We start from the raw sequence: 92,938 nt of genomic DNA on the forward strand, positions 1-92,938 counted from the left end.
CATGCTCATCGACAAAATCGGCCAACCGAGCCGTATCGAGCTTATTTACCGCGATGGCTCGAGGGAAGAGGTGTCCAGGCCTCAGGAAGAGGATACCATGGTGTATGAAATCCGCGAGTTCATCGGAATCCTGCAACGCGGGGGACGCGAGTCTACCGTCAACACGCATCTCCGCTCGGTGCAAACGATGCAAGTCATGGACGAGGCCCGGAGGCAAATCGGGCTGGTTTACCCGGCCGACCTCAAGTCCTGAACAGATTCAGAAGAGACTCGGTAGCGTCGTACGCCGAGATCCGGTAAAGCCTTTGCGGTTAGAGCGTCAAATTTGGTTCTAAGCGAAGGTTGAGTTATGATGGGAGCGTTGCAGGTGGACGGCCCGGGAGTGACGGCCGCACCTAGCAGCCACGACGTCCCGGCTACTGCAGCCGTCACCTACTTTAAGCGGCTTTGACGAAGCCGCCAACGTACGAGTCTGTTCCGCAACAGGCGCCAACCGCCGAGCGGACTCGCAATGAAAGCCGAGGTGCTGCCGCATTGTATACATTCATCCATGAGGGCTACTATGCTCTTATTCCGGTTATTAACATCCTGCTGGCCATTACGGTTATTTTTCTGGAGCGGCGCAACGTCGGCGTGACGTGGGCCTGGCTGATGGTGCTTTTTTTCCTCCCGGGCGTCGGATTCCTGCTTTATCTCATATTGGGTCAAAACCTGAGCCGGCGAAAAATATACAAGCTCAAAAACGAAAGTGAACGGCAGATCATCAGTGCGCTTGTCGAGCAGCAGAAGGAGGATCTCCGTCAAGACCGTGTGCCCTACCGGGATGAAGTTGTCCACAACTACCAGGACATGATCTATATGAACCTGTCCAGCGCCTATGCCCTGTATACGCAGGATAACGAGGTGGCGATCTATACCGATGGGAGTGAGAAATTCGAGGCGCTGTTACAGGATATCGAACAAGCCGAGGATCACGTCCACATCCTGTATTTCATCATCCGCAACGATTCGCTGGGAGTCCGGCTGGTAGAGGCCTTGGCCCGCAAGGCAAGAGAGGGCCGAGCCGTACGTCTGATGTACGATGCCATCGGCTGCTCCGCCCTGCCCCGCGACTTCTTCCGCGACCTGCGGGAGGCCGGGGGCGAGGTTGCCGCCTTCTTTCCTTCGCGCATCCCGTATTTGAATCTGCGGGTCAATTACCGGAACCATCGGAAGCTTGTGATCATCGATGGCAAGGTCGGCTATATCGGCGGCTTTAACGTCGGCAATGAGTATCTGGGATTAAGCAAACGGTTCGGCTACTGGCGCGATACCCATCTGAGGCTGGTTGGCGGCTCCGTCCTGCATATGCAGGCGCTTTTCTTCCTGGATTGGACGCTGGCAAGCCGACAGGAGATTGCGTTGGCCCCCCGGTATTTCCCGCTGGTGCCGCATAGCGGACATGTCGGGATGCAGATTGTCTCAAGCGGACCGGATTCGGACTGGCAGCAGATCAAGAATGCCTACATCAAAATGATCGTGACCGCCAAGGAATATATCTACATCCAGACGCCCTATTTCATCCCTGATGAAAGTCTGATCACTGCACTGAAAATGGCGGCCCTATCCGGAGTGGACGTCAAGCTAATGATTCCGAGTAAGCCGGATCACCGGTTCGTCTATTGGGCGTCGTTCTCGTATATCGGGGAATTGCTGCCTTTTGGCGTACAGTGCTACTTGTATGAAAAGGGGTTCCTGCATGCCAAGACCATCGTAGCCGATGGCCGTGTCGCCTCCGTAGGTACAGCCAACGTGGATATCCGGAGCTTCAAGCTTAATTTCGAGGTCAACGCCTTCATCTACGATACCGAGACGGCAGAGACACTGACGCAGATCTTCGAAGCCGATATGAAGCACAGCCGTTGGTTGACACAGACCGGGTATAGCAACCGGCCCCTGCTGCATAAGTTCCGCGAGCCTTGCGCACGCCTGCTATCGCCGATTTTCTAGCAGGCAGAGGCGGGTCGTTCCGACTGTGGCGGGCTGCGTTCAGAACATAAAAAAACGGAGCGCTTCAGCTGCTCCGTTTTTTGGTCATCTTACGGCCGGATAAGCCGCCGGCGCGCCGTCAAGCCTTGGTACGGCTCGCAGAACAGACAGGACTTTCAGCAGCTAGAGCGCTGCCGCCCGTTTCCGGCTTGCCGTCCCTGGGCGAGACTACATGTCCCTTCCCTCGCCAAGGCTCCGAAAAGGATTCACCCCTGCCGAAAAGCCGGAGGGCATACTGCCCGTTGGCTCTCCCTGCTGCTCAAGCAGCGGCTTCACTATGTTTTTCCAGGGCCAGACGGGCTGCCGGAACATCGCTTCCTCCACCACCTCCAGCTCATCGCCGGTAAAGGCTGCTAATCCCCCCGCTTCCCGCAGCTTGGCTGCCATCATCGTCCACAGCATCGGCTCCCGGATGCCATAGCGGGTCGATAAGATCTCCAGAATCGCATACAGATTGACCTGAATGCCGAGTGTTTGCAGATAAGCAAGCAGCTTCTGCGGAGTCTCATTGTATAAGGAGTTCGGATAACCGGGCTTCATCCGGTAGCGAGGGTCCTCAAGTCCATGCCGCTCCATCCAGGGGAGATGCAAGCGCACGGAATCATGATCCCTCAGCAGCAGTCCCTCCACACGCCCATGCTTCAGAACGAGGATGGTATTCTGCCCGTGTATTTCGGGAAGGACCCCCAGACGGAACAAGCGCAAAGCCATGTGGAAAAAGTTCAAGCAGACTTCGCCGAAAAGCATCAACAGCGACGGTTCGGCCGCTAACGGCAGCCCGCGCGCTCTGCACCACCCATCCAGCGGATGATCCTCCGTGCCGGACGCCCTGGCCGCCAGGGCACACATCGGCAGCAGCCGGACGTCTTCCGCTTCCATCAGCTCCTCGGGATAGATCCGTACCAAAGCGGACAAATGCCGAGGCGGCTCGGCGAATAAGTCGCCGGACTCCGGCATATACGCCCACCAATTCGATTCGTCGCACAGATACAATCGGCTGCGCAGTACCGGGTCCAGCTCCTTCGCCTGCTCCAGCAGGCGCTGACCCTTGTCCCCGTTCATCATATGAACGGCGGGCAAATACCTGACGGCGCCAAGCGCCACGATGCCAAGCGGAAGCTTGACATGGCGCCCGCCCCCACCCAGCGGAGCCAGCGAGCGCGAGGAGGCCGTCGCCCTGTAATCGCCCGCTCGGGCCTCAAGCGGAATCCATAGGCCCGACTCCCGCTCGGCCGGCAGCATCCGGGGCAGAATTTCGCCCAGCTGCCAGGGATGGGCAGGCAGAGCCATATAGCGCTCCGGCGACAGTCCTTTCTCCTGCATCGCCCGCTGAACATACTCGCGTTCCTCATCGGACAAAAGCAGCTCCAGCGGCTCCGCGGGCCTCTCCCGCGAGCCTGTCGCGGCCTGCACGCCTCCGATCAGACGACGCCGATCGACCGCCACCCACACCAGGCGGATCGCCTGTCCGGCTTCTGCGCTGTAGGCCGCATATTCATCGCGTCCCCAGCCTCCCTTCGCCTTGGCCACCGGATGAAACGGCCGGTCCCGGTAAGCGGCCCTACGCTCCAGGTCCGCCAAGGTCCAGGATGGCCCTGTGGCATCGCCGCTTTCGCATGCCGCCGACCACCCTGCCTGCTCCAGCGTCAGCTCCAGCAGGCTTCTCAGCCTAGCCATGGCGGCTTCTGCAGGCTGGCTTGTCCCATCCGCCGCAGACTGTGCAAGCCGCATCTCCGCCACCAGCTCCAGCAGCTCAACCGCGCCGAGCGGACGAGCTTCGAGCAAGCCGGGCTGCGCCTCGGTCCGCTCGTAGACGCCTCCGCCCGGGACATACCGGTACGGCTGCACGATGGCCCGGCGGACCGGGAACAGGATAGCCCGCCCCCGTTCCCGGTCCAACCACCAACGGTACGCGAGCCGCTCTTCCCGGTCCGCGCTTCCCCCGTCCTGCCGATCTGAGCCTGGCCCGATCGCTATACGACAGTCGGGTACTGGGCCAGGCTCAGCCTCCAACTGGGCATCGGCCTCCCGATCGGCCGCCGCTTCCGAGCCGGCCGGCATACCGACGGCCCGAAGCTCGGCCTCGCACCGGTCCCCGGCAAGCAGCTCGCCTCTTCCCAAGTCATCCCAGATGCCTTCGGCCAGCAGCGCATTAATCAGATCGGCGAGAATGGCCTCTCTTGCTTCGGCTTCGACATTGGCTTCAGCTCCGACCTTGGCCTCCGCCTCCGGCTCCCCTGGCTCCCTCCCTGTCCGCGGCACGCCCGCAACAATACCCTGCATGATCGTTCTCCTCCTCTCGATTACCTTGGATTACCTGCATCCTCCATATCCATATACTTATGCTCCGGGTGAGCATGGCTCAAAAAATCATGGGCCGATATCGTCCAGCCGTAGGCGCCTGCGTAATGAAACAGCAGGACATCCCCGACGCGCAGCCTCTTGACGGCTACATCCCGCGCCAGCACATCCTTGGGTGTGCACAGCTCCCCTGCTACGACTACGGTCACATCCCGAACCTCGGGCCGCGGAAACGGATAATCCCATCGTTCGACCGGCACAATCTCGAACGGATGGCTGTGCTGCCAGGCTCCTGGCAGACGGAAGTGATGCGAGCCGCCCCGAAGGATTGCATAATGCTGACCGTGGTTGCATTTCAAATCCGTAACCTCGGTCGCATAGTATCCGCAGGCTGCGGCGAGATACCGGCCGGGCTCGAATAGCATCTCTATACCGGGCAGAGGCCGGGCAGCGATCTCCCTTCCCAAGCCGGAGACAAAGCCGGGCCAGTCAAATACCCGGTTCAAATCGGTATACGAGATGCCGAAGCCGCCCCCCGCGTTAAGGTAGCGAAGCGTAAGCCCGAAGCGTTCCTGCCACTGCTGCACTCGATCCCGGTATACAGCGATCAGGCGGGCATGCAGGCTCGCATCCAGATTGTTCGAGATGGAGTGCAGATGAAAGCCCTCCAGACTCAAATGAGGCAGCGACCGGGCAAGGGCGATCGCCTCCGGGATATCGACTTCGTCAATGCCGAACTGCGTCGGCTTCCCCGCCATCACCAGCGTCGCCTCCGGGAAGGAGGCCCGCAGGTTGACCCGCAGCAGGACCCGCGCGGTTACCCCGAGGGCGGCTGCTCTATGCGAGATCCGGCGCAGCTCCAGCAGGCTTTCCGCATGAAGCAGCATCACTCCCAGCTCCAGTGCTTCCTGGATCTCCGCATCCTTCTTGCCCGGACCTCCGAAAATAATCGGCTTGTCCGCACTGACCTCCCGGATCCTTCGCACCTCGCCGATGGATGCCGCCTCGAATCCATGCACGATCGGCGCCAGACACTCCAGTATCGGCCTAGCCGGATTCGCTTTCATCGCATAGAACAGCCTGCAATCCGCAGGCAGCTCCCGCACGCAGCGGGCCGCATGCTCGCGCAACTGACGCATATCGTAAATAAACGCGGATACGGGCTCCTGTCGCTCGCGCTTCCACTGAGCGATGAAGGAAAGGATGCCATGATCCGCTGCTGTCTGCAGCATGCCGTTCATCTCCTCTCGTCTTCGGGCTGCTGCGGGGCGAAGCTGTGCAAATGGGCACGGAGCGCGCGAAACGATACGCCCCGCTCATCCCCAAGCACGAAGGCTTTGACCCCCAGCTCCCGCCAATACGTATACTCTTCCGGCCTGCGCGGGATGGCGCAATAAGGAACGCCCTGCTTCCGGCAAGCGGCCTGAACCTGCCTCAAGCCCTCTTGGACGACCGGAGCGCCGGTCTGCCAAGGCACTCCGCACGATTGAGACAAGTCCGCCGCCCCCTCGAGCACCATGTCAATGCCCGGTACGGCAGCAATCTGCTCGGCCTGACTAACGCCCTCGCGGCTCTCGATCATAGGCACGACCATGATTTGCTCATTGGCACGCCGGATGTACGCCGCCAGATCGTGCTTGCCGAACATGCCCGCGCGGCCGCTGTTCAGACTGCGGGTTCCGTCGGGGCCGTATTTGCAGGCGCGGACGATGCCGGCAGCCTGCTCCTTCGTCTCCACATGCGGCACGACGATGCCGAGCGCTCCGGCATCCAGCGCCCGCAGGATGACTTTGGGATTCGGCTCGGGCACCCGGACCATCGCGGTGAGACCGGTGAGCTCCGCCGCACGGATCATATGCTCTAGTGTTTCGGGATTGATGCACACATGCTCCAGATCGATAATAATAAAGTCATAGCCGGAGCAGCCGACCATCTCGACCATAAGCGCCGAAGGAATGGAGGCAAAAAGTCCGAATACGGGAGCTCCTTCGCGCAGCTTTTGTTTGACCCGATTGTTCATCAGCATATCGCCTCACCTGAACCGATACAGCGGATTGGAGACCTGCTGCAGACGAACCGCCGAATCGCCGAGCACTCTTCGGGCCGTCAACTGTTCAACCCGGATCGTTTCGGCGAACAGATCGAATGCCCTGAACCGAGCCTCGTGCTCGGGATGCTCTTGCTGGTACTCATGGATGAGGCATGCGGTCATCTCCCAGAATCGATCTTCCGGCATCTCGTAACGCTCTTCGAGAAGAAAGCATAGCTCGGACAGGTTAATAAAGAAGAAGGCATCATGAACAAAGTCCCTTACGGCTTCCGTGCTATCCGTTTCGATGAAGGAATTCGGATTCACGGCCGCATGCTCCGGCGGGAGCCTGTGCAGCGCCGGACACAGCTCCGGCGCGGTGAGGGCGGCCCGGGAGAACCGGATTCCATCGTGAAAATCCTTGAAGGCCACTCTGGCCGGATGCCCCTCCCGGTGAATCAGCACCATATTTTGCGCATGGGCCTCCAAAGCGACGCCATGAGCATACAGCAGATGGATCAGAGGAGTGACGGACGCCTTCAGCAGAGCCTCCGTCCATGGCTCTGCGCCATACTTCTTGATCCACGGCTCGATCAGCGGCAGGCCATCATGCTGGATATGACATAGTCCATTAAACGGCACCGCCCGCTCGCCTGCTCGCAGATAATGATGCAGGCTCTCTCTCCATATCGCGCCAAGCGTACCGTAAGCGCGCTCCCTGAGCGGTTCGGGCAAAGCCTCATGATCGTACGCTATGCCCGCTACCTCCCGCAGCAGCACATAGCCGGCCCCGTCACCCGCCCGATCCTCTTCGGTCAGCCGAGCCAGCCAATCGGAGATAAGCGGCGCATTCAGCACGGTATGCTTGGCCAGAATACGGCTAGTTGACGTATTGACCAGCACCATAGGCAGCTTGACATACGACTTTAAGGGCGAAGAAGCATTGGACAAGGTGCGGATGGACTGTTGAGGCCAGTAATCATCCGCCCCCTCTCCCAGTACGACGAGCCTTCCCTCGGCCATCCGGGCGTGGAAGGTCCGCAGCGTAGACTCTCTCCATTGCCAGGGATGAACGGGGACCAGCAGGTAACGGCTTGCATCACGGCCAGCCGCTTCGAGCACGAACGCAAACTGTGCCAGCACGTCCGCTCCAAGCTCCGCCCGGATGAAGTCGGCATACCGGATCGAGGAGGAATAGCCAGCCTGGCAATCCTCCTCATGTACAGCCACCCACAAGGGTTTGACAACTGGGCTGAATTCGGGACCATAGGCGGCATTGTCCGCCAAGCTGAACCCTATTCGGGATTTGTAGCACGGATGATACGGGTGCCCTTCCAAAATAGCCGCTTCCAGCTCGTCATATTCCAGCTCCGCAGCCGGAACCGCCCGGGCTGCACTCGCATAGCGTGCCTGGGTATCCTTCAGCCACGTCTGGGTTACTTCCTCCTCGAACACAGCCATGCGTCCGGAAGCCGCGATCGGCCGGACCACCTCGTCCAACAGCTCGGACAGACGTGCCGGGCGGCCGCCGTCGCTCCCTTCCCATCTCTGGAGCGAAGCGATATCCAGCCGGATCCGGCCGAAGCTCAACTTTCTTTTCCCCCGGCAGGTGTACCGTACGGCTCCCCGCTCCGAAGTGGCCGCGTGGACCGTAAATAAGCGCCAGCCGGCCGCATGGTCTGCAGCATTCCAGGTCCTCACGTAATCCCCGGAATCCCCAGCCTCCTTGACACCCGTATCCTTCGCAGCATCCGCAGACCCTTCCGCATCGGCCTCCTCCGTATAAGAAACCAGACGCTCGTAGAGCAGCGATTCCATCAACTGCCGCATGATTCGCTGTTCCGTCTCCCTGTACGGCTTGGAAACGAATAGGTCATATTCCTGCACGGCTGCATGAGAGCCATTCCCGTTCAACAACAGGCCGGTATTCATCGCTTCACCTCGCTGTCACTAATCGGATTCGGTATATCCACATAATCAGGCGTTTCCCCACGCTGCTGGAATCTGCTGATGAAGTTGGCCTTGGCCGGCAGCGTCTGCCGCCCCAGCAGATCGGTCAGCAGCGCATGCAGCGGCTCGCCCCGCTGGGCCTCGCTGCGATGCTGCTCCAGTCTGTTTCTGACAATCTGCCAATACGCCGCTTCCTCCCGCCCGGCGCAGCGGCAGATGGTCGGCACCAGAGTGCCCAGATGATTCACCACATAATAATATTGCAGCCGCAACCAAGCTTCGGCAGCCGGATACAGCACAGGACTGTCCGCAGAAACAAGCTCCTTCGTCCAACCATGCCGATCCGCATGCTCAGCGCTGACGCTGATCCCCTCCAGATCTCTGACATAGAAGCGGCTTGGAAGCCCTCGCTCCAGACGCAGCAGCGAGTTTTGCAGATGCGCCTCCAAACTGATGCCCGAATGCGCGAATAATCGGAGCAGCGGCAGTGCGGTTAGATCGATATAGCGGCTCAGCCACATGTCCCAATCGGGCAAACTGCCTCCTGCGGACTGGCGGATAGCGGTGAACAACAGCGGCTCGGTCGAGCCCGGCGCCTCCTCCAGCAGCGAGGCCAACGCATAGCAAGGGTCGCCTCCCTGACCGGTCAGCGGTTTGCCTTGGCGGTAGATAACCGCGAAGCTTGCCATCAATTGCTCTCGCTCGGACCAAGGAACATCGTTCAGCCGGATCGTCCGATACCCGAGCTCAGGCAGGATGCGAAGTCCCTCCTTTGCCTCCAGCTCGTCCGCCTCCTCCGATAATCGCTTCACGATAACGGCCGCGTCCATCGTTCGCCTGACCTGCTCCGGCGTATTCTCGCGAATGAAATGGGTGATCCTCACATGCAGCGGAAGCTTGTAAAACATCCCCTCTTCCGGATCCCACACTGTTCTTACCGAAGAAGTCGGGTATACAACAGCTCCCATACGGCCCAAGTCGACCAGCTTGCCTTGCTCAAGCAATCGCTGCACATGCCGGTTTCCCTGCACATACGTCCACTGCCACGGATGAACCGGTATCGCTGTATATCCTTGCGCCAGAGGACCCAGCCTTCGTACAGCCTCCCGGACCGTTTCCGGCAGCGGCTCATACGGGTCTATCCACTGCTCCTCTACCAGCTCCTGCGAGACGGCCACATACTGCAGACGGAAGGAGGCTCCAAGCTCAGGCGCATACTGAGCCAGTTCCTCTTCCGTAAAGCCTTCCGAGCTTTTGGGCGTAGGATGAAACGTATGTCCATATCTCAAAGACTGCTCTGACCCGATGTAGCTCAAGGCAGCTTCCTGACGGCTCTCCCGGCAGCTTGCAAATTCGAGATACAGGCTCGTCCGGCGGATACTGCATGCGATCTGCTCCAGCATCTCCCGCTTGCGGGCCTGACGGTCCGCACGGGGGCCCAGGCAGCTAACCTCCGTCAGCAGCATATCGATCAGCCGGTCCGTCCCCAGCGGGATCGCGCCGTCTTCTGCCGACATATCCCGCACGTGAAATGCCTCCCGGTAAGCATGCTGCCCGGCCAGGGAGAAGTAGCTGAACCGCCCCAGAATAACCTTGCCCGTCCGCGGCAGGGCAGCCGCGAAGGCTTGATCGCGGCTCCCATCGCGGCGGTTCACCCTCGGATCGAACTGCCCGGTCTCCCGCAGATAGCCGTTCAACAGAAAGCGCAGGGCGGCCTGCTCAGCCAGCTTCCGGCATTGGAGGGCCGCGGCGTCTGACCGTTCTTGATGTTGCAGCATGACGATGAATCTCCCTTCTTGCGCTGCCACGGCAGCGGTTATCCGTACAGCGGCAGCCTTGTGCCTATCCCTTCCTTCAACGCTTCAGCATAGATGCGCCGGGCGCATGCAATATCTTCAATCGCCATGCCCATCGGATTCAGAATGATGATCTCATCGTCCTTCTCCCTCCCGGGCTTGGCGCCGATCACAAGCTCTCCGAGCTCGGCATAGAGCAGCTCGCGGGAGAACCGGCCTTCGAGCACAAGCTGGTTCAGTACCTTCTTCTCCCTGTTCGATTGCTCCCAGTCATCCACCACCACTTTATCCGCTTGCAGATAGGCTTCCTTATGCACATCCATGATGGATATGTTGCTGACAAACGCGCCCCTGCGCAGCCACTCGAACGGAATATACGGCTTGTCGGCGACCGTGCATGTAATCACAACCTCGCCTTCCCGGACGGCCCGCTCGGCGCTGCGCGCCACGACAATGACGGTATCCGCGAACCGTTCGCGGATCACATCGGACAGTCGCTCGGCGGCACCCGGCTGCTGATCGTACAGGTGCAGCTCCCGCACCTGCGGGTACTGCTCCAGCAAGGACAGGAGCTGAGCTCTGGCAATCAGCCCGCAGCCGATGCAAGCAACCGTATGAAAGGCTGGCTTGGCCAAATACCGTACGGCCACAGCGGTGACGGCAGCCGTACGCATGCTGCTGATCAGCCCCGCTTCCATCACGGCAATCGGGTAATGGCTGTCCGCATCGTTCAGCACGATAAGGCCGCTTGCCCGCTCAAGGCCTCTGGCTTGCTGATTGTCATGCTTGCTGCCGATCCATTTGATGCCCGATACCGGAGCCTCTCCTCCGATATGAGCCGGCATGGCTATGATGCGGTCGGCAATATGCCCATCCGCTCCTCCGGAACGCAGATAAGGCTTCAAGGGCTGAACAAAAGCTCCTTGCGCATGGAGCGCCAGCGCTTCCTCCAGCGCCTCGGTGTACAGCCTGGAAGAGCCCCCGCCCAGTCTGGCGATATCGTCCCGGCTCAAGTACAGCAGCTCGGGTGCGGCCTGATCCACAGACCGCTGCCCGGCTCCGATCGACACAAGCTGCAGCTCTGCCTGCTTTGTCATGCTTTCCCTCTCCTCTCGCATTAGCTTAAACTCGCCACCCACTGATCATCGTAAACCAGATCCAGATACCGGTCGCCGCGATCCGGCAGCAGGGTAACCACCCGAAGCGGCCGCTGCGATCTCTCCGCCAGCGAAGGAATCAGCCGGCGGATCGCCGCGACGATCGAGCCCGAGGAGCCGCCGGCGAAGATGCCCTCGGCTATCAGGAGGTCCCGGCAGCCCGTTGCCGAATCCTTGTCGTTCACATGAATGACCTGATCGATTTCGGCCCGGTTCAGCAGCTCCGGCACCCGGCTCGCGCCGATACCCGGAAGCTCGCGCTTGCCGGGCGTTCCCCCGAACAGAATGGAGCCTACAGCATCGACGGCTACGACCTGCAGCTCAGGAAATTTCTCCCGCATTCTTCGGCTCGTCCCCATGATGCTTCCCGATGTGCTGACCCCGGCGATCAAGATATCCGCATAGTCGAGCGACTCCGTAATTTCCCTGCCCGTTCCCTCATAGTGGGCTTTCCAGTTGTTTTCATTCGCATATTGGTTGATCCAGAAGCCGTGGGGATCTCTCTGCAGCAGCTCCTGAACCTTCCGGATCCGGGTCGTCAGGAATCCTCCCTGGTCATCCCGTTCCCGGACCATCTCGATATGCGCTCCCATCTGCCGCAAAATATTCAGATTCGTCGGGGCAATCTTGGGATCGACGACGCAGGTGACCGTCAACCCGTATATTCTCGCCATCATCGCCAAAGCGATGCCCAGATTGCCGGATGTGCTTTCGATCAAGTGCGTGCGCGAATCAATGGCTCCGCTGCGCAAGCCTTGCTCGATGATGAAGCGGGCCGGCCGATCCTTCATGCTTCCTCCGGGATTCATATATTCCAGCTTGGCTACGACCTGCACATGCTCCTGAGGAAACAGCCTGCTCAAATGGACGAGCGGAGTTTGTCCGACGCATTCGGCCACCGACCGCTTCACGGCTTGGAGCTGAGGTTCGGCTTGCAGCGTATCTAACATGAACATTCCTCCTTGCGCTTATTGCAGGAAGATGAGAATCATTCTCTGCAGGTAAAATGTACCATGGGCGCAAGGAGGGGTAAATTCTCCAATCGGATAATCATGGTTATTGAAATGGACCATTAGCGGGCGCTTATCTCCTCGAGACGCGCAGGAGCTATAAGCTCCTTCAGAGTGTAGATGAAATCAGCCCCTGAGCCTTCAATCTCCAGCGCCTTCTTGATATTTTGGATGTGCTTCTTCACGGTATTCTCCGATACGTAGAAGGCGCTAGCGATCTTCTTGATCGAATAGTGGTTGCAGAGCATGAAGGCAATCTCTCTCTGACGCTCGCTCAGCTTGACCAGCGCTCCGTCGCGTGCATTCCGGGCCTGCTCCATGGAAGCCGAAGCCGGCGCTAGCGGCAGAGGAGGCCATTCCGAGGCATGATTGCACTCCAGCGTTATCTTGACGCACTCGGCAAGCGACATCGCCGCCACTTCCCGAATAATCAGGCTGTGCAGCCGAACAAGCTTTTCCCGATCGATTTCGCACTGGGTATGCGAATCGACCGTAAGCTTAACCTTCGTTACCGGAAGTTTCATCTAATCAGCCTCCTAAATGACCATCTATTTTGTTTTATTTTTCCAGTCATTCCCCAAAAAAATCGACTCTTTCCCTGAGTCTGTCGGTTTAACTATCGGAACAGAAGACCAGATGCGGCTTCCGGCTGTCTCGCGGAAGGATGGGCAGGCCTTGGCAATCCGTAATGCTCTCTCAACGTAGAGCCTTCATATTCCTTGCGGAACAAGCCGCGCCGCTGAAGCTCCGGCACTACCTCGTTCACGAAGCTTTCAAAGCCCGCCGGAAAATAAGGCGGCATCACATTAAAGCCGTCCGCGCCGCATTCGACGACCCATTTCTCCATCTCATCCGCAACCTGCTCGGCCGTCCCCGTGATCGTGAAATGGCCCCTTGCGCTCGCCGTGCGCATGATCAGCTGCCGAATCGTCAACTGCTCCTTCCGGATCATCTCCACATACATGCTGTGCCTGGCCTTCGTCCCCTTCACCTGATCCGCCGCCGGCAGATCCTCCAGCGGGAATGGACCGTCAAGCGGATATCGGGACAGATCGAGCTCCATCGTGTTGGAGACCCGGATCAACCCGAACTGAGGCATGACCAGCTCGTTTAGCATCGCTTCCTTCTCTCTGGCCTCGGCAGCGGTAGCGCCGATAATCGGACTGAAGCCCGGCAGAACCTTCAGCTCCCCGGGGGATCTGCCGTATTTCCTCATCCTGCCCTTCAAGTCGGCATAGAACTTGGTCGCTTGCTGCAGGCTGTTTTGAGCCGTGAATACGACCTCGGCCGTCTCGGCGGCCAGTTCCATTCCCGCATCGGAGGAGCCGGCTTGCACGAGCACCGGATATCCTTGCGGAGATCGGCCGATATTCAGCGGGCCATGTACGGAGAAATGCTCGCCCCGATGCCGAAGCGGGCGGATCTTGTTGTCATAGTCGGCATAGATGCCCGCCTGCTTGTCAGCTACAATGGCATCGTCCTCCCAGCCGTCCCAAAGCCCCTTCAGCACCTCCAGATACTCGCGCGCGCGGCCGTAACGGCTGCCATGCTCCGGATGCTCCTCCAGGCCGAAGTTCGCAGCCGTGGCATCCCCTACGGAGGTTACGCTATTCCAGCCGGCTCTTCCCCGGCTGATATGATCGAGCGATGCGAACATCCGCGCCACATTGAACGGCTCGCTGTATGTAGTCGATACGGTGCCGATCAGCCCTATCCTTTCCGTCGCCATAGCCAATGCGGACAGCAAGGTAAGCGGCTCCGGCGTCCCCAGTATTTTGTATTTGACCGCCGGGGTCAGCACGAGGGCATCGGCGATAAACAGCGAGTCCATCTTCGCGCGCTCGGCCATCTGGGCGAGTCCTGCGTAATAGTGAATATCGGTCAGCCGCTCGGGCGTTGTATCGGGATGCCTCCAGGACGCTTCATGATGCCCGGTATTTAACATAAATAAATTCAGATGCATGTGCTTGTTCATAAAAAACCACAACCTTTCCACATGTAAATTAGTGTAATCATTAATTGATAATAATTATCATTATCAATGATAGCAGGAAAAATCCCCCAGTGTCTACTCCTCGCTTTGCTTAAGATAGGTTTAAGCTGGTGTTTTCGAATATCCCCCCTTTCCAGCAGATGAACGGACAGGTGCATACCGCTTGAACAAAAACCGCATCCGGTCGTTCTCTTCCGGATGCGGGGCAAAAGCGGGCAGGCCGCAAGCTGTTACTTCAGCATATATTTTTCTAGATCGTCAAGCATCAGGTTCGCTGCAATCAGCCCGCCCGAAGAGTTCCATATTCCGTCGTTTACCCGGTACACCTTGCCCTTCTTCACAACCTCGAGATTTTTCCAGAGCGGATCGTTCAGCCATTGCTCCTCGGTTTTGGTCGTCTCCCCCTTCTCGTCGGCGAGGGTGAAGTAGAACAGCATATCCGCCTCAAGATCCGGAATGCGCTCCTTGCCGATAATATCGGCGAACGTCGTCTTGTCCTGCGCCGCAGGGCGCTGCAGACCGATCAGCTTGATCAGGCCTCCGCCGAACGAGTCGGCGTAATGAACCCGGACCTTGTCGCCTACGTAGAAGCGCACCAGCGACACCTTGGTATTGATTTTGTCGCCCAGCTTCGCCCGGAAGGCTTGGATCCGCTTGTCGAAGGCATCCAATTGCTTGTCGCCTTCCTCTTTTTTGTTCAATGCGGCGGCATATACCTTATAATTAATCAACACATCGGAATTGGTCCTGGTCGAGAATACAGTCGGCGCGATGCTGGACAGCTGGTCATAGATTTTCTCCTGACGCAGCTTGTTGCCGATAATCAAATCAGGCTTGAGCGCAGCGATAGCCTCCAGATTAGGCTGATTCTCGTCTCCGACAATCTGTACCCCGTCCAGCTTGCTCTTCAAGTGCTCATACATCGGCTCCACGCCCCAGGCTTTCACCATGCCGATAGGCTTGACGTCTAGCGACAAGGCTGCCTCCACGGCATCATTGACGAGCACGACAACCCGCTTGGGCGTTTCCTTGATCGTGGTTTCCCCCATAGCGTGCTGCACGGTGTATGGTTTGCCCGCGTCCGCCTGTGTGACGGGCGCCGCAGGGGCTGGCGCGCTGCCGGAACCGCTTGGCGCCGATACGCTGCCCGAGCCGCATGCGGCAAGGGTTAACGCCAGTGAAAGCACCAGCCCTGCCGCCGGCCATTTGTGAATCGAAATACCCATTTTTCTGTCTCTCTCCCTTGTTATTTGATAATGAGAATTGTTATCATTACTAGTATAAAATAGCCCTTCGGGACCGTCCATGTACGGAAGTATCCTTTTTGTTGACCCATACTATCCGATTCGATGGAAATGATGAAGGAAAGGAACCGATCCTCATGCTTATCCGACCGCATGTCCAGCACGTCCCGACCGTCCGCCGCCTTCCGCTGCTGTCCTCCGTTCGCCTCCTGAAGCGCAGCGCAGCCTACCTGCGCCATGTGCGCAGAGTTCCGGCTCATCTGCTGTGCTTCGTGCTGGAAGGAGCGGGAAGCATTCGCGTGAACGGCCGTACGCTTGGCATCGAGCCGATGCGCCTGTACTCCCTTTACCCCGGCTCAACGCTCGAAACGACGCCCGCAACGAAGGCGTTTCAAGCCTATGTCATCGTGATCGAGAATATCACTGCCCGCAAGCAGGGAAGGAGTTGGATCGTCGAGAGCAGCCTACATCCTCTGCCGGACCTCCCCGAGGGCTGTATCCGCAGCCGGGAACCGAAGCAGCTTCTAGCGAAGATCATAGCTTTACATGAGACCTTCCGCCAGCCGGCCAGCCGGGAAAAGGGGTTGCCGGAGATGCAGCTCCAGGCTTTGCTCGATATCCTGATCCGGGAATCGACAGCTGCCTCCGATGACCAGGCCGAACCCGCCGCGGGAGACGGGATCGACGCCTCGATCCTCTACATGGAGCGTCATTATCATGACAAAATAAGCCGGGAACGGCTGGCCGACATTGCGGGGCTAACCCCCAATGCGTTCTGCCGCGGCTTCAAGCGAAGAACCGGATGCTCTCCGACCCAATATTTAAATCAACTGCGGATACAGAGAGCCAAGGAGGTGTTATCTCCTTCCCTATCCGTCAAGGAAGCGGCTGTCTCGGTAGGCTACAGCAGCGAATATTATTTCAGCCGTATATTTAAGGAAACAGTCGGGCTTTCCCCGTCTTTATTCATTAAACGGGAGAAGCTCCGGGTCGCCACAGCTTCCCGGACTCATTTTCACCATAACCTGGCCGACATCGGCGTCGAAGCCGTTGCCGCTATAGACGGGTACCGTTACCCCGAGATGGAGGACAACCCGTTCAGCATGCATCTGCTGGGGCAGCTGGAGCAGCTGAAGCTGGCGGGGCCCGATCTGATTATCGCAGACTATACCCATACTTATCTGCTTGACAGGCTGAAGCAAATCGCGCCGACCATCATCGTGCAGCATGAGCTGGACTGGCGGAGGATGCATAGGAACATAGCCGGGCTCGTAGGCCGCGAGCAAGAGGCGGTCCGCTCGATCGACGAGCTGGACCGCCATGCGCAGAACGCTCGCGAACGGCTCCGCTCGCTTGCAGGCGGGCAGAGCGTAACGATTCTGCAGCCGATTAAGCGACTGATTCGTATTCAGGGAACGGGCAATCATCCGCTGAACGAACTGATCTACCAGGAGCTAGGGCTACGGCCCGGCGGCTCCGTGCCTTCCCACAAGATGAGGGAGGAGTGGTTGCCGGAGCAGCTTCCCCCTCTCGCCTCGGATCATTTGTTCATGATTCGCCATACGAGCGACCCGGAGGTCGAGGACCTCTTGATGAAGCTGCAGGAAACCGCTGCTTCCCCAATTTCCCCGGCGGCCGCGCCTTCCCGTAGTTATATCATTCCGAACTGGCTCGTCATGAGCTGGACGCCGCAAGGGAGACTTCGGGTTATCCATCAGCTTTTTCATCACCTGACCGGGCAGCTCCTGCCCCTATAAGCAAGCCTCCTGCTGCTACCGCGATTCTATTCTGGGCAGACAGGCGAGGACTCCTCCTGCCCTTGCCAGACTCGGCGATGCATCTAGTCGACGATAGCCGGAACAATATGATCCTTGATCAAGATCCACCGGTCACGAGGCTTCATCACGAACTCGGATGCAATGGCGATGACCAGGTCCTTGTCCGGCATGCAGCAAATGACATGACCTCCATCGCCTAGCGCTAAGTAGGCAGAAAGCCCGTCCCCCTCGCGCAACCACCATAGATACCCGTAATGATGAGGGTTCATTGCTGTCGATTCGTCAATCCAAGTCTTCGAAATAATCGGTTCGCGATCCCACATGCCGTGGTTCAGATAGAGAAGCCCAAACCTTGCCATATCGCGGGGAGTAAGAGTAAGTCCCCACCCTCCCGTGGAATTACGGCCGGGGTCTTGCACCCATCCTCGTACCTCGCTTCCGAACAGTTCGTCGAACCCGAAGGCTTTCATCCCATAATCCGGGATCTCTCTCATGCCGATCGGTTTAAATAAACGTTCGTTGGCAAACTCGCGGGCACTTTTTCCTGTGCTGCGCGTGATGATGGCTGAAAGCAGATGCGCCCCTGCGGTGGAGTATTTAAAAGCTCCTAGGCTCCCCTGTCGGCCCAGTATATCCAGGCAATAGTTGACCCAGTCTGGTTGTGTACACATCTTCTCCAGCGCTTCGTGCCCATTCTCAAAGGGGAAGGGAGCCGTCATCGTCAGCAGATGGCGTATGGTAATATCCCGCTTCTGCGTATCGGCAGGATCGGGAACATATTCGGGAAAAAAATCCAACACCTTCTGGTCTGCATCTTGAATATAGTTGGCCTCTATAGCTATTCCGATGAGGGCGCTCACTATACTTTTCGTCACAGACGCCACATGATGCGCATCATCCGGACCATAGCCATGATCATAGTTTTCATAAGCAAGATATCCATGCCTCGCAATCACAATACCGTTGACATTGCTATACTCCGATTTTATGACGGACTCCAGCTCGGACAGCTTTTGGGCGTCCATTCTCAAGGCTGCAGGGTCTAAGGTTTGCCATTCTGTAGTGGGCCAGTAGTTTCTTAGCATGATAAAGACCTCTTTTGAAAGTTATTGGGGTTGGCGCAGCGAGCTAAAGAAACGGTCTGCTCTCGTCCTGCTTTTCCTTTTTCCGTACCGGCACATACACCTCAGTCACGATGTCCTCAGAAACGGCAGCCTGACTGGGATCGGTCGCATATACTTCATACGGCGATGCCGCCCATTCATAGCCTTCCTCCTCTGCCCATTCCCTCAGCTTGGCATATACCGATCTCAATTCTGAATAGGAGCCCTTTAAAACAGACTTCGCACAAAGACCTCCAGCCAGCTCTCTCGTCCCCGGTACCGCCTCCTGAATGGGGATCGCAAACTCGGTATCATTGCCGGCAGGGTTATGTTCAGGGCTGTGGTAAATAGTCATCGGCGTACCAAGCAAGGTCAGCTTTTCATGGGCAATCCTTTCATACAGCGTGCTAAAATAGTTCCCGTATCCCGGCACGTAGTCCTCGCTGCTCATCATCCGGCGCATAGAAAGAATAAGGAGCGGCTTGGTTTCAACCAGCTGGACCGGGATATGGTCAAGGTAGGACATGATCGCTATGCCCTGCTCTATTAGGGAAATATCATGACTCATTTGCCGGAGCGTATATTCAAATGCGTTCAGTCTCTCCTGTATCTCCCTTTTCTTGCGGCGAAGAACGGAGCAAAGCTTCTCCTCAGCCCGATCCTCCTCCCCTTCCAATAGGTCTTTGATTTCTTCCAAAGAGAAATGATACGATTTCAAGCGATTAATCAAAAGCATCCTTTTTAATTGCTTGATGGCATAATACCTATAGCCGTTGTCAGGATTAATTTCCTCCGGATGAATTAATCCAATTTCATCATAATATCGAAGCGTTTTGGTAGACACTTCGCATATCTTCGAGAATTCTCCAATCGACAGCAACACGTCGCCTCCTTTCTCCCCCTATATCTCTCCGCTCTTCTATTCTTACACCTTACCCTAAGGGCAAAGTCAACAGCAGATTCGGCATTTTTTAATTCGGCCAGCCGGGAAGGCGGCATATGCCCGGATTTCAGGTTAATATCATCGGGCTAACGGACAGTAAGCCGGTCCCCTCAGGAACCGGCTCTATCTCCACTTCTATCCGTTATTTCTGAAAAAGCCTGGCCATGACTACGGTCGCTTGGGCCCGCGATGCCTGCTCCTGCGGCTTAAAGCTATCGCCCTCCGCCGCATTCATCAGCTCCAGCGCAGCGGCCGCACGGACGTGCGTCCTCGCCCAGACGCTGACCGTTCCCTCGTCGTCGAACTTCACTTCCTGGGTCATGACCAGATCGGACAGGGTCTTGCCCTTGGCATGCAGATAAGCGTTCACCAGGATGACCGCCATCTGCTCTCGCGTGATGTTCGCTTCAGGCAGGAAGCGAGTCTCTGTTATACCGCTCACCAGTCCCGCCCGATAAGCCGCGTATACCTCTTGGTAATACCAGGACTCCGGCGATACGTCCTCGAAATGGGCGTCGGTCACGCCCGGCTGATCCAGCTTCAGCGCACGCGACAGCAAGGTGACGAATTGCGCCCGGGTGACCGCTTCATCGGCAGCGAACTGATGCTCGCTCAATCCTTGCACCACTTGCCGGGCAATCATCCGCTCGATATCCTGCTGTGCCCAGTGCCCCTCGATATCCGGGAACGTGCGGTTGTAATCCAGTACGACATAGCGGGAGAAATGCGGAAGCTCCAGCTTCATGGACTTATTGTCGCTGCCCCACTGTCCGCCCTCATATCTCCACTCCTGGCGGACCTCATCATATCTGTAGACGCCAACCTGATGCGGACGGCTGATCTTGTGCATATCGAGGCGAAATGAGGCCGTTACCGGCTTCTCGAAGGAGCGGATGATCGCTTTGTCGGTCTGCAGCGAGAAATCATAGCTCTTGGAGGCCGCCAGCGAGCCTTCGGGCAAGCCTGCGGGAGGCTTGGCATCCAAGGTTAGGGTGAGCGTCTGCCCGCTTTCCAGCTTACCCGCGAAGCCCGCAGGCAGTCTCAGCTCGACCGCGGAGGCTTGGACCACAAACGGCTTGTTCGCCTGCCCCGCCTTGCTCACCGCTTCCTCGCTCAGCTTCACCTGAATACGATCCACGGCGGCTTCCGTCGTTGTCGCGTCGATCAGCACCTCTGCGCTCTTGGAGGCGATCTCCTTCAGCAGGTCCTCGGTCTTCGGCTCCACGACGAGCAGCTGGCGCCCGTCGGAATCGCTCTTGACCTCCTTCGGCTTCGTCGGAGCTATAAAGCCTCCTCCTCCGCCACCGCCGCCTCCGCCACCCCCGCCGCCTGCCGGTGGAGCGGTTATGAGGTAACGGTAGCTGACTTCGTCACTATATACCTCATTTTTAAATACGATCGCATGCAGAATCGACGACCTGGACACCGTAATCGCCTGATCCCGGTACTGGCCCCCCACGGTGCCGCTCTCGGTCTCCAGCACATACAGAATGTCCGCTTGAGGCTCGGCCGTTGACAGCGTAACCTGCCTGCTGCCCGCATAGGTTCCGCTGCTCAGAGAGGCCGACGGCTTGGCAGGGCGCTTGATGTAACTGATAGGATTGGAGCTGACCCCCGCTCCCTCAGCCACATAATAATACCGATAAACATCGATAGGGCTTGTGGCAGGCAAGCTGGCGGCAAGCCGGACGTAGCCGCCTGACAACTCCCCCGAGGCTCTGTTGTCGACGAGCCTATCCTCACTGCGCTTGACCTTATCCTCGCGCCAGCCGCGTATAGTCAGATGAACCCCGCTGCTTGATGGCACAACTTCATTGTTCAGATTCCGCAGATACACGTCGAAGGTCACCGTGCGCGATAGGCTATAATCAACCTGCCCTTGGGGCGTAATCTGCAGTCTTGGCAGCTCGAAGGCTTGCTGGCCGTTGAACATGCCCGCTCCGAAGGTCAATTCGAAGTTTACCGGTTCTGTGATGTTCGTATAGCCGGAAGACGGGGCGGGAACCGGATGGAAGCTTTTAACCGAATTCTTCATAATTGTCTTGATGTCTTCCGCCGTCAAAGCGCCATTATAGGCCTTCAACAAAGCAGCTGTTCCCGTTGCCAGCGGGGTAGCCTGAGAGGTTCCCCTACCGTAGCCGTACAGGACCCCCTTGCCGACCGAAGCCGGCAAGGTGCTGTAGATATTGACGCCGGGCGCGACCAAGTCTACCTTGCCGATATTCGAGAAGTCCGCTATCGTCAGCCTGCCGTCGGCCAACTGCTCCAGCGCCCCGACGCTGACTACCTCGTCGAAGGCAGCCGGGTAGCCCGCCTCCTTGGCATAGCGGGTCGTATCCTTCGCCGGTTCATCGAGCTGTCCGGCTTCTGTCCCGATCCAGTGATTGCTTTCGTTGCCTGTGGCGGCGAACATCAGAATATTCGCTGCCGCCGCTTTTTGGATCGCTTCGTGCACCAATTTACTGCGTCCAGGGGAACCCAGGCTCGCATTGATGAAGTCCACCCTCTGCTCGATGGCATACTCGATCCCTTTCAGCAAGGAAGCGGTATCGCCGTTGCCTTTGTTATCCAGCACCTTGACCGGCACGATTTTGACGCCCGGCGCCGCCCCGGTGTATCCTCCCGTGCGCTTGGCGCTGGCCGCAATAATGCCCGCTACATGAGTGCCATGTCCTTCCTCATCCTGCACCGTAAGGGCCGAATCGATAAAATTCCGGCCGGATCCGGCTAGAACAGCGTCCATCAGATCGGGATGGGTCAAGTCAATACCCGTATCGAGCACGGCCACCTTGACCGCAGACCGCTGGACATGCGTGGTTTTGGAGGCCAGATACGTAATGCCCGTCACCGACAGCCCCCAGCTTTGCATGTAGGCGGGATCGGCCCCGTTATAGTAAACGGCCTGCCCCACTGTCTGACCGCCGGCATCAGCCGCCTGCCCGGTTTTCTTCACGATATAGACAGGCTCGGCATATTCGACGTTCGGATCGGCCGCCAGCTCCTTCAGCTTGTCCGCCACAGGGATCGTCTCGGAAAAGGTAAGCTGCGCGATGCGCGGAGCTACAGATTGAAGCTGATAGGTATCGCCGCCTGATAATGGTGGAACCTTATATTTGACGAGCGCCTTGCCGGGAATAATCTGGCCGTCATCCGCATCCATGCGAACTGCGGCCAGCCCCCCTTTGTCTTCGGATGAAGCCTGGACGACCGGGGCCGTACTTTGGCCGATCCATCCGACAGCCAGTACCCCCGTAAGTATGAATTTCCATAAACGCGAGCTGCCGAACCGCATGTTTCTCCCCCTACGACTTATTCTATGATTCTCTCAGATGTATGGGACTATCATAGTAAGGATTCAAAGAAGAAGCAATGCGGTGATTTTGCTATAATGGAATTATAATGAAAACTTTATAAAGGAAAGGGGCTTCCCTGTGCCACAACTGCTGATAAGAGGCGTACCTGTCGAGACGGTGCAGTACCTCAGCCGTTCGCTGATCGACGAGCTGGCTGCGATCTGCGAATGCGGGACGGATAATTTTACGATCGAATGCTTCTCTACTACGGGGATTTTTAACGGGGAGCCCGTTCCCTCCTTCCCCTTCGTCCATGTCTGGTGGTTCGATAGAGGACAGGATATCCGGGACCGCTTCGCCTTATCGATCGACCGCCATCTCCGGGAAGCCGGTATAGAGGAATCCGAGATCGCTTTCTCCGTCTTCGCGGAGAACAGCTACTACGCGGGCGGCAAGCCTTTCGGTTAAGCCGAACCGTAGCGCCGTTTTGCTCGGACCTGAGAATCGGGTATACTGGAAGAAGATCCATCCTATCCCATCCTAAAGAGGTGAAAGCGCGTGTCCCCATCCAAACATGAACTCGCTACATTCGCAGGAGGCTGCTTCTGGTGCATGGTGACGCCATTCGAGGAGATGCCCGGCATCGTCAGCGTCGTCTCCGGCTATACCGGCGGCCATACCGAGAATCCTACTTACCAGGAAGTATGCACCGACACGACGGGGCATACCGAAGCGGTACAGATCACATTCGACCCCGAGCTGTTTCCCTATGAAGAGCTGCTCGACCTATACTGGCGCCAGATCGATCCGACCGATGCGGGGGGCCAGTTCTGCGACCGAGGCTCGTCCTACCGTACCGCTATTTTCTACCATACCGAGGCCCAGCGTACGATTGCCGAGGCTTCCAAGCAGCAGCTTCAGGAAAGCGGACGGTTCGAGCAGCCCATCGTGACACCGATTTTGCCTGCTGAGGTATTCTATCCCGCCGAAGAGTATCATCAGGATTACCATAAGAAAAATCCTTTGCGCTACAAGATGTACCGCCGCGGCTCCGGACGCGACGACTTCTTGCGGCAGTATTGGAACACGGATAAGGACAAAGAGGCGCTGAAGGACAGGCTGACGCCGCTGCAATGGAAGGTTACGCAGGAGAGCGGCACCGAGCCGGCGTTTCACAACGAGTACTGGGACAACCACCAGGAGGGCTTGTACGTGGACATCGTATCCGGCGAGCCGCTGTTCAGCTCCAGGGATAAATTCGATTCCGGCTGCGGCTGGCCGAGCTTCTCTAAGCCGCTCTCTCAGGGCTTGATTGAAGAGAAGCAGGACTACAGCCACTTTATGATCCGCACCGAGGTTCGCAGCCGCAAAGCCGACTCCCACCTGGGTCATGTCTTCAATGACGGCCCCCGTGAGCTGGGCGGTCTGCGTTATTGCATCAACTCCGCCTCGCTGCGCTTCATTCCCAAGGAGGAGTTGGAGAAGGAAGGCTACGGCAGGTACGCTTCTTGGTTTGAGTAAAGCGCTAATTTCGGCATGACCCTAAACTCCAGGAGAGAAAGGACCTGTGGCCGCCTTGGCTTACACACTTGCGATCGTTTTCGCTGTAATACTGCTTGCCGTCCTGGCTGTCAGCTTTTACTTCTACCGCATCGCCATTGCCCGCACCGACAAAAGCTTTCTGGCCCGGAACCGGGATCTCCTTACGGAGGAGCCATCGCTGGTCACAGAGGCGCTCGATTGGCTGGATACGCAGCCCCTGGAGCAGGTAACGATCCGATCGGATGACGGCCTGCAGCTTCAAGCCTACTACCTCGCCGCACCGGCGGCATCCAGCCCGACGGCTATTCTGGTGCACGGCTATTCGGGGCATGCCCGGCAGAATGCCGCCTTCGCCAGATTTTACCACGAGCAGCTCGGCTTCCACGTGCTGATGCCGGATAACCGGGGCCACGGCGCAAGCGAAGGCCCTGTCATTGGCTTCGGGTGGCTGGACCGCAAAGATCAGCTGCGATGGATAGACTACGTGCTGCAGCGCAGCGGACCGCAAACCGAGGTGCTCCTGCACGGCATATCCATGGGCGGCGCAACCGTGCTGATGACCAGCGGGGAAGCACTCCCTCCGCAAGTCAAGGCGGTCATCTCCGATTGCGCCTATACGTCGGTCCGGGATCAGCTGGCTTATCAGCTGAAGCGGATGTATCATTTGCCGAGCTTTCCGTTCTTGTCCAGCACCAGTCTCTTGACTAAGCTCCTTGCCGGGTACTCGTTCAGAGAGGCGTCGGCGGTGAACCAGGTCCGTCACGCCAAGGTGCCGATCTTGTTTATCCACGGTACCGGAGATACCTTTGTGCCTTTCGCCATGGTGCACGCGTTATACGAGAATTGCGCCAGCGAGAAGGAGCTGTATATCGTGCCCGGGGCCGGACACGGGATGGCTTACCGGACGGATACGGACGGGTACCGGCAGGCGATGGAGCAATTTATCGGCAAGCATATGACCCCATCCCCCGAGCAGGCCCTTCAGTGAGATCGGGCTGACCTGCGCCGGAGGAACAAAAAAATCCATTTCTCCGGGGGAGAAATGGATCGCAGAGGGAATTCGAGCCGATGACCCGTGATAAAGACTTACCAGAAGCCGCCGAAGCCGCCAAATCCAAAGCCGGGGGCTCCGAACCCGAACCCGGCAAAGGGCAGCGTACCAATGGCGAGCAGATCGAAAAGAACGAGCGGGATAACGGCCGATGTCCGAACCGATTTCCCTTTGCTGCGGACTGAGACATACAGCTTGCCGTCGCTGACTTTGACCAGCTTGCCGCGGACGACGGAACCATCCTTGTTCACGGCATAAATGGATTTTCCGACCAGCTTGGCGACCTCTTGCTTGCGGATTGCCTTGTGCATTCACATCCACCTCCAATTGGGATCGTCAGGCCATATTCGCGGGCGAATTGGCGTTAACGGTATATTGTACGGGGGCTGCTTCCGCTCCGCCTGTACGGTCGTCCCCTTGGAGCTCAAGTTGTGCTTACGCCCCCTGCCGATTCCATCGGGGTGTTTTGGTTATTCGCAACCTCAGACACGGTTCTCTTCTATAGGACTGACAACGACAAAAAGGACCGCGCCTTATGCGCCGTCCTGCTGCTTGCCCGTCACGCCCGCTCTCTGCCATCCGGAGATGCCTACCGGCGCAGACGCCCAAGCTCAGAGGTTATAGCCTCAATTTCGCTGATACTGAATTGATTTTTACTAGCGACCATACTGTAGATATCACGAAGGTCCTCATAAAGCTCGTCATTCAGCGCGGTAGCCTTAAGCGCCGCTCCCGAAGCCATGCGCAGCTTTTTTTTAATTTCTTCAATCATGTAATCTGTATTTTCCAACGTATTTTTCGTCAAGTCCATGTTCGGCCCTCCCAAGCATTTTTGCACTGATTCTTATTGTACCATGTTTGGCGGATCGGCGCTCCGTAAAAGAAAAACGTTTCCGAGAAGAAAGGACGGATGCCCCATGATACATAAGCTGCATATCCAGACCAGCCATCGCAGTGAAATGATCGAGATTACGAGACATGTTCATGATTTACTCAAGCAGGAGCAGTTAGAGGATGGAATCGCTGTGGTTTACTCGCCTCATACGACGGCCGGCATCACCATCCAGGAAAATGCTGACCCTGATGTCAAGCATGACGTTCTGCTGCGATTGGATGAAGTATACCCGTGGGAGCATCCCGAGTACCGCCATGCGGAGGGCAACACGGCCTCCCATCTGAAAACGATGACCGTCGGCGCCTCGCAGACGATTCTCGTAGCCGGCTCTCGTCTCGTGCTTGGCCGCTGGCAGGGCATTTATTTATGTGAATTTGACGGACCGAGGGAACGAACTTGTTTAGTAAAGTTTATACGCGGATAAGCACAAAAGCGAACAAGCGTGTCAGCGTTTAAGCTTTAATGGGTTAAAGTAAGGGGCTGCAAAGAAGTCTCGGCTGTTGAGGTTTCGGATTCCTTATCCCTGCAGCCCCTCGCACAAATATTTGACATGTTGTTCAGCTAGCTTCTTCACATCCTTGAAGCTTTGACTGTAATGAATATTATAGGAAATAAAGCCGTGCATGGACATAAACAAGCTCCATGGCAAATGGTACATTTTACTTTCGTTATTGTCCTGCTGCGCCACGACTGACCGTACGACGGTAGCGAATAAGTCCAGACATTGCGCCTGCTCCGTTCGGGAATAGCGCTGCAGCTCCGGATCCTTGATCATAAACATAATCTCGTAATGATTCGGATTCTCCAGCCCGAACTTGATGAATTCCAGCATCAGCTTCTCCAGCTGAGCCATGTCACCCAGACGGGTACGGCGAAGCATCTCCCTCTGCCGGTTCAGCAAATCTCTGAAATCCTCGGTTACCAGCGCATAGAATAACTCGGCTTTTTCTTTAAAATGATAATATAGCGCTCCATGACTGTAGCCCATCGCTTTTGCGATGCTTCGCATCGTTAAAGCATGATAGCCATGCTCGACGAACAACTGGCGCGCTTCGGATAAGATCCGGTCGCGGCTCAGCTCCTGCTCGACTGCTTTTCTTGCCAAATGCCCCCAACTCCTCTTAGCTAGCCTGCATATTTTAATAGAGTGATCCTCGCGGATAAGAGAAAGCCGCCGGCTCCCTTAGACAGGAAGCTCGGCATGCTCTACATAGCGGCTCTCGCCCTTATCGATCGTTCCCTGACCTTGCGTGATATCGGTCATCCATTCCATGAAGGCTTCCGCTTCGGATTCCAAGGGCCAACAAAGTAGCGTCACCTTATCGGTAAATTGAGTCTCGCCCATCAGCGTGCCTCGGTTCCTCAGCTCGTTCTCCACCTTGCCCAGCCATGTGTAATCGAGACTGACTCTCACCTCGCGATGCAGCACCTTATAGACCTGCTCCGCAGCCGCTAGGCCCGCCACAGCTCCGTCCGTATAAGCCCGGATCAAGCCGCCCGCTCCCAGCATAATCCCGCCGAAATAGCGGGTAACGACGACTGCTACGTTTTTTAACCCCTGGTTTTTGATAACCTCCAGGATCGGCTTCCCCGCCGTCCCGCTCGGTTCCCCATCATCGGAAGCCTTCTGAATCTCATCCCGTTCTCCGATCATATATGCCGAGCAGTTATGGGTGGCGGACCAATGCTCCTTCTTGATGCTCTCGATGAAAGCTACAGCCTCTTCTTCGCTGGCAGCGGGTCTCGCGAAGCCGATGAACCGAGACTTTTTGATTACGATTTCCGCTGAGCCAGATCGCTTTACCGTTCGATAGTGCGGCAGCATACAGGGCCGCCCTCCTCTCTTACCGGTTATCGGATAAAATTCCATATCCTTACACGAGCTTGGAATATTGCAAAAAAAGCGATCATCCCGCAGGATAAACCGCTTCTTTGCCGGTGATGCCTTAACTCTGTTATTTGCCGAGTCTGGCTTCCAATTCGGCTTTCTCTTGCTCATAGCCGGGCTTGCCCAGCAGAGCGAACATGTTTTTCTTATACGCTTCTACGCCCGGCTGATCAAACGGATTGACGCCAAGCAGATAGCCGCTGAGCCCGCAAGCTTTTTCAAAGAAATAGACCATGTAGCCAAACGTGTACGGGCTCATATCAGGAAGCGTAACAATCAGATTCGGTACTCCGCCGTCAGCATGTGCAAGCATCGTACCCTCGAATGCCTTTTTGTTAACGAAATCCATTGTTTTGCCGCTCAGGAAGTTCAATCCGTCCAGGTCCTGGGCATCGTGTCCGATCGTAATGTGCTCGGATACCTCGCGTACTTGGATAACCGTTTCGAACAGGTTGCGGTTGCCTTCCTGAATGAACTGTCCCATCGAATGAAGATCCGTCGAGAAGTCGACAGCAGCCGGGAAAATGCCCTTGCTGTCCTTGCCTTCGCTCTCTCCGAAAAGCTGCTTCCACCATTCGGATACAAAATGCAGCGACGGCTCGTAATTCACCAGAATTTCCGTCGTCTTGCCTTTGCGGTACAGGGCATTACGTACGGCTGCATATTGATAAGCTTCATTCTCCGCCAGGTTCGGGCTTGCATAAGCCAGGCGCGCATCCGCCGCTCCCCGCATCATGGCTTCAATGTCGATGCCCGCTGTCGCGATCGGCAGCAAGCCTACGGCTGTCAGCACAGAATAGCGTCCGCCTACATCGTCGGGAATGACGAACGTTTCGTAGCCTTCCTCGTCAGACAGCTTCTTCAGCGCGCCCTTCGCCTTATCCGTTGTAGCGTAAATACGCTTGCGCGCTTCTTCCTTGCCGTACTTCTTCTCCAGCAGCTCGCGGAAAATACGGAACGCAATAGCCGGCTCCGTCGTCGTCCCGGACTTGGAGATCACATTCACGGAAATATCCTTGCCTTCGAGCTGCTGCAGCAGATGCGTCACATAGGTGGAGCTGATATTTTGCCCGACGAAGTAAATTTCCGGAGTTTTGCGCTTGTCCTTAGGCAGCAGATTGTAGAAGCTGTGGGACAGCATCTCGAGAGCTGCGCGCGCGCCCAGATAAGAGCCGCCGATCCCTACCACAACCAAAGCGTCCGAGCTCGCCTGAATGCGGCTCGCAGCGGCTTGAATCCGCGCGAACTCTTCCTTGTCGTAGTTCTCCGGGAGATCGATCCATCCCAGATAATCGCTGCCTGCGCCGGTTCCGTTATGGAGCTGCTCATGAGCGGCAGCTACGGCTGCGGACAAATAATCTACCTCGTGTTTGCCTACAAAATCAAGCGCCTTGCTGTAATCGAATTGAAGCTTGGCTGTCATGCGTCTTCATTCCTCCGATTCCGAACCTTAGGTTCTCTATGTAAGTTAAATCTTCGTAATTCCATATGCATAGCATACTTTATCTTGCTTCCGAAACGCAAGTGAACATTCACAGGTATCTGCCAAAATGCTAGAATATTGGCAGGAGGGATCGCCATGAAATCGATCGGATTTATCGGGCTCGGGACCATGGGCAAGCCTATGGCCGCGAACCTGCTTCACAAAGGATTTGAAGTCATTGTGTATAACCGCACCGCAGGGAAAGCGGACGAGCTCGTCCGGCTTGGCGCGAAGGCCGCTGCAAGCCCTTCGGATGCAGCCCGCGAAGCCGATGTCATCGTGATGATGCTCAGCAAGGATGAAGTCGTGCTCGAAGCGGCGTTCGGCGAACATGGGATCGTACACGGCCTTCGACCTGGACTAACGGTAATCGACTGCAGCACCGTTTCCCCCGAAACCAGCCGCAGGCTGTACCACGAGTTCGCTTCTCACCTGGTTGATTTTCTCGATGCGCCGGTGACCGGGAGCAAGCCTGCCGCCGAAAGCGGCACTCTCGTATTCATGGTCGGCGGCGAAGAAGAGACGCTGGAACAGCAGCGCGACGTCTTCCAGGCCATGGGCAGCAAAATCGTGTACATGGGTCCTTCAGGCGCCGGCTCTTATACGAAGCTGGCCCACAATACGATGGTGGGCATCCATGCGCTTGCCCTGATGGAAGGGCTGTCCATCGCCGCCAAAGCCGGACTCGCCGCCGATCAGTTCCTTGAGGTCGTGAAGGCCGGCTCCGCCTCCAGCAAGCAAGCCGAGCTCAAGGGTCCGAAGATTCTGAGCCGCGACTTCAGCAATCAATTTTCCGTCCAGTGGATGCTGAAGGACCTGCTCCTCGCGGGACGCGCCGCACAGCAATTCCAATTGCCCGCTCCGATGCTGCACAGCGCCACCGATATTTTCCTGATGGCGCAGGCCAAAGGGCTCGGCGAGCAGGATCTCAGCGCGGTGATTCAATGCTACGAGGATTGGATGAAGCTGCAGGTCGGCGAAGCCCCACCCCCCCGGCGGGAGGAGGAAGTCCAAGCGGCGGAACGCCGCCGCAACGCTCGTCTGCAGCTCGATATCCAGCTGCATATGTCGGTTTATCAGTGGGAGCAGGAGGGCTCCTTCTCAGGCCAACTTCTCGAGGGCAAGCTCGTCGATCTGTCCGAGAGCGGCATGCGCATCGTCAGCGGCTCTCCGCTTGCCAAGGATATGTTCATCGTGATCCACTTCCCGCGGGAATCCGGTCTGCCGCCGGTCACGGCGCGTATTATCCGGATCGATCAGGAAGGCGAACAGTTCCGTTACGGCTGCATGCTGTCCGGTCTGTCCCCACATGTGCGCCTGCAGATCGAAGAATATATCCGAATCAAGTCGGAGTAAACGCCCCCTGCCTGTTGATAGCGGAAACCCCGCCCGGCTCCTTCTGTTTGCACAGACAAAAGAGCGGGCGGGGTTTGTCGGGATTTGGTTCAAGCAGCTATTCCGCGGCTTATTCGTGGATATACGAGCAAATATAATCCGTCGCCGTGAGGACCTCCAGCTTGAACTTTTCGCCCTTCGGCACGGTAAACTCTCCCGTACCTCTGATCTCCAGCCACTCGCTTGATCCAGGCAGCAGCACCTTCAGCTCGCCTGCCTGAATCTCCATAACTTCCTTAACATCCGTACCGAATTCATACTCGCCCGGCAGCATGATGCCGAGCGTTTTTTTGGTACCGTCGGCGAATAGCACCGTACGGCTTGTTACTTTTCCGTCAAAATATATATTGGCCTTGGTCAGAACGCTTACTTGATCGAATTGGGACATGCGGACTCGCTTCTCCTTTTACTTCAACAATTGTTTGACGCGGGCCACTACATTGTCTACCGTAAAGCCGTATTCGCGGATCACAATAGGTCCTGGAGCCGAAGCGCCGAATTTGTCGATACCGAGCACGCTGCCCTGATCGCCGACATAGCGGTCCCAGCCAAATGGATGCCCCATCTCAACAGCGAGGCGAGCTTTTACCTCAGGCAGAATAACCAAATCCTTGTAGGCCTGATCCTGGCGGTCAAACAGCTCCCAGCTCGGCATGCTGATCACGCGGGAAGCAATGCCTTCCTGGGCCAGCTTCTTGTGTGCTTCTACCGCCAGCTGCACCTCAGTGCCTGTAGCGATGATCTGCGCCTGCGGCTTGCCGTCCGCCGCATCGGCGATCACATACGCGCCGCGCTCCACTTCGCCTTGCACGGAGCCTGGCAGCGCAGCTGCCGCTTGACGGGAGAAGATCAGAGCGACCGGACCTTTTTTGTTGGCTACCGCATAGCGCCATGCCCCGATGGTCTCCGTACCGTCAGCAGGACGGATCACCGTAACCCCTGGAATAACGCGAAGCGCCGCCAGCTGCTCGATCGGCTCATGCGTAGGGCCGTCTTCGCCGACGCCGATGCTGTCGTGCGTAAACACATAGATCGCAGGCACATCCATGATGGACGCCAGACGAATGGCTGGACGCAGGTAATCGGAGAATACGAAGAACGTGCCGCCGAACACCTTCAGCCCGCCATGCAGCAGCATACCGTTCACAGCCGCGCCCATCCCGAACTCGCGCACGCCGTAGTAAATATTGCGTCCGCTGTAGTCCTTGGCTGTGAGTACGCCCAGACTCTTCATATGCGTCATCGTGGACGATTCCAGGTCCGCCGATCCGCCTACCAGCGAAGGCACCTGTTGAGCGATGGCATTCAGCACGATGCCCGAAGCCGTACGCGTGCCCTTGTCAGCCGGTACCTCTGCGGGAATCAAGGAATCCCAGCCCTCCGGCAGATCGCCGCTCAGAGCGGTTTCGAACTGTTTCGCCAGCTCCGGATGAGCCTCGCCGTAAGCCTTGACCAGCTTGTTCCAGGACTCGTAACGGTCGATATTGCGGCGCTTGATATCGGCAAAATGCGCTTGAACCGGCTCAGGTACAAAGAAATGCTGATTCTCATCCCAGCCGTATACCCGCTTCGTTAATACGATCTCGTCGATGCCGAGCGGAGAGCCGTGCGGACCTACACTACCGCCCTTGCCCGCTTTGTTCGGACTGCCGAAGCCAATAACCGTCTTCACCTCGATCAGCGTCGGACGGAAATCCGCTTGCGCCTCGAGCACCGCTTGGTGGATCGCTTCAAGGTCATTGCCCTCTTCGACGCGAAGCACTTGCCAGCCGTATCCTTCGAAACGCTGCATGACGTTCTCGGAGAAGGACAGGTTCAGCTCGCCGTCCAGGGAAATATCATTGGAATCGTACAGCACGATCAGCTTGCCCAGCTTCAAATGTCCGGCCAGGGAAGCGGCCTCGGAGGAAAGCCCCTCCATCAGATCGCCATCTCCGCAAATCGCATAAGTATAGTGGTCGATGATCGGGAAGTTGTCGCGGTTGTAGACGGCTCCCAGATGAGCCTCGGCCATGGCCATCCCTACCGCCATACCGAGTCCTTGTCCGAGCGGGCCGGTCGTCGCATCTACGCCGGGCGTATGTCCGACTTCAGGGTGTCCAGGCGTCTTGCTGCCCCATTGGCGGAAGTTTTTGAGCTCGTCCATCGAAAGATCGTAGCCGGATAGATGGAGCAGGCTGTATAACAGCATCGAGCCATGGCCCGCGGATAGCACGAAGCGGTCGCGGTTGACCCAGTTCGGAGCATCCGGATTGTGCTTCATCAGCTTGGCGAACAGCTCATAGCCCATCGGAGCGGCCCCCATCGGCATGCCCGGATGGCCGGATTTCGCTTTCTCTACGGCATCGATGGATAGCGTACGGATCGTATCTACCGACAATTGGTCGATCGTTTTGTTAGACAACGTCATGAGTATCCTCCCAATTCATTCAATAGTGATGGTTGCTTCATTTTCCTACTGCGAAGTGATAAAGCAGGCATTCCAAAATATCCTTTATTGTACCATTCTCTCATACAGTTTGCCATATCCAATCCATGCGCATGCTTCCGCACAAAAATAATAAACAAACGCAAAGGATTTAGGACTTGCCTGTCGAATTAGAGAATTAGAACTAGGTTTGGGATATTTTCCAAGAAAACATGTGCCATTAGCACTAAAAATAAAGACGGGGAGTCGATCAATGAATCACATGCTGCTAGAGCTGGCCAATACTCGCCAGACCTATCGTAAGATGCTTAATTTGTACTGGCTGACCATCCCGCTGACGGTCCTCCTGGAATTCGCGATCCAACGTCTGCTAGTTCAGGCAAGTCTGGCCGATATTCTGCCGTCGCTGATCGGGCAAATGCTCCTTCTATCAGCGGCAACCGGGCTTGTCGATCTGCTTTACTGCCGCCGCAACCTACAGAGCGATTGGCTGCTCATCCTGATGGGGATTATCTATGCCTCCTCCATCATCCTGATGAATCCTACGATCGGCATCGTGCCCGCCACCTTCATTTTTCCCATTTTGACATCCATCATGACCTTCAATAAGAAACGCATTGCCGGCGCATTCGCTCTCGTGCTGCTCTGCTTCGCCCTTCTGTATCTCTTCAGTCCCTCGCTGCGCTTGACAATGCAGCCCATTCATATGATCGGAATCCTGTTCCTGTACACGGGCGCAGCGGCCATTGCCCTGTCCATGGCGGCCAGCGGCATTGAATTGCTGAACAATCTCAAGCACGCTACAGAAGCCAAGCAGGAGCTGCTGGTCAAAACCATCATTATGGATACGCTCTCCAAGATGGATGCGCTTACCGATCTGTACAATCACAAAACCTTCCATGAATATCTCGAGAAGCTAATCGAACAAAACGAGCTTAATGAGCTGTCTCTGCAGCTGGCCATTCTCGATATCGACAACTTCAAGCGTATCAATGATACCTACGGCCATTGGGTCGGCGATATCATCCTTGTGCGCGTAGCCGCCATTATTAAGGAAACCGTGACGCCGAATGATTTCGTGGCTCGTTACGGAGGCGAGGAGTTTGCCGTTATCTTCACGGAGAAAACGCTTGAGGAGGCTTACCGGCTATCCGAGCTCATCCGCCAGCGGCTGTTCATGACCGCCCATCCCGAGCTTGACTCCAAGTCGGCCACCATCAGCATCGGACTTCAGGAATATCGAAAAGGAAAAGGGAAAGAAGCGCTCTTTAAGGGCGCGGATGCCTCCCTCTATGCGGCCAAGCGTTCCGGCAAAAATAAAACGGTCATTCACTCCATTCCGGGGGAATCTGCTTTGTCATCCACCCGGAGCTTCCTGGCTCAGGAGGCCGCCGAGTAGGTAAACGCTTCAGGCCGGAGCGTCCCGAAGGGAAAGGAAATTCTCAAAAGGCCCCTTTCTTCCCGATGGAAAGAGAGGGGCCTTTGCTGTCCTCTGCGAGAGGTCGCCGGTTAACTAGTTAAATACAACCGTCTTGTTCTGATGGACGATCACGCGATCCTCCACATGCCAGTTGACCGCCTTGGCCAGCACGGTCCGCTCAATATGCCGCCCGATCCGCTTCAGGTCGTCTACATGATCGCGATGGCTGACGCGCTGAACGTCCTGCTCGATGATCGGTCCGCCGTCGAGCTCCTCCGTCACGTAATGCGCGGTGGCACCGATGATCTTCACCCCGCGATTATGCGCTTGAGCATAGGGCTTGCCGCCCACGAATGCGGGCAGGAAGGAGTGATGGATGTTGATGATCCGGTTAGGGAAATGCTCGATGAACTTCGGTGAGATGATCTGCATATACCGCGCCAAAATAATCGCATCCACGTTATCCCCCACCAGCTCCAGCTGGCGTCGCTCCGCCTCGGCTTTCGTGTCCGCCGTAACCGGAATGTGATGGTATGGAATGCCGAGCGCCTCAACAAGCTCCCGCATCTCGTTATGATTGCTGATCACCATCGCGATATCCGCATCCAGATCGCCCGACTGCCAGTGCCACAGCAGCTCAAGCAGGCAGTGGTCCTCCTTGGAGACGAAGATCGCCAGGCGCTTCTTGCGGCTGGCGCGCGTAATGCTCCACTCCATCGAGAACTGTTCGGCTATCTTCGCGAAGTCCGCCTTCAGCTGCTGACGGCGGGCGTCGAGATTCTCGAGATCGAACTCGATGCGAATGAAAAACAAGCCGCCTTCGGAAGGCTCCATCGTATACTGATCGGACTGAATGATATTCGCGCCGTAGTCAAACAAAAACCGCGAAACCGTGGCGACGATCCCCGGCTGGTCGGGACATGAGACAAGCATCCGCGCACGATTGATCAGGGAATTGCTTTTAGTTTTAGTGATTTTGTTGGGAACCATGTAGCTACACTTCTCCTTTATCCGACACCTCTATGGCCGTTCGCTTCTATACCTGCATCCCGTTGCTTGCTCCGTTTACGAACAGGCGGGACAACCCGCTGCAACAGGCAATTTAGACCGCGGCAAACACATGCTCGCCGGCGAACCAGGCGGTCAAACGATGGTTCACCTGCTCCTCGCTCAGATGAGGAAACAGATCCTCGGCGGCGATCAGGTCATACAGCCGTTCCATCGGCTCGCGCCCGTCAGCCTTCTTCGCCTTCGGATCGCTCTTGAGCAGCTCCCACGTCGTCAGTACAAACGCCCGGGGGTCCAGTTCCTGCTTCTTGAAGAAATGCGACAGCTTCTCTACGTCGGTGAGGAAGCCTTCCCCGAAGCGCTGCTGCGCCTTGTCCCCAAGCAGCGCGATCTCCACTTCATACATCGGCCGCTGCGACGTCGATTCCTTGCCGATCCAGGGCGTTTCCAGAATAAACGGAAGATGCTGCAGCTTCTCGTGGTGGACCAGGTTGTACATGGTCTTGAAGCCGAGCCAGCCCGCTCCGATAGGAGCATGGCGGTCCTTCGCTCCACCCCGCGGGTTCTTGCTGTCATTCAAGTGAACGACAGCCAGCCGGTTCAAGCCTACGGTACGGTCGAACTGCTCCAATACGCCGTCCAGATCGTTTACGATGTCATAACCGGCATCATGGATATGGCAGGTATCCAGACAAACCGTCAGCTTGTCGTTGCGCCCGACCTTCTCGATAATGGCGGCGAGCTCCTCGAAGCTGCGCCCGATTTCCGTGCCCTTGCCTGCCATCGTCTCCAGCGCGATATGAACATTCGTATCCTTTACGCCTTCAAGCACCTCATTGAGTCCCTCGGCAATGCGGTTGATGCCGAACTCGGCATCCTTATCCGTATAAGCGCCCGGATGGAGCACAATCTGCTTAACGCCGAGATAGTCCGTGCGCCGGATCTCATCCTGCAGGAAGCGAACCGCCAGCTCGTACGTATCCTCTTTATAGGAACCTAGATTGATAATGTACGGAGCATGCACGATAATCTCGCCGATCCCATGCTCCTCCATGACCGCCTTACCCTCATCGATGTATTGGTCGGCGATCGGCTTGCGCCGTGTATTCTGCGGTGCGCCGGTATAGATCATGAACGTACCTGAGCCGTAACTGACGGCTTCATTAGCTGCATTCAGCAGCCCTTTATCTGAAAACGATACATGTGAGCCAATTTTGACCATGTCGTCCTTCACTCCCTTAACAGGTATTTCGTGCGCAGCTTCCTATAGTTTACTAGGAAAGCTGCAAGAAATCTAGAAAAGGAATTTCCCTTTTCCTTTCATGCATTTTCCTAACAACCAAATTGAGGTATAATGAGGGCGAGGTGACCAATGTGATACCATACCTGAGCAGCAGCGCCCCGCCTCCGGGGTTTATGTGGTTTATTCTTTTTTGGGTTTTCGTACTGCTCTTCTCCATGTCGGTAGGCGGCTACTTTATGTTCCGCAAGTTCTTCAAGGTACTGCCCATGGCAGACGGCAAGTCCAAGCTGGACTGGCAAAACCATTATGTGGAGGCTTCCCGGCACCTGTGGACCGATGAAGCCAAGGCGTTCCTGGATGTGCTCGTCGAGCCGGTTCCCACGCCGTTCCGGGATATTGCCAAGCATTCCATCGCGGCCCGCATCGGCCAGCTCGCGCTTGAGGAGAAGGCCCCTGCCGTGACGCAGGATCTCTGCATTAAGGGATATATTCTGGCGACTCCGAAGCGGGACTACAAGAGCTTGATCGTCTACCTAGACAAGAAGCAAATCGATTATACGCAATACAAGCATCTTTTGAACTAACGGCAAAGTCCTGTTCTGCAGCTGGATGATCCAGCAGCATGCCGTTGCCGTACCCGGCCGCTAACGGATTACCGCTGGCAGCCGAGCCGGCTGGAGAGCAAAAGGCTTCCCTTCCGCTTTACGGGTTGGGAAGCCTTTCTTCGTGTACGGCCCTTTATTTCTTCTTCTTGGTCTCCGGCATTTGATCCGACCATTTAACCGATAACGTCACGTTGTAATTACCATGAGTTTTGAGTTCCGGCTCGCGCACTTGCGACCGGAAGCCGACAAGCGATACGCCGCCGACGGACAGCGTCACGGGGAATTCCTCCTTCTTCACGAAGGAGATTTTGCCGTCCACCACGATATACAGATCGATGCCTTCCTTCGCGGTGAAATCAACCGTCAGGTACCTGCTGCCCTGAGGCTGCACGGCGGCTTCAAGATCACCGTGGGTCGCCACATTTTTGGTCAACACGCCCAAGTCGTCAAAGTAATCCCGGACGTAAATGACGGATTTATCCGACCACTCCCGTGAACCCGGCTGCTCGACGGAAGGATTCAGGATCCCGCCCGAGGCATTGGGGATTGGAGACCCGTTTCCTCCGGATGCCGAGCCCCCGCCCGAGCCCGAGTTTGTTCCGGTCTTCGCTTCCAGCTCAACGGTCGAATATAAGGAAAGCCATTTCTCCGTTTTCAGGTAGTGGTAGATCCGGTCCAGGATCACGACGGCTTCCGCACGGGTAACCGGATCCCTGGGACGGAACCGTCCATTATCGGTCGGCGACATGATGCCGTTCGCTTTCAGTCCCGCCAGTCCCTTGGCCTGCACATTGGACAGCAGGTCGTCTCCCAGCTTGCAGTCGCTTGCTCCCTTGCCGATCATCAGCGTTTTGTAGACAATCTCATCGTCCGCACGCATCCAGCCGCTGGCATCGTAACGCCCGTCTGACTTGGCGAACCAGTAGGCCGATTCGTCCTCCAGCAGGCTGGAGGGCATATCCTTGAATTGCAGCAGGGCCGCGCATGCATCGTTCGCGCTCAGACGGTCGCCGCCGGCCAGCTTGCCCCCGAACATGGCATATAGAATCTGCGCCAGCTCCAATCTAGTGAGCGGCCGGTCCGGATTGAAGGCCAGCTGTCCTTGCTCATTCACTCCGAAGCCTCCGATGCGGAAAGATGCATCGTATAGATCGCTAATGGGCTTATATGCCCAATGATCGGTAGGCACATCGGCAAAGTACCCGATCTTGTTCAATTCCGTCGCCTTCAGGTTAGGCCGATATGTATCGAATAACCGGAATACCATGGCCGACCATTCGGCCTTGCTGATGGCTTGGTCCGGACGGAACAGTCCGTCGGGGTAACCGGTTATGATTTGTTTGCTGGTCATCAGTTCTATGGAGTTGATGGCCCATACATAGCTCGAGGTAACGTCGCTGTAGCGGCTTGCAGCCTGAACCGGCTGCGGCTGGACCGCAAGGGCGGAACATCCTACGGCGACCGTCAAAGCCAACGCGATGCGGCGGAGCCACTTTGGTGGCGTCTTGTCCATAATTCATTCTACCTCCCGTCTCTTCTTATTTTATCGGAAGGAACGGCTCCAAATGTTACCTGCTTTGGGTAAATGGATGTTATCTTTGCAAGATTTCGCGCAGTCTGGCCGGATAATCGGTTATGATGCCCGAAAAGCCCGCCTCCACCGCCCTTGTCAAATGCACGGGGTCATTGACCGTATACGGGTATACCTGAAGCCCCGCACTGACAGCCTGTGCCACGTCCTCCGCGTCCATACTCAGATAATGCGGGTGCAGCGAGTACACCTCCATGTCCGAAAGCTCGGCCAGCCGCGCATGATGCACAAAGCCGCCTACATAGAGCAAGCCTATGCGAAGCTCCGGGATATCCCGCTTCAGCCGGTGCAGCGTCTTGTGGCCGAAGGAGGAGACGACGACGGTCGCCAGGCGGTCATACTCCTTCAACAGCCTCTGCAACTCTCCGGACAAACGCGCGCTATAGCCGCACTTGATCTCCACATTGATCATGATGCCGGGAGGCGTCAGAGCCAATACGTCTGCCAGAAGCGGCAGCCGCTCTCCCGCGAATCGTTCGTCAAACCAGCTTCCCGCATCAAGCCGCCTGAGCTCCTCCATCGTCAACTGCTCGATAAATCCGCTTCCATCTGTCGTTCTGTCTACGGTGTGGTCATGACACACGATTAGCTCGCCATCCGCCGTCTCGTGGATGTCTAGCTCTATAGCATCCGCCCCTTGCTCCAGTGCCAAACGGAACGATGCCAGCGTATTTTCCGGCGCTTCTCCTGCGGCGCCCCGGTGCCCAATAATGAGCTGCTTCGCATTGGTTGCGTGCTCGCTTCCAGACTTGTCCGACATATCGTCAGCCTCCCTCTACCATGTATAGATGATCTACCTGACCGTTTAACGCCCGTTGTTGTTTCTATTCTATTATGGGCGGGACCCTTGGTGAATTCAAGATTTGGGAGCGTCCGGCTTCGTAAAGAATCTGTGAAGACCGTGAGCCGACCGAACCGGACGGACCGGACAAAAAAAAAACCGTCCGAGCTATGCGCTGGATTACGCATGGCTCAGACAGCTTGGAAGGGTTGCTGCGTTCAGCCCTTCACAGGCTCGTGCCTGATGGGCCTTGTTTCATTCTCCAGGCTAATAAAAGCAGCGATCCCGCATCACCCTATTGGCTAGGCGCGAATATCTACATGCTTCCCCAGATGGGCAGGCTGCGCCGCCGCAAAATCTTGGAGAAGGACAGCCGTTTGCGCCGCTTGCGAATCTTTAACTTTACTGAGGAGTGCCAGACCGACAGCTTGCTGCAGCCCATTCGGGCTGGATGCAGCGTTTAAGGCGGATTGAATATGCAATCAGGTCACCTTCTTATCATCTAAAAAATAGGGCAGTCCGGCCGAACTTCCCTTCTATTCCACTATAAAGCAAGGGACCTGGCGCGTAAAGAAACCCGTATGTCCAGGTCCAGATTCCCCAATCCGGGTCTATATAAAAAGAGAGCCTGGCCCGTTGGGCTCAAGCTCCCGTTAACTCATGCTGGCTATGCGGTTGAGAGGACTCGAACCTCCACGGGCGTACGCCCACTACCCCCTCAAGATAGCGTGTCTGCCATTCCACCACAACCGCGCGACAATGTAGCCATTATACTGCTTTTTGTTCAATTAGTAAAGCGGGAGGGCTTGTGCAAGCTCCCCCGCTGTCCTTGGCGATCATGCTGTATTTACTTTTGCCACACCCGCACTTCTTCACCGGCGCTATTGTATTCGATACGTTCCGGCGTAAGCTTCAAGATCACATAGTCGGGATCGTGAGGACCCTCGAACCATTCTTTGAAGGAGTCGTTCCATAACCGTTCTCTGAGGCTGTCCTCGCTGCATATTTCCGCCTTGGCTTCAATTTGCAGGATGTCCGAGGACTTCTTCCCGTCGTAGCCGACCAGCACATGGACATGGGGATTGCTTCTCAGCTCGTCTACTTTATCGGTTTTTGAATTTGTCGCCAAATAAATCGTCAAGCCTTCGTGAAATAATGCCATATACCGAACCTTCGGTTTCTGTCCGTCTACGGTACCGAAAGAACAAAAACGATTGGCCGCCAACACCTCGACAATTTTCTCTTCTAGCTGCTTGGTTTGCTGCATAACGAAACTCTCCCTTCATCGGTCAGGTTGTTCGTTATATTCCCCCAAAACCGCTGGTTCGAAACCAAAAAAAGCCCGCTCCCTGAATTAACGGGTACGGACTCTTATCGGATATGAAGCTTGATGCGGTTGAGAGGACTCGAACCTCCACGAGCGTACGCCCACTACCCCCTCAAGATAGCGTGTCTGCCATTCCACCACAACCGCGCATGTTTGGGGTCAATCCCCAGCACTTCTATGAAGACTAGTATAAAAGCGACAATTGTTATTATATCGGAATGCCTTATGGGTTGGCAACTATATTTTTTATGCAGCTTCGGCAAAGCCCCCTTAGGAACCCTGCTCTCTTTATGTTAAGATGTGATCAATCAGCCTAAACTTCATCCGGTAAGAGGTGCCGCTTATGCTCGTCTATGAAGCTTCTGAACGTCAGACGACCGAACAATCGCTTAGAGCCCCCCGTGGCGATGAAATCGTATGGATACATCTGGAGCAGCCTCAGCCCTCAGAGGTGGAACACGTACTGGGGGAGCTTCTTCATTGTCATCCGCTCGTTATTGAGGACTGTATCAAACTGAGCCAGCGTCCCAAAATGGACCGGTATACGGATCATATTTTCCTGACGTTTTTCGCTGTCACCGACCAACAGCTCCATACGGCGGAGATCGCCATCGTCATCGGGAAAAACTATATGGTTTCTATTTGTAAAGAGCAACTGGACATGCTGGACGATCTAAAAAACCATTTTCTTCAGGTCGAAGGCAGCATGTCTACCCCCGGAAGCATCCTGTATCGCTTGCTGGATCGCTGCGTAGATGATTATACCCAGATCATTAATCTCGTCGAGGACCGTTTGGACCGGTTGGAGCGCGCCATTTTTCACAATCCTTATTTGCAGGTATCCCGCGAAGTGTTCACCCTTAAACGCACCCTGCATCACCTGCGCCGGATCATCGTCGAGGAAAAGACAGTGTTGGGTACGATTAGCCATCAAAGCTTTCCTTATATGAGCATGGAAGCCGATGTCTACTTTATCGATATCTACGATCATATCTCACGGGTCGTGGATTCGATCGATATGTTCCGCGAGTCCTTGTTTGGCCTGCTAGAGCTGCAAATGGGCATGAAATCGGACCGCATGAACGAAATCATGAAAACCTTGACCATTATCAGCTGTATTTTCCTGCCCCTGACGTTCATCGTCGGGCTGTATGGCATGAACTTCGATCGGATGCCCGAGCTTCACTGGGACTGGGGGTATCTGTACGTGTGGCTTGTCCTTATCGCAACCTCTATCGGCATGTGGCTGATTTTCAAGTGGAAGCGGTGGCTGTAGCTTTACGGAGAGAGGGGTACTCGCGGCTTCGCGCCGCGAGACTTCGCACGCTGCGCCGTGCTTCGACGTCCCCTCTGCTCGGGTTCGGCTCCCTCTTTCTTACTCCGTACAAAGAAAAAGACTGCCTGGAGGCCGGAGAGAGAGGGGTACTCGCGGCTTCGCGCCGCGAGACTTCGCACGCTGCGCCGTGCTGCGACGCCCCCTCTGCTCGGGTTCGGCTCCCTCTTTCTTGCTCCGTAAAACAAAAAGACTGCCTGGAAGCTGGAGAGAGAGGGGTACTCGCGGCCTCGCGCCGCGAGACTTCGCACGCTGCGCCGTGCTTCGACGCCCCCTCTGCTCGGGTTCGACTCCCTCTTTCTTACTCCGTATAACAAAAAGACTGCCTGTGTAGGCAGTCTTTTTGTTATACGGAGAGAGAGGGATTCGAACCCTCGCACCACTTGCGCAGTCTAACCCCTTAGCAGAGGGTCCCCTTGAGCCACTTGGGTATCTCTCCAAAATAATGGCTCCCCGAACAGGACTCGAACCTGTGACAACTCGATTAACAGTCGAGTGCTCTACCAACTGAGCTATCAGGGAAGAACAATTTTTAATTTATCATGAATGCGAATCCAAGTCAAGCTCTACGAGCTTCAGTCTTCCTTTGCAATGTCCGCAAACAAATCGCCTGGGATCCGTCTTTCTTTTACGCAAATATTCGGCCGAGCATGCCAGGCAAACCAGCTTGTACCGATACGGCTCCTTGCGCTGCAACACAGCCGGAAGCGACTTGCAGTAGCGCGTGCCTCCTACGAGCGCCAGCAGCTTTTTAAAATCGTCATCGCGGTGCTGATATCCATGGCCGAGAATGTGCAGATGATAGTGACAGAGCTCATGCTTGATAATTTTCTCGACATCCTGCTTGCCGAATTGCTCAAATTGCAGCCAGCTGATCTCGATATCATGGCTCCCTGTGAAATACCGGCCCCCCGTTGATCTTAACCGCCGATTGAATCTGGCCTGATGCTTGAAAGGACGCCCAAACGACGACAGCGAGATTTGCTCGACCCATTGCTGCAGCTGCCAGTCATTCATTTTCCATGCTCCCACCCCTAAGCTCTCTTCTCTGTAGGTTTCTCACTTGAATTGTAACCGCAGGTTAGGCTACACTGTCAAGTAGGAATCTTGCCCGTACGCCACTATTTTTATTCGCTTTGACGACAGGAGTGACCATGTGATGTCCAAAATGAAATACGCGCTGCTTCAGCATCAGGATCAACTGGAGTTCGTCGCCATGCCAACCACCCATATGTACCAGCTCGCTGCACTTAACCAGCGTCTGCACAAAGAGCTCGACAAGCTAACCGTTCCCGGCGTCCCGGCCCTGCCTCATTTTATCGCCGAGTTCGAAGGACTGGAAATTGTTCGCCCCGGCTTTGAGCTGCAGCAAGGACTTGCCTATATCAATAAGCTGGAGCAAACGTTCGCAGCGCTGCAGGCCCAGGAAAAGCAATACCCGCTCGTTTCCCTGCTGACGGAAATCCGTGCGCTTCAAGCTCAGCTTGAGCAGTGGTACGAAGACGAGGAAGAGCTGGTCTAAATAAGAGTCCATTCCGTCGAAATCCGATGCCGCTCGCGATTCATTAGGTCCGGAACTTTTTAACAGGTTAAACGGACCTGCACCGCGCATCCCTCTAGCCCATATGCTATACAAATAGCAGCTAGAGGGAAAGGGCTGATGGTCTTGCCACAATGGCTATGCAACCAATTGATGCGCGCCTTTTACAACAAAAATCGGCGGCAAATCCGCCTGCTCAATGATTGCTGGTACTTCTACCGTACCCGTAAGTCCGATACCGAATCCTCCAGCTTCCACTCCCAGCCGTAACCGCCCAGGGTAGAGGGAGCGAGACCAAATAGAGCATAGCCCCGAAGGGATATGCTCTATTTGTTATTCCCCTTACGACTGAGGCTTCTTCATGGTCAGGCCGACCCGGCCCTTCTTCACATCCACATTTAAAACCCAGACCGTCACCACATCGCCGACCGACACGACATCCATCGGATGCTTGACATAGGAGCTGCTGAGCTGCGAAATATGAACAAGCCCGTCGTTCTTAATCCCGATATCGACGAAGGCGCCGAAGTCGATGACATTGCGAACCGTTCCCTTCAGCTCCATACCCGGGGTCAGGTCCTCCAGCTGCAGTACATCGGTGCGGAACAGCGGAGCCTCCAACTCCTCGCGGGGGTCACGCCCCGGACGCAGCAGCGAGTCCAGGATATCGCGGAGGGTCGGCACTCCGACATCAAGCTTCTCTGCAAGCTCCGCAGGCTCCACACGCTGCAGGATTGCCTTGAGTTCCTCGCTGCCGAGCTTGGCCAAGTCCAGCTTCTGATCGCGGAACAGCTTGTCCACCACGGGATAGGACTCGGGATGAATAGGCGTATTGTCGAGCGGGTTGCCGCCCCCCGGGATACGCAGAAATCCCACGCACTGCTCGAATGCCTTGGCGCCGAGGCGAGGCACCTTCTGCAGTTGCTTCCGATCGACGAACTTGCCGTTTTCGTCGCGGAATTTCACAATATTTTTGGCTAGCGTTCCGTTGATTCCCGATACATAGGACAGCAGGGAAGCCGAAGCTGTATTCACATCGACGCCAACGTGGTTGACCGCCGATTCGACCACAAACGTCAAGCTTTCCTCGAGCCGCTTCTGTGTGACGTCATGCTGGTATTGGCCAACACCGATCGCCTTGGGCTCGATCTTCACAAGCTCAGCTAGGGGATCCTGCAGACGTCTGGCGATCGAGATGGCGCTGCGTTCGGCAACATCGAGGTCCGGAAATTCAGCCTGGGCCAGCTTCGATGCCGAATACACGCTCGCGCCGGCTTCATTGACGATCAGATAAGCCAGCTTGCGGCTCTTCACTTCGCCGATCAGCTCCGCAACGAATTGCTCCGTCTCCCGGGAAGCCGTCCCGTTGCCGATCACGATCAGCTCAACGCCATAGCTGTCGATCAGACGCTTGAACACCGCTTTGGCTTCTGCCACCTTGTTATTAGGCGGTGTCGGGTAAGTCACGGCGATCTCGAGCATTTTACCCGTATCATCGATGACCGCCAGCTTGCAGCCTGTCCGGTAGGCCGGATCGACGCCCAGTACCACCTTCCCCTTAACCGGAGGCTGAAGGAGCAGGTTACGCAAATTCTCCGCGAATACCTGAATCGCCTTCTCCTCAGCCTTCTCCGTCATTTCTCCCCGTACCTCTCGCTCAATTGAAGGTGCCAACAGGCGCTTGTACGCATCCTCGATAACCGCCGTCAACGTATCGCGCGTCACGGACGGTCCCTTCATCAGCTGCTTGCCGATAAAATCATGGATGCGCTCGACCGGCACATCCAGCGCTACCTTCAGCACATCCTCCCGCTCCCCGCGGTTAATCGCCAAAATACGATGCGGCGGCAGCTTACGGACAGGCTCCTGGTAGCTGTAGTACATCTCATACACGGACTCTTGCTCAGCCTTGCGTGCCTCGGTGCGCAGAATCCCTTGCTCGAACGTGTGTCGGCGCACCCAGGCGCGGATTTTGGCATCATCGGCTACTTGCTCAGCCAAGATATCCATCGCTCCCTGGATCGCTTCCTCGGCGGTCTGGACGCCTTTGTCGGCGTCAACGTACTTGGAGGCCTCGGCCAGCGGATCGCCCTGTTTCGGCTGGGAAAGCAGCCACTCGGCGAGCGGCTCCAGTCCTTTCTCCTTCGCCACGCTGGCACGCGTCTTGCGCTTTTGCCGGTAGGGACGATACAAGTCCTCGACCTCTTGCAGTTTGCCTGCCCGCTCGATCGACGAACGCAATTCCTCCGTCAGCTTATCCTGCTCGTCGATCAGACGCATAACCTCCAGCTTACGGTTCTCCAGGTTGCGCAGGTAAGTCAGACGCTCCTCTATATCCCGCAGCTGGTTTTCGTCCAGCTCCCCTGTCATCTCCTTTCGATATCTCGCGATAAACGGAATCGTATTCCCCTCATCGAGCAGGCCAACGGTCGTTTTGACGCGCCCTCCGCCGATCTGCAGTTCTGCCGCAATCTGCTTGATGATCCGTTCCTGGATAATCGCTTTGCTTTCATCGGTCAGCTCCATGGAAGCCGTCCCCTCCGCCGCCGACTTGTTCACCTGCTCAAGTTGCTCCTTCGCCATCCGTATTCTCCTCCCGGGCACAAAAAAACGAGGGTACCGAACCCCCGCTCATTAGCCGCATCATCAAAATTCGATCAGTCCAACGCTAATCTGCAAAGCATCATCGACCTTGCGCATGGTTTCGTCATCCAAATGCGTAATCTTGTCCGTTAGACGCTGCTTATCAATAGTCCGGATCTGCTCTAGCAAAATAACGGAATCTCTGTCAAACCCGTGCGCTTCCGCATCAATCTCCACGTGCGTCGGCAGCTTGGCCTTCTGGATCTGCGCCGTAATCGCTGCCACAATAACCGTGGGGCTGAAGCGATTGCCAATATCGTTCTGGATGATCAGCACGGGCCGGATCCCCCCCTGCTCGGAACCGACGACCGGTGAGAGATCCGCGAAAAAAACATCGCCACGTTTGACAATCACGGGCTACACCCCGCTAACGAGACGGTCAAGCGTAAGATCCGCTTCTTCTTCCGCCTGGAAGGCTTCCGAGGCCATGTTGAGATTGATTTTTGCCATTTCCATGTACCCGCGCTGCATGGTTTCCCTCAGATGCCGCTTCTTCCGTTCACCGAGGTACAGCTTCATCGCCTGACGGATGAACTCACTGCGGTTCGAGTTTTCCTTCTCTACCAGATGATCGACTTCTTCCAGCAGATAGTCGGGCAAACTGATCATGATACGCTTCGTGTTATGAGCATTGGCCACCTATTCATGCACCCCCAAAAGACATACAAAAAGCTTATTTCCATTATGGCAATCTTCCAGTAAAAATATACAAGATCAATATATGCCCGGGGTATATCCATTATGCTATACCGCCCGTGATCTCCCGAGTATGCTCCTCCTACATATTCGAGGCAAAGCAAGAAAATCCTCTCAGGTCCGCACAAAAAGTAGGATGGAAATTCCACCCATACGTTTTTCCATGCGAAACCATGAAGAAACCCATCAAACGGGCCACTCACATACTTCCCGGCCTCTTGCTGCGCATCTATTTTTCCAGCAGACCGCTTATGCCTCTCGTTCCCACAAATGCCGAAGCAGCGGGTTCACCGATCGCACCACCTGTCCATCCTTCACATAAACGCGGGGAACACGGTGAGAGATCATACAGACCACCTCATAGTTAACGGTGCCGAGCCAGGATGCATGCTCCTCGGCCGTTATCCGTTCCTCGCCTTGCATACCAAGAATAACGACTTCTTCCTCCATCGAGATATCGGCCATACCCGACACATTCAGCATACATTGATCCATGCAAATCCTTCCAACGACCGGAACACGCTGTCCCCGTATCAGCGCCTGAGCCTTACCCGTCAGCAGCCGGGAATAGCCATCCGCGTAGCCGATCGGCAGCGTGGCAATCGTCTCCTCGCCGCTGGTCCGGTAAACCGCCCCGTAGCTAATTCCCTCGCCGCCAGGCACTTGCTTGACCATCACGACGCTTGACTTGATGCTCAGCACCGGCTGCAGCTCGATCAGCGTCTTGTTCACTTCCTCCGACGGGTACAAGCCGTACATCGCAATCCCCAGCCGAACCATATTGAAGGTCAGATCCGGAAGATCTATCGCAGCCGCGCTGTTCCCCGCATGTATCAGCGGAAAAGCAATGCCGCGGTCCTGGAAATGACGCACCACCTGCGAGAACCTTTCATACTGGCCGCGCGTATGGCTCTTATCCGTCTCATCGGCACAGGCATAGTGGGTAAACAACCCCTCGACCTCCATGCCCGCCGTGTGCCTTGCACGCTCAATAAAGCGGATCGCCTCTTGCGGATCCATAATGCCTAAGCGGTTCATACCCGAGTCGATCTTAATATGAATACGGAGTGCCCGCTCCTTTGCCTCGGGCGGGGCCAACCGCTCCCAAGCATCCAGCACGTCTTCCGTGTATACGTTAAGGGCAATATCCTGCTCCCATGCCGTCAGCAGCCCTTCCGGCGGCGTATAGCCGAGCACCAATATAGGAGCTTGAACGCCAGCTCTTCGCAGCTCCAGCCCTTCGTCCAGAAACGCCACGGCCATGTATTCAACGCCGCACCCCATCGCTTCCCGGCATACCTCAACCGCTCCATGTCCATAGGCATCCGCCTTCACGACCGCCATCATCCTTACCGTTTCCGGCAGCGCCTCCCGAAAAGCCTTCAGATTATGTCGCAGCGCATCCAGCGAAATCTCCACTCGCGTCGGCCGGTAAAATGAATCCACTTGCTCCACCTTCTTCTGCCTCATTTGATGCAATATCCCCATGTTAATCCGCTCACCTAGAGCTGTCAACCGACAGATTGGTGATAGATTTCAATTCATGGTGCCGAAGGGAGATCTATTTACCTCCGACATTCCTTCCAATATACTTATTCTGTGGGTTATTTTTTTACCACACTCGTTAGATTTCATTCATCCGTAAGAAAGGAGGGCAAGCCATGAGCGAGCAGCTGCTGCATTTAATTCTGGAGGAAGTACGGCAAACGAATCGGAGATTGGGGTCTGTTGAAAAGAGACTCGATAGTCTAGCAGAGTTTCGATACTTTAGAAGAGAGGCTCGATAATCTCGAAACAAGGGTCGATTCTCTCACCATGGAATTCAGAGCGTTCCGGGAAGAAACCCGTGCGGATCTGCAGGTTCTCAAAGCCGGACTCCGCAAAGAGATTTACGACTGCTTCCAACCAACCATCGAAAACCATGCAGCCCCGCAACCCTGAAGGAGCTGCGAGGCCTGAGGTGCCTATGCCTTACTTTATTTCCCCATCTCACCCTGCACGGCTTGCGCCACCTTGATCATCTCAGTCTCCGGAAGATCGCCTGTCGACAATCTGAATTCAACCCCATCATAAGTCCAGGTAAGCGTCTTCTTCTCATCTCCTGTTACGACTCCCAGGGTAAAGCCCAAATCCAATATTTCACCGGGCAAAATGGATACCGTCTTCTCCTTCGGCCTCGATTCGATCAGCGTGTAATTGTAAGTACCGGAATAGCGGATCATGACCGCCTTATCCTCACCCAGCTTAATCTCCGTCATGTCCTGCTTCTTGACGCCGCTTGGCATATAGTTGGGCTCAATAATGCCGAACGAAAGCTGGTTAGCTGCTCCGGCAGTTCCAGCTGCAGCAGACCCCGGTTGTGCGGATACCGCTTTGTCCGTGCTTCCAGCAGCCGATTTTTCTCCACCCGCAGCCCCTTGCTTGCCATCCGTGGACTTTCCGCTATTGCTGGCTGCCATCTTGTCGACGGCTTGCTGTCCGGCTGCTTGACCATTCGCCGCCGTATCCTTAACATCTTTCCCCGCAGCACCCGCTTTATCTGCCGTACCGTGATCATGTCCTACCGTCGGCAGCGTCTTCATGCTAGAGCCGGTCATATTGCGCTGCATATCGAATTGATCCTTCTCGAACTTCGTCCCAAACTCGAATTTATCGAACTTCACGATAACCATCACATTGTTACTGGCATCCGCTACTTCCACATGCTGCGGCGCATAATTTTTCTTGTCCAGCCATACCTTCTGCCGGGCCAGCGATCCGTTCTGGTAATTAGCAGCTACATCGAACACGTATGAATTCTCGTCAGTCGTGAATTGCCGTTCATTATCCATCAGAATGGACTGGACAAGGGATTGGTACAAGTACACTTGCCCTTGATTCTCAGGCCAGTCGCTTTGGAAACGGAAGCTTTTGTTCAAATGAGGCGTCAGCACGAATACCCCATCGTCATTGCGCAGCACAATCTGGGTGATGTCCTTCTTCGCATTGGTCAACGAAATCCGGTAGTATGAATCCGCCATAAAGCATACCTCAACCGCATACTCCTGAGGCTCTGTACCGGTATTCAGCGTCATCCGGCCTTCGGCATGGTAGCTGTTCAGCTTGCCCACCACTCCATCCAAATCCTTAACGACCGAGCCTGCATCTTTTTTTCCCACCAAGCCGCATCCCGAAAGCAACAAGCTCAGACACAGCATCAAGGCAACTGCCCATTTGAACCGCCGCATAGCCTTCATCCCTCCACGCCATTATCGATTTGCATCTGATAACATGTCTATGTGGGGGGTTGTTCGATTATGCAGACAAGGTTGGGGTAGCAGCTAAAAACTCCTATAACGTTGAGGTTATAGGAGTCAGTAAGCATTTTTATTAATAAATCCGTTCACGATCGTCTTCCAGATGATGCGAATATCGAATAAAAAAGTCCAATTTTCAATGTAGAAAATATCGTACTTGATCCGGTCCTCAATCGACGTATCGCCTCGTAGACCGTTCGACTGAGCCCAACCGGTAATACCCGGCCTAATATGATGCTTCACCATATACTTCGGAATCTCTTCCTTGAATTGCTCCACGAAGTATGGACGCTCCGGACGAGGACCTACCACACTCATATGACCAAATAATACATTGAAAAATTGCGGAAGCTCATCCAGACTCGTTTTCCGAAGGAATGAACCGAACTTCGTCTTGCGCGGGTCATTTTCCGTTGTCCATTTCGTATCGGAAGCCCCGGTGCTCTGGACCCGCATCGAGCGAAACTTGTACATCATAAAATGCCGTCTGTTTAACCCGACACGCTCCTGCTTGAAGATGACTGGCCCTGGAGAAGTAAGCTTAATCCCGAGAGCAATCAGAATCAACAACGGCGAGGTCACCAGAATCGCAGCAAGTGAAAACGCAATATCGAACAACCGCTTGAAGAATCGGTTCCTCATCTCGTCCAGGGGAATGTCCCGAACATTAATGAGCGGCATTCCGGCAAAATTATCGAAGTAAGGCCTGGAAGGTAAGAAGTCGAAGTAGTCCGGTATAATCAGCGTCTTGACGCCGGCTTTCTCACAGGTATTTATAATTCGGCCGTACTTGCTATGAGCGGTTAGAGGCAGCGCAATGATCACTTCATCCACGAGCTCCGTGTTCAACACTTGCTCCAGCTCATCGACGCGTCCAATAATGCTGCTGTAGGCCTCAAATCCATGTTCGTGCGTCTCCTGATAATCGTCCAGAAAGCCCACAACCTCATAGCCCAGCTCCGGATGCTGCATCAGATTGCGGTAAAAGTTTTTCCCAAGCGTTCCCGCTCCCAAGATGAGAATGAACTGTTTATTGTAGCCCTTTTTCCTGAGCCGCTTCAGAGAGAACTTCAAAACGTATCGGTAGAAGCTGACGATCAGGATATTATTCACAAGGAACAGGAGCAAGTAGGAACGCGAAACGTTAAGCTCTTTGAATAGGAAGAGCAAGCTTAGCAAAATGAGCAAGCTGATCGTATAAATCTGAATGATCGTAAAGAGCTCGTACGAGAATCTTTTCTTTCGCTTAGGCGTGTAGAAGCTAGATAAATAGCCGATCATCACGACAATAAGCGCGTATATCACGCTCCATAAAGCATACGCTTCTACGGTCAGCGATTCTTCGTAGGGGATCCAGCCGCTTCTGAACTTCAACCACCAAGAGAACAAGAACACCAGTTGGATGCAGGCAAAGTCAGTTACAGCATAGATCTGTGATAAAAACCCTTGGCTCCGACGTATCAATGTGTCCTCACCTCACGGATCCAAATCTGTTCATTAATAAAGACAGACCTAATTTCACTACAATTCCAGTATACACTAAACCGTTCACGAGTGCTGGATATTTTTTGGAAAAATGCTTTTTGTGAAACAAAACCATTGCCCGATGAAACTCATAAATGATCTTAAACGGCTTTCTCCGGCTGCTGGCGCCTTTGTAGTGAGTAATCTGGGTGTAAGGATAGTAATGAATCTGCCAGCCCGCTTCCTTGATTCTATAACACCAGTCGATGTCTTCGCCATACATAAAAAAATCCTCGTCCAGCATCCCAACCTGATCGATGGCCTCTTTCCGTACCATCATGAATGCCCCGACCAGGCAGTCCACCGGATAATCTTGGTCCGGGTCGAGGTAGCCAAGCTGGTATTGGTTGAACCTTGGATTATTCGGAAACAGCTTGGATAAGCCGAAGGCGTAATAGAAAGAGGCAGAGGGTGTCGGAAAGCCGCGGCGGCAAGCCTTGTCGAGAGAGCCATCGGGCAAAACGACTTTGCACCCTGCAGCGCCGATCTTTGGATTCGCATCCATGAACTGAAGCATCGTCTGGAGCGTATCCGGCTGAACGATGGTATCTGAATTGAGCAGCAGGATATATCGGCCGCGCGCCATGCCCATGCCTTGGTTGTTGGCTTTGGAGAAGCCTTTGTTGTCGGTGTTGGCGATTAGGGTTATTTCAGCGCCAAACTCGGCTTGAATAAACGGGACCGAATTATCCGACGATGCATTATCTACGATAATAACTTCATAGATTCCTTCCAAGACCGATTTCTTCACACTTCGTATACAGTTCAGCGTCAGTTCACGGGTATTGAAATTTATGATAATAATACTCAGGTCCATAATTAGTCCTTTGTCTTTAGCATTTTCAAGAAAAACCCTATGTTTCGAAGGAAGCCATGTTTCAGAAATCTATATTTATAGACTATTTTCATTTTACGATACAGAGACGCATTCTTCAAATGTATGAATTGTTGAAGCGTTTCTTGATCCTGGAGGGACAGTTGATTTTTATACTGGGTATAAAAAGCTTGGCCTTGATCGAACAAGAAAGAAATAGTTTTCTTCTTATAAGCTTCATAGCTCTGCTTCGACATAGAATATTGGGTAGCTCCTAATGTGTTCGAGCCGTGCTGCCTATACAGAATGGAAGCATCTTCAATAAAAAATATGCGTCCGAACGCCGCAGCTACCAACGCTATCCACCAGTCGTGCATGACGGCTTCTCTAGCCACGGGGATCGATAACTCAGCCAGTTTCCTATTCAAGATCATAGCACACCCAGTTGCCATATTTTGCACCAAAAGCCTGTTCAATGATGTTTGGTTCGGGTCCAGACTCTGGTAAGTAATAAAAGAAGGAGACATAAGTTTCAGACCAGCATCCACAACCTGTAAATCGCTATGAATCAGGATCGGGGTATGTTCTCCATGTTCAAGTTCTTGCAGCCTCATTTGATCTTTGCTATGTCGAACCTTCCCTGGAAGCCACACATCATCCTGGTCACAAAACATGTAATACTTTACGTCTGTATGCTGCAATGCATAATCCATCAGACTTGCAAAGCTGAGCATTGCCCCAAGGTTCTGCCGATCCTTCAAGAGGATGGCATGGCGGAAAGAAGGCATTTTTTCCTCGAGGATGGAAAGCGACTTATCCTTGGAGCCATCGTCTCGAACGATAAGCAAAAATTCTTGATCGCTTTGCTGGAGCAGGGAATCCAGAAAAGCATCCAGATAAGGCTCTCCATTGTACATGGATAGCAATAAGACAGTATCGATTGGGACATTGGCCATGAGATCAGTTCCTTTGAAGTTACTCTATAAAACAAAAAGCAAGCGGCGTTACCCACTCGCTTTTATCAAAGGTTCAATTGGTTGCCTTGTATTTACTCATAAATGCTTTTAGCCCGTCTCTCCAAGCTCTTAAATCTTGAAATCCATTCGCCCGTATAGCCAGATGCTCCATTACCGAATAAGCCGGTCTTGGTGCGGGACGAGGGAATTCATCCGTTGTACAAGGCTCTACTTGAATACTTACGTTAGCTTCGTCAAATATTGCCTTCGCAAATTCAAACCAAGAACAAGTACCCGAATTGGACGCATGGTAAATCCCGTATTTATCGGTTTGGATGAGTTCGAGCAAAAACAAGCTTAGATCTTCTGTGAAGGTTGGAGATCCAACCTGGTCGTGTACCACCTTTAATTGATCTCGATCCGAAGCCAGCTTTAACATGGTTTTGACAAAATTATTCCCATGAAGTCCATATACCCATGAGGTGCGCACAATAAAATACTGGTTAGATAAACTCTGGACGAGAACTTCTCCCGCACGCTTGGATTTTCCGTATACGCCAGTGGGATTGGTGTTATCATACTCCCGATAAGGTAAAGTCCCGTTACCATCGAACACATAATCCGTGCTGATGTAGCAAAACTTACTGCCTACCGTATTAGCAGCATTTACAAGGTTTCTGGTGCCCATAGCATTGACTGCGTAGGCGGTATCCTCATCTTGCTCAGCCTGATCTACTGCCGTATAAGCTGCACAATGCACGATAACCTCTGGTTGGAACCCCTTCACTTGCTCCAGACACTGCTCGGCGTCGGTAATATCTAACTGCTTACTGCCTAGCCCCAAAACTTCATGAGCTTGGCTGAATAGCGTTACAACATCTTGACCCAGTTGCCCCGTAGCACCTGTTACAAGTACCCTCATAGAGACTCACCTAGACGGTCCGAATATTGTTTTTCATAATACGCTTGGTAATCCCCCGACCGGATCCGCTGCCACCAGTCTTGGTTGTCCAGATACCATTGAATTGTCGCTTTGATTCCGGATTCAAAATGATATTCCGGCTTCCAACCGAGCTCTCTTGTTATCTTAGCAGCATCAATGCCGTATCTGCGGTCATGACCTAGTCGGTCCTTTACATATTGAATCAAGCTTTCTGGCTTGCCAAGCTCTTTCAATATTGTCTGAACAATGTGGATATTGGTTCTTTCATTGTTTCCGCCGATATTATAGACCTCGCCGCTGACTCCCTTATGCAAGACCAGGTCAATTGCGCTACAGTGATCCTCTACGTATAACCAATCGCGAACATTCAGACCGTCACCGTATACCGGTAAGGGCTTATCAGCCAGAGCATTAGCGATAATTAGAGGAATCAGCTTCTCCGGGAATTGGTAAGGTCCATAGTTATTAGAACAACGCGTGATGTTGACATCCATTCCGTACGTCTCATGATAGGCTCTTACAATGAGATCGCCACCAGCTTTACTAGCCGAGTAAGGACTATTAGGCGCAAGCGGGGTTTCTTCCGTAAAAAGTCCTGTTTCTCCCAAAGAACCGTAAACTTCGTCGGTTGAAACCTGGACGAATTTCTTTACGCCATATTTCTTGGCCGCATCCAGCAAAACCTGCGTACCGAATATATTGGTTTTCAGAAAGATTTGAGGGTCCGTAATACTCCGGTCCACATGGGACTCAGCAGCGAAATTAACGACGATATCAATACCCTTTTGGAATAAAGCCTCGATTTCAATGGAGTCTGTAATATCTGCTTTAACGAAACGATAGTTGGGATTGTTTTGAACACTTGTCAAGTTCTCCAAATTACCTGCGTAAGTGAGAGCATCTATATTGATGATTTGATATTCAGGGTATTTTTTAAGCAAATACATCACAAAGTTGCTTCCGATAAAACCGGCTCCGCCTGTAACCAATACTTTCATACCTTAGCCTCCGCTATTCAAATAGTTGTTCTGCGTCTTTCAGATTCGGATGTATACCATCTTTCGCAGACAGTATAGGTTGATTCGTCGGCCAATCAATGCCTAAGTCTGGGTCGTTCCAGACAATACCCCGATCATGCTCGGGTGAGTAAAACTCGTCTACCTTATACAACACTTCTGTGTTGGGAACAATAGTACAAAAACCGTGAGCGAATCCTTTAGGAACGAGAAGCTGCCTCTTATTGGAGGCGCTCAAGATAACTCCAACCCACTGTCCGAAGGTTGATGAGCTTTTTCGGATATCAACGGCTACATCGTAGACAGCTCCCGCTGTTACTCGAACGAGCTTAGTTTGAGCTTTTGGGGCTAATTGATAGTGAAGCCCGCGTACAACACCCGCTTCCACGGATAGGGAGTGATTGTCCTGAACAAAGCTCAAATGGTATCCGGCATCCTTAAGTTTACTTTCATTATAACTTTCTGAAAAAAAACCACGGTTATCCCCAAAAACTGGAGGTTCAATAATGATGACTCCATTTAATTTAGTTGAAATAATATTCATTCGCGCACCTGCCTATAGTTTTAGCTTTCCGAACTCTTCACCGAAAAGAATCTCCTTTGCCAATTCATTTGCTTTAGCTAAAGATTCATGAGTTCCCGCATCTGTCCACCAACCGTCTAGAATGTCATAGGTTAGTTGGCCTCTTTTGATATATTCGTTGTTTACATCCGTAATTTCCAGTTCCCCACGATGAGAAGGCTTAAGAGTCTTTACAATATCAAATACATGATGGTCAAACATATATATACCAGTCACAGCAAAATTACTTTTGGGGTTTTGTGGTTTCTCTTCAATAGAAATAATATTTTGCCCCTGTAATTCAGGAACGCCATAGCGCTTCGGATCATGAACTTCCTGTATAAGTATTTTAGCTCCGCCTTTTTGCCCTTTAAAGTTCTGAACAAATGGGGCAACACTGGAGGAAAATACATTATCTCCAAGGATGACAACCATTTGATCTTGGTTCACAAATTGTTCGGCCAAGCCTAGTGCTTGCGCTATTCCTCCTGCTTCATCCTGAACTTTATAGGTGAAAGTTACTCCAAAATCTATCCCGCTACCAAGCAGGTTTACGACATCGCCCATATGGTCTTTGCCAGTGACGATTAGGATGTCATGAATTTGAGCCTCTTTAAGCTTAGCTACACTATGGAATATCATAGGATATTTACCAACCGGGAGTAGGTGTTTATTAGTTACTTTTGTAAGAGGGAACAAACGGGAGCCGGTTCCTCCTGCTAGAATAATACCTTTCATGTCATACCTCCTTAATCAAATCACAATCCAAAGCATAGTTTTCCTGCATAACTTTTTTAATTTTTTCGTCAGGTAAGGCTTCATCCCATGTATGCGGCCAATTTATTTCACTTCCCCGCCTCCTTAAATCGTAATTATCAACTTGTTTAGCGGCTTCTATAAGAGCAATTGCTAAAGAATCAATATCAGGAGGGACAGCAATAATATTTTCGGATATATTTTTAAAATATTCTTGGTTCTTGATACCATAGGTGTTTGTAACAACTATAAGTCCAGCAGAGGCCATCTCAATTGGAAGTAAACTCGGGTGTGGCGAATCCATTAATGCAAATCCTAAATCATGTTGAGGAAGAATGTTTTTATAATTTGCTATATCAAATTTTCCAATGTGATTTATTTTAATCCCACTGGGTAGAATTTGTTCCGCTACATCTCCGCCAATTGCAATAACTTCCCATTCATCTCTAGATAATCCCTTCAACTCAAATGCCCTATCAATAGCAAGTGTACCTATTGGGTACAAATTTCTAGCGTTCTGAGGTTGTGGTCGTCCATAAAACAGTAATTTCTTCTTGTCCTTACGTTTTTCAATGTTTTTTATATTAAAATTTAAAACAGGATTATTAAAATAATTGCCTTTATTATTATCCGATAAATATCCATTTTCTACAAAGTAACGTTGTAATATGTCCGTAGAAAAGAAAGGAATGTAATTTAAACTATAACTATGCTCTGCTAAAACGCGATATCCTCCATGTTCATAGAATACAGGTTCATAGTCTTGGGCAAGATAGATAAATTTCTCATATTTCGTTTTCTTTACCGCCTCCTCCGCCAAGTGAGCAGTCCACCACGAAGTAGCAATGAAAATATCATTTTGCGTTATTGCTATTTCTTGACGATTTGAAAAGCACGATTGAAACTCTATTTTTGACATAAACTCCTTTAGCGTTTCATCGTGATTAATAATCTTTGATAAATCATCTGGATTAATTTCCATCTGGTCGGTCACTAGTACTCTGACGTTATGACCTAACTTGTATAATTTTTTCGCAAAATTGTACATGCCTATGTATCCACCAAAAAAATTCTTAGGGTCAACACTAGACAATAGGAGGTTTATACGTGCATTATTATTTTCATCTACAACAAAGTTTCTACCCGAAAATTTCCTTCTATACTCTAGAATTGATGGATCTATGATAGAAACTGGAACATTTTGTGGCATGTCATTTTTGTTTGAAGATTCAATAATTTGTCTATTTTTAATCAGCTTAAACAATGGTTTCCGGAGTGGTATGACTACAGAACGAACGATTTTATTAATAATATTTGATAGAATCAATGATATTTCTAGATTATTAAGAGTCTCACCTTGCTTTATAACCTTTCTATGGATTCTACAAAGCCCATACAAGCTTAATGGTCTATTTAATAGTGCTATATAAAATTTATCAATATCTCGAATTTTAGCTGTTTCAATCAAAGTTACAATGTGTTTTGCACTAAGATGTTTAAATTCATAACCCATCATAGATGACTTAATAATATTCGAAATTAAAAACTTTAGTTTGCGCTTAATTTTTCTGATTTTGGGTAAATCCTGCAACGTATTTCTTTGAGCTTCAGATAATTCTATTTCTTTCAATACAAGAGTAGCAGATTTTTTCCCAAAATCCGTATGGCCAATTACATTTAAGTCACTCTGCATATAGTTATATAATGGTCTGTCCACATAGCGAATACCGCCTTTTGCAGCGGCAAGAATTGCAATCCATTGGTCATGAAAAACATTGCCATACCTTGGTGGAAACGGTAGAATACTATTCAAAAGATCTCTTCTAAATACAGAAGCCGCACCAGTAACTGTATTGGCAATAGATAACAAGTCAATATCTTTGGACTCATAATAATTTTTTCGATTAGACCAATAAGTATTTGAAATGATTTCCCCCGATTCTTTGACGATTCGCATATCACAGTAAACCAACTGACAATTTTCCTTAAATTCATTTAGTGTCTCAGAAATTTTATCAGGAAACCATTCATCATCTTGATCAGATAAAGCAATAAAGTCAACATCAGCCGGAACCAATTCCAAACACCGTTCAAAGTTATGATAAAACCCCAAATTTTTGGAATTCTCATAATAATAAAACCTTGGATCTCTACCAATAATTTTCTTTATTAATCTCTTTTTTTCATCAGTAGAACAATCATCATTAACTATACATATCCAATTATCATAAGATTGATTAATAATACTGTCAATTTGTCTCTGAAACTGGAACTCTTCAGGATTATACGTAGCCATACAAATAGCCACAAGAGCCTTATCTTTTGTTATACTCTCAGGGTATTTAATGATAGATTCGTCATTATTATACACTTCAAGCTTTATTGTCCCTTGAGGGAACTTACACTCCTTTCCATCACTCAAAACAAACACGAGTTCTACAGTTCTTTCATGCATCTCTTTAGCTTGCTCGATAATAACAGGGATGCTAAATCCGGAAAAAAGGGAGAATAACTTAGTATCCTTTGTTGAATAATTCCTTGCTACATCCGGCCTAAATATTTCAATATCAATTGCTTCAAATCTTTGTTCACCAACTAATGCGTATATTTTTTTTATTCGCTTTTCTCCGAAAGCCCAACCTTCCAATAAATATCTATTACTATTTTTTATCTTTAACAAAGAAGGAAGCTGTTTTTCTATGTTAAATATGATCATATTTATATTCAGTCCTTTAAAAAAGTATTATAGTCTAAAGATGCGTCTTAACCATCTCAATGGAGCCGTAATGCGCCATGAAATTGATGAGGTTATTTCATTATAAATTCCCTGCTGTTGTTGAAGCTTAACAACCAAACTATCTCTCTCTGAAGATAATTTCTGCAATTCTAGTATATTATTTTTGCTTTCATTTATCACATTTATCAGTTCATTTTCGAGTCTATTTATTTCGTTTTCTTTTCCGCTAATTTTAATGCTATAGTCTAGATGGAGGTTTTTAATTTCAGATTCTTTATTCCTTACTAAAGAAATCGTATTCTCTAATTCTGTTTCAAGTTGAGTAACGTGCAAGGTTCTATTTTCAAGTTCTACTGCAAGTTGAGGGACATGTAAATTTACACGTTCGAGTTCTTCAACAAGTTGAGAAACATGTAAATTTACACGTTCAAGTTCTTCAACAAGTTGAAGAACTTGTTGCTCCCTATTTGTAAGCTCATTTCTTAAGAAAACAGAGTTTTTATTTAATTCTTCAACGATGGTTAGATTTTCTTCATATTTAACTCTTAATTTAGATATCTCGTCGAATTTCTTTTTATAGTCACCATATAAATAATTAGCATTTTCTGTAGACAATTGCTTCTCAATTTTCAACTCTATTTTAACTAAAATATTATTGAGATCAGACGGTATATCCTTTATATAAATCTGTGCATCTTCACTTGCTAACAAAAGAATCCCTTCAGGACGGCGGAATACGATAATATCCCTAAAATCCCCCTCCTCCACCCAGTGGTGGTCTCTTAAATCTAGAAATAATTCTCCTGTCCCATTATTTAATAACTGCATTTTATTTATATATACGAATGCAGGGATATTTATTGGATCAAATCTAACTTTTCGCTGAGAACCTACGGGAATAACAAACTCAAAACTTTGATAGTCTAAAGTTTGCCTTAATGGAACTTTAAGAGACTCTGACTCACTGTATCCATCTTTCCCCTCCCAAAAAAACTGCAAAAACTCGGAATGATTATAATCACATTCTTTTGCCTCTGTCTTATACCATCTTTCAAAGTCCTCTTCAGTCCCTTTCTTAGTTACAGTGATATATTGATAGACATGGCCATCTTCATTATTTTTCAAATAAACTTGAATAGGCTCAGGGAACGTTGCATAATTCTGATTAAATTCAGTTTGTTCAGGTGTCAAAAAAGTTGTCAACCATCTTATCGGATATAACTTCGCAGACCTGAACATCTCAATAATACTATTTTTTGTAAAAAAGTGCACATGGGTATCATCGAGCAAACCTAACGACTGATAATTAAATCTCCCTTGCATGAGTTCCATAATAATTGCATTATGGCCTATATTGGGAATAGATGTTATAATTGTCCCTTCCTTATTCAGTAAACTTGTTGCTTCCTTTAGAACATCGATTGGCTTTCTTAGATGCTCTAGAACGTCAGCAAAAACTATATGATCAAAAATTATATTCTCAAAAGAATTTTTCCATTTCATTTCATCTAAATCAGCTACAACCATAATTTCGCAAAATTCACTTGCAATTTCTGCAGAAGCCGCATCAATTTCTACACAATAAACCTTACAATTTAGTTCTTCTTTTAAATAACGAGTCATGTAACCCGTAGCAGGGCCGAACTCCAATACTGTAGAACCAGGCTCAATATTTTTTATAATTAAAGAAACAGAATTTTGTGATGTTAAATTGATTTCATTATTATATTTCAGCAATTGTGGTTACCTCTCGTTCTTCCAATGATGCTTTAAGTAAGTTATACCCTCACCTATATAATCACCGGAGGTAATTCTGAAAGAATCCTCTCTATATCTATAATCTAATTTGACAACTGCAGAGCTATCAAAAAAACCAACATCTAGTAAATATGTTCCTGGAAAAAGATTCACTTCATCGTAAGCCAACTTTATTTGATAATTCCCGGGACTAGATGGCAATTCAATGCTGTCTAACTTAGTATTTAAACCACATACATAGGTGTTTTGCTTGTCATATAGCGCCACCCCTGCCACTATACCTTCCATTTTGTTATGAATAGTATAATCAATAACAACTGAAAATCTTTCCGTAAATCCAAAAGTATTTTTTTCATTTCCACTCACATCTACATATGAAACATTATTTATAGTGAGTATATCTGTTTTTGGTTGATGTGATATCAAGTTAGGTGAATCCTCAGGGGAAGTTAATTTCATATAATCTTGATATTCTTCCGTCACCATATTAACGTTGCCTCTAAGATTGATTTGTCCATTCATCATCCAAATTGCCTCATCACAAAAATTTCGTATCATGAAGGAATCATGGCTACAAAATAAAATAGTTTTCCCCTGCTTTTTAAAGGATTTCATCTTATCTATACATTTCAGTTGAAACTGCATGTCTCCCACCGCCAAAGCTTCATCTATAATTAAAATATCGGGGTCAACATTTATTGCGCAAGCAAACGCTAAGCGGACGACCATTCCTGATGAATAAGTTTTTGTCGGCTGGTCTATAAATTCACCAATCTCTGCAAATTCTTCTATTTGTGGCATCCTTGCTTTAATTTCTTCTGCGGTTAATCCCATAATAGCACCATTCATAATAATGTTCTCACGACCAGTAAACTCAGGATTAAACCCGCTTCCTAATTCTAATAATGCCGCCACTCTGCCTTTTACCTGAACTCTACCACTTGTTATCGATAAAGTTCCAGCTATAGCTTGTAAAATAGTACTTTTCCCTGAACCATTTTTCCCAATTATCCCCACCGTCTGACCTGCTTTTACTGTAAAACTCACGTTTTTCAAGGCCCAGAACTCTTTATAAAACTGCCTTTTCCCTCTAAATATCCCTTGCTTTAGACGATCGATTGGTTTTTCATACATTAAAAAAGATTTACTTAAGTTTTCTACTACAATTGAGGCATTATTAGAGGACATCCGCAAATCCCACCTTTGTTTTTTGAAACCAAGCATATCCACATACAAAGATAATCACGCTAATCAACGTTCCGGTTAATAAATATTGCCAATTGGGAAGTTCTCCCCATATCATTATTTTTCGCATATTTTCAATTACATAGCTCAGTGGATTAAAATTCAACAAAAACCGAAAACTCTCGGGGATCGCTGTAGGTGGATAAAATATAGGACTTAATAACATGAGCGCTTGCATAAGGATTACCAATAATTGCCCCATATCTCTTATAAAAACACCTAAGGATGCCAAGAACCAGCTGAGTCCAGCAGTTACAATTATCAAAGGCATAAGTACTATTGGAGTGAAAATAATAGTCCAATTTAAAACTCCCAAAAAAAAGTACAAGCCAACTATTAATATGATGTAACTAATCAACGCATTAAAAAGTGAGGCCAGCACCGAAACTACAGGCAAAACTTCAAGTGGAAATACTACTTTCTTTACATAATTTACATTCTGGGTGATAAGTGTGGGAGATTTAGTAAGAACTTCTGAAAAAACATTAAATGTGGTCAATCCACAAAATAATACCATAGCAAACTCTACTTTATTATTAACCCCACTACTCCAACGTGACTGGAAAATTTCACTAAATACAAAAGTGTAAACAGACAACATCAATAGAGGATAAAGATATGACCAAATAACTCCAAGATAGGTACCTTTATAACGACTTGTAATTTCACGTTTAGCTAGTTGATTAATCAAAACCCTATTTGAAAATAAGCCAAAAAGAATCTTTAAGGGATTAACAATTTCAGACATCAAATTTATTCCTTTCGAGTATAAGATTAAATTATTCAATACAATGGCAATTCTTCTACTCATCTCTGAGGCTATTCACATAATTATTTATTCTCTCAAACTAAATCATTTGGCTCCCCCCACCAAATATGATAAAATTTCATCGTAATGCCCCGCCATTTTTACCATAAATAGATAAGGAGATTAACCATGAGCACCAAAAAGCCGCAATACGGCTATACCAGCGGGAACAAGAAACCGCCCGTTGCCGCAACCTCAACAAGTGAAAACTCCATCCTTATGTGGATCATTCTTGGCCTGATCAGCTTGTTTCTATTTTGGGCCCCGTTTCAGAAGGGCTTGTTTAACGGAAACTATTCGAGCTTTGAAGGGCCGATTTATTCCTCACTAGTATGGACGTGCGTAACCGTCATTTTGTTTTCGATATTTCTATTTTACCATTGGAAAATGAAAACTGCATCCGATCTTATGACAATCGCAATCTGGTTAATGCCGGTAGTCTACCTGCTGTCGACGATCGGGGCCGCCTCTTCAACGCTTGCCTTTAACATGTTCTACATCCAGATCATCTATGTCGCATTCTTCCTGCTGGCGTATTATATAGCAGGCGAAAAGATCGGGCTGTCGGTGCTCAAGGTTGTGTTCATCGCCTCATCTTATTTAATAGTCGCATTCGGGCTGCTGAATTGGCTTGGTCAGAGGGAAGGCATATTCAGCCTGGTCAAGTGGTTCGCCTCGAATATGGGTATACTCAACTATTACGAGCATGCCGTCATGGAGGATTCCAACGGACCGCGATTAACATCGGTATTCCAATATGCCAACACCTATGCAGGCTATCTAATTGCTATTCTACTGTGTGCCGTGCATTTTGTCATTACTTCCAAACGTTGGTATACGATTGCCTTGCATGCGCTGTTCATCGTGCCTATTATTATTTCATTTTTCGTTACTCTGTCGCGGGGCGCGTTGGTCGTTCTGCCGATTGTTGTCCTGCTGGTCCTTCCCTTCTTGAAAATGTACAAGCAAGTGACGTATCTGCTGCATCTGCTGATTGCCTTTATTTTATCCTTCACCATTCTAACACAAGTGTCGAATGCAGGGGTGCAATTGTTTAGGGGATACGATGCCAAACTTGCCCAAAGCGGCTGGACCAGCCTGTTGATCGCGACCGCGATCTACACGGCGCTAGCTGTTGCGATCCAGTTATGGGTGCAGCCTTGGCTGAAGAGAGCTCTGGACAAGCTGCAGCAGCGGCGTTTCTCTCAGATCGGTCTTCCGATCATTGCTATTGTCGTCGGTACTCTTGCCGTTGTGCTTCTGTTCACGGATACCGGTGTGACCAAGGCATTGCCTGACAATATCCGCACTCGGATCGAGAACATCAACTTCCAGCAGCACAGCGTTCTCGAACGCGGTACGTTTTACATGGACGCGTTAAAGCTGTTCTCCGACCATCCGGTGATGGGAGCCGGGGGCGGCGCCTGGGCAGCCATGTATGAGAAATACCAGAATAACCCTTATACAAGCCGCCAAGCGCATAGCTTCTACCTGCAATACATGGGAGAAACCGGCTTGATCGGAACACTCATTTTTGCACTTATCCTTATTGGCGTCTTGTATATCTATATTCGCAACTATGTCAGGCAGGACGAAGAGGGACGCGAGGAACGCTTTATGTTCTACATCGCCGCGATAGCCCTACTCGTTCACAGCGCACTGGATTTTAACCTGAGCTATGTCTATCTCGGAGTGGTCGTGTTCCTTTGCTTGGGAGCTATGATCTCCAATGACACTATCAAACTAAAGACAGCATGGCTCCAAAAGACCATTACTTACAAATGGATCTATCCTTCGGCACTTGCCCTGATAGCGGTCATTATGTTCTTCACCTCGGTACAGCTAGTCAATGCCCATCGCAATTACCGGGAAACGAACCATATGCTGTCCAACGGGGTTACCGACTTTAATCAAATTATTGCGCCGTTGAACCAAGCCCTGGAAACCCGGCCGACCCAACCGGAGTATGTGCAGCAGAAAGCTGCAATTCTGTTCCAGGTGTACGACCAGACTCAGGATGAGAAGTTCTACAACGAAGCGGTTGAGATTATCGATGCAGCCAGAGAGAAGAATCCTTATGATTTTGGCTTAACCTTCCAACGCATCCAAAGCTATTTGGTGAAGGAGAACACGCAGGCCGCTCTGGACCTGGCAACGGCGGAAATTTCTAATTTCCGTTGGAAAGTAGTGCTGTACCAAACGGCTATCGATCTGAATACGCGTCTGGGGCTCCAGGCATTCGACGAAAAGGATCAAGCGACTCAGGATAAATACTGGGCGCAAGCGCTCCAGATCTACTCGCAATTCGATGCACTGAAGCAGACGCTGGCCAATCTCCCTAAAGAGCAGGCACAGGGCAACGCGTTCTCTGTGACACCTCAGATGGGCCTCTCCCTAGGAGAAATCTATTTCCTGCAAGGGAAGTACGATCAAGCGGAAGCTATGCTGAGACTTGGATTATCCGATAACTTCAAAGAGGTGTTCCCGCGTCAGCTGGCGAGATGGTATCTGGCCGCTCTCCAGAAGCAGGGCAAGAATGATCAAGCCCTCTACGATAAGCTGATTGCTGCCGATGCGAACGAGAAGAATGAAATCCAGCAATTACTGAGTCTCAAGCCGTAGAAAAAAAAGACGATGCAGCGACACAAAAACGCCCCTGCTTCTCCATCAGGAGAAGGCAGGGGCTTTTACGTCTCATCAGAGCTAAAGACTGATTACAGCGTGCTGCCAAATAATAGCTTCTAAGCGTTACTTTCCACGCGATTACAGTCCGCCTGTACGTGAGACTACTTCTCTTCCCGTCTCGCTACACGCCCCACAAGCGCATACAGCTGCTGCCAGCCTGACGACATATCACGCAGATGCGGGGCGGCTTCAAGGTCAAGCTCGCCGCTCCAGTCAACAGCTGGCTTCTTCTTAACGCTGCTGCGCTTTCGCTTCTTATCTGCGGCAGAATCCGCTTCGCGAGCCGCCTGAAGCTCAGAGACGCCGCTGCCCAGGCCGTAAGCCCGCGCATCCGCTTGTGCGGATGTCGCGGATGTCGTGGATGTTGTGGATGTCGTGGATGAAATCCGGCCCCCTCCACTCAGCCCGCTCTGAGAAGCTCCTCCTGCCGCAGCGCTCTTCGGCGGCCTTCCACGGCGCTTGGGTTCTTCCGGGCTCTGAGTCTGAGACACTTCAACCGATCCTTGGGCGCCCGTACGCGTACGCCCAGCAACCGTCCTCTGTATCTCAGAGGAAGGCTTCGCACGGGCCGCCGGGGCCTTAGCCGCCTCTTCGCCGGAACCGCCTTCGATGACGGTGAGCTTCGCCCCTTCTCCACGGCTATGACGCCGCTCTTTGGCCTTCATTTTCTCCCGTTTGCGTTTAGACATCGGGCTTCCGCACCTCTCCTCCGCATGTGATGAAAACCGCGATCAGTCGCCCCGACGGCTGTCGCGCCAACGCTCAGACACCTGCCTAGCCGTCCTCCAGCTAAGCCTTTCCGATCCACTCCCTGCGCAGGACAAACATCTCGCGAAGCTCGTCGGTAGACATTTCGGTCACCCAGTTCTCTCCCGTACCGACAATCTGCTCGCTAAGGCCGAGCTTCCGCTCGATCATCTCATCGATACGCTCCTCGAGCGTGCCCAGGGCGACAAATTTATGCACCTGCACGTTACGGGTTTGTCCGATCCGGAATGCCCGATCCGTCGCTTGATTCTCGACAGCCGGATTCCACCAGCGGTCGAAGTGGAAGACGTGATTGGCTGTGGTGAGATTAAGCCCCGTACCTCCCGCCTTGAGGGAAAGAATGAAAATTCCTCCGCCGGAAGGCGTGCCCGCTTTCGCTTCTGACGGAGACGGTATGACGCCTGATTGGCGCATCGCAGACCCGCCTCTCCTCCCTGCGGAATCCGCTGGTGAACTTGCTTGTCTGGACGTCGTCCCGGGTTCCACGGCCAATTCCCCCTGAAAGCTCGCGATCATCTCGTCGCGCTGCTTCTTCGGTACGCCGCCATGCAGGAACAGTACTTTCTCCCCCCGCTCTCGCTCCAGCGCTGCCTTGAGCAGATGGCCCATCTCGACGAACTGGGTGAAGATCAGGCAGCTATCGCCTTCTTCCCGCAGCTCGTCCACCAGCTCCAGCAGCCGCTCCAGCTTGCTGGACCGATCCTCCCAAGCGGCATCCGCCGGCTCCTTCAGAAACAGTGCCGGATGATTGCAAATTTGCTTCAGCTTGGTTAACGTAGCCAGAATCAATCCCTTTTTCTCCATTCCGGCCAAGGCATCGATCCGCTCCAGCATGTCCTGCACCGTATTTTCGTACAAGGTCGCCTGCTCCAGAGTGAGAGGCACATACACCTTGCTTTCCGTCTTATCCGGGAGGTCGAGCTGAATGGCGGGGTCCTTCTTCACCCGGCGCAGCAGGAAGGGCTTGATCAGCCTCTGAACCTGCCCCACCAACTCCTCGTCGCCCCCCTTCTCGATCGGATTGACGTACTTGTGGGTAAAGCTGCCCAGAGTGCCCAAATAACCTGGATTAATGAAATCGAAGATCGACCACAGCTCGGTCAGCCGATTCTCGATCGGCGTTCCCGTGAGCGCAATACGGTGGCGTGCATCAAGCTTTCTTACTGCGGCGGACTGCTTGGTATGCACGTTTTTAATGTTTTGCGCCTCATCCAGCCCGATCACATCCCAGATCACGGTCGAGAGCTCCTCCTCGTCCATCTGGGCCAAGGTATAGGAGGTAAGCACAAGGTCATACCCCTGTACAGCCTGAGCAAATTCATCGCCCTTGACCCGCTGCGGACCATAATGCAAGTACACACGCAAGGAAGGGGCGAACCGCGTAAGCTCCTTCTGCCAGTTGCCCAGCACCGACGTCGGGCAGATAAGCAGTCCCGGAGGCCGGGAGTTCATACCGGTACTTGTCATGCTTGCGGGCCGAACCGCAGCTGACAAAGATTCCTGACCGGGCAGGCGCGGCTTGCTCTCCGGCGCTGTTTGCTGATCCGGGGAGCCTGCTGCTGCGCCGTCGCCCTCCCGAGCCGCAGCCGAAGCTGCCGGATCGGCCTCGTTACCCGAGCCCACGCTTCCGGCGGCTCCGGCTGTCTTAGCCCCCGCTATTTCCACCTTGCGAGGTCGACCCGGTCGTTTCTTAGGACGCGTTGTCTCCGCTTGGCCTTCCTGCACCTGCTGCTCTTGCCTGGCATGAAGCAAGTAGCCGATAAACTGAATGGTCTTCCCAAGCCCCATGTCATCCGCCAGGCAGGCTCCGAGTCCGAACTTGCGCAAGAAGAGCAGCCAAGACAACCCGTCCTGCTGGTAGCTGCGCAGACTAGCCTGCAGACCCTTGGGAGCTTTCAGCACAGGGATGCGGTCCGTATGCTGCAGCTGCCCGATCAGCCCCGCTATATGACTGTTCAGCTCCACCTCGATACGAAGCTGCTTCTCAGCCTCCTCCGGCCCAAGCTCCGATGACAAATCATCGGCAGCTGCTCCGCCTGCAAGCTCGGCTTCCAGCAGATGCAGCTCCATGATCTCGCGGAAAGACAGACTCCCTCCCTGGCCGATCCTCTTCATAGCCTTGCGTACCGCCACGATAAAGGCCGGGTCGAGCTGAATCCAGCGTCCCCGGACATGCATCAGCCGCTTGTTGGCAGCAGCCAGACGAGCAAATTCGACATCTGTGAAATCCGTATTGCCGACCGCCACCTTCCAGTCAAACTGCATGAGCTGATCAATGCCGAGTATACTTCCCGAACCGGACCCGGCCGACCCTTGCAGCTGCGCCTTCAGACGCGGCTGCGTTCTTCGGAGCTCTTCCCACCATGATGGGAGATAAACCTGAAAACCCGCCTGCAGCAGCTTCAAGCTGTCCTCGTCCAAGAACCTCCACGCTTCTTCGTCGGTCAACTGTCCTTTCAATTGGCCTGCTGAGGTGTCCGATCCGCCATTCAGCAGCTCCGGTACGACCAAGATCACCCGCTCCAAATCCGAAGCCAGTTTGCGTTCCAGAGCAGCTTCCCAATGCTTCGGTATCTTCTTGCGGCTGATAACCGCTTCATAAAGCCCCTGCGGCGTTTCGCCTTCCAGCTCCTGCTCGATCAATAGCGCGGGGTCCTGCTTATCCTGCACGATCAAGCTCAGCGACCATACCGCTTCCTCCGGCTCCGTCAACAGCAGCTCTCCCTCATCGCCGCTCCCGAGGAGCCCATCCAACTGCGGCTCGACAAGCTGCAGCGCTACGCGAAACGGAATGTCGTCCTTTTTCCAGCCGACAGTTACGAGCCAGCCTTCCACGTCCAGCGCGGCCGCCGCACTGGATTTTGATGCCGATACCGCATCGCCACCGCCTACCGAAGCTGCCTCAGTACGCTCGACGCCCCCCGCAGCAGCTCCAGCCTCAGCCGATTCAGAATGTCCTCCCGCTTCAACAGCTTCAGCTGTTCCAGCACGCTCCGAAGAAGCAGCAACCGCAACTGCAGCAGCAGCACCACCCGCCCGGCCCCTGCGCCGCTCCGTCCGGGTCCGCTCGTCTCTTGCCGCCTCCGCATCCGCGCGATACCTCCCAAGCATGGGCTCCTGCTCCAGCAGCTCGCTCCAGGCATCCGCAATGTCCGGCTCCTCGGTCAGCAGCTGCTCGACTGACTTGGAAAACCATCCCGTCAGCTCGACTCCCAGGGGCGCCAGCTCCTGATCCAGCCGCACCAACTCCTCTTGAGCCTCCTGAGGCAGCAGCAGCTGCCAGTCCAGTTCTCCTTGCTGCCAGGCAGCAGGATTAGGCCGGTACCAGCCCTTGTCCAGCGCCTGCCGCAACAGCCGGGCCGCCTGCCGGGCCTTCTGCAGCGTCCCGCTCCACTCGACCGGGAGATAGAGCGAGGTCCCCGGCTCGGCCAAATAATCCAGCGCATCGTAAGCAGACAGCCTCAGCGCCTCCGTACGCTCCGGAATTCCCTGCTCCAGCAGTACGCCGTACATCGAACGCTCATGCCACGGAAACAGTCTGGAACGCAAGCTGCTTGCCGCCAGTTGCGCCCCCCGGTCGTCCACATCGGACCATAACGCCCAGCCTCCGTCCGGGAGAGGCTTGCCCTGTATAAGAAAGGTCTGCGTGTCCAACATCTAGGCTTCCCCTTTCGTCAGCTGACCCAATTCCTGCTGCAGAGCGCGGAGCCTTGAATACTTCTCTCGGATATGATTCAGGTACAATTCCCACCGCTCCTTCTGCTTCAGCTTGCCGTACATCGTCCTGAGCTTCTTCATCAGTCTGACAGCCCTTTTATAGGAATCGCGGTTTTTTTCGGCGATCAGCTTCTCGATGCTGTGATGAAACCAGGGCAGCAGCAAGCTTTTCCGCTTCAGCTCAATCGGCTTGTAGTCACTGACACGAAGATCCAAGGGAGTGTAGCCAAACGCCATATGCAAATCTACCCACTCCTGAAACCGCTCCTGACGCATCAGCTGATCCAGATAATAAGGCAGGCTTGCAGGGAGAAGCTGAAGCATAACTCTCTCCCACGCTTCCCTGGCGGCATGCTTGTCCAGCAAATGGCTCCACAGCTCGTAATAGGTCTCGTCAGGCTGACCCCACTTCTCCCGAATCATCGGAGCCAGCTTCTCCAGCCATAGCTGCAGCCTGGCCCACTGGCCCGTATGCTGGAAGCCGAACAGAAACGGATACAACCGTATATGTCCGCGCGACTTCAACTGACTTGCTTTGGCCCAAGCCGCCTCGTCCTGGCCCTCTTCCACGTCGAACAGGATCCGGGCCGTCAGCAGTTGGTCAAACAAGGCCGGGCTCACTTCCTCCTGTCTCGCCGCCCGGCTCAGACGAGCCTTCTCCCGGTCCGTTCTGGCCTCCTCCATAAGCAGCCCGCTCCATATGGAGATATAGATAGGCATCCAGGAAACGAAGCCAGCAGAGAGAGGAAAGGCATGTCGCGCCAAATAATCTGCCGTTGCCTGAAGATGTTCGCTGTACAAGCTCCTTGCTTCCTCCCCATGAAGGGTACGAAGCAAGCGAAGGAGCTGATCATAGGTCTGATTGAAAAGATCGGAAAACAACTGCCGAATGGCATAATAATCGTACCCCAAGGAGTACCGGTACCCCGAGCCCGACAGCTCATCCAGCAGCTTGAAGGTGAACAGCAGTACATGCAGCTCGTACAAGCCCCTGAGCGTCGGATGCCACGCGGAGCTTATAGGGGCCAAACCACCGTAGACGGTATTATAAAAGGTATCGCCCCCGCGTAGAGTGGACAGCCGCTCCGGCGGAAAGCGATGTCTGAAGTAGCTGTGCCACTCTTCTACGCTGGAGGACGCTGCAGGAGCCTGTACCTTTGCCGCCTTAACCGAGGAAGCCGCAATTCCTGCTTTAGGGCTGTCCCAGACGGATTGAGCCCCAGAAGAGACGCTTTCTGACTGGCCCCAAGCACTTCCTCCCGGCTTTAAAATAAGCTGTGAATCGATATCCAGCTCTTCTTCCAGATAAGTGAAAGCAAGCGCCGCGAGATGCTCGCAGTTCCTCTTCAGGCACGTGCATTCACTGTCCCTGAAATCCCCCAGGCTCAAGCTGGGCCGCTCGTAGAAATTCCAGTTCGCTCCGGGCTTTGCAACATGGGCCTCGAGTAACCTTTCATCCGGATTAAGATCATAGTCGATGACCTGGCCCATCGTGTACAGGCGCCAGCCCTTCTGCATCGTAGGGAACGAAAAACAACTGTAAAAAAGCCGGGTCCATTCCTTGACACTGCGCTCCTGCATGCTCGTCTCACCCCTTGGATCACGTTACCTCTAGAATCTGCTCGCTTATTGCAACTCATTACACTATCATATCAGAATTAAAACTGCCGATAAATTCTTCTCTCCCGGACAACGCCAAAAAGCGGCATCCCGAGGGATGCCGCTCTCCAGCCTTGCCGGGGACTAGGCGCAGGGCGCGGATTAGAATCCGCCCATGCCGCCCATACCACCCATGCCGCCCATATCAGGCATAGCAGGCTTATCTTTTTCCGGTTTGTCAGCGATGACAGCTTCGGTCGTCAGGAACATGGAAGCAACGGAAGCAGCGTTTTGCAGGGCGGAACGCGTTACTTTCGCCGGGTCAACGATACCCGCCTCGATCATGTTCACCCACTCGCCCGTAGCAGCGTTGTAGCCGATGCCCGTAGCTTCTTTCTTCAGACGCTCCACGATAACGGAGCCTTCTTGACCGGCGTTGCTCGCGATCGTACGTACAGGCTCTTCCAGAGCGCGCAGAACGATGTTTACGCCCGTTTGCTCGTCGCCTGAAGCATTTACAGCAGTAACCGCTGCATACACGTTCACAAGCGCCGTACCGCCGCCTGCCACGATGCCTTCCTCAACCGCTGCGCGGGTTGCGTTCAGAGCATCTTCGATGCGAAGCTTGCGCTCTTTCAGCTCGGTTTCAGTAGCTGCGCCGACCTTCACGACAGCTACGCCGCCGGACAGCTTAGCCAGACGCTCTTGCAGTTTTTCTTTATCGAACTCGGAAGTCGTTTCTTCCAGTTGAGCGCGGATTTGCGATACGCGGGTGCCGATGTCTTTCTTGTCGCCGGCGCCGTCCACGATGATCGTGTTTTCTTTCGTTACGCGAACTTGACGGGCGGAGCCGAGTTGGTCCGGCTGCGTCGATTTCAGCTCAAGGCCGAGCTCTTCCGTGATGACTTGGCCGCCTGTGAGGGCAGCGATGTCGCCCAGCATAGCTTTGCGGCGATCGCCGAAGCCTGGAGCTTTAACAGCTACGCAAGTGAATGTGCCGCGCAGACGGTTGACAACCAGAGTTGCCAGCGCTTCGCCTTCCACATCTTCTGCGATGATCAGCAATTGCTTGCCGGATTGAACGACTTTCTCGAGAACCGGCAGGATCTCTTGAATGTTCGTAATTTTTTTGTCCGTGATCAGGATAAGCGGGTTATCCAGCACAGCTTCCATCTTGTCCGTATCGGTGATCATGTACGGGGAGATGTAGCCGCGGTCGAACTGCATGCCTTCTACCACTTCAAGCTCGGTAGCGAAGCCCTTGGATTCTTCGACAGTGATAACGCCGTCTTTGCCGACCTTCTCCATAGCTTCAGCAATCAGTTCGCCTACTTCATCGTCAGCTGCGGAGATCGCAGCAACTTGAGCGATGGATTGCTTGCCTTCGATCGGCTTGGCGATGCTGGCCAGTTCCGCTACAGCCGCTTTGACGGCTTTCTCGATACCTTTGCGGATAACCATAGGGTTAGCGCCTGCCGTTACGTTTTTCAGACCTTCGCGGATCATCGCTTGCGCCAGAACCGTAGCCGTCGTCGTACCGTCACCGGCAACGTCGTTCGTTTTGGTCGCTACTTCTTTAACCAGCTGAGCGCCCATGTTTTCGAATGCGTCTTCCAGCTCGATTTCCTTAGCGATCGTTACGCCGTCATTGGTGATCAGCGGGCTGCCGAATTTTTTCTCAAGAACTACGTTGCGGCCTTTAGGACCGAGTGTAACTTTAACGGCATTCGCCAAAGCGTCAACGCCGCGAAGCATCGAACGGCGAGCTTCTTCACTGAATTTAATGTCTTTAGCCATGAATGAACCCTCCCGATTGGATATTGTTTATGTTGAACAACGTTCGGATATTCCTAAGTATGGATGCTGCCCAAGCTTAAGTATGGGGCGGCGAAGTGACTTAAGCCAGAACGGCAAGTACGTCGCTTTCGCGCATGATCAGCAAATCGCGGCCTTCGAACTTCACTTCGGTACCGGCGTATTTGGAGAAAATAACGCGGTCGCCTTCCTTCAATTCGAGCGCTACGCGTTCGCCGTCCTTGAGTGTACCGCTGCCGACTGCTACGACTTTACCTTCTTGCGGCTTTTCCTTCGCCGTGTCAGGCAGTACGATACCGGATGCGGTCGTTTCCTCCTTAGCGATGGCTTCGATAACTACGCGATCACCCAACGGTTTGATCATGAGAAAATGCCTCCTTTAAAATGTGGTACTGAGTTTGGTTTAGCACTCATATGTCTCAAGTGCTAACAACACTATTTATGATAACCACTTCACAATAAATTTGCAAGTGGTTTTACAACTTTTTCATACCTTCCCCATTGTCTCCGCGGCACCTGCCGAATATACCTGTCCCGGGCCGGAATCTGAGTCCCTCCGAGGGGAAAGACAGCTTCGCCGTGAACTCCGGCATTGTTTCCGAAAAACTCCCGGTTTCTCGCGGAAATTCCCGTTGTCCAGATGCCGGACCAGCGAAAAAAGCCTGTCATTCGACAGGCTCCGCCATGCTCTCCTTCTCCCATGCTTCGTCCTGAAGCTGCTGTTTGCGGTAAATGCCCGCTGACAAGTAGACGCTGAACTCGTATAAAATAATCATCGGTACCGCCACGACGATCGCCGATATCGCATCCGGCGGCGTAATCATGGTGGAGATGACGACTAGTATCAAGTAGGCATATCGGCGTACTTTGCGCAGCAGCTTCGGATTGAGCAGCCGTATTTTCGTCAGAAACATCACGACGATCGGCAGCTCGAACACGAGCGCAATCGGCAAAATAATATTGAACATAAAGCTGAAGTATTGAGCTATCCCATAGGTCTCGCTCAGCTCCAGGCTTTTGGCGATGGAGGTCGTAAACAGGAAGGCCATCTGAAACACGATGAAATATCCGAAGGCCAGCCCCAGTATAAACATGATAAAGGCGAAAGGCACGTATAACAAAGAAGCCTTCTGCTCCACTTCGCGCAGTCCCGGCTTCAGAAACGACCACAGCTGGTAAAGAGTAAAGGGGAGCGTAATAAGAAGTCCCGTTACGAGTGCAAAGTTCATATACATCTTAAGCGGATCCCACGGGGAAAAAGCATTCCAGTTAATCTCGCTCGCGGGAGGAACCGACTTCAAAAAGGTGATCAGAGGATTGGCCGTGAATAATCCGATCGCCATCCCCACGATGAGGACGACAGCGATCCAAATAATCCGTTTGCGCAGCTCTGTCAAATGTTCAACTAAGGTCATGCCTTCGTCCTGCAACACGCTCACCTGCCCTTCCTAGTCAGGACCTAATCCGGCAATCTTCGGGGGTTGCTGCGAGATGCCTTCCCCGCTTCGCCGGTACCGCCGGCGCCGGGCGTCCCCAGGTCCGGTAGAGGCGCCACAAGGCCGCCTACCGGGTCAGGTCCCGGCACCGACGCGAGGCTCGGGGCCTCCCCCGCTGCTTGGTCTGCGGATTCGGCATTCACCGCTCCGTCAGGTACAAGCTGCGTTTCTTCAGGGCCCTTCCCGCCCGAGACATCCGGGTCCGGGACAGGGGGGGCCGCTTTCGATTCGGACGCCAGAGCGGCGGACTGCTCCCCGGCAGGAGCCGGAGCGGGACGGCTCTCGGGAGTTACATCCTTGCGCTCCGGCCTCGACGGTTCGTCGTTCAGCAGTTCACGGGCGCCCTGCTTGAACTCACGAATCGTTTTGCCCAAGGTACGGCCAATCTCCGGCAGCTTGGCCGGCCCGAACACGATGAGGGCGACAACCGCTATCAATATAAATTCGGACGTTCCGATGTTGCCTAGCATGCAGCCTCTCAACCCTTCCTGTAAAGTTAGGCTAGCAGCCCTGCAAGCCTCCGTATCCTAGCTCGGTAATATCCTGGCGGACGATGGTCTCGCCGGCGCATATGCGCGGCAGCAGCACATCGAACGAGGTGTACGGATCATGCATGACGCAGCCCGGCAAGCCCATGACAGGCACGCCCTCCAAATACCCGACAAGCAGCATCGAGCCCGGCAGCATCGGAGTTCCATAACTCACAATATCCGTGCCCGCCTGCTTGATCGCACCCGGCGTCCTGTCATCGGGATCGACCGACATCCCGCCCGTAAGCAGGATCAGGTCCGCACGGTCCTCCCGCAGGAATCGCCGGATTTCCGCAATAATCACCGCGCTGTCGTCGGGCGCAAGCCGCTGATCGATGATTTCCGAGCCCAGCGCTTCCACTTTGCTCCTGACGACCGGGCCGAATTTATCGGTAATGCGCCCCTTGAACACTTCGCTTCCCGTCGTAATCAGTCCGACCCGCAAGCGTCGGAACGGCTTAACTCCGATCAGAGGGATGGGCGAAGAAGCCGCAATCTCCTCGGCTTCCGCGATGCGCCGCTCCTCGATCACAAGCGGGATCACCCGGGTGCCCATTAAGGGCTGACCGGGCTTTACGACCGTATTCGAACGGATCGTCGACATGATAACTTGATCCAATCCGTTGATCCGGTCGATCCGTTCCTTATCGATCTTGACCAGTCCGTGGATGGTCGATTTGAGGGTGATTTTGCCTTCATGGGGAGAAGTGAGCTCCACGTTCGCCCAAGGTGCCCCTTGTGCGCCTCGCGCGACTTGGGCGAGCCTCTGGGCGGCTTCGTCTTCATGCAGATAGCCAGACTGAAGCCGAAGCGTATAGATATGCTCCTTGCCGATGCTGAGCAGAGCCGGGATATCCTCCTCTCGGATGACATGGCCTTTTCTGAACAGCCTTCCCTTGAACTCCCCGGGGAGAATCTGCGTAAGGTCATGAGCCAGCACGAGTCCGACCGCCTGCTCGACGGCCACTTCCTCCAGCATGCCCTCAGGCTTCATCCCCATGGCCCCCCTCGCGTCCGGACAAGATAGCCAGCGCATGAGGAAGCTGGTCCATGATGGCGGATAGGTTCTCCGACACGCCCTTGGGACTGCCGGGCAGATTGACGATCAGCGAGCGGCCCCGGATCCCGCAGATGGCCCGGGACAGCATCGCGCGGCGCGTCTTCTGCATGGAATACAGGCGCATGGCCTCAGCAAGACCCGGAACCTGTCTTTCGATAACCTCCAGCGTAGCCTCAGGGGTGACATCGCGTACGGCTAGACCTGTACCGCCTGTTGTCAGAATGAGATCGGCTTTGAAGTAATCGGTCATTTCGATCAAGGCTGCCATGATCTCGTCCTTCTCATCCGGCACGATCCGATACTCGATAATTTCGCCATGCATTTCTTCCTCGATCAATTCCCGAATAACCTGTGCACTAGTGTCTTCCCGTTCTCCGCGCGACCCTCGGTCGCTTGCGGTCAATATCGCCACTTTCCAGCGCATAAAGCCTACTCCTCCCCGATTGAATTCCTATCGTCCTAACCCTCTGGCGTCTGATGCTTATAATCGCCGCTCTTGCCGCCAGATTTGGCCAGCAGCAGCGTCGGTCCGATCTGCATCGACTTCTCAAGCGCTTTGCACATATCATAGACGGTCAGAGCGGCAGCGGATACGGCTGTCAGCGCCTCCATCTCGACACCGGTCTGCCCTTTGGTCCTGACGGTCGCTTCGATATACAGCTCATCGCTGTCGTTATCGCTAAAAACCACATCGACGCCGGTCAGGGATAAAGGATGGCACATCGGAATCCAGTCCGACGTCTTTTTGGCCGCCATCACAGCCGCCACCTGCGCCACGGCCAATACATCGCCCTTGCCGATCCGGCCAAGCCGGATCCGCTCCAGGGTCGACGGCTGCATCGTCACGGTCGTCCGCGCGGTCGCCGAGCGGGATGTTTCCTGCTTCCCCGTGATGTCGACCATATTCGCCCGCCCCTGCTCGTTGAAATGGGTCAGCCGGGGCCCTTCGGCCTGCTGCTGATCGTCCAATCCGTGTCCGGCATCTGTCATCAGATCTCGACGCCTCCTTCCAGAATGCGCCGCTTGTCGGTAACCAGCTCGTTAATCCGGAAGTCGAACAGCCCCATCGGCACCTCGTCAATAATCTGCTCCTCGAACGCAGCCGCGACGATATAAGGCTTAGGCAGGCCTGTCCGTACGTACTGCTGCATGAACCGGTCGTAGAAGCCCCCGCCATAGCCAAGCCGGCCCATCTTCAGATCGAAGGAAAGACCGGGCACGAGCGCCACATCGATCTGCCGGATGTCGAATAGCTGCGGCGCCTTGGCTACGGGCTCGCGGATGCCCCAGGCTCCGCGCTCCAGATCGGCATGAGACTTGATCTCGTACAGCTTGAGCTGCTTATGAGCATGGACGACCTTCGGTACGACAACGCGCCACGGACGCTTCCAGCAAGCCTCTAGTACGGCGGTCACGTCAACCTCAGTTTTGACAGGCATATAAGCGAACAAGGTGGGCTTGCGCCGGACCGAGGGGTCGGGACGCATGATTTCCTCCAGCCTTGCGATCAGCTTGCGGCTGATTTCCTCAGACTTGCGCCGGCGTTCGTCCTCGCCAATATCGGAACGTACCGCCTCGGCTTGCCGCCTCAGTTCAATTTTTTTCTCTTTAATATTCATGGGAACGGCCTCTTTTCACGAAGCGATAAATACTTTGCAGGCAAATAACAAGTTTCCTTTTGCAAATCCATACTCCATTTTCATCAGTTTACAATAAATAATCAATAAAAAAAAGCTTCGCCGGAATCCTCGGCCTTCCCGCTGTCGCGGCGGGAGCGGAAAGACGGCATAGGCGGACACGGCCAACCGGTTGATTAAGCCCCGCGCCAGGTGCGTGCAACAGCGGACGGAACGATGCCGTTTAGAAGTCTTCCGGCAGCGCCCAAGCCCCTGTCCCTCGAGCAAGCCCTTGCGACTATGTCCGGCGGATTATCATCAGCCCGGACTGACCGATCGCCTCCCAAATATTATAGGTAGCGACACGTTTAGGGAGAACCGCGAAACCCTTGGACAAAGCAGCGCGCCCTGCTCCAGCATCTATGCGATTATCGATCGAAATCGAAATATCCTTTCAGTTGTGCTACACTTAGACCATCTACTAGGTGCAGGCTCTCTCGGAACCCGCTGTCGAAGGTTCTGACGGGCTGCACGTCTAACCTTGACGCATCAGGGAGGCTTTTTTATTATGCTTTTGCAAGTTAGCGGCATCGCCAAGAGCTACGGCGTCACCAGCGTGCTCTCTCATATATCGCTGCAGATCGAAGCGCGGGAGCGGATCGGGCTGGTCGGAGTCAACGGGGCCGGCAAGTCTACCCTGCTGCAGATCATCGCAGGCGAGCTGTCTTACGACCAGGGAAATATATTCAAGGCTAAGGAAACGAAGATCGGTTATCTGAAGCAAAATTCGGGACTTTCCTCGGACCGTTCGATATGGAACGAGCTGCTCGGCGTGTTCGCGGGCGTACTAGAGACGGAGCTGGAGCTGCGGCGCTTAGAAGCGCGCATGGCCGATCCCGAGGTGCTGGCGGATGACAAAAAAACCGAGGATACCATGCGCCGCTACGCCGAGCTGTCCGATGCGTTCCGCGCCTCCGGCGGCTACGAGGTCGAGGCCAAGGTCCGCGGCGTGCTGAACGGCATGGGCTTCGGCCACATGGACCCGGCCACTCCCGTACAAGCGCTCAGCGGAGGCCAGAAAACAAGGCTGGCACTGGCCAAAATGCTGCTGGAAGCGCCCGACCTGCTGCTGCTGGATGAGCCTACCAACCATTTGGATATCCCGACATTGACCTGGCTGGAGCAGTATTTGCGCTCCTATCCGGGCGCGATCCTGGTTGTCTCGCATGACCGGTATTTTCTGGATGCTCTGGTCGACGCCATTTACGAGATCGAGCGGACCTCCTCCAAACGGTACACGGGCAATTACTCGCGCTATATCGAGCTGAAGCAGGCGAACTACGAGATCGAGCTCAAGCAATTCGAAAAGCAGCAGGAGGAAATCTCCAAGATGGAGGACTTCGTCCAGCGCAACATTACGCGCGCCTCCACGACCAAGCGGGCCCAAAGCCGGCGCAAGGCCTTGGAGAAAATGGACAGGCTGGACAAGCCGCTCGGCGATCTGAAGCGGGCCAGCTTCTCCTTCGAGGTCGAGGTGCCGAGCGGCCGCGAGGTTCTGGATGTGCGGGGCTTGTCCGTGTCCTACGATGGACGCAACCCGCTCGTGCAGGGCGTCTCGTTCCAGCTTCGCCGCGGCGATACGGCTGCTCTGATCGGCCCGAACGGCATAGGCAAAACAACGCTGCTGCGCACGCTGATCGGCCAGCATAACCAGGACCGGGGCACGTATAACTGGGGCGCGAATGTGAAGATCGCCTACTACGATCAGGAGCAGACCGGCCTGAATCCGAATCATACGGTGCTGGAGGAGGTATGGAATGCGTTCCCCCATCTCGAAGAGGGACGGGTGCGGACCGTGCTTGGCAGCTTTCTGTTCAGCGGCGAGGACGTTTTCAAGAAAATTGCCTCGCTCAGCGGCGGCGAGAAGGCCCGGGTTTCCCTCGCCAAGCTGATGCTGCTCAAAGCGAATGTCCTGATTTTGGACGAGCCTACCAACCATCTCGATTTGTATTCGAAGGAAGTGCTGGAATCGGCCTTGATCGATTATGAGGGCACCCTGCTTTTCATCTCCCATGACCGTTATTTCCTGAACAAAATGGCCGAGAGCATGCTGGAGCTTGCCCCGGACGGAGTCACTTCCTACCTCGGCAACTACGACGATTATGTCGAGAAGAAGCAAGAGCTTGCCGAGATCGAACAGGAGCGGCTCGCCCAGGAGGCAGCCAAGCGCACGACTTCCGGGAACGGACCGGCGAAGGGGACGGACTCGCATGCCGGTGCAGGTGGTCCGAGCGTGCCTGCTAATCCGTACGAATCGACGAAGCTTGCGAAGCGCGAGGAGCGGAGCCGTCAGCGTAAGCTGGAGCAGCTCGAGGCGCAGATTGCGCAACTGGAGACGGACATCTCGGAGCTTGAGGAGGAGCTTGCGCTTCCTGAGGTTTTCAATAATTATGTGATCGTCCAGGAAAAGAATGGGCTGATCGAAAGCAAACGAAGCGAGCTGGCTTCCTGCTATGAGCAGTGGGAGCAGCTGGCGGAATAGAGCTGCAAAAGGGGCTGTCCCAGCGTCATCGAAAGATGATGCTCAGGGACGGCCCCTTTTTATGCAAGAAAGCTAGCCCTGCAGGTCCTGGCAAATCCGGTACCAGTACCCTCTAAGAACATGCGGCGGCAGCGAAAATTCATGTCCGAGCGGTTGGGTCAGGCGGCAAGCACCCGCACTCACCAGCCGGCTTCGCACTCAGCCCCTGCGCGCCCGGCTGCCGTATCGTCTAGCGTCAGCTGCCTCTGCGCCGACAACCCAGCAGCCTAGAGGGAAACCGCGGTACGGATTCGCTGCGTCGCGCCTGCGCTCGTACCGCGGCCCCGTCCCCGCTTTAAGCGCCCCCCTCCTGCAGCCGCAGCAGCAGCAGCGGGACACAGCTGTACACGATCATCGCCGCAGCGGCCACGATGCCCGAGTCATTCAGCGCGAGCGCGGCGAACGAGCCGAGCACATTGGCATAGCAGCCGTGCATCAGGAACGGGTAGCGCCTCTCCCAAGCCCGAAGCCTGCCCTTCGGGCGCAGCACCAGAGCGGCCATCACGAACAGGCCGGTCAGCAGCACCTCGCTCCAGGCGGACACCTGGAGCAAATGCACGTTCATCGCCAGCTTGCGCGTGACCATGGCGCCGATGTGGTCCCAGCGCCCCTGCCGCAGGGACGCGAACGCCCGGCCGATGTGGGTGCTGTGTCCGGCACCCGCATCGGCCCGCAGGCTGCCGCCGCCCGGCTCGGCGGCGGAGGCTATCGCGGCTGCGGCAGAGCCGCTCCCCCCCGCCGGGGCGGGGGGAGCGGCGGCGTTCAGCAGCCACAGCCCTGCCAGCGCGGCGGCCACCGGCACCGCCAGCGCCAGGCTGAGGCGGCGCCAGCGCAGCGGCCCGCCAGCGGCGAGGCGCGCAGCCAGCACGCCGAAGGCGGCGGCCGCCGCCAGCGCGCCGCCGGCATTGGCGCCGACGGCAGGCGCCGCGAGCGCCCCGGCCGTCAGGCTGCCGACGGCCAAGGCGGGCCAGGCCGCGCGCCAGCCGGGCGGCGCAGGGGCGACCGGCGCGGGGCAGGCTGGCGCCAGCTTCGCCGGACCCACCGGACCCAGGCGCCGTTGATTCCGTCGGCGACGGCCGTGCATCAGCTCAAGCCAGGCGCTCAGCCCCAGCAGCGAAGCGCCCAGCAGCACGCCCATGCATTCGTTGCCGATGCCGTAATATCGCGCGCCGATCATCGCATCGTAACCGAGCACTGATCGCTTCATCATAGAGGAGCCGGACCATCCGTCCCCCATAATCAGCAGCGAGACACCGGTCCCGGTGAGCGCCATGATCCATACCAGGGCAGACCGGGGGCCGACGGATATCCGGCTCCCTCGCCAGCCTGCCGCTCCAATAGCCGCTATCAGCACGGATATCAGCATCCAACGCGCGGGACTGCCCCAAGCCCAGCCCATCCCCACCAGGATAGCCGGAGCCCAGAGGATCGACTGCAGCAGCAAGCTTAATCCCCTGAGCCAACCCCGGTTCCAGCCCAGCGCGATCCATATGGCCCCGGCTCCCAGCCCCAGAAGCATGATGGAAATCTCATAAACCGCAAGTCCATATAACAGCGGCGGCCTAAGCCTGTAAATGCCGCTCAGCCTGTCGATCTCCTCCAGCAGCCGCGGCAGCGGCTCCTTGGCTTCCTTCACCGTCTTGGACAAGACGACGCCCGGCTGCCGTGTATTGACTATAGGGAGAAGGCGGCGGATCGGCTGCCCGATCATCCAGCTGGATTCGGCAAGCCCGAACTCCGCCAGTAAAGTCGGGGCTACGTCCACGGCGGCGACGATTCCCTCCCGGTAGGTTGTGGCCGAGCTTAACAGGCCGGGTACCCCCACCGCAGTGCCAACTGCTGGAGCTGACCGATCCGGGTCCCAGCGCAGCACCGGCGTCAGCAGCTTTTTTTTCCGAACCGCATCCGGATTCGGCTCCGGACTAAGAAGCCAGATCACGAATCGTTCCTCGGGCTGCTGCCGGCTCCGTATGACGGAAGCGGATCGGACCTGGGCTACCAGACGGTCAGCCTGGTTCCATGCAGCGTTCAGTCTGGAGCGGAAAGCCTCCTCCCCCTGTTGGCTCCTGCTAGCATAGGCTCGGGAGATCCCGTCGTACTCCCATACATTCAGCGTACCCCTCGGCACATATCCATTCGCCTCCTCCGGGATACGAGACGCCTCAGCCGTCCGGCTCCAGCTGCTCTGCAGCTGCGGGTTCACTTCCCCGAGCCGCGCATATCTGCCGTCGGACACGTTCCCTTGTCCGTCCATCAGCATCAGCGCCGCTGCAAAAGACTTGGCGGGCTTCCCGACTGCGCCTGCGATCGGCGTCTCTTCCAGACGCCAGATCCCGGTCTGGATCCCTGCCCCTTTCAGCAGCTCCCCCAGCTTGCCAGGCGCGGCTTCATATCCTCCCCGTTTATTCCGTGCCCTCAGACGACCTATGCCTGGAATTGTCCAGGAGCTGCGGCCGTCAGCCTCCTCGCTGACTATTCGGCCTGAGACATGCGGTAAACTTAGGCTGGCGAAAGCAGCCGGAGGTTCGGGGCGAACAGCGGACCCCAGTAGCGGGATCGGCCAGAGAAATCCAGGAGGGGCTAACCGCTTTCCATTCCCGGCGTCCGCCTCCTTCGCATCAGCCGGAGAGCCGGCTCCCCACGTAGCGTAGACAGACGCTATCCCTTTGGACGCCAGCCTCACATTCATCGCCCCCGCATCACTATCCCTTGCGAGACTCCGCAAAGCGGGATATGCTGCCAGCCTTTCAGGCTCCAGTTCCAGAAAGGACAAGCCCGGCAGCGAGATCACCGTAACATGGACGATGCTGTCCGTCGAACGGGCCAATGCCTTCGAGCTGCCTACCATTCCCGTCTGACCTGCTCCGGCCGCAAGCTCCTGGCCGCCGGATACATCATCCGAGTGATCCTCGCCATCGAGAAGCTCTTGCGGTCCGCCCTTTGTTACCTCAGGCGAACTTTCTTCGCCTCCGACCGCTCGTTGGGGAGCTATTTCCGCTTTTTCCTCCCGCTGGGCGCTAACCGTTACAGAAGCGTAGGCTCCCTGCACCAGAATCGCTACAAGTCCCAGGCAAATCCATCGTTTTACCGTTAGGCGGTAAAGGGTATAAATAAGATATCCACTGTACATAACTATCCTCATTTCGGGCATCGGGGGACTGACTGCTGCAAGGAAGAAACGCCATATCTTTCATACTTTTCCCAGTTCAAAGGTTAATATCCAGCATGTGTATAACACAAGGGGGAGGATTCCTATATCCACAACCTTATCCCCAGAAAAAAATGTCACTTTCCCTAGAAAAATCGGCATTTTTCAAACCATCCACAGAGTTATGCACATTATCCACAGGTTTTTGTCCAAAAAGTTATTCAGTTATCGGTCTAATAAATGGTTTGTCCGTTTCCTTTATTTTAGGCGCTTTTTTTCAGTTGTCCACATTATACACAAGGGCTGTGGATAACTTTTGTCCACAGCCCTTGCTTGTTTATTGCTTGTATTTTAGGAAGTTCGAACCTCAGCCTCTGTCGATTTCCGAAGCTCCCCGGTCTCCGTTAACCCTTGCTGCTCAAAGTCCCGCGCCGCCTGATTGCAAGCGGCCATGAACGCATGCGCAGCCGCAAGAATGATGTCCCTTTGCGCCGAAACGCCGCGATACGACTGGCCATGAGCGAGTACCGTCACGATCGCTTCTCCGCTCGCCTCTTCTCCCGAGGACAATGAGTACAGCTCCAGGTCGGCAAATTCCGCCTCGAACGGCAATGCCTGCTTAATGCCCGAAACTACAGCTTCCACCGGACCGTCCCCCGTCCCGAAGCACACCTTCTCCTGGCCTGCGGCTTCGTCCCGAATCGTGCATGAGGCGACACGATGTCCCGCATCTCCCGTCACCACCTGAACGGAAGTCAGCGCGAACGGCTCGAGCACCCGGTTCACCGTTGCCCCTACCAGCTCCAGCAGCTGATGGTCATGCACAACCTTCTGCCGGTCAGCCATGTCCTTGAAGGAAGCGTAGAAGCTTTCCATTTGCTCCGCATCGAGCTCAACGCCCAGCTCGCTGACCCGGTGCTTGATCGCATGCCGTCCGGAATGCTTGCCGAGAATAATCATGCTGCGGGGGATGCCCAGCGCCTCGGGGTCCATGATTTCATACGTATTGCGATTTTTCAGCAAACCGTCCTGATGAATGCCCGCTTCATGCTGAAAGGCATTACGGCCGACGATCGGTTTATTGAACGCAATTGGGAAGCTCATCGCGCGGCTGACCATCTGGCTTGTCGCGAAAATATGCTCCGGTTGCACTCCCGTCTCGGCTTGCATCGCGCTTTTTCTCGTCTCCAGCGCCATGACCAGCTCCTCCAGAGAACAGTTCCCTGCGCGCTCCCCGACTCCGTTCACCGTAACCTCTACCTGGCTGACCCCAGCCTGGATCGCCGCCAGACTGTTCGCTACCGCCAGGCCCAGATCGTTGTGACAGTGAGCACTGAACTTGACCCGATCTGAGCCGCGGACGTTCTGCATCACGCGAGTAAACATGGCGCCGTATTCCTCCGGCAGCGCGTAGCCGACCGTATCCGGTATGTTGATAATCGTAGCCCCTTCCTCGATGACGGCCTCGATCACCTCAAACAGAAATTCATCACCGGTCCGCGTGGCATCCATCGGGGAAAACTCGAACTCGTCGACAAACTGTCTGCCGTAAGCTACCATTTCCCGGGCCAGCGCCACGACCTGCTCGCGAGATTTTTTCAGTTGGAAATCCAAATGAATGTTCGACGAGGAGAGGAACATATGCAGCCTGCGCCGGCCTGCGTCCTGCGTCGCCTTCACCGCCGCATCGATATCGGCCTTGACCGCGCGGGCGAAGCCGCAAATCTCTATGTTCTGCAGCTCGCGGGAAATCTGCTGAACGGCGGCAAAGTCGCCGGGACTGGAGATTGGAAAGCCCGGCTCGATCACATCCACGCCCAGCTTCGCGAGCTGTCGGGCAATAACGATCTTCTGGGCAGGCGTCAAGGTTGCGCCCGGCGCCTGCTCGCCGTCCCTCAGCGTCGTATCGAAAATCGTGATGGGTCTGTAGACTTTAGCTTGATTTTGTGCTTGTTCCATAATGAACAATCCTCCTCGAATTGGGTTTGCATTCTATTCTGATCGCATGTCGCATCCTATTTTCGCTAACAAAAAAAGCCCGCCTCTCTTGGAATAAGAGACGACAGGCTGATTCAGGCCAATGCCGCGGTACCACTCTTCTTGGATTCGCACTCTTAACAGTCGTGCACTACTGTCGTGAGGCCAATCCCGCTTGAACGTTGATGACGGAGACTGCTCCGTCGGAATCTGGGTCATAGGTCGTGATCGCCCGCCAGAATTACTCTGGCCTTTCGAACTTCGCGTGTATGCTCCGTCAATTCCGCCGCTCCCGGGCGAGCTTCAGACGATTCCCCTGCTGCGTCGCACCACCCCGCAGCTCTCTGTCCAGGCGAATATCGCTTACTGTTCCCGTTCTTAGCGTTTACTCTATGCAGTTGTCGAGCGAGGCGGCCGCAGAACATCAAAAAAGCCCGCCGTCTCTTGGATAAGAGACGACAGGCTGTTCCCATCGCGGTACCACTCTTGTTGACTCTGTTCTTATCCGCCGCAAGGGCTAGAACAAAGTCCGCTCAAGGCCTGATCACGGTAGCGAACCGTCCAAACCTGCTGTCCTCGTAACACGTGCAGCGCTGCGCGCAGGACCATCAGTCTGGCCGCTCCCGGGTGAGCTTCGCCGCTTTCCCTATACTGCGTCGCACCATGCCGCAGCTCTCTGAATAGGTTGCCGGTTACTGTTCCCGTTCGTTGCGTTTTGATTTGTTAGTTATTATATGTCGGGCAATTGGAAATGTCAACAGACTAGTTATCGGACTTGTTGTCGCAGAATGACTGGACGCAAGTTGGCTCGAGGCAAGCTGCCTGGAGACAATTGAGTTTCCTCTATTCCACTTTTATAAGTGAAAATTTCGATTCTCGCCACATCTTCCTCTTCTCCGCTTGCCACGATCTTGAACGAACGGTTCGCGTTGGCTTCCCCGGGCGTGAAGATAGACCGAATACCGCTTCGTGCCGCCGGATTCCAGTAAACCGCTTCGCCTGTTGCCTCGTCTATAACGGCCAGGCTAATGGTTGGCGAAACGTCCGTCGTTTCTTTGACATCGAGAGCTAAGGTTTCTCCGCTTGGGATGACAAAGGCTTTTCCGAGCTGAACTCCCTCAGAACCGTCCGTTATTCGGTCACTTACAGATCCCGGGAGCTTCACGCTGTTATTGAAAATATCCGTAATTTTCGCTTTCTTGTCATAGGCCGTTAGCTGCTTGTAGCCGGTAATATCGTCGTTTGGATTTTGAGATAGATGGAATGTAAATTCCTTGGGGGATAGGATTTCATCAATCACATAAACTCCCCGCCGGATAAGCTCGTCGATAAACGCTGTGTGATCATAATTAAATCTCTTGCTCGCGTATTTCAGTTCAAATTCAATTTGGTTCGTAACCATTTTTTTAATGACGTTATCGTCTTTATAGGCTGCTGCCTGCTCGGCGAAAGCGACAGTTACCGTCCGATCCTGCACGGAAAAGGTTTGCTTGATCATGCCGGCAACGGATGCGTCGTTTTTGTCCTTCCACCGGATGCCGACCTTGTAGGAAGGTTCTGCGCGGTTAAAGGAATCAAGCTTCAGCCCATATTCATCGATATACAGATCTGCAGCAAAAACGCCCATTCCGGTTTGTCCCAGTGCGGATTGTATATTTTCTTCCAGCGTATCTTTTACATTGTAGTAGGTCTTTATTCCTCCGCTGTACTCCGTTATCGGTTGGGGCGCTTTCGCAAATACCACGGAAGATGAGAAAAGGGATACGACCATGATCATGAAGGCGGTCACGATACCGGCGAGCGCCTGACCTCTGCCTTTATTCCGGCTCATAATCAGCTTAAATCTTCGGTACAGCTGCTTCTTCGGCTGACCCAGGCCGCTGTTGAAGGCTGGAGAAGCCTGGGAAGCAAAATGCAGTATCATTTCGCTATAACGCTTCTTGTCCGTGGGCTCCATCGTTTTGGACAACGCCTCATCCACGGAGTATTCGCAGGCCTCGCTTATATTGGCCAAAGCCAAATAAGATAGCGGATTGAACCAGTGCAGGCAGTTCACGAGCACCGCAAATAGCTTGAGCCAAGCGTCCTTCTGCTTGTGATGAATCAATTCATGCTTTAACGCAAGCTCGTAATCCTCCATGCTCATGCGCGTCATGGGAAATACAATGTGGGGCTTAAAGAATCCGATCAGCATAGGCGAGTGCACGTTATGGCTGGCCAGCACATTCAGACCTCCCGCCTTGTCGATAAGGATGCCTTGAAGCGCCTTGCGCTTGAATCGGAAGTAAGTGAAGAAGTAAAGGCACAGCATGGCGACAAAACCGCTGACCCAGATCCCAAGGATCCAAGCTTCGGCAGATAGAACGAGAGAAGGGCCAGTTTCGGCCGCCCGGCGCCCTTCGCCGGAAGGTACAGGCGGCCCCAGGGCTTTCGTCTCTTCGGCAGCGGCCGGATTGGCGGTAACTGAAGCTACACCGGGTTCCGGAATCAGGGAGTGAGGATAAAGGGTAGGCACCTGGACATGGAGCGGCACAAGGAACAGCAGCAAGGCCGACACACAGACGTAATAATACGAGCGTCCGCCGCAGGCTGAGGCAAGCTTCGTTTTAAGAAGTATGAGACCAAGGCTGGCGATACTGCCGGCCAGGGACGTCATTAGCAGCCATTTAATCACGAGAATCGGCCTCCCGATTAATGAATTCACGGAGCTCGTCGATATCCTTTTTAGTCAGATTCTCGTCCTGGAACAAGGCACTGATCAGACTTTTGGCAGAGCCGTTATGAATGGAACGTACAAAGCTCTGAGTTTGGATTTTTTGGTATTCATGCTCGCTTATGGCCGCCCAATATTCATGAGCGTGGGAGCGTCCGAGCTTGACGGAGTGCAGAGCTCCCTTGTCTATCAATCTTCCAGCCAAGGTGAGAAGCGTCGTAATTTTTTTGTCGGGCAATTGCTCAGCGATTTCCTTGGTCGTCATCTTTTTTCCGCTATTCCATACGACTTGCATAATCTCCATTTCCGCTTTGGTAATTTGCATAAGGACCATTCCCTTCCCTTCGTTTCTACAAGTCGTTTTTCATTATACGTATTGTAGAACCGAAAGGCAATAAAAAAAGCCCCGATGCCCGAACATGCCGGACACCGAAGCCTTGAGAACATGAGAATATGCACAGAAGTCGAACCATTTTGAAGAAAACCAGGCGTTCGCCTCAACCTTACTCCGCAATAAAGATGTAGCGCAGCACGATCAGCACCGCGAGCACCCACATCAGCCAGTGTACCTTGTACTTGCCCTTGCCGCCGAGACGGGCAGCCGTCGCCAGAACGACATAGCTCACGATACCGAACGAAATACCGTTGGCGATATTGTAAGTAAACGGCATGAACGCTACGATGAAAAACGCCGGGATGCCGTACACCAGATCCGAAAAGTCAATCTCCTTCACCGACTGCATCATTAGCACGCCGACTACGACCAGAGCCGCCGCCGTAGCTGCACCTGGAACGAGCGCCGCCAGAGGCGCGAGGAAGATCGCAAGCAGGAAGCAAACGCCGGTCGTAACCGCCGTCAAGCCCGTGCGTCCGCCCTCTGCAATACCGGCGGAGCTTTCGACGAATGCCGTTACCGTGCTTGTCCCAAGCATAGCGCCGCCGCTGACGCCGATCGCGTCAACCATCATCGCTTTACCGACGCGCTTGCGGCCTTCGGCTTCATTTTTCATCAGACCGGCACGGTTTGCCGTACCGACCAGCGTACCGAACGTATCGAATAATTCAACGAATGTGAACGTAAGCACGACGGAAATGATCCCCGCATTCAACACGCCGGCAAAGTCGAATTCCATAAAGGCCAGCTTGCTCAGATCCGGTATCCAGGTCGTCTGATTGCTGGTCAAATTCGCCAGATTGACGACCGGTGAGCCGTCCGGGTTATTCATGAAGATGCCGACCAGCGTCGTCAGCAAAATACCGAACAGAATCGCGCCGCGCACGCGCAGCACCATCAGAATCGAGATAAACGCCAGGCCGATTACGGTCAAGAGTACATTCACATTATGCATACTGCCGATATGGAACACCGTTTCGAACGAAAGCAGGTCCGTATACTTGCCCTTCGGCACATCATTGGCAAGTTCCACCGCAACCGTCAGCAGGCCGCTGTTCTTCAGACCGATGATGGTGATAAACAACCCGATCCCGACGGTAATCGCGTGTTTCAAGCTGTCCGGTACGGCGACGATCAGCATTTGCCGAATCTTGGTCACCGTCAGCAGGATAAAGATGATCCCCGAAATAAATACGGCGGTTAACGCCATTTGATACGTAAATGACCCGTTGGAAGCCAGGATCACCGTTGCAAAATAAGCATTCAAGCCCATCCCCGGCGCGAGCGCCACAGGAAAGTTGACAAACAGACCCATACAGATCGTCACGACGCCTGCCGCGATAGCTGTAGCCAGAAACACGGCCGTCCAGTCCATGCCGGTGGCACCCGAGCCGAATGCGCTGAGAATGTTCGGATTGACGGCCAAAATATACGCCATCGTCATGAACGTGGTCAGGCCGGCCATCACTTCGGTCCGCACCGTCGTGCCATGCTCCTTCAGCTTAAAAAAACGATCCATTTTTCCAAAATCCCCCTCGATAAGAGTGTTTTCAGAACAACGACGAAGAACCCGAGTACCTGACGGTCCGGGCTCACGAGAAACCACGCTCTGCGGACTTTCCGCGAAGCGTGTCTTCTTGTTCGTAGCCAGATCATTTACGGTGATCTCGTAGAGACTTCCAGGCCCATTCCCGGAATTATACGAAACGGTTATTCCTTGTTTTTGCTTCCTTCATTCTAAAAGCGGCGAAACCCATTGTCAATGCATTTTCCGAACATTAAACAAGTTTTTTATTTATTCGTTCGGATAACTAACGTTTTTTTCCAGTATAAAAAGAACCCCTCCTGGGTATAGCCATAGATGGGTTCTTTTGGTTAATTATTATGCCCTTAACTTCCATACTAACAGACTAATCAAAGTAGTTACCCATGAAATGAGACCAAATATCCTATATAAGATGAACTCAAAATTTGAATAACCGCCAAATCGGGTAATAGGGAGTAACTATTCCAAAAAGGGCGGGAAACAAAATGAGCATGCAAGAAGAATGGAACACAATTACAGCTGCAATGAAGGAGACGAATTCTACACGATTCTACGAACGGTGTCTTGCCATACGCCTGCATTTGGAAGGACGTACCTTTACAGAGATTGCCTCGATTTTGGGACGGACGTATCAGACGATTAGCACCTATTGGAAAGCTTACCAAGAAGACGGTCTTGCTGGTCTGGAGCTGGATCATGCACCTGGTGGCCCGAAAAAATTAACCGATGAGCAGGAAAGAAAATTGGCTGATACGATCAAGAACAAACGACCTGCCGATGTGGGTTTTGAAGCGAGGTTCACCTGGACTTTAAAAACGATTGCCATGTGGATTAAACGAGAGTTTGGTGAAACGTTCACTGAACGTGGCGTCTCAAAAATGCTCGAACGTTTAGGGTTCAGCTACACCAAAGCGACTTACACACTTACACGCGCTAGTGCCGAAGAACAGGAGCATTTTCGCGAAGAAACATTACCAGAACTCAAAGAACAGCTGAAATCAGGAGAAATTCAACATCTATTATTTGAAGATGAGTCCATGATACGCGCCTATCTGGCTCTGCAATATAACTGGTTCTTGAAAGGACAGCAGCGTAAGATCCCAACGTATGGACGACATGAAGGGGCTAAATTATTCGCGGCCATCCATTATGAAACAGGGTATGTTACCCATCGGGAAGAAGAGCAGCAGGACGCTGCAGCATTTCAACGGTTCCTGGTTGATATTTTAACCAAATATCCGGAAGGCAAGATTGTTGTTGTATTAGATAATTCACGGGTGTTTTTTGCAAGCGAAAAATGCTTAAACTTGCTGCCAAAAATGCCGAGACCGCTTGCCAGATGAATGGTCACTGCGGAATTCGCTCCATCGCTTGCTTGAGCCGG

At 53.6% G+C, this 92,938-nt stretch carries 75 protein-coding genes, 4 tRNA genes, 1 riboswitch and 1 other annotated feature (1 of these 81 cut by a window edge); of the genes, 16 read left to right on the forward strand and 63 right to left on the reverse strand.

The window, feature by feature from the left end; all coding sequences use genetic code 11:
- Both GSF01_RS16425 and cls read left to right on the forward strand, forming a co-directional pair.
- Positions 1 to 253, forward strand: the 3' end of a protein-coding gene (locus GSF01_RS16425; RefSeq protein ID WP_159885885.1) for a Gfo/Idh/MocA family protein. The gene continues 737 nt to the left of window position 1, outside the view; the window shows 253 of its 990 coding nt (coding positions 738-990); the start codon falls outside the window, past its left edge; it ends in the stop codon at positions 251 to 253.
- Between the two features lie 281 nt (positions 254 to 534).
- Positions 535 to 1,989, forward strand: a complete 1,455-nt coding sequence (gene cls, locus GSF01_RS16430; protein ID WP_235941554.1) for a cardiolipin synthase — start codon at positions 535 to 537, stop codon at positions 1,987 to 1,989.
- 207 nt (positions 1,990 to 2,196) lie between these two features.
- Here the strand turns inward: cls and GSF01_RS16435 are convergent, their stop codons facing one another.
- From GSF01_RS16435 to GSF01_RS16480, 10 genes are all read right to left on the reverse strand, one after another.
- Positions 2,197 to 4,311: an IucA/IucC family protein gene (locus GSF01_RS16435; RefSeq protein ID WP_159885887.1), complete on the reverse strand. Its 2,115-nt coding sequence runs from the start codon at positions 4,309 to 4,311 to the stop codon at positions 2,197 to 2,199.
- A 20-nt stretch (positions 4,312 to 4,331) separates the two neighbouring features.
- Positions 4,332 to 5,561, reverse strand: a complete 1,230-nt coding sequence (locus GSF01_RS16440; protein ID WP_328803690.1) for a type III PLP-dependent enzyme — start codon at positions 5,559 to 5,561, stop codon at positions 4,332 to 4,334.
- Between the two features lie 5 nt (positions 5,562 to 5,566).
- Positions 5,567 to 6,355, reverse strand: coding sequence for an HpcH/HpaI aldolase family protein (locus GSF01_RS16445; protein ID WP_159885891.1), 789 nt, complete (start codon positions 6,353 to 6,355; stop codon positions 5,567 to 5,569).
- Between the two features lie 6 nt (positions 6,356 to 6,361).
- On the reverse strand, positions 6,362 to 8,290 hold the full coding sequence (locus tag GSF01_RS16450) for an IucA/IucC family protein (protein ID WP_159885893.1): 1,929 nt from the start codon (positions 8,288 to 8,290) through the stop codon (positions 6,362 to 6,364).
- The gene (locus GSF01_RS16455; RefSeq protein WP_159885895.1) at positions 8,287 to 10,086 is read right to left on the reverse strand and encodes an IucA/IucC family protein; all 1,800 of its coding nucleotides are present in this window, start codon (positions 10,084 to 10,086) and stop codon (positions 8,287 to 8,289) included. The genes GSF01_RS16450 and GSF01_RS16455 overlap by 4 nt, the downstream gene beginning before the upstream one ends.
- A 38-nt stretch (positions 10,087 to 10,124) precedes the next feature.
- On the reverse strand, positions 10,125 to 11,201 hold the full coding sequence (gene sbnB, locus GSF01_RS16460) for a 2,3-diaminopropionate biosynthesis protein SbnB (protein ID WP_159885896.1): 1,077 nt from the start codon (positions 11,199 to 11,201) through the stop codon (positions 10,125 to 10,127).
- Between the two features lie 20 nt (positions 11,202 to 11,221).
- Complete coding sequence (gene sbnA / locus GSF01_RS16465) at positions 11,222 to 12,211, reverse strand: 2,3-diaminopropionate biosynthesis protein SbnA (RefSeq protein WP_159885897.1); 990 nt, start codon at positions 12,209 to 12,211, stop codon at positions 11,222 to 11,224.
- A 122-nt stretch (positions 12,212 to 12,333) separates the two neighbouring features.
- Positions 12,334 to 12,795 carry a helix-turn-helix transcriptional regulator gene (locus tag GSF01_RS16470; protein WP_159885898.1) on the reverse strand — a complete coding sequence of 154 codons (462 nt, stop codon included), beginning with the start codon at positions 12,793 to 12,795 and terminating at the stop codon, positions 12,334 to 12,336.
- Positions 12,796 to 12,887: 92 nt separating this feature from the next.
- Complete coding sequence (locus GSF01_RS16475) at positions 12,888 to 14,246, reverse strand: LLM class flavin-dependent oxidoreductase (RefSeq protein ID WP_159885899.1); 1,359 nt, start codon at positions 14,244 to 14,246, stop codon at positions 12,888 to 12,890.
- A gap of 248 nt (positions 14,247 to 14,494) precedes the next feature.
- Positions 14,495 to 15,490 (reverse strand): ABC transporter substrate-binding protein, encoded by a 996-nt coding sequence (locus tag GSF01_RS16480; RefSeq protein WP_159885900.1) that lies wholly within the window; start codon positions 15,488 to 15,490, stop codon positions 14,495 to 14,497.
- 155 nt (positions 15,491 to 15,645) lie between these two features.
- Between GSF01_RS16480 and GSF01_RS16485 the strand changes: the two genes are divergently transcribed.
- The gene (locus tag GSF01_RS16485) at positions 15,646 to 17,265 is read left to right on the forward strand and encodes a helix-turn-helix domain-containing protein (protein WP_159885901.1); all 1,620 of its coding nucleotides are present in this window, start codon (positions 15,646 to 15,648) and stop codon (positions 17,263 to 17,265) included.
- Between the two features lie 83 nt (positions 17,266 to 17,348).
- Here GSF01_RS16485 and GSF01_RS16490 read toward each other — a convergent pair whose 3' ends face one another.
- The 3 genes from GSF01_RS16490 to GSF01_RS16500 all read right to left on the reverse strand — a co-directional run bounded on the left by GSF01_RS16490 (position 17,349) and on the right by GSF01_RS16500 (position 22,624).
- The gene (locus GSF01_RS16490) at positions 17,349 to 18,371 is read right to left on the reverse strand and encodes a serine hydrolase domain-containing protein (protein WP_159885902.1); all 1,023 of its coding nucleotides are present in this window, start codon (positions 18,369 to 18,371) and stop codon (positions 17,349 to 17,351) included.
- 43 nt (positions 18,372 to 18,414) lie between these two features.
- Positions 18,415 to 19,269, reverse strand: coding sequence for a MerR family transcriptional regulator (locus GSF01_RS16495; protein ID WP_159885903.1), 855 nt, complete (start codon positions 19,267 to 19,269; stop codon positions 18,415 to 18,417).
- 205 nt (positions 19,270 to 19,474) lie between these two features.
- Entirely contained in the window at positions 19,475 to 22,624 is a 3,150-nt protein-coding gene (locus GSF01_RS16500; protein ID WP_159885904.1) for a S8 family serine peptidase, read from the reverse strand.
- Between the two features lie 139 nt (positions 22,625 to 22,763).
- Here GSF01_RS16500 and GSF01_RS16505 point away from each other — a divergent pair, with 139 nt between their 5' ends.
- The 3 genes from GSF01_RS16505 to GSF01_RS16515 all read left to right on the forward strand — a co-directional run bounded on the left by GSF01_RS16505 (position 22,764) and on the right by GSF01_RS16515 (position 25,155).
- Positions 22,764 to 23,093: a DUF1904 family protein gene (locus GSF01_RS16505; RefSeq protein WP_159885905.1), complete on the forward strand. Its 330-nt coding sequence runs from the start codon at positions 22,764 to 22,766 to the stop codon at positions 23,091 to 23,093.
- Positions 23,094 to 23,183: 90 nt separating this feature from the next.
- Entirely contained in the window at positions 23,184 to 24,146 is a 963-nt protein-coding gene (gene msrA / locus GSF01_RS16510; protein WP_159885906.1) for a peptide-methionine (S)-S-oxide reductase MsrA, read from the forward strand.
- A gap of 46 nt (positions 24,147 to 24,192) precedes the next feature.
- Complete coding sequence (locus GSF01_RS16515; RefSeq protein ID WP_159885907.1) at positions 24,193 to 25,155, forward strand: alpha/beta hydrolase; 963 nt, start codon at positions 24,193 to 24,195, stop codon at positions 25,153 to 25,155.
- A gap of 98 nt (positions 25,156 to 25,253) precedes the next feature.
- Here the strand turns inward: GSF01_RS16515 and GSF01_RS16520 are convergent, their stop codons facing one another.
- Together GSF01_RS16520 and GSF01_RS16525 are read right to left on the reverse strand one after the other, a co-directional pair.
- Positions 25,254 to 25,529 carry a 50S ribosomal protein L33 gene (locus tag GSF01_RS16520; RefSeq protein ID WP_159885908.1) on the reverse strand — a complete coding sequence of 92 codons (276 nt, stop codon included), beginning with the start codon at positions 25,527 to 25,529 and terminating at the stop codon, positions 25,254 to 25,256.
- A 278-nt stretch (positions 25,530 to 25,807) separates the two neighbouring features.
- The gene (locus GSF01_RS16525) at positions 25,808 to 26,029 is read right to left on the reverse strand and encodes a DUF1128 domain-containing protein (RefSeq protein ID WP_159885909.1); all 222 of its coding nucleotides are present in this window, start codon (positions 26,027 to 26,029) and stop codon (positions 25,808 to 25,810) included.
- Positions 26,030 to 26,135: 106 nt separating this feature from the next.
- On the opposite strand from GSF01_RS16525, the gene GSF01_RS16530 reads away from it, so the two are divergent.
- Positions 26,136 to 26,537: a secondary thiamine-phosphate synthase enzyme YjbQ gene (locus GSF01_RS16530; RefSeq protein WP_159885910.1), complete on the forward strand. Its 402-nt coding sequence runs from the start codon at positions 26,136 to 26,138 to the stop codon at positions 26,535 to 26,537.
- Positions 26,538 to 26,630: 93 nt separating this feature from the next.
- Here the strand turns inward: GSF01_RS16530 and GSF01_RS16535 are convergent, their stop codons facing one another.
- The 3 genes from GSF01_RS16535 to GSF01_RS16545 all read right to left on the reverse strand — a co-directional run bounded on the left by GSF01_RS16535 (position 26,631) and on the right by GSF01_RS16545 (position 29,424).
- Positions 26,631 to 27,218, reverse strand: a complete 588-nt coding sequence (locus tag GSF01_RS16535) for a TetR/AcrR family transcriptional regulator (RefSeq protein WP_159885911.1) — start codon at positions 27,216 to 27,218, stop codon at positions 26,631 to 26,633.
- Between the two features lie 78 nt (positions 27,219 to 27,296).
- Complete coding sequence (locus GSF01_RS16540; RefSeq protein ID WP_159885913.1) at positions 27,297 to 27,938, reverse strand: YigZ family protein; 642 nt, start codon at positions 27,936 to 27,938, stop codon at positions 27,297 to 27,299.
- Positions 27,939 to 28,068: 130 nt separating this feature from the next.
- On the reverse strand, positions 28,069 to 29,424 hold the full coding sequence (locus tag GSF01_RS16545; RefSeq protein ID WP_159885915.1) for a glucose-6-phosphate isomerase: 1,356 nt from the start codon (positions 29,422 to 29,424) through the stop codon (positions 28,069 to 28,071).
- A gap of 138 nt (positions 29,425 to 29,562) precedes the next feature.
- Between GSF01_RS16545 and GSF01_RS16550 the strand changes: the two genes are divergently transcribed.
- Positions 29,563 to 30,840 (forward strand): NAD(P)-binding domain-containing protein, encoded by a 1,278-nt coding sequence (locus GSF01_RS16550; RefSeq protein WP_328803691.1) that lies wholly within the window; start codon positions 29,563 to 29,565, stop codon positions 30,838 to 30,840.
- 109 nt (positions 30,841 to 30,949) lie between these two features.
- Here GSF01_RS16550 and ppnP read toward each other — a convergent pair whose 3' ends face one another.
- Positions 30,950 to 31,267, reverse strand: coding sequence for a pyrimidine/purine nucleoside phosphorylase (gene ppnP, locus GSF01_RS16555; protein WP_159885919.1), 318 nt, complete (start codon positions 31,265 to 31,267; stop codon positions 30,950 to 30,952).
- Between the two features lie 18 nt (positions 31,268 to 31,285).
- A complete protein-coding gene (gene tkt / locus GSF01_RS16560; RefSeq protein ID WP_159885921.1) occupies positions 31,286 to 33,289 on the reverse strand; it encodes a transketolase in 2,004 nt (667 codons plus the stop codon).
- A 271-nt stretch (positions 33,290 to 33,560) separates the two neighbouring features.
- Here tkt and GSF01_RS16565 point away from each other — a divergent pair, with 271 nt between their 5' ends.
- A complete protein-coding gene (locus GSF01_RS16565) occupies positions 33,561 to 34,706 on the forward strand; it encodes a GGDEF domain-containing protein (protein WP_159885923.1) in 1,146 nt (381 codons plus the stop codon).
- Between the two features lie 114 nt (positions 34,707 to 34,820).
- Here GSF01_RS16565 and purU read toward each other — a convergent pair whose 3' ends face one another.
- Both purU and GSF01_RS16575 read right to left on the reverse strand, forming a co-directional pair.
- Positions 34,821 to 35,717, reverse strand: coding sequence for a formyltetrahydrofolate deformylase (purU, locus tag GSF01_RS16570; protein ID WP_159885925.1), 897 nt, complete (start codon positions 35,715 to 35,717; stop codon positions 34,821 to 34,823).
- A 112-nt stretch (positions 35,718 to 35,829) separates the two neighbouring features.
- The gene (locus tag GSF01_RS16575) at positions 35,830 to 36,957 is read right to left on the reverse strand and encodes a deoxyribonuclease IV (protein ID WP_159885927.1); all 1,128 of its coding nucleotides are present in this window, start codon (positions 36,955 to 36,957) and stop codon (positions 35,830 to 35,832) included.
- A 194-nt stretch (positions 36,958 to 37,151) separates the two neighbouring features.
- Here GSF01_RS16575 and GSF01_RS16580 point away from each other — a divergent pair, with 194 nt between their 5' ends.
- Complete coding sequence (locus GSF01_RS16580) at positions 37,152 to 37,562, forward strand: DUF2621 family protein (RefSeq protein ID WP_159886021.1); 411 nt, start codon at positions 37,152 to 37,154, stop codon at positions 37,560 to 37,562.
- A 154-nt stretch (positions 37,563 to 37,716) separates the two neighbouring features.
- Here GSF01_RS16580 and GSF01_RS16585 read toward each other — a convergent pair whose 3' ends face one another.
- From GSF01_RS16585 to GSF01_RS16610, 6 genes are all read right to left on the reverse strand, one after another.
- Positions 37,717 to 39,096 (reverse strand): S-layer homology domain-containing protein, encoded by a 1,380-nt coding sequence (locus GSF01_RS16585; protein ID WP_159885929.1) that lies wholly within the window; start codon positions 39,094 to 39,096, stop codon positions 37,717 to 37,719.
- 79 nt (positions 39,097 to 39,175) lie between these two features.
- Positions 39,176 to 39,934, reverse strand: coding sequence for a glycerophosphodiester phosphodiesterase (locus tag GSF01_RS16590; protein WP_159885931.1), 759 nt, complete (start codon positions 39,932 to 39,934; stop codon positions 39,176 to 39,178).
- A gap of 323 nt (positions 39,935 to 40,257) precedes the next feature.
- Entirely contained in the window at positions 40,258 to 40,437 is a 180-nt protein-coding gene (locus tag GSF01_RS16595) for a YjfB family protein (RefSeq protein ID WP_159885933.1), read from the reverse strand.
- A gap of 188 nt (positions 40,438 to 40,625) precedes the next feature.
- Positions 40,626 to 40,708, reverse strand: a tRNA-Leu gene (locus GSF01_RS16600).
- A 94-nt stretch (positions 40,709 to 40,802) separates the two neighbouring features.
- Positions 40,803 to 41,222 carry a pyridoxamine 5'-phosphate oxidase family protein gene (locus GSF01_RS16605; protein ID WP_159885935.1) on the reverse strand — a complete coding sequence of 140 codons (420 nt, stop codon included), beginning with the start codon at positions 41,220 to 41,222 and terminating at the stop codon, positions 40,803 to 40,805.
- Between the two features lie 124 nt (positions 41,223 to 41,346).
- A tRNA-Leu gene (locus GSF01_RS16610) sits at positions 41,347 to 41,429 on the reverse strand.
- Between the two features lie 196 nt (positions 41,430 to 41,625).
- Here GSF01_RS16610 and corA point away from each other — a divergent pair.
- Positions 41,626 to 42,558 (forward strand): magnesium/cobalt transporter CorA, encoded by a 933-nt coding sequence (corA, locus tag GSF01_RS16615; RefSeq protein WP_159885937.1) that lies wholly within the window; start codon positions 41,626 to 41,628, stop codon positions 42,556 to 42,558.
- A gap of 408 nt (positions 42,559 to 42,966) precedes the next feature.
- Here the strand turns inward: corA and GSF01_RS16620 are convergent.
- The 3 genes from GSF01_RS16620 to GSF01_RS16630 form a co-directional block, all read right to left on the reverse strand.
- Positions 42,967 to 43,054: transfer RNA gene (locus tag GSF01_RS16620), tRNA-Ser, on the reverse strand.
- A gap of 7 nt (positions 43,055 to 43,061) precedes the next feature.
- Positions 43,062 to 43,137 (reverse strand) — tRNA-Asn (locus GSF01_RS16625).
- Between the two features lie 18 nt (positions 43,138 to 43,155).
- On the reverse strand, positions 43,156 to 43,632 hold the full coding sequence (locus tag GSF01_RS16630) for a SprT family protein (protein ID WP_159886023.1): 477 nt from the start codon (positions 43,630 to 43,632) through the stop codon (positions 43,156 to 43,158).
- A gap of 142 nt (positions 43,633 to 43,774) precedes the next feature.
- Here GSF01_RS16630 and GSF01_RS16635 point away from each other — a divergent pair, with 142 nt between their 5' ends.
- Positions 43,775 to 44,137, forward strand: coding sequence for a hydrolase/acyltransferase (locus GSF01_RS16635; RefSeq protein WP_159885939.1), 363 nt, complete (start codon positions 43,775 to 43,777; stop codon positions 44,135 to 44,137).
- 138 nt (positions 44,138 to 44,275) lie between these two features.
- Entirely contained in the window at positions 44,276 to 44,425 is a 150-nt protein-coding gene (gene cmpA / locus GSF01_RS16640) for a cortex morphogenetic protein CmpA (RefSeq protein ID WP_159885941.1), read from the forward strand.
- Positions 44,426 to 44,497: 72 nt separating this feature from the next.
- Here cmpA and GSF01_RS16645 read toward each other — a convergent pair whose 3' ends face one another.
- From GSF01_RS16645 to GSF01_RS16720, 16 genes are all read right to left on the reverse strand, one after another.
- On the reverse strand, positions 44,498 to 46,738 hold the full coding sequence (locus GSF01_RS16645; protein WP_159885943.1) for a Tex family protein: 2,241 nt from the start codon (positions 46,736 to 46,738) through the stop codon (positions 44,498 to 44,500).
- Positions 46,739 to 46,801: 63 nt separating this feature from the next.
- On the reverse strand, positions 46,802 to 47,152 hold the full coding sequence (locus GSF01_RS16650) for a type II toxin-antitoxin system PemK/MazF family toxin (protein ID WP_072331189.1): 351 nt from the start codon (positions 47,150 to 47,152) through the stop codon (positions 46,802 to 46,804).
- A 3-nt stretch (positions 47,153 to 47,155) separates the two neighbouring features.
- Positions 47,156 to 47,437, reverse strand: coding sequence for a CopG family ribbon-helix-helix protein (locus GSF01_RS16655; protein ID WP_159885945.1), 282 nt, complete (start codon positions 47,435 to 47,437; stop codon positions 47,156 to 47,158).
- A gap of 306 nt (positions 47,438 to 47,743) precedes the next feature.
- Entirely contained in the window at positions 47,744 to 48,940 is a 1,197-nt protein-coding gene (gene alr, locus GSF01_RS16660) for an alanine racemase (RefSeq protein ID WP_159886025.1), read from the reverse strand.
- A 530-nt stretch (positions 48,941 to 49,470) separates the two neighbouring features.
- Positions 49,471 to 50,721, reverse strand: coding sequence for an outer membrane lipoprotein-sorting protein (locus GSF01_RS16665; protein ID WP_159885947.1), 1,251 nt, complete (start codon positions 50,719 to 50,721; stop codon positions 49,471 to 49,473).
- A 126-nt stretch (positions 50,722 to 50,847) separates the two neighbouring features.
- Entirely contained in the window at positions 50,848 to 52,254 is a 1,407-nt protein-coding gene (locus tag GSF01_RS16670) for an undecaprenyl-phosphate glucose phosphotransferase (protein ID WP_159885949.1), read from the reverse strand.
- Between the two features lie 7 nt (positions 52,255 to 52,261).
- On the reverse strand, positions 52,262 to 53,131 hold the full coding sequence (locus tag GSF01_RS16675; RefSeq protein WP_159885951.1) for a glycosyltransferase family 2 protein: 870 nt from the start codon (positions 53,129 to 53,131) through the stop codon (positions 52,262 to 52,264).
- A gap of 2 nt (positions 53,132 to 53,133) precedes the next feature.
- Positions 53,134 to 54,084 (reverse strand): glycosyltransferase family 2 protein, encoded by a 951-nt coding sequence (locus GSF01_RS16680; protein ID WP_159885953.1) that lies wholly within the window; start codon positions 54,082 to 54,084, stop codon positions 53,134 to 53,136.
- Between the two features lie 73 nt (positions 54,085 to 54,157).
- Entirely contained in the window at positions 54,158 to 55,006 is an 849-nt protein-coding gene (gene rfbD / locus GSF01_RS16685) for a dTDP-4-dehydrorhamnose reductase (RefSeq protein WP_159885955.1), read from the reverse strand.
- Entirely contained in the window at positions 55,003 to 56,025 is a 1,023-nt protein-coding gene (gene rfbB, locus GSF01_RS16690; protein ID WP_159885957.1) for a dTDP-glucose 4,6-dehydratase, read from the reverse strand. Before rfbB ends, rfbD begins: the two co-directional genes overlap by 4 nt.
- Positions 56,026 to 56,038: 13 nt before the next feature.
- Positions 56,039 to 56,587 (reverse strand): dTDP-4-dehydrorhamnose 3,5-epimerase, encoded by a 549-nt coding sequence (gene rfbC / locus GSF01_RS16695; protein WP_159885959.1) that lies wholly within the window; start codon positions 56,585 to 56,587, stop codon positions 56,039 to 56,041.
- 12 nt (positions 56,588 to 56,599) lie between these two features.
- Positions 56,600 to 57,343: a sugar phosphate nucleotidyltransferase gene (locus tag GSF01_RS16700; protein WP_159885961.1), complete on the reverse strand. Its 744-nt coding sequence runs from the start codon at positions 57,341 to 57,343 to the stop codon at positions 56,600 to 56,602.
- Position 57,344: 1 nt separating this feature from the next.
- Positions 57,345 to 60,077 carry a rhamnosyltransferase WsaF family glycosyltransferase gene (locus GSF01_RS16705; protein WP_159885963.1) on the reverse strand — a complete coding sequence of 911 codons (2,733 nt, stop codon included), beginning with the start codon at positions 60,075 to 60,077 and terminating at the stop codon, positions 57,345 to 57,347.
- A gap of 27 nt (positions 60,078 to 60,104) precedes the next feature.
- Positions 60,105 to 61,835: a class I SAM-dependent methyltransferase gene (locus GSF01_RS16710; protein ID WP_159885965.1), complete on the reverse strand. Its 1,731-nt coding sequence runs from the start codon at positions 61,833 to 61,835 to the stop codon at positions 60,105 to 60,107.
- 6 nt (positions 61,836 to 61,841) lie between these two features.
- Positions 61,842 to 63,044, reverse strand: coding sequence for an ABC transporter ATP-binding protein (locus GSF01_RS16715; RefSeq protein ID WP_159885967.1), 1,203 nt, complete (start codon positions 63,042 to 63,044; stop codon positions 61,842 to 61,844).
- A complete protein-coding gene (locus GSF01_RS16720) occupies positions 63,034 to 63,849 on the reverse strand; it encodes an ABC transporter permease (protein WP_159885969.1) in 816 nt (271 codons plus the stop codon). Before GSF01_RS16720 ends, GSF01_RS16715 begins: the two co-directional genes overlap by 11 nt.
- Positions 63,850 to 64,038: 189 nt before the next feature.
- On the opposite strand from GSF01_RS16720, the gene GSF01_RS16725 reads away from it, so the two are divergent.
- Positions 64,039 to 66,531 (forward strand): O-antigen ligase family protein, encoded by a 2,493-nt coding sequence (locus GSF01_RS16725; RefSeq protein WP_159885971.1) that lies wholly within the window; start codon positions 64,039 to 64,041, stop codon positions 66,529 to 66,531.
- A gap of 164 nt (positions 66,532 to 66,695) precedes the next feature.
- Here GSF01_RS16725 and GSF01_RS16730 read toward each other — a convergent pair whose 3' ends face one another.
- The 11 genes from GSF01_RS16730 to GSF01_RS16780 all read right to left on the reverse strand — a co-directional run bounded on the left by GSF01_RS16730 (position 66,696) and on the right by GSF01_RS16780 (position 79,198).
- Complete coding sequence (locus GSF01_RS16730) at positions 66,696 to 67,283, reverse strand: hypothetical protein (protein ID WP_159885973.1); 588 nt, start codon at positions 67,281 to 67,283, stop codon at positions 66,696 to 66,698.
- Positions 67,284 to 67,383: 100 nt separating this feature from the next.
- Positions 67,384 to 71,019, reverse strand: a complete 3,636-nt coding sequence (locus GSF01_RS29700; RefSeq protein WP_159885975.1) for a DEAD/DEAH box helicase — start codon at positions 71,017 to 71,019, stop codon at positions 67,384 to 67,386.
- Complete coding sequence (locus GSF01_RS16740; RefSeq protein WP_159885977.1) at positions 71,020 to 72,660, reverse strand: hypothetical protein; 1,641 nt, start codon at positions 72,658 to 72,660, stop codon at positions 71,020 to 71,022.
- Between the two features lie 180 nt (positions 72,661 to 72,840).
- Positions 72,841 to 74,475, reverse strand: a complete 1,635-nt coding sequence (gene groL / locus GSF01_RS16745; RefSeq protein ID WP_159885979.1) for a chaperonin GroEL — start codon at positions 74,473 to 74,475, stop codon at positions 72,841 to 72,843.
- Positions 74,476 to 74,575: 100 nt separating this feature from the next.
- Complete coding sequence (gene groES, locus GSF01_RS16750; RefSeq protein ID WP_159885981.1) at positions 74,576 to 74,857, reverse strand: co-chaperone GroES; 282 nt, start codon at positions 74,855 to 74,857, stop codon at positions 74,576 to 74,578.
- 301 nt (positions 74,858 to 75,158) lie between these two features.
- On the reverse strand, positions 75,159 to 75,908 hold the full coding sequence (tatC, locus tag GSF01_RS16755; RefSeq protein WP_159886027.1) for a twin-arginine translocase subunit TatC: 750 nt from the start codon (positions 75,906 to 75,908) through the stop codon (positions 75,159 to 75,161).
- Positions 75,909 to 75,952: 44 nt separating this feature from the next.
- Positions 75,953 to 76,459: a twin-arginine translocase TatA/TatE family subunit gene (gene tatA / locus GSF01_RS30195; RefSeq protein WP_159885983.1), complete on the reverse strand. Its 507-nt coding sequence runs from the start codon at positions 76,457 to 76,459 to the stop codon at positions 75,953 to 75,955.
- A gap of 31 nt (positions 76,460 to 76,490) precedes the next feature.
- Entirely contained in the window at positions 76,491 to 77,513 is a 1,023-nt protein-coding gene (locus tag GSF01_RS16765) for a molybdopterin-binding protein (RefSeq protein ID WP_159885985.1), read from the reverse strand.
- Positions 77,503 to 78,003: a MogA/MoaB family molybdenum cofactor biosynthesis protein gene (locus tag GSF01_RS16770; RefSeq protein WP_159885987.1), complete on the reverse strand. Its 501-nt coding sequence runs from the start codon at positions 78,001 to 78,003 to the stop codon at positions 77,503 to 77,505. Before GSF01_RS16770 ends, GSF01_RS16765 begins: the two co-directional genes overlap by 11 nt.
- A 35-nt stretch (positions 78,004 to 78,038) precedes the next feature.
- Entirely contained in the window at positions 78,039 to 78,569 is a 531-nt protein-coding gene (gene moaC, locus GSF01_RS16775; protein WP_159885989.1) for a cyclic pyranopterin monophosphate synthase MoaC, read from the reverse strand.
- Positions 78,569 to 79,198 carry a 5-formyltetrahydrofolate cyclo-ligase gene (locus GSF01_RS16780; protein ID WP_159885991.1) on the reverse strand — a complete coding sequence of 210 codons (630 nt, stop codon included), beginning with the start codon at positions 79,196 to 79,198 and terminating at the stop codon, positions 78,569 to 78,571. Before GSF01_RS16780 ends, moaC begins: the two co-directional genes overlap by 1 nt.
- 565 nt (positions 79,199 to 79,763) lie before the next feature.
- Between GSF01_RS16780 and GSF01_RS16785 the strand changes: the two genes are divergently transcribed.
- The gene (locus GSF01_RS16785; protein ID WP_159885993.1) at positions 79,764 to 81,737 is read left to right on the forward strand and encodes an ABC transporter ATP-binding protein; all 1,974 of its coding nucleotides are present in this window, start codon (positions 79,764 to 79,766) and stop codon (positions 81,735 to 81,737) included.
- A 334-nt stretch (positions 81,738 to 82,071) separates the two neighbouring features.
- Here GSF01_RS16785 and GSF01_RS16790 read toward each other — a convergent pair whose 3' ends face one another.
- The 5 genes from GSF01_RS16790 to GSF01_RS16810 all read right to left on the reverse strand — a co-directional run bounded on the left by GSF01_RS16790 (position 82,072) and on the right by GSF01_RS16810 (position 91,527).
- Positions 82,072 to 84,906 carry a hypothetical protein gene (locus tag GSF01_RS16790; protein ID WP_159885995.1) on the reverse strand — a complete coding sequence of 945 codons (2,835 nt, stop codon included), beginning with the start codon at positions 84,904 to 84,906 and terminating at the stop codon, positions 82,072 to 82,074.
- Positions 84,907 to 85,275: 369 nt separating this feature from the next.
- Entirely contained in the window at positions 85,276 to 86,883 is a 1,608-nt protein-coding gene (locus GSF01_RS16795; protein WP_159885997.1) for a 2-isopropylmalate synthase, read from the reverse strand.
- 466 nt (positions 86,884 to 87,349) lie between these two features.
- Positions 87,350 to 87,619: a binding site (T-box leader), on the reverse strand.
- Positions 87,620 to 87,667: 48 nt separating this feature from the next.
- Positions 87,668 to 89,575 carry a M56 family metallopeptidase gene (locus GSF01_RS16800; protein WP_159885999.1) on the reverse strand — a complete coding sequence of 636 codons (1,908 nt, stop codon included), beginning with the start codon at positions 89,573 to 89,575 and terminating at the stop codon, positions 87,668 to 87,670.
- Positions 89,568 to 89,939: a BlaI/MecI/CopY family transcriptional regulator gene (locus tag GSF01_RS16805; protein ID WP_159886001.1), complete on the reverse strand. Its 372-nt coding sequence runs from the start codon at positions 89,937 to 89,939 to the stop codon at positions 89,568 to 89,570. Before GSF01_RS16805 ends, GSF01_RS16800 begins: the two co-directional genes overlap by 8 nt.
- 178 nt (positions 89,940 to 90,117) lie before the next feature.
- A complete protein-coding gene (locus GSF01_RS16810; protein WP_159886003.1) occupies positions 90,118 to 91,527 on the reverse strand; it encodes an NCS2 family permease in 1,410 nt (469 codons plus the stop codon).
- Between the two features lie 105 nt (positions 91,528 to 91,632).
- Positions 91,633 to 91,733: riboswitch (purine riboswitch) on the reverse strand.
- Positions 91,734 to 92,039: 306 nt separating this feature from the next.
- Here GSF01_RS16810 and GSF01_RS16815 point away from each other — a divergent pair.
- Positions 92,040 to 92,897, forward strand: a complete 858-nt coding sequence (locus tag GSF01_RS16815) for an IS630 family transposase (RefSeq protein WP_159886005.1) — start codon at positions 92,040 to 92,042, stop codon at positions 92,895 to 92,897.
- Positions 92,898 to 92,938: the final 41 nt, after the last annotated feature.

Source organism: Paenibacillus puerhi, assembly GCF_009846885.1.
Lineage (GTDB): Bacteria > Bacillota > Bacilli > Paenibacillales > NBRC-103111 > Paenibacillus_G > Paenibacillus_G puerhi.

What these genes read in the sequence shown, in the direction of transcription:
- GSF01_RS16730 (WP_159885973.1), bottom strand. Translation starts at nt 67,283, where the DNA reads ATGTCTAAACGCAAACGGGAGAAAATGAAGGCCAAAGAGCGGCGTCAT.
- GSF01_RS16475 (WP_159885899.1), bottom strand. Translation starts at nt 14,246, where the DNA reads ATGAACAAGCACATGCATCTGAATTTATTTATGTTAAATACCGGGCAT.
- GSF01_RS16770 (WP_159885987.1), bottom strand. Translation starts at nt 78,003, where the DNA reads ATGCGCTGGAAAGTGGCGATATTGACCGCAAGCGACCGAGGGTCGCGC.
- GSF01_RS16525 (WP_159885909.1), bottom strand. Translation starts at nt 26,029, where the DNA reads ATGGACTTGACGAAAAATACGTTGGAAAATACAGATTACATGATTGAA.
- GSF01_RS16565 (WP_159885923.1), top strand. Translation starts at nt 33,561, where the DNA reads ATGAATCACATGCTGCTAGAGCTGGCCAATACTCGCCAGACCTATCGT.
- GSF01_RS16435 (WP_159885887.1), bottom strand. Translation starts at nt 4,311, where the DNA reads ATGCAGGGTATTGTTGCGGGCGTGCCGCGGACAGGGAGGGAGCCAGGG.
- GSF01_RS16665 (WP_159885947.1), bottom strand. Translation starts at nt 50,721, where the DNA reads ATGCGGCGGTTCAAATGGGCAGTTGCCTTGATGCTGTGTCTGAGCTTG.
- GSF01_RS16785 (WP_159885993.1), top strand. Translation starts at nt 79,764, where the DNA reads ATGCTTTTGCAAGTTAGCGGCATCGCCAAGAGCTACGGCGTCACCAGC.
- rfbB (WP_159885957.1), bottom strand. Translation starts at nt 56,025, where the DNA reads ATGAAAGTATTGGTTACAGGCGGAGCCGGTTTTATCGGAAGCAACTTT.
- GSF01_RS16470 (WP_159885898.1), bottom strand. Translation starts at nt 12,795, where the DNA reads ATGAAACTTCCGGTAACGAAGGTTAAGCTTACGGTCGATTCGCATACC.
- GSF01_RS16725 (WP_159885971.1), top strand. Translation starts at nt 64,039, where the DNA reads ATGAGCACCAAAAAGCCGCAATACGGCTATACCAGCGGGAACAAGAAA.
- tatC (WP_159886027.1), bottom strand. Translation starts at nt 75,908, where the DNA reads ATGACCTTAGTTGAACATTTGACAGAGCTGCGCAAACGGATTATTTGG.
- GSF01_RS16530 (WP_159885910.1), top strand. Translation starts at nt 26,136, where the DNA reads ATGATACATAAGCTGCATATCCAGACCAGCCATCGCAGTGAAATGATC.
- GSF01_RS16450 (WP_159885893.1), bottom strand. Translation starts at nt 8,290, where the DNA reads ATGAATACCGGCCTGTTGTTGAACGGGAATGGCTCTCATGCAGCCGTG.
- GSF01_RS16740 (WP_159885977.1), bottom strand. Translation starts at nt 72,660, where the DNA reads ATGCAGGAGCGCAGTGTCAAGGAATGGACCCGGCTTTTTTACAGTTGT.
- cmpA (WP_159885941.1), top strand. Translation starts at nt 44,276, where the DNA reads ATGGTCTTGCCACAATGGCTATGCAACCAATTGATGCGCGCCTTTTAC.
- GSF01_RS16605 (WP_159885935.1), bottom strand. Translation starts at nt 41,222, where the DNA reads ATGCAGCAAACCAAGCAGCTAGAAGAGAAAATTGTCGAGGTGTTGGCG.
- GSF01_RS16815 (WP_159886005.1), top strand. Translation starts at nt 92,040, where the DNA reads ATGAGCATGCAAGAAGAATGGAACACAATTACAGCTGCAATGAAGGAG.
- GSF01_RS16795 (WP_159885997.1), bottom strand. Translation starts at nt 86,883, where the DNA reads ATGGAACAAGCACAAAATCAAGCTAAAGTCTACAGACCCATCACGATT.
- GSF01_RS16540 (WP_159885913.1), bottom strand. Translation starts at nt 27,938, where the DNA reads ATGCTGCCGCACTATCGAACGGTAAAGCGATCTGGCTCAGCGGAAATC.
- GSF01_RS16705 (WP_159885963.1), bottom strand. Translation starts at nt 60,077, where the DNA reads ATGATCATATTTAACATAGAAAAACAGCTTCCTTCTTTGTTAAAGATA.
- GSF01_RS16790 (WP_159885995.1), bottom strand. Translation starts at nt 84,906, where the DNA reads ATGTACAGTGGATATCTTATTTATACCCTTTACCGCCTAACGGTAAAA.
- sbnA (WP_159885897.1), bottom strand. Translation starts at nt 12,211, where the DNA reads ATGTTAGATACGCTGCAAGCCGAACCTCAGCTCCAAGCCGTGAAGCGG.
- tkt (WP_159885921.1), bottom strand. Translation starts at nt 33,289, where the DNA reads ATGACGTTGTCTAACAAAACGATCGACCAATTGTCGGTAGATACGATC.
- GSF01_RS16630 (WP_159886023.1), bottom strand. Translation starts at nt 43,632, where the DNA reads ATGAATGACTGGCAGCTGCAGCAATGGGTCGAGCAAATCTCGCTGTCG.
- GSF01_RS16700 (WP_159885961.1), bottom strand. Translation starts at nt 57,343, where the DNA reads ATGAAAGGTATTATTCTAGCAGGAGGAACCGGCTCCCGTTTGTTCCCT.
- GSF01_RS16455 (WP_159885895.1), bottom strand. Translation starts at nt 10,086, where the DNA reads ATGCTGCAACATCAAGAACGGTCAGACGCCGCGGCCCTCCAATGCCGG.
- GSF01_RS16445 (WP_159885891.1), bottom strand. Translation starts at nt 6,355, where the DNA reads ATGCTGATGAACAATCGGGTCAAACAAAAGCTGCGCGAAGGAGCTCCC.
- GSF01_RS16720 (WP_159885969.1), bottom strand. Translation starts at nt 63,849, where the DNA reads ATGTCTGAAATTGTTAATCCCTTAAAGATTCTTTTTGGCTTATTTTCA.
- GSF01_RS16590 (WP_159885931.1), bottom strand. Translation starts at nt 39,934, where the DNA reads ATGTCGGACAAGTCTGGAAGCGAGCACGCAACCAATGCGAAGCAGCTC.
- GSF01_RS16635 (WP_159885939.1), top strand. Translation starts at nt 43,775, where the DNA reads ATGTCCAAAATGAAATACGCGCTGCTTCAGCATCAGGATCAACTGGAG.
- GSF01_RS16545 (WP_159885915.1), bottom strand. Translation starts at nt 29,424, where the DNA reads ATGACAGCCAAGCTTCAATTCGATTACAGCAAGGCGCTTGATTTTGTA.
- GSF01_RS16490 (WP_159885902.1), bottom strand. Translation starts at nt 18,371, where the DNA reads ATGCTAAGAAACTACTGGCCCACTACAGAATGGCAAACCTTAGACCCT.
- GSF01_RS16715 (WP_159885967.1), bottom strand. Translation starts at nt 63,044, where the DNA reads ATGTCCTCTAATAATGCCTCAATTGTAGTAGAAAACTTAAGTAAATCT.
- GSF01_RS16765 (WP_159885985.1), bottom strand. Translation starts at nt 77,513, where the DNA reads ATGAAGCCTGAGGGCATGCTGGAGGAAGTGGCCGTCGAGCAGGCGGTC.
- GSF01_RS16580 (WP_159886021.1), top strand. Translation starts at nt 37,152, where the DNA reads ATGTGGTTTATTCTTTTTTGGGTTTTCGTACTGCTCTTCTCCATGTCG.
- purU (WP_159885925.1), bottom strand. Translation starts at nt 35,717, where the DNA reads ATGGTTCCCAACAAAATCACTAAAACTAAAAGCAATTCCCTGATCAAT.
- ppnP (WP_159885919.1), bottom strand. Translation starts at nt 31,267, where the DNA reads ATGTCCCAATTCGATCAAGTAAGCGTTCTGACCAAGGCCAATATATAT.
- GSF01_RS16520 (WP_159885908.1), bottom strand. Translation starts at nt 25,529, where the DNA reads ATGCACAAGGCAATCCGCAAGCAAGAGGTCGCCAAGCTGGTCGGAAAA.
- GSF01_RS16485 (WP_159885901.1), top strand. Translation starts at nt 15,646, where the DNA reads ATGCTTATCCGACCGCATGTCCAGCACGTCCCGACCGTCCGCCGCCTT.
- GSF01_RS16440 (WP_328803690.1), bottom strand. Translation starts at nt 5,561, where the DNA reads ATGCTGCAGACAGCAGCGGATCATGGCATCCTTTCCTTCATCGCTCAG.
- GSF01_RS16780 (WP_159885991.1), bottom strand. Translation starts at nt 79,198, where the DNA reads ATGAATATTAAAGAGAAAAAAATTGAACTGAGGCGGCAAGCCGAGGCG.
- sbnB (WP_159885896.1), bottom strand. Translation starts at nt 11,201, where the DNA reads ATGACAAAGCAGGCAGAGCTGCAGCTTGTGTCGATCGGAGCCGGGCAG.
- GSF01_RS16585 (WP_159885929.1), bottom strand. Translation starts at nt 39,096, where the DNA reads ATGGACAAGACGCCACCAAAGTGGCTCCGCCGCATCGCGTTGGCTTTG.
- corA (WP_159885937.1), top strand. Translation starts at nt 41,626, where the DNA reads ATGCTCGTCTATGAAGCTTCTGAACGTCAGACGACCGAACAATCGCTT.
- rfbD (WP_159885955.1), bottom strand. Translation starts at nt 55,006, where the DNA reads ATGAGGGTACTTGTAACAGGTGCTACGGGGCAACTGGGTCAAGATGTT.
- GSF01_RS16680 (WP_159885953.1), bottom strand. Translation starts at nt 54,084, where the DNA reads ATGGCCAATGTCCCAATCGATACTGTCTTATTGCTATCCATGTACAAT.
- GSF01_RS29700 (WP_159885975.1), bottom strand. Translation starts at nt 71,019, where the DNA reads ATGTTGGACACGCAGACCTTTCTTATACAGGGCAAGCCTCTCCCGGAC.
- groL (WP_159885979.1), bottom strand. Translation starts at nt 74,475, where the DNA reads ATGGCTAAAGACATTAAATTCAGTGAAGAAGCTCGCCGTTCGATGCTT.
- GSF01_RS16805 (WP_159886001.1), bottom strand. Translation starts at nt 89,939, where the DNA reads ATGCAAATTACCAAAGCGGAAATGGAGATTATGCAAGTCGTATGGAAT.
- GSF01_RS16575 (WP_159885927.1), bottom strand. Translation starts at nt 36,957, where the DNA reads ATGGTCAAAATTGGCTCACATGTATCGTTTTCAGATAAAGGGCTGCTG.
- GSF01_RS16675 (WP_159885951.1), bottom strand. Translation starts at nt 53,131, where the DNA reads ATGGACCTGAGTATTATTATCATAAATTTCAATACCCGTGAACTGACG.
- tatA (WP_159885983.1), bottom strand. Translation starts at nt 76,459, where the DNA reads ATGCTAGGCAACATCGGAACGTCCGAATTTATATTGATAGCGGTTGTC.
- rfbC (WP_159885959.1), bottom strand. Translation starts at nt 56,587, where the DNA reads ATGAATATTATTTCAACTAAATTAAATGGAGTCATCATTATTGAACCT.
- groES (WP_159885981.1), bottom strand. Translation starts at nt 74,857, where the DNA reads ATGATCAAACCGTTGGGTGATCGCGTAGTTATCGAAGCCATCGCTAAG.
- GSF01_RS16645 (WP_159885943.1), bottom strand. Translation starts at nt 46,738, where the DNA reads ATGGCGAAGGAGCAACTTGAGCAGGTGAACAAGTCGGCGGCGGAGGGG.
- GSF01_RS16810 (WP_159886003.1), bottom strand. Translation starts at nt 91,527, where the DNA reads ATGGATCGTTTTTTTAAGCTGAAGGAGCATGGCACGACGGTGCGGACC.
- GSF01_RS16480 (WP_159885900.1), bottom strand. Translation starts at nt 15,490, where the DNA reads ATGGGTATTTCGATTCACAAATGGCCGGCGGCAGGGCTGGTGCTTTCA.
- moaC (WP_159885989.1), bottom strand. Translation starts at nt 78,569, where the DNA reads ATGACAGATGCCGGACACGGATTGGACGATCAGCAGCAGGCCGAAGGG.
- GSF01_RS16500 (WP_159885904.1), bottom strand. Translation starts at nt 22,624, where the DNA reads ATGCGGTTCGGCAGCTCGCGTTTATGGAAATTCATACTTACGGGGGTA.